Source organism: Chryseobacterium sp. GVT01B (assembly GCF_019970045.1).
GTDB lineage: Bacteria > Bacteroidota > Bacteroidia > Flavobacteriales > Weeksellaceae > Chryseobacterium.
Genome location: NZ_JAHXYI010000002.1, coordinates 115,343 through 230,685 on the forward strand (window position 1 = coordinate 115,343; position 115,343 = coordinate 230,685).

The 115,343-nt window shown below is 36.6% G+C and carries 109 protein-coding genes, 2 tRNA genes and 1 riboswitch (2 of these 112 running past the window's edge); of the genes, 46 read left to right on the forward strand and 65 right to left on the reverse strand.

What is annotated here, in order from left to right; all coding sequences use genetic code 11:
* Together LC457_RS03985 and LC457_RS03990 are read left to right on the forward strand one after the other, a co-directional pair.
* Positions 1-227: the final stretch of a thioredoxin domain-containing protein gene (locus tag LC457_RS03985; protein WP_223598709.1), read on the forward strand. Its footprint begins 292 nt before the window's first position; 227 of the gene's 519 nt are visible here — the last part of the coding sequence; the start codon falls outside the window, past its left edge; its stop codon occupies positions 225-227.
* A gap of 53 nt (positions 228-280) precedes the next feature.
* Positions 281-1,102, forward strand: coding sequence for an alpha/beta fold hydrolase (locus tag LC457_RS03990; RefSeq protein WP_223598710.1), 822 nt, complete (start codon positions 281-283; stop codon positions 1,100-1,102).
* 127 nt (positions 1,103-1,229) lie between these two features.
* Here LC457_RS03990 and LC457_RS03995 read toward each other — a convergent pair whose 3' ends face one another.
* On the reverse strand, positions 1,230-2,027 hold the full coding sequence (locus LC457_RS03995) for a Cof-type HAD-IIB family hydrolase (RefSeq protein WP_223598711.1): 798 nt from the start codon (positions 2,025-2,027) through the stop codon (positions 1,230-1,232).
* Between the two features lie 313 nt (positions 2,028-2,340).
* Between LC457_RS03995 and moaA the strand changes: the two genes are divergently transcribed.
* From moaA to LC457_RS04020, 5 genes are read left to right on the forward strand one after another with little or no spacing between them, the layout of a single operon-like run.
* Positions 2,341-3,327 (forward strand): GTP 3',8-cyclase MoaA, encoded by a 987-nt coding sequence (moaA, locus tag LC457_RS04000; protein WP_223598712.1) that lies wholly within the window; start codon positions 2,341-2,343, stop codon positions 3,325-3,327.
* A 2-nt stretch (positions 3,328-3,329) separates the two neighbouring features.
* Positions 3,330-4,529, forward strand: a complete 1,200-nt coding sequence (locus LC457_RS04005) for a molybdopterin molybdotransferase MoeA (protein ID WP_223598713.1) — start codon at positions 3,330-3,332, stop codon at positions 4,527-4,529.
* A gap of 8 nt (positions 4,530-4,537) precedes the next feature.
* Entirely contained in the window at positions 4,538-5,014 is a 477-nt protein-coding gene (gene moaC, locus LC457_RS04010) for a cyclic pyranopterin monophosphate synthase MoaC (protein ID WP_223598714.1), read from the forward strand.
* Positions 4,995-5,600 carry an NTP transferase domain-containing protein gene (locus LC457_RS04015; RefSeq protein WP_223598715.1) on the forward strand — a complete coding sequence of 202 codons (606 nt, stop codon included), beginning with the start codon at positions 4,995-4,997 and terminating at the stop codon, positions 5,598-5,600. The genes moaC and LC457_RS04015 overlap by 20 nt, the downstream gene beginning before the upstream one ends.
* A gap of 10 nt (positions 5,601-5,610) precedes the next feature.
* Complete coding sequence (locus LC457_RS04020) at positions 5,611-6,651, forward strand: HesA/MoeB/ThiF family protein (RefSeq protein WP_223598716.1); 1,041 nt, start codon at positions 5,611-5,613, stop codon at positions 6,649-6,651.
* 47 nt (positions 6,652-6,698) lie between these two features.
* Here the strand turns inward: LC457_RS04020 and LC457_RS04025 are convergent, their stop codons facing one another.
* The 9 genes from LC457_RS04025 to LC457_RS04065 form a co-directional block, all read right to left on the reverse strand.
* A complete protein-coding gene (locus tag LC457_RS04025; protein ID WP_223598717.1) occupies positions 6,699-7,244 on the reverse strand; it encodes a DUF488 family protein in 546 nt (181 codons plus the stop codon).
* A 20-nt stretch (positions 7,245-7,264) separates the two neighbouring features.
* Positions 7,265-8,182 (reverse strand): bestrophin family protein, encoded by a 918-nt coding sequence (locus LC457_RS04030; protein ID WP_223598718.1) that lies wholly within the window; start codon positions 8,180-8,182, stop codon positions 7,265-7,267.
* Between the two features lie 85 nt (positions 8,183-8,267).
* Positions 8,268-10,673, reverse strand: a complete 2,406-nt coding sequence (locus tag LC457_RS04035) for an FdhF/YdeP family oxidoreductase (RefSeq protein ID WP_223598719.1) — start codon at positions 10,671-10,673, stop codon at positions 8,268-8,270.
* Between the two features lie 19 nt (positions 10,674-10,692).
* Positions 10,693-11,043, reverse strand: a complete 351-nt coding sequence (locus tag LC457_RS04040; RefSeq protein WP_223598720.1) for a hypothetical protein — start codon at positions 11,041-11,043, stop codon at positions 10,693-10,695.
* Positions 11,040-11,915: a formate dehydrogenase accessory sulfurtransferase FdhD gene (gene fdhD, locus LC457_RS04045; protein WP_223598721.1), complete on the reverse strand. Its 876-nt coding sequence runs from the start codon at positions 11,913-11,915 to the stop codon at positions 11,040-11,042. The genes LC457_RS04040 and fdhD overlap by 4 nt, the downstream gene beginning before the upstream one ends.
* Before the next feature lie 46 nt (positions 11,916-11,961).
* The gene (locus tag LC457_RS04050; protein ID WP_223598722.1) at positions 11,962-12,378 is read right to left on the reverse strand and encodes a molybdenum cofactor biosynthesis protein MoaE; all 417 of its coding nucleotides are present in this window, start codon (positions 12,376-12,378) and stop codon (positions 11,962-11,964) included.
* Between the two features lie 5 nt (positions 12,379-12,383).
* A complete protein-coding gene (locus LC457_RS04055; RefSeq protein ID WP_149832085.1) occupies positions 12,384-12,626 on the reverse strand; it encodes a MoaD/ThiS family protein in 243 nt (80 codons plus the stop codon).
* Between the two features lie 288 nt (positions 12,627-12,914).
* Positions 12,915-12,988, reverse strand: a tRNA-Ala gene (locus tag LC457_RS04060).
* Positions 12,989-13,182: 194 nt separating this feature from the next.
* Positions 13,183-13,338 (reverse strand): hypothetical protein, encoded by a 156-nt coding sequence (locus LC457_RS04065; RefSeq protein WP_223598723.1) that lies wholly within the window; start codon positions 13,336-13,338, stop codon positions 13,183-13,185.
* 1,102 nt (positions 13,339-14,440) lie between these two features.
* On the opposite strand from LC457_RS04065, the gene LC457_RS04070 reads away from it, so the two are divergent.
* Positions 14,441-15,034, forward strand: coding sequence for a Crp/Fnr family transcriptional regulator (locus LC457_RS04070; protein ID WP_223598724.1), 594 nt, complete (start codon positions 14,441-14,443; stop codon positions 15,032-15,034).
* A gap of 202 nt (positions 15,035-15,236) precedes the next feature.
* Here the strand turns inward: LC457_RS04070 and LC457_RS04075 are convergent, their stop codons facing one another.
* The 5 genes from LC457_RS04075 to LC457_RS04095 all read right to left on the reverse strand — a co-directional run bounded on the left by LC457_RS04075 (position 15,237) and on the right by LC457_RS04095 (position 18,750).
* Positions 15,237-16,148, reverse strand: coding sequence for a complement C1q domain-containing protein (locus LC457_RS04075; RefSeq protein ID WP_223598725.1), 912 nt, complete (start codon positions 16,146-16,148; stop codon positions 15,237-15,239).
* A gap of 9 nt (positions 16,149-16,157) precedes the next feature.
* Positions 16,158-17,012 carry a hypothetical protein gene (locus LC457_RS04080; protein ID WP_223598726.1) on the reverse strand — a complete coding sequence of 285 codons (855 nt, stop codon included), beginning with the start codon at positions 17,010-17,012 and terminating at the stop codon, positions 16,158-16,160.
* Between the two features lie 10 nt (positions 17,013-17,022).
* Positions 17,023-17,910, reverse strand: coding sequence for a hypothetical protein (locus LC457_RS04085; RefSeq protein ID WP_223598727.1), 888 nt, complete (start codon positions 17,908-17,910; stop codon positions 17,023-17,025).
* A 74-nt stretch (positions 17,911-17,984) separates the two neighbouring features.
* Positions 17,985-18,308: a helix-turn-helix domain-containing protein gene (locus LC457_RS04090; protein WP_223598728.1), complete on the reverse strand. Its 324-nt coding sequence runs from the start codon at positions 18,306-18,308 to the stop codon at positions 17,985-17,987.
* 4 nt (positions 18,309-18,312) lie between these two features.
* Positions 18,313-18,750, reverse strand: a complete 438-nt coding sequence (locus LC457_RS04095; RefSeq protein WP_223598729.1) for a helix-turn-helix domain-containing protein — start codon at positions 18,748-18,750, stop codon at positions 18,313-18,315.
* A 597-nt stretch (positions 18,751-19,347) separates the two neighbouring features.
* Between LC457_RS04095 and LC457_RS04100 the strand changes: the two genes are divergently transcribed.
* The 3 genes from LC457_RS04100 (at position 19,348) to LC457_RS04110 (ending at position 22,936) form a co-directional block, all read left to right on the forward strand.
* Positions 19,348-20,970: an AraC family transcriptional regulator gene (locus LC457_RS04100; protein WP_223598730.1), complete on the forward strand. Its 1,623-nt coding sequence runs from the start codon at positions 19,348-19,350 to the stop codon at positions 20,968-20,970.
* Between the two features lie 64 nt (positions 20,971-21,034).
* Positions 21,035-21,823, forward strand: a complete 789-nt coding sequence (locus tag LC457_RS04105; protein WP_223598731.1) for a PhzF family phenazine biosynthesis protein — start codon at positions 21,035-21,037, stop codon at positions 21,821-21,823.
* Positions 21,824-22,114: 291 nt separating this feature from the next.
* Positions 22,115-22,936, forward strand: coding sequence for an alpha/beta fold hydrolase (locus tag LC457_RS04110; protein ID WP_047375045.1), 822 nt, complete (start codon positions 22,115-22,117; stop codon positions 22,934-22,936).
* Positions 22,937-23,029: 93 nt separating this feature from the next.
* Here LC457_RS04110 and LC457_RS04115 read toward each other — a convergent pair whose 3' ends face one another.
* The 7 genes from LC457_RS04115 to pnuC all read right to left on the reverse strand — a co-directional run bounded on the left by LC457_RS04115 (position 23,030) and on the right by pnuC (position 31,987).
* The gene (locus LC457_RS04115) at positions 23,030-23,908 is read right to left on the reverse strand and encodes a glycerophosphodiester phosphodiesterase family protein (protein ID WP_223598732.1); all 879 of its coding nucleotides are present in this window, start codon (positions 23,906-23,908) and stop codon (positions 23,030-23,032) included.
* A 16-nt stretch (positions 23,909-23,924) separates the two neighbouring features.
* Complete coding sequence (locus LC457_RS04120) at positions 23,925-25,328, reverse strand: RagB/SusD family nutrient uptake outer membrane protein (RefSeq protein WP_223598733.1); 1,404 nt, start codon at positions 25,326-25,328, stop codon at positions 23,925-23,927.
* 4 nt (positions 25,329-25,332) lie between these two features.
* Positions 25,333-28,557: a SusC/RagA family TonB-linked outer membrane protein gene (locus LC457_RS04125; protein ID WP_223598734.1), complete on the reverse strand. Its 3,225-nt coding sequence runs from the start codon at positions 28,555-28,557 to the stop codon at positions 25,333-25,335.
* A gap of 70 nt (positions 28,558-28,627) precedes the next feature.
* A complete protein-coding gene (locus LC457_RS04130) occupies positions 28,628-29,440 on the reverse strand; it encodes a FecR family protein (RefSeq protein WP_223598735.1) in 813 nt (270 codons plus the stop codon).
* A 297-nt stretch (positions 29,441-29,737) separates the two neighbouring features.
* Positions 29,738-30,232: an RNA polymerase sigma factor gene (locus LC457_RS04135; protein ID WP_223598736.1), complete on the reverse strand. Its 495-nt coding sequence runs from the start codon at positions 30,230-30,232 to the stop codon at positions 29,738-29,740.
* 140 nt (positions 30,233-30,372) lie between these two features.
* Positions 30,373-31,404 carry a hypothetical protein gene (locus tag LC457_RS04140; RefSeq protein ID WP_223598737.1) on the reverse strand — a complete coding sequence of 344 codons (1,032 nt, stop codon included), beginning with the start codon at positions 31,402-31,404 and terminating at the stop codon, positions 30,373-30,375.
* Positions 31,391-31,987 (reverse strand): nicotinamide riboside transporter PnuC, encoded by a 597-nt coding sequence (gene pnuC, locus LC457_RS04145; RefSeq protein WP_223598738.1) that lies wholly within the window; start codon positions 31,985-31,987, stop codon positions 31,391-31,393. Before pnuC ends, LC457_RS04140 begins: the two co-directional genes overlap by 14 nt.
* A 23-nt stretch (positions 31,988-32,010) precedes the next feature.
* Positions 32,011-32,119: riboswitch (TPP riboswitch) on the reverse strand.
* Positions 32,120-32,317: 198 nt separating this feature from the next.
* Here pnuC and LC457_RS04150 point away from each other — a divergent pair.
* The gene (locus tag LC457_RS04150; protein ID WP_223598739.1) at positions 32,318-32,779 is read left to right on the forward strand and encodes a DUF2383 domain-containing protein; all 462 of its coding nucleotides are present in this window, start codon (positions 32,318-32,320) and stop codon (positions 32,777-32,779) included.
* A 113-nt stretch (positions 32,780-32,892) separates the two neighbouring features.
* Here LC457_RS04150 and LC457_RS04155 read toward each other — a convergent pair whose 3' ends face one another.
* The 7 genes from LC457_RS04155 to LC457_RS04185 all read right to left on the reverse strand — a co-directional run bounded on the left by LC457_RS04155 (position 32,893) and on the right by LC457_RS04185 (position 37,921).
* On the reverse strand, positions 32,893-33,504 hold the full coding sequence (locus LC457_RS04155; protein WP_223598740.1) for a DUF4142 domain-containing protein: 612 nt from the start codon (positions 33,502-33,504) through the stop codon (positions 32,893-32,895).
* A 129-nt stretch (positions 33,505-33,633) separates the two neighbouring features.
* Positions 33,634-34,245 carry an alpha-ketoglutarate-dependent dioxygenase AlkB gene (locus tag LC457_RS04160; protein WP_223598741.1) on the reverse strand — a complete coding sequence of 204 codons (612 nt, stop codon included), beginning with the start codon at positions 34,243-34,245 and terminating at the stop codon, positions 33,634-33,636.
* 289 nt (positions 34,246-34,534) lie between these two features.
* Positions 34,535-35,107 (reverse strand): ferritin-like domain-containing protein, encoded by a 573-nt coding sequence (locus LC457_RS04165; RefSeq protein WP_223598742.1) that lies wholly within the window; start codon positions 35,105-35,107, stop codon positions 34,535-34,537.
* Between the two features lie 107 nt (positions 35,108-35,214).
* On the reverse strand, positions 35,215-36,198 hold the full coding sequence (amyA, locus tag LC457_RS04170; protein WP_223598743.1) for an alpha-amylase: 984 nt from the start codon (positions 36,196-36,198) through the stop codon (positions 35,215-35,217).
* On the reverse strand, positions 36,170-36,682 hold the full coding sequence (locus LC457_RS04175; RefSeq protein WP_223598744.1) for an alpha-amylase family glycosyl hydrolase: 513 nt from the start codon (positions 36,680-36,682) through the stop codon (positions 36,170-36,172). The genes amyA and LC457_RS04175 overlap by 29 nt, the downstream gene beginning before the upstream one ends.
* A 10-nt stretch (positions 36,683-36,692) precedes the next feature.
* On the reverse strand, positions 36,693-37,445 hold the full coding sequence (locus tag LC457_RS04180; RefSeq protein WP_223598745.1) for an SDR family oxidoreductase: 753 nt from the start codon (positions 37,443-37,445) through the stop codon (positions 36,693-36,695).
* A gap of 65 nt (positions 37,446-37,510) precedes the next feature.
* Positions 37,511-37,921 carry a low affinity iron permease family protein gene (locus LC457_RS04185; protein WP_223598746.1) on the reverse strand — a complete coding sequence of 137 codons (411 nt, stop codon included), beginning with the start codon at positions 37,919-37,921 and terminating at the stop codon, positions 37,511-37,513.
* Positions 37,922-38,301: 380 nt separating this feature from the next.
* Here LC457_RS04185 and LC457_RS04190 point away from each other — a divergent pair, with 380 nt between their 5' ends.
* A complete protein-coding gene (locus LC457_RS04190; protein WP_223598747.1) occupies positions 38,302-40,911 on the forward strand; it encodes a TonB-dependent receptor in 2,610 nt (869 codons plus the stop codon).
* Positions 40,912-41,002: 91 nt separating this feature from the next.
* Here LC457_RS04190 and LC457_RS04195 read toward each other — a convergent pair whose 3' ends face one another.
* The 15 genes from LC457_RS04195 to LC457_RS04265 form a co-directional block, all read right to left on the reverse strand.
* The gene (locus LC457_RS04195) at positions 41,003-41,482 is read right to left on the reverse strand and encodes a MarR family winged helix-turn-helix transcriptional regulator (RefSeq protein WP_223598748.1); all 480 of its coding nucleotides are present in this window, start codon (positions 41,480-41,482) and stop codon (positions 41,003-41,005) included.
* On the reverse strand, positions 41,479-41,973 hold the full coding sequence (locus LC457_RS04200; RefSeq protein ID WP_223598749.1) for a GNAT family N-acetyltransferase: 495 nt from the start codon (positions 41,971-41,973) through the stop codon (positions 41,479-41,481). Before LC457_RS04200 ends, LC457_RS04195 begins: the two co-directional genes overlap by 4 nt.
* A gap of 149 nt (positions 41,974-42,122) precedes the next feature.
* Positions 42,123-43,538 carry an efflux transporter outer membrane subunit gene (locus LC457_RS04205; protein ID WP_052186405.1) on the reverse strand — a complete coding sequence of 472 codons (1,416 nt, stop codon included), beginning with the start codon at positions 43,536-43,538 and terminating at the stop codon, positions 42,123-42,125.
* Between the two features lie 95 nt (positions 43,539-43,633).
* Positions 43,634-46,780, reverse strand: a complete 3,147-nt coding sequence (locus tag LC457_RS04210; protein ID WP_213279248.1) for an efflux RND transporter permease subunit — start codon at positions 46,778-46,780, stop codon at positions 43,634-43,636.
* A complete protein-coding gene (locus LC457_RS04215; RefSeq protein WP_223598750.1) occupies positions 46,780-47,967 on the reverse strand; it encodes an efflux RND transporter periplasmic adaptor subunit in 1,188 nt (395 codons plus the stop codon). Before LC457_RS04215 ends, LC457_RS04210 begins: the two co-directional genes overlap by 1 nt.
* Before the next feature lies 1 nt (position 47,968).
* Positions 47,969-48,424 (reverse strand): transcriptional regulator, encoded by a 456-nt coding sequence (locus tag LC457_RS04220; RefSeq protein WP_047422811.1) that lies wholly within the window; start codon positions 48,422-48,424, stop codon positions 47,969-47,971.
* A 115-nt stretch (positions 48,425-48,539) separates the two neighbouring features.
* The gene (locus tag LC457_RS04225) at positions 48,540-49,052 is read right to left on the reverse strand and encodes a GNAT family N-acetyltransferase (protein ID WP_213279246.1); all 513 of its coding nucleotides are present in this window, start codon (positions 49,050-49,052) and stop codon (positions 48,540-48,542) included.
* A 182-nt stretch (positions 49,053-49,234) separates the two neighbouring features.
* Positions 49,235-49,465, reverse strand: a complete 231-nt coding sequence (locus LC457_RS04230) for a DUF2007 domain-containing protein (protein ID WP_034694374.1) — start codon at positions 49,463-49,465, stop codon at positions 49,235-49,237.
* Positions 49,466-49,526: 61 nt separating this feature from the next.
* Positions 49,527-50,852, reverse strand: a complete 1,326-nt coding sequence (lat, locus tag LC457_RS04235; RefSeq protein WP_142716748.1) for an L-lysine 6-transaminase — start codon at positions 50,850-50,852, stop codon at positions 49,527-49,529.
* A 112-nt stretch (positions 50,853-50,964) separates the two neighbouring features.
* Entirely contained in the window at positions 50,965-52,515 is a 1,551-nt protein-coding gene (locus tag LC457_RS04240; RefSeq protein WP_047422806.1) for an aldehyde dehydrogenase family protein, read from the reverse strand.
* Positions 52,516-52,991: 476 nt separating this feature from the next.
* Entirely contained in the window at positions 52,992-53,180 is a 189-nt protein-coding gene (locus LC457_RS04245) for an Arc family DNA binding domain-containing protein (protein WP_223598751.1), read from the reverse strand.
* 79 nt (positions 53,181-53,259) lie between these two features.
* Entirely contained in the window at positions 53,260-54,126 is an 867-nt protein-coding gene (locus LC457_RS04250) for an SPFH domain-containing protein (RefSeq protein ID WP_047384769.1), read from the reverse strand.
* A 353-nt stretch (positions 54,127-54,479) separates the two neighbouring features.
* Entirely contained in the window at positions 54,480-57,755 is a 3,276-nt protein-coding gene (gene ccsA, locus LC457_RS04255; RefSeq protein WP_223598752.1) for a cytochrome c biogenesis protein CcsA, read from the reverse strand.
* Between the two features lie 249 nt (positions 57,756-58,004).
* Entirely contained in the window at positions 58,005-58,577 is a 573-nt protein-coding gene (locus tag LC457_RS04260; protein ID WP_223598753.1) for a Crp/Fnr family transcriptional regulator, read from the reverse strand.
* Between the two features lie 291 nt (positions 58,578-58,868).
* Positions 58,869-59,507, reverse strand: a complete 639-nt coding sequence (locus LC457_RS04265; protein ID WP_223598754.1) for a cysteine hydrolase family protein — start codon at positions 59,505-59,507, stop codon at positions 58,869-58,871.
* A 373-nt stretch (positions 59,508-59,880) separates the two neighbouring features.
* Between LC457_RS04265 and LC457_RS04270 the strand changes: the two genes are divergently transcribed.
* The 5 genes from LC457_RS04270 (at position 59,881) to LC457_RS04290 (ending at position 66,350) form a co-directional block, all read left to right on the forward strand.
* Positions 59,881-62,460: a DNA translocase FtsK gene (locus LC457_RS04270; RefSeq protein WP_223598755.1), complete on the forward strand. Its 2,580-nt coding sequence runs from the start codon at positions 59,881-59,883 to the stop codon at positions 62,458-62,460.
* A gap of 62 nt (positions 62,461-62,522) precedes the next feature.
* On the forward strand, positions 62,523-63,170 hold the full coding sequence (locus tag LC457_RS04275; RefSeq protein ID WP_223598756.1) for an outer membrane lipoprotein carrier protein LolA: 648 nt from the start codon (positions 62,523-62,525) through the stop codon (positions 63,168-63,170).
* A gap of 110 nt (positions 63,171-63,280) precedes the next feature.
* On the forward strand, positions 63,281-64,738 hold the full coding sequence (locus tag LC457_RS04280; RefSeq protein ID WP_223598757.1) for an LptF/LptG family permease: 1,458 nt from the start codon (positions 63,281-63,283) through the stop codon (positions 64,736-64,738).
* A gap of 109 nt (positions 64,739-64,847) precedes the next feature.
* A complete protein-coding gene (locus tag LC457_RS04285) occupies positions 64,848-65,639 on the forward strand; it encodes a hypothetical protein (RefSeq protein WP_223598758.1) in 792 nt (263 codons plus the stop codon).
* Positions 65,640-65,714: 75 nt separating this feature from the next.
* Complete coding sequence (locus LC457_RS04290; RefSeq protein ID WP_223598759.1) at positions 65,715-66,350, forward strand: hypothetical protein; 636 nt, start codon at positions 65,715-65,717, stop codon at positions 66,348-66,350.
* 67 nt (positions 66,351-66,417) lie between these two features.
* Here LC457_RS04290 and LC457_RS04295 read toward each other — a convergent pair whose 3' ends face one another.
* Together LC457_RS04295 and frr are read right to left on the reverse strand one after the other, a co-directional pair.
* A complete protein-coding gene (locus tag LC457_RS04295) occupies positions 66,418-67,479 on the reverse strand; it encodes a 3-oxoacyl-ACP synthase III family protein (protein ID WP_223598760.1) in 1,062 nt (353 codons plus the stop codon).
* A 231-nt stretch (positions 67,480-67,710) separates the two neighbouring features.
* Entirely contained in the window at positions 67,711-68,265 is a 555-nt protein-coding gene (gene frr, locus LC457_RS04300) for a ribosome recycling factor (RefSeq protein WP_223598761.1), read from the reverse strand.
* A 419-nt stretch (positions 68,266-68,684) separates the two neighbouring features.
* Here frr and LC457_RS04305 point away from each other — a divergent pair, with 419 nt between their 5' ends.
* On the forward strand, positions 68,685-70,043 hold the full coding sequence (locus LC457_RS04305; RefSeq protein ID WP_223598762.1) for a lipase family protein: 1,359 nt from the start codon (positions 68,685-68,687) through the stop codon (positions 70,041-70,043).
* Positions 70,044-70,123: 80 nt separating this feature from the next.
* On the opposite strand, the gene pyrH is transcribed toward LC457_RS04305, so the two are convergent.
* Positions 70,124-70,831, reverse strand: coding sequence for a UMP kinase (pyrH, locus tag LC457_RS04310; protein ID WP_223598763.1), 708 nt, complete (start codon positions 70,829-70,831; stop codon positions 70,124-70,126).
* A 165-nt stretch (positions 70,832-70,996) separates the two neighbouring features.
* Between pyrH and porQ the strand changes: the two genes are divergently transcribed.
* The 5 genes from porQ to LC457_RS04335 all read left to right on the forward strand — a co-directional run bounded on the left by porQ (position 70,997) and on the right by LC457_RS04335 (position 74,086).
* Positions 70,997-71,989 (forward strand): type IX secretion system protein PorQ, encoded by a 993-nt coding sequence (gene porQ / locus LC457_RS04315; RefSeq protein ID WP_223598764.1) that lies wholly within the window; start codon positions 70,997-70,999, stop codon positions 71,987-71,989.
* Between the two features lie 84 nt (positions 71,990-72,073).
* Positions 72,074-72,748 (forward strand): (d)CMP kinase, encoded by a 675-nt coding sequence (gene cmk, locus LC457_RS04320; protein WP_223598765.1) that lies wholly within the window; start codon positions 72,074-72,076, stop codon positions 72,746-72,748.
* Positions 72,749-72,843: 95 nt separating this feature from the next.
* Positions 72,844-73,194, forward strand: coding sequence for a YtxH domain-containing protein (locus tag LC457_RS04325; RefSeq protein ID WP_047375131.1), 351 nt, complete (start codon positions 72,844-72,846; stop codon positions 73,192-73,194).
* 79 nt (positions 73,195-73,273) lie between these two features.
* Positions 73,274-73,582, forward strand: coding sequence for a phage holin family protein (locus LC457_RS04330; protein WP_034694332.1), 309 nt, complete (start codon positions 73,274-73,276; stop codon positions 73,580-73,582).
* Positions 73,583-73,585: 3 nt separating this feature from the next.
* Positions 73,586-74,086: a phosphoribosyl-ATP pyrophosphatase gene (locus tag LC457_RS04335; protein WP_223598766.1), complete on the forward strand. Its 501-nt coding sequence runs from the start codon at positions 73,586-73,588 to the stop codon at positions 74,084-74,086.
* A 65-nt stretch (positions 74,087-74,151) separates the two neighbouring features.
* On the opposite strand, the gene LC457_RS04340 is transcribed toward LC457_RS04335, so the two are convergent.
* Positions 74,152-74,877 carry an RNA methyltransferase gene (locus LC457_RS04340; protein ID WP_223598767.1) on the reverse strand — a complete coding sequence of 242 codons (726 nt, stop codon included), beginning with the start codon at positions 74,875-74,877 and terminating at the stop codon, positions 74,152-74,154.
* Between LC457_RS04340 and LC457_RS04345 the strand changes: the two genes are divergently transcribed.
* Positions 74,863-77,472: a BamA/TamA family outer membrane protein gene (locus tag LC457_RS04345; protein ID WP_223598768.1), complete on the forward strand. Its 2,610-nt coding sequence runs from the start codon at positions 74,863-74,865 to the stop codon at positions 77,470-77,472. The two genes, LC457_RS04340 and LC457_RS04345, sit on opposite strands and share 15 nt — an antisense overlap.
* On the opposite strand, the gene LC457_RS04350 is transcribed toward LC457_RS04345, so the two are convergent.
* On the reverse strand, positions 77,469-78,026 hold the full coding sequence (locus LC457_RS04350) for a vancomycin high temperature exclusion protein (protein WP_374200534.1): 558 nt from the start codon (positions 78,024-78,026) through the stop codon (positions 77,469-77,471). The genes LC457_RS04345 and LC457_RS04350 overlap by 4 nt on opposite strands.
* Before the next feature lie 56 nt (positions 78,027-78,082).
* Positions 78,083-79,207 carry a ferredoxin--NADP reductase gene (locus LC457_RS04355; protein WP_223598769.1) on the reverse strand — a complete coding sequence of 375 codons (1,125 nt, stop codon included), beginning with the start codon at positions 79,205-79,207 and terminating at the stop codon, positions 78,083-78,085.
* A gap of 33 nt (positions 79,208-79,240) precedes the next feature.
* On the opposite strand from LC457_RS04355, the gene LC457_RS04360 reads away from it, so the two are divergent.
* The 14 genes from LC457_RS04360 to LC457_RS04425 all read left to right on the forward strand — a co-directional run bounded on the left by LC457_RS04360 (position 79,241) and on the right by LC457_RS04425 (position 93,008).
* Positions 79,241-79,801, forward strand: coding sequence for a TlpA family protein disulfide reductase (locus tag LC457_RS04360; RefSeq protein WP_223598770.1), 561 nt, complete (start codon positions 79,241-79,243; stop codon positions 79,799-79,801).
* Between the two features lie 25 nt (positions 79,802-79,826).
* Positions 79,827-80,798: an iron ABC transporter permease gene (locus LC457_RS04365; protein WP_223598771.1), complete on the forward strand. Its 972-nt coding sequence runs from the start codon at positions 79,827-79,829 to the stop codon at positions 80,796-80,798.
* Between the two features lie 342 nt (positions 80,799-81,140).
* Positions 81,141-81,518, forward strand: a complete 378-nt coding sequence (locus tag LC457_RS04370) for a GxxExxY protein (protein WP_223598772.1) — start codon at positions 81,141-81,143, stop codon at positions 81,516-81,518.
* Positions 81,519-81,616: 98 nt separating this feature from the next.
* Positions 81,617-82,540: an ABC transporter ATP-binding protein gene (locus LC457_RS04375; RefSeq protein ID WP_223598773.1), complete on the forward strand. Its 924-nt coding sequence runs from the start codon at positions 81,617-81,619 to the stop codon at positions 82,538-82,540.
* A 165-nt stretch (positions 82,541-82,705) separates the two neighbouring features.
* Positions 82,706-83,158, forward strand: a complete 453-nt coding sequence (locus LC457_RS04380; protein WP_034694513.1) for a MarR family winged helix-turn-helix transcriptional regulator — start codon at positions 82,706-82,708, stop codon at positions 83,156-83,158.
* Positions 83,159-83,212: 54 nt separating this feature from the next.
* The gene (locus tag LC457_RS04385; protein ID WP_223598774.1) at positions 83,213-85,606 is read left to right on the forward strand and encodes a 3-hydroxyacyl-CoA dehydrogenase/enoyl-CoA hydratase family protein; all 2,394 of its coding nucleotides are present in this window, start codon (positions 83,213-83,215) and stop codon (positions 85,604-85,606) included.
* A gap of 39 nt (positions 85,607-85,645) precedes the next feature.
* Complete coding sequence (locus LC457_RS04390) at positions 85,646-85,999, forward strand: four helix bundle protein (protein ID WP_223598775.1); 354 nt, start codon at positions 85,646-85,648, stop codon at positions 85,997-85,999.
* Between the two features lie 50 nt (positions 86,000-86,049).
* The gene (locus tag LC457_RS04395; RefSeq protein WP_223598776.1) at positions 86,050-87,228 is read left to right on the forward strand and encodes an acetyl-CoA C-acyltransferase; all 1,179 of its coding nucleotides are present in this window, start codon (positions 86,050-86,052) and stop codon (positions 87,226-87,228) included.
* Positions 87,229-87,283: 55 nt separating this feature from the next.
* Positions 87,284-87,652 (forward strand): four helix bundle protein, encoded by a 369-nt coding sequence (locus LC457_RS04400; protein WP_223598777.1) that lies wholly within the window; start codon positions 87,284-87,286, stop codon positions 87,650-87,652.
* A gap of 111 nt (positions 87,653-87,763) precedes the next feature.
* The gene (locus LC457_RS04405; RefSeq protein ID WP_223598778.1) at positions 87,764-89,539 is read left to right on the forward strand and encodes an acyl-CoA dehydrogenase family protein; all 1,776 of its coding nucleotides are present in this window, start codon (positions 87,764-87,766) and stop codon (positions 89,537-89,539) included.
* Positions 89,540-89,745: 206 nt separating this feature from the next.
* Positions 89,746-90,057, forward strand: a complete 312-nt coding sequence (locus LC457_RS04410; protein WP_223598779.1) for a hypothetical protein — start codon at positions 89,746-89,748, stop codon at positions 90,055-90,057.
* Positions 90,058-90,085: 28 nt separating this feature from the next.
* Entirely contained in the window at positions 90,086-90,421 is a 336-nt protein-coding gene (locus tag LC457_RS04415; RefSeq protein ID WP_223598780.1) for a YegP family protein, read from the forward strand.
* An 80-nt stretch (positions 90,422-90,501) separates the two neighbouring features.
* Positions 90,502-90,948, forward strand: a complete 447-nt coding sequence (locus LC457_RS04420) for a phosphohydrolase (protein WP_223598781.1) — start codon at positions 90,502-90,504, stop codon at positions 90,946-90,948.
* An 11-nt stretch (positions 90,949-90,959) separates the two neighbouring features.
* Entirely contained in the window at positions 90,960-93,008 is a 2,049-nt protein-coding gene (locus LC457_RS04425; protein WP_223598782.1) for a M48 family metallopeptidase, read from the forward strand.
* Here LC457_RS04425 and LC457_RS04430 read toward each other — a convergent pair.
* Both LC457_RS04430 and LC457_RS04435 read right to left on the reverse strand, forming a co-directional pair.
* Complete coding sequence (locus tag LC457_RS04430; RefSeq protein WP_223598783.1) at positions 93,005-93,721, reverse strand: DUF2490 domain-containing protein; 717 nt, start codon at positions 93,719-93,721, stop codon at positions 93,005-93,007. The genes LC457_RS04425 and LC457_RS04430 overlap by 4 nt on opposite strands.
* Positions 93,722-93,792: 71 nt before the next feature.
* Positions 93,793-95,604 carry a TonB-dependent siderophore receptor gene (locus tag LC457_RS04435; protein WP_223598784.1) on the reverse strand — a complete coding sequence of 604 codons (1,812 nt, stop codon included), beginning with the start codon at positions 95,602-95,604 and terminating at the stop codon, positions 93,793-93,795.
* A gap of 638 nt (positions 95,605-96,242) precedes the next feature.
* Between LC457_RS04435 and uvrA the strand changes: the two genes are divergently transcribed.
* A complete protein-coding gene (gene uvrA, locus LC457_RS04440; protein ID WP_223598785.1) occupies positions 96,243-99,035 on the forward strand; it encodes an excinuclease ABC subunit UvrA in 2,793 nt (930 codons plus the stop codon).
* A gap of 126 nt (positions 99,036-99,161) precedes the next feature.
* Positions 99,162-99,929: a methyltransferase domain-containing protein gene (locus LC457_RS04445; protein ID WP_223598786.1), complete on the forward strand. Its 768-nt coding sequence runs from the start codon at positions 99,162-99,164 to the stop codon at positions 99,927-99,929.
* A gap of 191 nt (positions 99,930-100,120) precedes the next feature.
* Here the strand turns inward: LC457_RS04445 and LC457_RS04450 are convergent, their stop codons facing one another.
* Positions 100,121-100,762 carry an NAD(P)-dependent oxidoreductase gene (locus LC457_RS04450; RefSeq protein WP_223598787.1) on the reverse strand — a complete coding sequence of 214 codons (642 nt, stop codon included), beginning with the start codon at positions 100,760-100,762 and terminating at the stop codon, positions 100,121-100,123.
* A 345-nt stretch (positions 100,763-101,107) separates the two neighbouring features.
* Between LC457_RS04450 and LC457_RS04455 the strand changes: the two genes are divergently transcribed.
* The 3 genes from LC457_RS04455 to LC457_RS04465 all read left to right on the forward strand — a co-directional run bounded on the left by LC457_RS04455 (position 101,108) and on the right by LC457_RS04465 (position 103,618).
* A complete protein-coding gene (locus LC457_RS04455) occupies positions 101,108-102,217 on the forward strand; it encodes an epoxide hydrolase family protein (RefSeq protein WP_223598788.1) in 1,110 nt (369 codons plus the stop codon).
* An 8-nt stretch (positions 102,218-102,225) separates the two neighbouring features.
* On the forward strand, positions 102,226-102,996 hold the full coding sequence (locus tag LC457_RS04460; RefSeq protein ID WP_223598789.1) for an alpha/beta hydrolase: 771 nt from the start codon (positions 102,226-102,228) through the stop codon (positions 102,994-102,996).
* Positions 102,997-103,546: 550 nt separating this feature from the next.
* A tRNA-Arg gene (locus LC457_RS04465) sits at positions 103,547-103,618 on the forward strand.
* 491 nt (positions 103,619-104,109) lie between these two features.
* Here LC457_RS04465 and LC457_RS04470 read toward each other — a convergent pair.
* The 11 genes from LC457_RS04470 to LC457_RS04520 all read right to left on the reverse strand — a co-directional run bounded on the left by LC457_RS04470 (position 104,110) and on the right by LC457_RS04520 (position 113,691).
* Positions 104,110-105,048 carry an AraC family transcriptional regulator gene (locus LC457_RS04470; protein WP_223598790.1) on the reverse strand — a complete coding sequence of 313 codons (939 nt, stop codon included), beginning with the start codon at positions 105,046-105,048 and terminating at the stop codon, positions 104,110-104,112.
* Positions 105,049-105,172: 124 nt separating this feature from the next.
* The gene (locus LC457_RS04475) at positions 105,173-105,667 is read right to left on the reverse strand and encodes a hypothetical protein (protein ID WP_223598791.1); all 495 of its coding nucleotides are present in this window, start codon (positions 105,665-105,667) and stop codon (positions 105,173-105,175) included.
* A gap of 16 nt (positions 105,668-105,683) precedes the next feature.
* Positions 105,684-106,340: an NAD(P)H-binding protein gene (locus LC457_RS04480; protein WP_223598792.1), complete on the reverse strand. Its 657-nt coding sequence runs from the start codon at positions 106,338-106,340 to the stop codon at positions 105,684-105,686.
* Positions 106,341-106,395: 55 nt separating this feature from the next.
* Entirely contained in the window at positions 106,396-107,214 is an 819-nt protein-coding gene (locus LC457_RS04485) for an oxidoreductase (RefSeq protein WP_223598793.1), read from the reverse strand.
* A gap of 484 nt (positions 107,215-107,698) precedes the next feature.
* On the reverse strand, positions 107,699-108,136 hold the full coding sequence (locus LC457_RS04490; protein WP_223598794.1) for a DUF2147 domain-containing protein: 438 nt from the start codon (positions 108,134-108,136) through the stop codon (positions 107,699-107,701).
* A 503-nt stretch (positions 108,137-108,639) separates the two neighbouring features.
* Positions 108,640-109,578: an NADP-dependent oxidoreductase gene (locus LC457_RS04495; protein WP_223598795.1), complete on the reverse strand. Its 939-nt coding sequence runs from the start codon at positions 109,576-109,578 to the stop codon at positions 108,640-108,642.
* Positions 109,578-110,381: an enoyl-CoA hydratase/isomerase family protein gene (locus tag LC457_RS04500; RefSeq protein ID WP_223598796.1), complete on the reverse strand. Its 804-nt coding sequence runs from the start codon at positions 110,379-110,381 to the stop codon at positions 109,578-109,580. The genes LC457_RS04495 and LC457_RS04500 overlap by 1 nt, the downstream gene beginning before the upstream one ends.
* Before the next feature lie 98 nt (positions 110,382-110,479).
* Positions 110,480-111,376: an AraC family transcriptional regulator gene (locus LC457_RS04505; protein WP_223598797.1), complete on the reverse strand. Its 897-nt coding sequence runs from the start codon at positions 111,374-111,376 to the stop codon at positions 110,480-110,482.
* A gap of 546 nt (positions 111,377-111,922) precedes the next feature.
* Entirely contained in the window at positions 111,923-112,141 is a 219-nt protein-coding gene (locus tag LC457_RS04510; protein WP_223598798.1) for a hypothetical protein, read from the reverse strand.
* Positions 112,138-112,797 (reverse strand): alpha/beta fold hydrolase, encoded by a 660-nt coding sequence (locus LC457_RS04515; protein ID WP_223598799.1) that lies wholly within the window; start codon positions 112,795-112,797, stop codon positions 112,138-112,140. The genes LC457_RS04510 and LC457_RS04515 overlap by 4 nt, the downstream gene beginning before the upstream one ends.
* Before the next feature lie 12 nt (positions 112,798-112,809).
* Positions 112,810-113,691, reverse strand: a complete 882-nt coding sequence (locus LC457_RS04520) for an NmrA family NAD(P)-binding protein (RefSeq protein WP_223598800.1) — start codon at positions 113,689-113,691, stop codon at positions 112,810-112,812.
* 82 nt (positions 113,692-113,773) lie between these two features.
* On the opposite strand from LC457_RS04520, the gene LC457_RS04525 reads away from it, so the two are divergent.
* Positions 113,774-114,181 carry a helix-turn-helix domain-containing protein gene (locus LC457_RS04525; RefSeq protein WP_223598801.1) on the forward strand — a complete coding sequence of 136 codons (408 nt, stop codon included), beginning with the start codon at positions 113,774-113,776 and terminating at the stop codon, positions 114,179-114,181.
* Positions 114,182-114,429: 248 nt separating this feature from the next.
* Complete coding sequence (locus LC457_RS04530; RefSeq protein ID WP_223598802.1) at positions 114,430-114,639, forward strand: hypothetical protein; 210 nt, start codon at positions 114,430-114,432, stop codon at positions 114,637-114,639.
* 324 nt (positions 114,640-114,963) lie between these two features.
* Here LC457_RS04530 and LC457_RS04535 read toward each other — a convergent pair whose 3' ends face one another.
* Positions 114,964-115,343 carry the 3' portion of a UDP-glucose--hexose-1-phosphate uridylyltransferase gene (locus LC457_RS04535; RefSeq protein ID WP_223598803.1) on the reverse strand. It continues 673 nt past the right edge of the window, so 380 of the gene's 1,053 nt are visible here — the last part of the coding sequence; the start codon falls outside the window, past its right edge; the stop codon is at positions 114,964-114,966.

Sequence of the window (115,343 nt, forward strand, 5' to 3'; positions counted from 1 at the left end):
TGAATGAAAACCTACTATTAAAGCTGGCAGAAAAACTGGATTTAAATATCTCTCAATTCAAAGCAGATATTCAAAAGCAGACATTGGCAGAAAAAATAGATACCGACTTTGAAAGCGGTATTGTCAGCGGAGTGAACGGAACTCCATCTTTTTTCATTAACGGAAATAAATTCAATGGCAGCGCTGAAGATCTTTTTCAGCTGGTACGTGAAAATACCATTAGCTAAACAAAATCATTTTTAAAATAAAATCAATTCATAACATTAAAAATATAACAACAATGAGCACATTAACATTAAAAGACGGAACAGAAATTTTTTACAAAGATCAGGGAGAAGGACCAGTACTGATGTTTCACCACGGATGGCCTTTATCATCTGATGACTGGGATGCGCAGGTAATCTTTTTCTTACAGAAAGGATACAGAGTCATTGCCCACGACAGAAGAGGACACGGACGCTCCAGCCAGAATATTTACAATCATACCATTGAACAATATGCTTCTGATGCAGCCGAACTGGTAGAATTTCTTGATCTGAAAGACGTAGTTCACATCGGACACTCAACAGGTGGTGGTGAAGTAATCCGCTATGTGAACAAATATTCTAACGGAAGAGCTAAAAAAGCAGTTCTGATCAGCGCCATTCCACCGGTAATGGTAAAAAGTGAAAGCAATCCTGATGGGGTTCCGATTGAAGTTTTTGACAATATCAGAGACCAGACCCTCAACAACAGAAATCAGTTTTATATTGATTTGACATTTCCTTTCTACGGTTACAACAGAGAAGGAGCCAACATCAAGGAAGGTATTCAGAGAAACTGGTGGAGACAAGGAATGATGGGCGGTATCGTAGCACATTATGACGGTATAAAAGCTTTTTCTGAAACAGATTTAACTGAAGATCTGAAAGCCGTTGACATTCCTGTTTTGGTGATGCATGGTGAGGATGATCAAATTGTTCCTATTGCAAATGCAGCATTAAAATCAATTAAATTATTAAAGAACGGAAAACTGATTACCTATCCCGGTTTCCCCCACGGAATGCCTACCACAGAGCACGAAACAATTAACAAAGATATCCTGGAGTTTATCAGATCTTAACCTGATCTTCTCTTACTTCTATACTAAGATGAGCCTTTTATAAGACTCATCTTTTTTATTATTTTCAGAAAAACATGATATTTTCATTCCGAAACCCCAGCATATCAATAATATACAGAGCACAAAATCAGTTTTGTAAGTAATCTTTAATCGTTTTCAATACTCCAAAACTGTCATTAGTAGAAGCTTCAAAATTAGCTGCCTGCTTCACATTCGGGTGAGCATTTTCCATAGCATAGGAATATTTTGCATTCTTCAGCATTTCTATATCATTCATATAATCCCCGAAAGCCATTGTATTTTCAGGAGAAATCCCAAGTGACTTCTGAAGTATTTTCAGAGCGTTTCCCTTATTGATATCTTTATTCATGACATCCAGCCAATGCGCTCCGGAAACAACAACTTCAAGTCCCTGATCTTCAAATTTTTTAAGGGCAGGATAAAGATGCTTTTCGGAACCATCCGGATGATAAACTGCAATTTTAAAGGCGGTATCATCAATTTTTTCCGTCAGATCATCTTTCTTCATGTTTTTGGTATAGTACTTTGAGAAAAAATCTACGAACTGCTGATCGTCGGTTTCATAATAAGCATATTTCTTAGCGGATAATACAGCTTTAGCACCCGGTATTTCACGAACTGTCTTGATGATCTCAACAATATGTTTATACTCCAGGGTATCAGCAAAAAGTTCCTGATCTTTATAGATTATATAACCTCCGTTTTCAGCAATAAAACCGATCTCGCTCTCTATATCTCCGAAATAATGGGTTATCCCGGGCATCTGCCTTCCGCTTGCCGGTACAAATAAAATGTTTCTTTTTTTCAGTTCCTTATAAACATCCGAAAACTCAGGGCTCATTTCATGGCTGGAATTAAGAAAAGTCCCATCCATGTCCGTAACAATCAATTTAATATGCTCCATAATTTTTAGTGGGAAAAGCTACATTCTGAATGAATCAGAATTACAATTGGTTTATTCTTTTTCAAAGATACCGATTTTATTATTTTTTCTTGCAATGAATATTTCTTAATATTTTATTTTGCCCTAACTTTTTAATACCTTGAATTTTTCTTTTGCTATGTTCCCTATTCAGTAAAAACAATTATAATAGTCATTAGTGACAGCCCATATCCAAATTTGAAAAAGTAAATTATTATTTAGGCAATAAGTATAAAATTGATCATTACCACAAAAAACATTCAGTATATTTGTAATAGGACTCATCGTATTTAAAATGTTGACAGATAAATTTGGAAGGAATATTAATTATCTCAGGCTTGCAATTGTAGACCGTTGTAATCTCCGATGTACATACTGCATGCCGGAAAATGGTCTTACCTGGATCAAGCAAAAGGAATTAATGACTGATGAAGAAATGCTCAGAATCTGTTCTGTATTTACAAAAATGGGAGTAGATAAAATCCGGATCACCGGCGGAGAACCCTTTGTAAGAAAAAACAGCATTGAACTTATCCGGGAAATATCACAATTAGACGGCCTGACTGATCTCAGTTTAACAACCAATGGCCTTCTTACCGAGCCCTATATTCCGGAACTTAAAAAATTTGGGATAAAATCTGTTAATCTAAGTCTTGATACCCTTGATAAAGACCGATTTTTCAAAATTACCAGAAGAAACAGCTTTGATAAGGTCATGAAAACGTTAGAAGCTCTTCTTCAGCATCATATCAAAGTAAAAATCAATACGGTGGTGATGGAAAATGAAAATATTGAGGATATTATTCCTTTGGTGGAACTTACGAAAGATCTTCCCGTTGATGTGCGTTTTATTGAAGAAATGCCTTTCAATGGTGGTGATACAGATATTTCTCTGAAATGGAATTTCTCACAGATTTACAACTATATAAAAGAATATTCCCCTGAAATACAAAAGATTCAAGATCCTAAACATTCAACGGCATATAATTATAAGATTCCCGGCTTTACTGGAAATATAGGAATTATTGCAGCGTATACACGTTCATTTTGCGGAGATTGCAACAGAATAAGAATCACACCTTCCGGTATTCTCAGAACCTGCCTTTATGAAGGTACCGGTGTAAATCTCAAAGATGAGATCCGGATGGGAAAAACAGATGAAGAGCTTAAAGATATCATAATCAACAGCATAAAAAACAAACCAAAGGACGGATGGGAAGCTCAAAAAGAGAGTCTTACCGCATCACAAATTCATCAGTCTATGGCAACAATCGGAGGATAATTATGGAAATGATCAGTGTACAACAGGCAGAAGAAATTATACTTTCTCAAATCAAAAACTTTGGAACCGAAGAGATTTTCTATGAAAATGCTTTAGGAAGGATTTTAGCTGAAAGTATTACAGCAGATTCCGATTTGCCACCCTTTGACAGATCTACGGTAGATGGAATTGCAATACATTTTAAATCATATAAAAATGGAATTCACACCTATAAAATAAAAGCTGTACAAGCCGCCGGAGAACTTCCTGTTTTTATTGATACTGAATACGAATGCATTGAAATCATGACCGGAGCCGCATTGGATTCTTCTGTAGATACCGTGATTCGTTATGAAGATATTTCGATTAATAATAATCTGGCGGGCTTTACGATTCCGATAAAAAAGGGACAGAATATCCATCTGAAGGGAAAGGACAAAAAAGCAGGAGAAATATTGGTAAAAGCCAGTCAGGTCATCACCCCCTCCATTCTCGGGATTGCTGCATCAGTCGGAAAAACATTGTTAACCGTAAAAAAACTTCCTAAGGTTGCTATTATTTCCACCGGAGACGAAATGATATCCCCTGAAGACCAGCCTACTCCATTTCAGCTAAGACGTTCTAATGGAATCACTATAAAATCCGTTTTGGAAAAATATAAAATCAGCGCAGATCTGCTGCATTTGAGTGACGATTTTCAATTAATAAAAAACGAGCTTTCACGATGTATCGAAACATATGACATCTTGCTGATGAGCGGCGGAGTGTCTATGGGAAAATTCGATTATCTGCCTAAAGCCTGTGAAGAAGCGGGAATAGAAAAACTTTTCCACAAAATAAAACAAAGGCCTGGAAAACCTTTTTGGTTTGGAAAAAGCCAGAATGGAAAACTGGTTTTTGCCTTTCCCGGGAATCCTGTTTCCGTATTGATGTGTCTTCACCGATATTTTATTCCCTGGCTGGAAAGATCTTTAGAGATTCCGGAAACTGCCCAATATGCGGTTTTGCAGAATGACCTTGATTTCTCTTTTCCATTACAGTATTTTGCTCAGGTAAAACTCAGTGTTAACTCATCGGGGCAGGTCATTGCAGAATCTGTCAATACCAATGGTTCCGGAGATTTTTCCCATCTTGCGGAAACCGATGCATTCATAGAACTTCCTCTGGAAAAAACGGAATTCAGAAAGGGTGAAGTCTACAAAGTCTGGAAATATAATTTTTAATCTAACACATGACAAATTTTTCACATCTTAATAAAAAGGAACAACCGGGCATGGTAAATGTCGGGCAGAAAAAAATTACGCACCGAAAAGCAGTAGCTAAAGCGGTGGTAATACTTCCTGAAAATATTTTGGCTGCACTTCAACAGGAAGATTTCAAAACAAAAAAAGGCTCGGTGTTTCAGACCGCTATTATTGCCGGAATAATGGCCGCTAAAAAAACAGGCGAACTAATCCCACTCTGCCATCCGATTGGTATGGATAACTGTGAGGTAGAGATTGATATCAATACTGAAAACGAAATTGAAATCTATTGCACTGCTGAGATTGAAGCTAAAACAGGTATCGAAATGGAAGCTCTTACAGGAGCATCTGTTGCCGCCCTTACCATTTATGATATGTGCAAAGCGATGAGCCATGATATTGTAATCAAAGAGATAAAACTAATCGAAAAATCAGGTGGAAAAAATGACTTCAAAAGAGACTGATTTTCCCCAGTTAAACGGACTGGTACTTGCAGGGGGAAAAAGCCTGCGAATGGGAAATCCTAAAGATAAAATCAATTGGCACGGGAAAGAACAGCGGTATTATGCAGCTGATCTTTTAGCTCCGTTTTGTGAGAATGTTTTTATTTCCTGCAGACAGGACCAATTGGAACATTTCGATACGGATTATAACGCCCTTACCGATACTTTTTTAAATATGGGCCCTTTCGGTGGAATACTTTCTGCCTTGCGTACCCAAAGAGATAAAGCATGGCTGGTGGTAGCTTGTGATCTTCCCCTGCTGGATAAAAATTCATTAGAATTTCTGATCCGGTCCAGAGATATTGAAAAGGCCGCCACAACTTACGAAAGTCCTTTTGACGGTTTGCCCGAACCTTTGATCACCATCTGGGAACCTAAAAGCTATCCATTACTCCTGAATTTTTTAGGCTTAGGAAATACCTGTCCCAGAAAAGTTCTGATGAATAGTGATACATTAATCCTGAAACCCAATAATCCTGATGCTTTGATGAATGTAAATACACCGGAAGAAATGACAAAAGCAAAGGAAATTCTAAAGAAATCATAAAAACATGCCTATGAACGATCCTTTTGAACGCTATCACTGCCAGATCTCTTTACCTGGATTTGGTATTTCTTCCCAGGAATTGCTTCATCATGCTAAAATTCTGATTGTGGGCATGGGAGGTCTTGGCTGTCCTACGGCACAATATCTCGTTTCTTCAGGAATAGGTACGATTGCTCTTGCGGATGATGATCTTGTCTCGGAAAGCAACCTGCACCGCCAGATTCTATATACTCCCCAGGATATCGGAACGTATAAAGTAGATGCTGCGGCAAAAAAACTACAACAGCAAAACCCAGCCGTTTCCATAATTCCTTATCGTTTGAAAGTAGCTTCCTCCAATGTTATGGATTTGATTTCTGAATTCGATCTGATTGTGGAAGGAACAGATAATTTTGAAACGAAATGTCTGTTGAATGACGCCTGCGTTCTGGCTGGAAAACCTTTAGTTTATGGTGCTATTTACCAATATGAAGGCCAGGTAAGCATCTGGAATGTCTTACAGGAAGATGGCACCTACTCCCCCAATTACCGTGATGTTTTTCCTGATGCTGAAGAATCTCAGGTTCCCAACTGCAGAGAAGGCGGTGTACTTCCTACGTTAGCAGGCATTATTGGATGTATGCAGGCCAATGAAGTTATAAAATATTTTACCCAGCCACAGGATGTATTAGCCGGAAAATTATGGCTGATGAATGTTCTGAACGGCAAAACCCAGGTTATTAAATTAAGAAAAACATCTGCACAAATTACATCTTTGCCCCAGACTGTTCAGGTTATTACGTTTGAACAGCTGATGCAGGAGAAAAATCATTTTGAAATTATAGATGTACGTTCTGTAGAAGAACATCAACATTTCAATATCGGCGGAACCAATATTCCTGTGGAAGAACTACAACACCATGTACATTCCTTTTCCGGTTTGTCAAAACCTCTTTTGGTGTATTGTCAATCCGGGAAGCGTAGTGCACAAGCTGTAAAAAAGATAAAAAAGGCTTTCCCTGACAAAGAAGTGTTTTCATTAAAAGGCGGTATTAATACCATACAGCCTTAGGATTACAGACTCAATTTCCGTGAGTTCAGATTCTTTACATTTATCTTTTAATCAAATAAACTTTCATCGGAATAAAAAACCTTTCCATCATATACTCTTGCTGGTGAGGTATAAGGATGTTCTTCTATTTTTCCGACATTCATAATATGCTCTACTTTCCAGCCTCTTGCTTTAAGATAATCAGAAACCATAGATCTGTGGCAACTCCACCATACCGCCTCAGAGCACATAAAAGCTGTTGTCTTTTCCCTGGCAATGTGTTCCAGCTTTTCAACCGCGGTTACAAATTCTGAGGTTTGCATATAATCAGCATATCCCCGGAAAGATTCATTCCGCCATCGGCTGTTTACTGAACCGGGCTGTACCTTTCTCCTGCCTCCCAATTCTTCAAGATGGACATATTCAATATTATTTTCAGGGAGTATCTTTTCCAGATTTTCTTTATTGAACCACGGATATTTTTTTGATCCTGGAAATGTCCGGATATCTGCTAAAAATTTAACGTTAAACGAATTAAGCATTTCAATGAAATCATCCAATGAATGAACAGAATGTCCGATTGTATAAATCACTTTTTTTTCTGAAACCTTCATACAATTACCTTTTAGCCCTGTCAATCAATAATATTCTGAGTTATTTTTTGAGAAGCAGCAATCTGTTCTCCTGCCATCTCATGAATCGTTTCATCAATCATTATGCACATACTATTAAGAGCCAAATCATTGGCATCTGTTCCAAAAGGCTCTTCAATCTCATCCGCTATTGCTTCAAACGCAACAAAGGTATAAGCCACAAATACCACAATAAGCGGTGTAAACCATCCTAATGAATCTACCAGTCCAAACGGCAGCAAGAAACAATAGATATACACCGTCCGATGCAGCAAAACCCTGTAGCTATAAGGAATTGGCGTTGAAATAATTCTTTCACATCCTCCCAAAATATCAGAAAGCTTATCAAAATTTTCATCAAAACGTGCCTGCTGAATAGAATCCAGACCGCCTTCCTCTTTTGCTTTCTGAACCCATTCTGCAAGCAATCTCATAATAACTGCCGGTTTATATTTGGATACTGCTACAATTTTCAGTTCGTCTTCATTAAGCCTTACCTGTAAATCTTCATAAGCATCTGTTCCTCTCAGCTGATGTTTCAGCGCAAAGACAAAAGCACTAAGTAACTGAACAAAATGATGAACTGAAACCTGATTATGGTCTAGATTTTTCAAGGTGAGTGCCTGGCGGGTCAATGCGCGGGCCGTGTTCAATAAAGCTCCCCATAACTTACGTCCTTCCCAGAACCGGTCATAGCTGGCATTGTTTCTGAATCCGAGAAATAAGGCCAATACAAAACCGAAAAGCGTAAGGGGTGCAGGATTTAACGGAACCTTAAATGAAAGAATCGTTCCATGGAAATAGGTCACCAATAAAGAAAGCATTAAAAGCAATCCCAAACGGGGAAGCAATGCAGGCAAAACAGAACCGTGCCATACAAAAAGCATTCTGAACCAGTGTTCCTTTTTTCTTATGATCATTGTTAAACTCTAAAATATTATGTTGCATCTCTGCATCAAAATCTAATTGTAGAAAATATTTTCTTCATGATTATAATTTGTTGCATTACAATGGTTCCAGACCTGTTCCGGCTGCTGCAATCACATGGTCATCAATCTTTTTAAAAATATCAGGGCTGTGTTTCCGGATTTTGATACGGACATATTTGGAAGCAGGCATATTAGCTCCATTTACTACATTATTAATGGATACCAAAACATTGGTTTCCGGAAAATAAGTCATAGTACTTTTCTGCGGAATAGGATATTTTACAACAATAAAAAGAGGGGCAATTCTTTCAATTCCATCATCATAATTGAAAAGATCTACGTGATCTCCTTCTTTGAGGCCGGCTTTTTCAATATCTTTTTCGTTCATCATGACAATCCTTCTTTCATTGAAAATCCCACGGTAACGGTCATTCAAGCCATAAACAACAGTATTGAACTGATCGTGTGTTCTGGTGGTTCCCATCAGATATTCATCATCGGCAAGCGAATTGTCAGGCACAGCTGTTATATTGAAAGCTGCTTTTCCCGGATAAAATTCACTGTTGAAGATACCATCTCTTGGTCCGTTCGGAAGGTAAAAACCTCCTTTCTGCACCACTCTTTCGTTATAATTTTCAAATCCCGGAATACATTGTTCAATATCATTACGAACGGCATCATAGCTATTAATAAATTGATCCCAATCTACCACAGAACGTTCACCCAAAACAGCTTTTGCCATTTTGCAGGCAACATGCGTTTCGTTGATGAGGTGTTTTGAAATAGGATCGAGAACACCTCTTGACCATTCTACAACACCCATTGAATTTTCTGTACTTACATGTTGAAGTTCTCCATTGATCATATCTTTTTCACTTCGGGAAATTACCGGTAAGATCAAAGCTTCTTTCCCATGGATAAGATGGCCTCTGTTAAGTTTTACAGAAACAATCACAGACATTTCCAGTTTTCGCATGGCTTCTGCGGTAAAGGTTGTATCCGGTGCTGCCGAAAGGAAATTTCCACCCATACAGAACATAAACTTTACTTTTTCCTGATGCATTGCTTTCAATGCGTTCACAACATCGTAACCGCCTTCCCTGGGAACTTTGAAACCGTAATATTCTTCTAATCTGTCTAATTGTTCAGTCGTAGGATGATGGTTAATCAGTAATGTTCTGTTTCCCTGTACATTGCTGTGGCCACGAACAGGACAGGCTCCTCCACCCTGAATTCCTATGCTTCCTTTCATCAACAGGAGATTCACAATATTATAAATCATTTCCACACCATTATGCTGCTGGGTAATTCCCATACCCCAACAAATAATAATGCGTTTTTTTGAAGCAATCATCTGTGCGGCTTCTCTTAGATTTTCAACCGAAATGCCACATTCTTCTGATAAGAAATTGAGGTCATAGCGTTTCAATTCTTCAACCAATTCGTTGAAACCTGCCGTTTTGTTAATTATAAAATCCTGATCTAAAACTTTCCCCGGATTTTTAGCTTCTTCTTCCAATACCAGAATCTGAAGGGCTTTTAAAAGTGCCATATCTCCATTGATCCTGACGGGAAGGTATAAATCTGACAATTCATAAGGCTTATTCAGCAAAGCACGAACTTCCTGAGGATTTTTGAAACCCTTTAAACCAGCTTCAGGAAGCGGATTGATGGCCATAATTTTTGCTCCGTTCTTTTTCCCTTTAGTCAAAGCGGAAAGCATTCTCGGTGAATTCGTTCCTGGATTTTGTCCTATAATAATGATGAGATCCGTATCATAAAAATCTTCCAGCTTTACCGTTCCTTTTCCAATCCCAATACTTCTGGAAAGCGCATAACCAGAGGTTTCGTGGCACATATTGGAACAGTCCGGAAAATTATTGGTTCCGAATTCACGGGCAAACAGCTGGTACACCCAGGTAGCTTCATTACTGGTTCTTCCTGAGGTATAGAATATGGCTTCATTAGGAGAATCCAAAGTGTTCAGTTTTCCGGCAATTTTTGCAAAGGCATCATCCCAGCTTATCGGCTGATAATGTGTTCCTCCTTTCGGCAGGTACATGGGTTCTGCAATTCTTCCCAACTGACTGATTTCAAAATCTGTTAGTTTCGCTAAATCATATACTGAATTTTCTTTGAAAAAATCTGCTCCTATTGTTTTCGAGGTTGCTTCTTCCGCCAGGGCTTTTGCCCCGTTTTCACAGTATTCACCCAACTTAGAACGTTCGTCATCCGGATCCGGCCAGGCACAGCTCGGGCAATCGAAACCGTCAAACTGATTCATACTGAAAAGTGCCCTTCCTCCACGGAGAACAGAAGCGTTGAGCACCAGCTGGTCCAGTGAATGGATAACAGCCGGAAATCCTGCTGCCCAGAGTTTTGGTGGTTTCAGTTTCAAATCCAGCAATTTATAAGGAGGTTCTGCTGAAGGTAACTGGCCTTTGTCCTCTCTTATTGTATTGAATTCATCTCTGTTTTCCATGATTTTTTAATTTAAAAAATTAGCACTTTAAACTTGGGTTAGGATAATTGTCGCTTTGATCTTCCAAAGTATTATCAATGCATACAAAATCCTTTTCTATTAAAATTTTCACCAGCCCGGATTGTCCGTCAAAGCCGACTCTGTCTGTGGAAATCCATTCTGTGATCATTGTTCCGGGCATTTTCAGAACAATTTTATTTTCAATAAAAGTCGCAGAAAGCTCTGAATCGTCAGTTTTTTCGATAGTATAAATAAACGGACGGTCTATAAATTCTGTAAAGCTTGAGATGACTCCGCTCTTCCCTAGTTCTGCAACTTCAGACTGTGTAAGACGAAATCTTACTGAATTATCTTTAATTCTTATTTTCATAATAAATTTTCAATTTTAAAATGGCTCCCGTTATGGTAAATATTAAAGCGATTATCCCGTAGAAAGCCCAATAAAGTCATATCAAATTCTTTTGCGAGATCTACTGCCAGGCTGGAAGGTGCTCCTATTGCTGCAACAGTAGTAATTCCTGCCATTGCCGCTTTCTGAATAAGTTCAAAACTGGCCCTTCCGCTTAAAATCAGAATTTTATCCGTAAGAGGAAGAAGGTCCGCAGACATGGCATGTCCTATAAGTTTATCCAATGCATTATGTCTTCCTACATCTTCCCGTAAAGCAAGCAGATTGCCTTCCAAGTCAAAGATACCGGAAGCATGTATACCTCCTGTAGCACTGAAATTATTCTGAAAAGAACATAGTTTTTCGGATAACTGATAGATGGTTTCAAGGGAAACAACCGTATTCTCTTTTTTCTGATGAAGGAAAGGGCTTACGGTTCGTATAGATTCTATGGAGCCTTTTCCGCATACGCCACAACTGGAAGTCGTGTAAAAGTTCCGGTCGGCTTTCCTGAGTTCAGGAACAAAATTATCGACAAGCTCAACGATTACAACATTTTCATTGTTTCTGGAACATTCAGATTCAGGGTAATGTATATTTTTAATCTGATTCCGGTTGGAAATGATTCCTTCGGTAAATAAAAAGCCTGCTGCCAGTTCTGCATCGTTTCCGGGAGTCCGCATGGTTACTGATATATTTTTAGATTCTTTTTGATCTGCTGCAAGATATGAAACCCTTATTTCCAAGGGTTCTTCTATAGAAATATCATCTGTAAAAGGAAAACTGCTGTTCCCATTGATTTTGACAATTTCTATCTGTTTGACTGATTTATTGGATAACAGATCGGCTTTCATGATTTAACAACTGGTCTAGTAAAGGTACAAAATTTTATTCCTCAAATCAGGGATGTGCAGAAACCCATTCTTCTCCGTTTTCCAGCACTTCTTTTTTCCAGATAGGAACCGTTTGCTTGATCGTCTCAATAATATAGCTGCACGCATCGAAAACAGTATTTCTATGCCCATCGCTTACAACGATTATTACCGCTGTATCACCCGGAAATAAAGTTCCGGTACGATGGTGAACTACAATATTTTTCACTGAAAATAAAGAGATAGCCTTATCTGCAATTTTCCGCATCTCCTTAACGGCCATAGATTCATAGCACTCATACTCCAGTCTGGTAACAGTTTTATCTTTGGTATGATTTCGTACTGTTCCTACAAATGATGCAATTCCCCCGCATGCCGGATCGGAAGCAAGGGTAAAACACTCTTGGATATCTAGTGGATTCTCTGTTATTTTTATATCAATCATATCTGTTATCCGCCGCTTACCGGAGGGATTATTGCTATTTCGTTAGAAACTGTTACAATTTGACTGTCTTCTGCATATTCATCATCAACGGCAATAAAATAGGATTTCAGTTTTTTCAGTTCCGGAAAATCTTTTTCCAGCAATGTTTTCAGTGCTTTAACATCAGCACCTTCATCTATTTCTATTTCTTTTTCCGAGGTTCCGAAAATGTCTTTCGTGATTCCGAATGCTAATATTTTGAGTATCATTTTTACTTTTAGCTGATTAACATATTATATAAAAACATTTAGGATAATAATCGTTCTTTAATAATTTAAAAAACTCAATGCTCCGTAAATATTGCAGAATATTATTTTCTTACAATAATACTGATTTTTAAAGCGGTATTTGAGCTTAGGATAAAAAAGTTAGCCCTGCAATTTGTAAAAAGAATGTTCTAAAGTGGTTAGGGAATAAAAAAATCCTGCAAACTTTAATTTTTGCAGGATGTATACATCTTTTTAGTAGATTCTGAAGATTTTATCAGATACATAAAGTGGAGAATACGGGATTCGAACCCGTGACCTTTTGACTGCCAGTCAAACGCGCTAGCCAACTGCGCCAATCCCCCATATTTTCTTTAATCGCGAAGCGGGTACAAAAGTAAGTATTTAAATAATATATGCAACTATTTTGTGGTTTTTATTTCATAAAAATTTGAAACTCTTCTATAGTTCTTTCTGACCATATTAAGTTATAGACAAAAAGTAAAAGAATCCAATAACTATAGGGCTATAAAAAAGGCCGATAACCGGCCTTTATAAATTAATGAACTTCTTTATCCCATGGTGCTTTAATAAGAACACTACAAGCAAAAGTACAAGATGCGATTGAGCTAAATTCTCCAATATATCTGGTTCCACAGGTACATGAGAAGCCTCCTCCAATTGTTTTTAAGGCATTTCTTGATAATTTTTTCATAATAAATTTTTGATTAGGCTGTAAAATTAAAGATGGATAAAATCCAATGCAAGGAAGAATTAGTAAGTGTGCATGAGTAGAAAATAAGTGTAGAAAGAATAAAAATCACTTCAGGTATCAAATATAATGTTCATCCCCTATTAAGAGGTTTAACATAAAAAGATAATCGTTACGGGTTTCCGTAAATAAAATTCAGCCTATAAAAGTATCTTAGAAGTATGAAAGAATTTATTAAAGATTGTCTATTATTTCAAAGTTCGGATTGGCCTGTAAAAATAATCGGAATGATCACCTGGCTATGTATAACAGGATGGCTGGTTTTGGTTTACCAGATCTTTTTTAAGTAGCTTTATTAGTTTTTGGAAAATATCCAGGAAACAGAAAGACAGAACTGGAGCTTATAAAAACTCAGCACGAAAGAGACAACAATAAATGAAATGAATTCCAGAAGTTCGACCACATACTCAAACCTGGTAAACGAAGCGTTTCTCAATAAATGACAAAAGAAAAGAAGATTTGCATTTTACTTACTATGGATGAATAATATAGCGTATCAACACTACAACACCGTATATTTTTCATAAAACGGAGTAATCTTAGTCTTTACAATAACTAATGTAACTAAGTCATTACATATCAGACAGGATATAATCATTGTCCTGTACCATCTTTTAATTGTAAAGGTAATCCAGTTTCCCTTTTCGATCAATTGGTACATTTTTTTCTTAAAATACCTCACAATATGATCCTTCCTCTTTCCTTTTAATGAAAATAAGTCTTTCATAATCTTTGATAATCTTTAATAATTTTTAGTTTAACAAGTTTTTATGTTATCCTTATTTCATGGTTAGTTTTATTATTCCAAATATAGTGAAATACAAGAATTGCCATTATGATTAAGATCATAAAACTTATGTTAAAATATCATAAATCCCTTATAACAGGGAATTTTTATTTACAGATGATTGGTAAAGGAGTAAAAAAACAAGCAAAAAAATGTGGTACTTTTTTTTATAAAATTTACTGAATATGGTTTATTTTTTGTTGTGCGTTTTATAAATTTTTAAACATAATTCATTATTAACTTATAAAATTTAAAGACATGATAATAAGTGAAGATTTATTATTAGCCTATGGTGCAAATTATGAAAGCTTTGAAACGAATCAAACGATTTTTCATGAAGGAAATTTGCCAAAGTTTTATTATCAGATTATTAATGGTATTGTTGAACTAAACAATTATCACGAAGACGGTAAAGAATTTATTCAAAACATTTTGTATGACGGGGAGAGTTTTGGAGAATCATTTCTTTTTGATGAAAAGGTCTACCCTACCAACGCTACCGCTAAAATGCCCTGCACTGTTCTCAAATTATCCAAAACAGATTTCTTCAGCTTACTGGATCAAAATCCGGAAGTTTCTTCCAAAATGTTTAAATGCCTGGCTGAGCGGTTATATTACAAGTATGTGATGTTATTTAATGTTTCCTCACCGGATCCCTTAAATAAGCTCAAAACAGTAATGGACTATCTGAAGGGCAATAATGACAATAACAAATACTCATTTCAGATTCCTCTCACTAGACAGCAGTTAGCTAATTTAACAGGGCTGCGCGTGGAAACAGTGATCAGAACAATTAAAAAAATGCATAATGCGCATTTAATAAAAGTTCAGAACAGAAAGATATTTTATTAAAAATCAGGAATTCGGTAATAGCAGACAAAAAACTGAGAAACTCCCTGAAAAAGGGAGCTTCCCAGCATATATTAAGACATTTGTGTATTGCTCGTACAAGTTTCGGGTATCAATAAGTTGCTGTCAATCAAATAATGATAAGACAGAAGGATTCCCATTATTAAAATTTATATTTTCTGAACCTACTTATGAATCAATATCATTATTGTTCTACGATGGTCAGAGAATTGTATGCTCCGCTTCCTGATATATCAAATTGGCTTATTGTACCGTCAAATGCTACTGTGATCCAGGTAAAGGGTCTTAACTTATCTCCTTTGTTCAAATAAACACTTACGGTACATGCAGAACCCACAGGTACGGCATTAGGACTAGCTCCTGTGTCTGAAGCATATCCGTTATTAGTTTTTACCCTTTGAGTGATTGTACCTCCGGTATTTCTAACCTCCCAAATGGCTTCTGTCTGGTTATTTCCTCCGGTATTTACCTGGCTGGACTGCAGAGCAAAAGTAAAGGTTGCAAAATATACTCCTGTTCGGGGAGCAACAAACTCTCCTGTGGCGGGATCAAAATTGTTGGTAGGCACTCCAGAATCTGAGTCAAGTTTTTCAACCCAATTGGTTAAATAAGAGGATCTACGTTGTACAATACCAGATTTAGTTCCTATTTCTGAGGGTGTTGCACTTTCAAACACATAGGTATCCTGAGTGATCTTATTAGCCATCACGACAATACGGGGCTTACCTTTAGGAAAAAAACTTACCCAGTTTATACCGTCAGAAAACTCTAAATAACCTTTTACTCCAATGGCAGGACTTGCAACATACCGCAAAGCTCCTGCTCCAGCCTGGCTCGCAGTTTTATCGGTATTGCCTATCGCAATTGAACCATTATTTCCACTGCGTAAATCTACAGCAACCTTAGGGCTGGGAACTAATACTCCTAACCTACCCGTATTGTCTATAACAACCTTACCTGCATCTGTACTGATTTCAACGGGATTTATCGGATTTCCTACTCCAAATCCTATTTGTGCATTAACACGGAGAACTCCTAAAAGCAGAAGAGTAAAAATTAAGAGTGCTTCTTTGATTTTATATAGCTGTATCATCATTATATTTTTTTATAACTCACTAATACTTAGATTATTTAATTTTCCATCATTTAAGGTATTCCTTGCAGCACCCAGATTATGTTTAACACTGAATTTAATCGTGTTACCTGTCTTGAGGTTGAAGATTGCATTACAGTTTCCGCTTATAAAATTGCTTACAGCTCCTGCCTGAAATGCAGGATAAGAGTTTACTGTTTTAAATATGGGAATATTCTCAGCACTCTGATTACTTTCTATTGCCGTTTCTATAAAGGTATTCTTAGGGATATTGCCACTAGCTAGCGTAATATTAAATGACACCAGATAAAATCCGTCACGGGGAGCTGTAAAAGTACCGTTGGAAGGATCAAAGTCTCCATTTGGAACTGCCGTGCCTAGATCAACGGTCTCATTCCAGCCTGATATTGGAGTGGTTGTATTGTTTCCAATACTTTGCGCAGAGGTTTTATTGGCATTAACAAGTGCTTTGGTTGGAGCTTTAAGGGGAAGCGCAATCCATTGTTCACCATCTGAATATTCTAAAAATCCACTTGTATTATAACGTATAGCACCGGCACCAGCCTCAATTGGCGTTTGCACACTTGTTCCCACCCCGATAATTCCTTTATTGTCTGCAGAACGAAGATCAAGTTTGGTAACCGGATTCAGCAAGCCGATTCCAAGGTTGCCTGTTGTACCTACCACAATATCATTAGCTGCTTTCAGAGCATTCGGGGTATCACCGTTGTCTTTTGCTGCATCTATGTGTAAAGTCTGCGCAGGATTATGAGTAAAAATACCTACCTGCGCAAAAATGTTCCCTGAGGAAAAACATAAAATATATGCAAGCAGTGTAAATGGTATACTCCTATTCTTTTTCATCATATTGAATTTTTTAATGTTCGATAATTGTTAAATTATTAAACCCATCATCCGGATTAGTGGGATCTGTAGAATTACTTGTGACCCTAAGCGTAACAGCACCACTCGAGATGAGATTATGCCAAAGCCTCGTCACTACTTTTGTACCTGCATTCAATGTAAGGGTAACTGTACTTGATCCTCCGGCCTGAGTAGATCGTGTTGCATTAGCATCATCGGGAGTGCCTGTCATCGATTGTCCGAAAGTTTTATACACACTTGCCAGCACTGTGTTTGTTGTTGTATTGTAAAATTGTGATTCAACTCTGGAACCGTCATTTATAACGACCCCATTAAAATTAAAGGTTAATAAAAAAGTATATGTACCATCACGGGGAGCTGTAAAGACTCCTAAAGTTCCATCAAAACTATTGCTCATATCACGTACTACATTCCAGTTACCGATATTGGTTGCTGAGCCCTGTGTTATTGACTGGCTTGTAATTTTACGTGCAACAACAACCGACTTCTGGGGAGCAACATAGGCCTTGCTCCATACTGAGCCATCTGATACTTCAATCTTTGGCCCTACAGGTGCATTGATGACATCATACCTTACAGCTCCTGCTCCTGCCACAGACGCACTCATCGTAGTTGTATTTAAACCCATTGCATTTTCCGGGCCCGAAGACCTCATATCAAGCTTTACCTTAGGATCAAGAACTCCTAACCCTAAAAAACCTGTAGTCTTGTTGATAATAACATCGTTTGCAGCCTGAGCAGCTGTTGGTATTCCGGTCGCAACATTATCTCTTGCGCCATCTACATGTAAAATACCCTGAGGATTTGATGTTCCAATCCCTGTTTGGGCGTCTAAGGGAGAAAAAAGGCCATACATTCCACCCAATATTACTATGGTCATTTTTTTATTCATCTGTTGCATATTTTTAATTGAATGATGATCTATAAGAGATCTTTCAAAAGGTTGAGAACTATTTAGATAGGAAAAAGACTTTTCCATTTAGTAACAGTATTCCTGCTTAGTTTAAAATGCTCGGCAAGTTGGGAATTGTTCAGCCTATTTTTCTTTTGATATTCTAATATTTGATAAATTACAGATTCATTATAAGAGCGGTGTTTCTGATTAAAAACACTGTTTTCTTTGGAACTGTTTCTGAAAAGAAGCTCATTAAGGTCTATAATATCAAGCACTGATAAATTTGATTTATCTAATAAATGGCTGCATATTTCTTTTTTTTCAGGGAATTTTATATTGATGATATCATTAAAAATTTTTTTATAATCAGGCGTGTTTTTCATTCAATTAATCTTTCTTTTTTGATTGTGCATATTTGTTCACCCATTTGTACAAGGTAGATCTCGGAATTCTGTACTCCTGTACAATTTGCATTTGTGTTTTATTTCCATTTCCAATTTGTTCCAGAATAAAGTCTACCATTTCTTTTGTATAGATATTTTTCCGGTATTGAGGAAGAGAGGTTTTCTTTTCAGAATAATTTGAAATCGCTTGTGGAGCATAAAGGATCAGATACTGAGAATAAAGTCTGAAAAAATCATATTCCAGCAGTGTACTTAGTTTCAGTATGATTTCAGAATCCAAAGACTTTTCAGATAACATAGAATTCAGTTCGTCTTCTGTACATTTTAGAAATTTACATATTCGGAGTATATTGATATTCCGTTCTTCAATACGCAGTTTTATCAGAGATCCTATATGAATGTTCTTAAGATCAAGGATCATTGGCGTAAAGCTTTTACAGTTATTTTTTTCATCATTCAGGTTTTGTGTTTAAAGTTTTGTGTTCACATCAAAAGTTGTTTTATTCCATATCTATTTAGATTTAACTGATATAATTTTTTTAATCCTTGTCACAGCATAAAGCAATTCTTCAATCGCAAATGTAGATGATTGACATAGACCAAATGAGAGTGTATGGTAAGAAATTCGGTTTATATTACTGGAAAATATGTCGTAAAATATCCATATTATAAAGTAGTTGATGCTCTTTAACTTTTATGATTGAGAAAGTTTTTTTAACAGTAAATACATTCTTTTTAAGCTATTCATTTTTCCTGCATTCTGCATCTTTTGATGTCTGAAAATCTATTGAAGGAAAAATAGTATATGACCGGAACAGGTAAAATCTAGGTTAAAAACACATAATAGAATAAAAAGAAAGTACGATGCATGAAAATGCCTATTAATACAGATCAAATTAATAATCAAATATTTATCTTAAAAAACAGCATTATAATTTCCGAAATAATTACATTTAAATAACAGATAAATACTTAAAATAACGCTAAAATTGCAAACAGAAAAAACAACGTAATTAGGATGAAAAACAACATTATTCTTTTGCTCACCTGTATCATTTTCGGTTTTTATCACGCACAAATAAATAACCAAACTATTACAAAACAAAGCATAGAAAAGAAACTAGCATCAGCTAAAAATACATCTCTGGATCCCAGGAAAAAGATTCAGCTTTATTTACAGATATTCAAAGATGCTAAAAACATTAATGACAGAGAATCTATCCTTACCAGTGGAAAGAACTTAATGATGCTTTATTATAATACCGGTGAAAATGAAAAATCTATTGAATATTCGTATCAAGTAGAAAAGGCGGCTAAAGAAACTGACGATAACGAATCTATTGCTATGGCATATATTGAGAGAGGAAATGCTCTTTCTGCATTGGGCCTTTTTGATGAAAATTACAAAGAACTTCATAAGGCAGAACATTATGTCAATAAACTTACCGATGAGAACAAAAAGCATTTTAACAGGGCACATATTTACCAAGGGTTAACGGCTGGCTATTATATTCCTAAAAAAGCCCATCAGGACACTATTTTATTGTATTTCAAAAAAAGTCTGCAGGAAGCAGAAAAAATAAGCGATGTTGAGAATTCACGGCAGACAGATGAAAAGTATGACATGATCTCCTACCTTTATATGAATATAGGAATGCATTATGCGATGATTTCAAAGCCCAAACGACTGGATATTGCTGAAGAATACCTGCAGAAATCATTAAAGATCATGAATCAAAGGAAATTTACCCAGATGAAAGTTGATAAAATTCCTATATTAAATTATTTGGGAAATTTCTATTCGGAACAGGGTAAAAATAAGGAAGCCATTGAGTACGCACGGGAAGTTTTACAATTAGAAAAGAGAACCCATTCTCCTGCCAGCAGAGTGGCTGCGTATGCTACTATGACAAATTCTTTTGAAAGCCTTAAAAATAAAGATTCTACCATCAAATATATGGCTCTTTATTCAAACCTTAGCGATAGTTTAGCCCATTCCAATAAAATGTCTGCTGATAAAACTATAAAAAAAATAAGCCAGCAAAAAGATAAAGTTCATCAGGATAATATCTTACTGTTTGCAGCCGTTTTTTTTGTCATTGCCCTGATTCTTGCTACAGGAGGATGGTGGTACTGGAAACGGAATCAGAACAAACTTCATCAACGATATGAAACAATTATTGAAAATCTTAAAAAAGAAGTTCAAGTCTCTGAAAAGCAAGACACTGAAATCAAAATAGAGAATAAAGGAGCAGAAAATAATCTAAGCATCTCAGAAGAAACTACAGCCTTATTACTAAATAAGCTTTCAAAATTTGAAAAATCCGAAAAGTTTCTGAAAAAAGATCTGACCCTAACTTCTTTATCCAATTCACTGGCTACCAACCCAAGATATCTTTCAGAGATTATCAAACAATATAAAAATAAAAGCTTCAATAATTACATTAACGGACTTCGGATTCAATTCATTACAAACAAGTTATATGACACCCCTATTTTCAGAGAATATAAAATAAGCTATCTGGCCGAGGCTTGCGGTTTCTCTTCAAGAGAAGTTTTTGCAGTTATCTTTAAAAAAGAAACAGGGGTAAGCCCTTCATATTTTATCAGCCAGCTGAAAAAAGAAAATACCGCAGAATGATGAATCTGTCAACAATGTCTGAAAAATAAAGTATCTTCGTTAGAGACAGAAATTTTTATCAATTATGAAGTTAGAATTATATCAAATAGATGCATTTACTGAGAAAATTTTCCATGGAAATCCAGCCTGTGTCGTTCCTTTAGAAACCTGGCTACCCGATGAGCTCCTTTTAAAAATTGCCTGTGAAAATGCCGTAGCAGAAACAGCTTTCTTTATCAATAACGGCAGTACGATTCATCTGAGATGGTTTACCCCTGAAATAGAGATGGATTTATGCGGACATGCCACCTTGGCCACAGCGCATTGCCTGATCTCAATCTTAAACTATCAGAGCAATAGAATCGTTTTTGAAACTAAAAGCGGTGAATTAACAGTTGAGGTTAAAGATGGTGTTTACTATATGGATTTTCCTTCAAGAATGCCTGAAGCTGCTGTTCTTCCGGAAATCTTGTCCAGATCGCTCAATATCCAGCCCAAAGAAGTTTTCAAATCAAGAGATTATATTCTGGTATATGATTCTGAGGACGACATCAAAAATATCAACATTGAAAGATCTGTTTTTGACCTTATCAATCTGGATCCTGGTGGTCTTGTGGTAACAGCTGCCGGTACAGACAGTGATTTTGTTTCAAGATACTTTACGCCGCAGTCATCTATTCTCGAAGATCCTGTAACCGGTTCTGCACACTGCTCGCTTATTCCGTTCTGGTCTTCAAGATTAGGAAAAGATACGCTTTTTGCCCGTCAGCTGTCTGAAAGAGGCGGACAGCTCTATTGTGAAAACAAAAAAGAAAGAGTGATTGTGGCGGGTAAAGCCAAAACGTATTCTATGGGACATCTGTGGATAGAATAATATAATCCCAATTAAACTGAATAGTCAAGCAGCTCGTTCTGGAGAAGGATACATATATATTGGAATGACAGTAAAAAAGGCATTAACTATCTTTGGTTAGTGCCTTTTCTGTAAAAATTTGGTTCTCCAAAAGAATGCAGACAAAAATCCCAATAAAAATTTTTTATTAAATATGAACGAAATTAAACTAGATTAATTTCAATGAACTCAAACTGTCCTACATTTGCTAAAGAAATAAGACAACAAAAAATTATCACATAAATCAACAATTAACATTAAAAATTTAAAACTATGAGCACATTTACATTAAAAGACGGAACTGAGATTTTTTACAAAGACCAAGGACAAGGACCAGTATTAATGTTTCACCACGGATGGCCATTATCATCTGACGATTGGGATGCACAGGTGATCTTTTTCTTACAGAGAGGTTACAGAGTAATTTCCCATGACAGAAGAGGCCACGGCCGTTCAAGCCAGAATATCTATAACCACACCATTGAACAATATGCATCTGATGCTGCGGAACTTGTAGAATTTCTTGATTTGAAAGATGTAGTTCATATTGGACACTCTACAGGTGGTGGTGAAGTAATCCGATATGTACATAAATATGCCAATGGCAGAGCAAAAAAAGCGGTATTAATCAGCGCTGTTCCTCCGGTAATGGTAAAAAGTGAAAACAATCCTGATGGCGTTCCAATGGAAGTTTTTGATGGAATCAGAGAGCAGACTCTGAACAACAGAAACCAGTTTTATTTTGATCTGACGTTTCCTTTCTATGGGTACAACAGAGAAGGAGCCAACATCAAAGACGGAATTCAGAGAAACTGGTGGAGACAAGGAATGATGGGTGGAATTGTTGCTCACTACGACGGCATTAAAGCATTTTCTGAAACTGATTTCACAGAAGATTTGAAAGCCGTTGATATTCCGGTTTTGGTTTTACATGGAGAAGATGACCAGATTGTTCCTATCGAAAATTCTGCTATAAAATCAGCAAAATTATTAAAGAATGGTAAATTGATTACTTACCCAGGTTTCCCTCACGGAATGCCGACTACAGAGCATGAAACTATCAATAAAGATCTTTTGGAATTTATCCAGTCTTAATAACAGAACATACTTATTATAAAAAAGGTGGACTATTTCAGTCCACCTTTTGTTTTTGTCATATTATAATCTTTTTGTGCTATACCTTATTAATCAATAATAAAGATTTTTACGTTTCAGATAATTGATAAGCTCTTTCGGACGGTCGGTCTGAATAATGTTGACTCCTTTATTAATATACCAATCATAAACATCAGGATTATCCAGGACCTGATCATCATTATTTCCGGCATTATGATGCGGCCACAATGAATTGACCCATACTTTGATCTTTTTTTCTCTTAAAGGTTTAAAATCAATCAGATTCTTTTCCGTTGTTCCTACTGTAAATTCAAAGCCATAAATTTTATAGTTTTTGATATAATCTGATATTTTTTTAAGATCTTCACTTTTACCTAACTGGATAATCGGCATATAATGAATATCATTTTTAATGTCGCCATATTTCTGATTGAATTCCATGTAGGATTCATGACCTTTAAACAAAATCTGATCAAGCATATTTCGTTTTTTCACCAAGGGATATACCTGTTTGATGTAATCAAAACCTTTATCCAGATTCAGAAGAATTTTTCCGTTTGAGATTTCCAGAATTTCCTGTAACGTGGGAACTTTCATTTGCGTTTCCACTCCAAGTCCGTCTCTCAGATGCAGTTTTTTGATTTCTTCCAGTGTAAAATCAGACGGTTTTCCTTTTCCTGTTGTCGTTCTGTCGATCGTATTATCGTGCATCAGGATCAAAATACTGTCTTTGGTCATGGCAAGATCTATTTCAGCCATATCCACTCCTTTTTCGATAGCCTTTTTTATGGCCCATACTGAATTTTCCGGAGCCTCTCTCCAATCACCGCGGTGGGCAACCACCATTACTTTATCATCAGGAAAATCAGAAAGTAAAATTTTCTTTTGTTGCGCAATGAACAGTGAAGAAAAACTCAGAAGAAATACTTGTAATAATTTATTGTTTAGCATAATTTCAAATGTTTAATTAATATCCGGGATTTTGTTTAATGGCTGGATCTGTATTGATCTGCCCCTGCGGAACAGGCATAAGAAGATGATAGGGTTTAATCTGTGCGGTACTGTAACCCGGATTATTAGCAAAATGAGCAGTCATCACCGGGATTGCTTTTCCTGTTCTCAAAAGGTCAAACCAACGGTGGCCCTCTCCTACAAACTCAAGTCTTCTTTCGCGGTCAATTTCATTCAGGAGAAGGTCTTTTGTTGAAAGGTTTACAGCAGCAATTCCTGCTCTGGTTTTAATTTTATTCAGATATAAATTCGCATTGGAAATGTCATTCTGCTCTGCAAAACACTCTGCCATCATCAGGAACACATCGGCTAATCTCAGCACCACAAAATTGCTTCCTCCATCTGCAATGGTATTCGATGTTTTCACCAATTTCTTACTAAAAGGAATTCCGTTTGAAGTAAGTCCGATATATGCAGAACGTCTGGTATCTCCGGCTGAGTAAAGATTGTAGACTTCTTTGGTCGGAAGATTGTGTCCTTTGGCCCCGGAAACCGATCCGGAAGGGCTGAACATCTGAAACGCTGTACTACCCTCCGAATTTCCATTCAATCCGGAAGTAAACTGTACATCAAAAATAATTTCAGCATTATTTTCATTAGTAACATCAAAAATTTTATTGACATCTGGTAAAAGCTGGTAACCTAACGATTCAATCTGATTTAAATAAGTCAATGATTCAGCAAATTTCTTCTGTGTTAAAAGCACTTTACCCATAATTCCCAACGCAGCTCCTTTAGTTACTCTCCCCTTTTGTGAGGTTGTTGCCGGCAAAAGATCAATAGCTTCTTTCAAATCCTTTTCTATAGCAGAATACACCTCAACAACAGGAGTTCTTGGCTGCCCGAAATAATCGTTAACATTCGTAGTTTCTTTTAAAACCAACGGAACATCACCATAAATTCTTACGAGGTTAAAATACATCAACGCCCGAAGAAATTTCATTTCGCCAATCCTTGTATTCTTCAGGGCATCCGTCATATCAGGAATTTTTCCAATCCTCGTCAGAATAATATTCGCCTGCTGAATACCGATATAATGATCTTTCCAGGCACTTGCAATAAGGCTGTTATTAGGCTGAATTGTAAAAAAATCAAGTTCACCATACGTAAAAGAATCATTGGCAGGAACCTCATCATAAGTATTATCTGAAGGCAATTCTCCCAAAGCCGGCATTGCCAGCTGATATTGTCCTGTATACTGAAGAGCGCTGTAAACTGAAATGATACCCTGCTCAATTTCAGAAGAATTGGTATAAAATTGTGATGAAACTTTCTGTGCTTCAGGGTTGACATCCAAAAGATCAGACGAGCACGAGCACATCACCGAAAGGCTGAATATTGTAATGAATATTTTTTTCATGATTTTAGAATTTAAGGTTAAAGCCCATAGAATAAATTTTAGCGACCGGATAATATGCCTGATCAAATCCCTGTGTAAGAACATTGTCCGAAGTAGCATCGATGTTCATTCCCTTGTATTTTGACAGCGTGAAAAGATTGTTTCCTACCAGATAAATCTGTGCGTTTTCTATCCCGATATTTTCAAGCATAGATTTAGGGAAATTAAAAGCCAGTCGAAGCGATCTCAGTCTCACATAATCTGCATTTTTAAAGTATAAATTTGATGTTCTGGCCTCTTTCCTGTTGTTCGAGAAGTTCATATTCGGCATCCCGAAAAAGCCATCAGGATTGGTAACTGCGTTATAGCGGTTGTCAAAATAATACTGTGAAGCCATTCCGAAGCCTTCTCCTGATTCTAAAGTGGTTACGGCATCCGCATTATAGATTTTCTTACCAATTTCGCTGTACAATGAAAAGCTCAGCTCAAAAAGCCCGTATCTGAAATTATTATTAAAGCCGAGAATGTATTTCGGAACACCGCTTCCAAAGCTTCTTTTATCGTTGACGTCAATTTTTCCGTCACCATTCAGATCTTCCATAATATAATCCCCCACCATCGTTCCGGTAATATGTGGCGAATTGTTAATCTGATCCTGAGTTTTATAGATTCCAAGGATATTGTAGCCGTACATTTCACCTATTGAACCTCCTACTTTGGTTACAGAGAAGTTATTCTCACCCGTGATAATCTGGTTCTGGCCGTTTGCAAGCGCTAACACTTCATTTTTATTGGTGGAAAAATTAAAACTCCCGGAATACGTAAAATCTTTAGCAATAGTAAACGTTTTTGAGGCAATCTGTAATTCAAAACCGGAATTTTTGATCTTACCGATATTCTGAAGTGAGGTACTGAAACCGGATTGCTGCGGAACGGGAACATCCAACAACAAACCGTCTCTGTTCAGGATATAATAATCTGCAGAAATGTTCAGGATATTTTTAAACAAAGAAAAATCGATCCCGAAATTGTTTGATCTGGACTTTTCCCAGGAAATATTCGGATTGGGAGCTGTTGCCGTTGTATATCCCGGCACTAACATTCCTCCAAAATTATAATTATCAGGATTCATCAATGAAAGTGCCCCGAAATTAGGAATCTGATTATTTCCGTTGCTTCCAAGACTGTATCGAAATTTCAAATCTGTCACGAAATTATTTTCAGGAAAGAAATTTTCATTACTGACGGTCCAGCCTGCAGAAAATGCATAGAAATTTCCCCACTTAGAGTTTTTTCCGAAACGTGAAGAACCGTCTCTACGATAGGAAGCCATCAGGTTATACTTATTGTCAAACGTGTAATTAACTCTGGTAAAATAAGACATCAGCCGCCATTTGTATTGCGTTAATGTATTTTTAAATGAAGTTCCGCCTGCAATATTCCGGATGCTGTTATCAGGAAATGCGGTAGCTTCAGTTAAAAGCTGTGTATTATCTTCCTGCTGGAAAGACTGCCCGGCAATGGCATCCATCCGGTGGGCACCCCATTTTTGATCAAATGAAAGTAAATTTTCTATTAAATAATTTTTGCGGATATATTCTGTTCTGTTGGCAAAAGTCACATCCGGAGCTGCTGCCCTGTACGCTCCTACCGAAGAAGGATCAAAGAAATTGTATTCGTAATTGGAATAATCTCCGCCTACGGACAATCTGTATTTCAGACCTTTTAACAATTCGAGTTCAGTGAAGATATTCCCGAATGTTTTAAATAATGTATATTTTCTGTTGGTCATTTCCTGAACGGCCACAGGATTTTCTACCAAAGCTCCATCCGTTGCTGTATTTCCCAGAATCTGCTGAGAAATGGCAAGACTTCCGTCATTATTATAAGGTTTAAAAAAAGGATACATTGCCGTAGCCATCTGCAAAGGATTATAACTTCTTGAATTTTCTGCAGCATTGATCGTACCCGTTGCATAAGACGGCGTCATTGTTACCCCTATTTTCCATTTATCTGTAAGCTCAGTTGAAAGGTTGATACTGGTGGAAAATTTTTCGTAATCTGTCCCGATAACGAGTCCTTTTTGTTTAAAATAACTCATGGTAAAAGCATATTTGCTCTTATCACTTCCTCCGGTAATATTCAGTGAAGTCTGGCTGATGGGTGCTGGTTTCATCACAGTATTCAACCAGTCGGTATCTGTTAACCCGGGCTGCTTTGCAAGGTAAGGTGCTAAATAATAGGGAATTAATTCTCTTAAAGAAGCCCCTTTGCTTATTCTTGTGGCATTATTATCAGAAATGCTTCTGTTACTCCCTTTAGAAAGATAATTGTTGTCTCTGGCTTCCTTCAGAAAAGTGGCCATATCATAAGCGTTGACCAGTTTCACATTATCGCTTCTCATCTGCATTCCGTAATAGGAATCGAAAGAAACAGCCATTCTCCCCTTTTTTCCCTGCTTTGTTTCAATGATAATCACTCCGTTTGCTCCTCTGGAACCATAGATTGCGGCTGAAGCGGCGTCTTTTAAAATATCAATTTTGGCAATGGAATTAGGGTCAATAGCATTCAGATTAGAACCTTCAGTTAATGGCAGCCCGTCCACAACGATCAAAGGATTGGAACCTGCCGTCAATGTTCCTATACCTCTCACCCGTATTGAAGGCGAACTTCCCGGACTTGCATTGGCCTGGGTAATCTGAACTCCGGTTGCTTTTCCTGCAATAATATCTCCAAAATTACTGGAAGCCACTCCTTTCATCTGCTTCTCATCAATAGAAGAAATAGAGCCGGAATTGTTTTTCTTACTCTGCTTCCCGTAGCCCACCAAAACAACCTCATCAATATTTTTTTCTCTTGATTTTACCGTGTCTTTAATTGAGTTTATATACTCTGCAGACTGTTGAGCATTGGTTCTCTGAATTTTTGCCATCGCTCTTGCATTGAGACGAACCGTCACCGTTTTTTGATCTACATTAAAATCAAGACCGATATTCTTCTTCAGATAGTCTAAAGATGCTGATAATGACTGATAGTTGACTTGTGATTCATCCACCTGGATATCTTTCAGATCTGAAACCGAATAAAAGAATTTTACGCCATGCTCTTTTGAAAGTTTTTCAAAGATTTTAATCAAAGGCGTTTTCCGCTGAATAACGGACTGTTGAAAACATTTGTTAGCTTCTGCGTAGGTAAACTGTGGTGCACACAAAAGACCCAACAACATCATGCTAATTGTTGTTTTTTTCATAGCTTTGCTGAAATTAGTTGTTATTGACTGATTTATTTTCAATGCATCGGTAACCCCAATTACTGGTGCATTATTTTTCTAAAATGATATGATTTGCTGATTGTTTTCCTGCGGTAAGATTAAATGGAAATCCTATTGTTTTAATAACTTTATCCAGATCTCCGGTGATGTTTCCGTTTATTACATTCTCCTTGTAATGCTGAGGATAGGCTATAGAAACATTGTAGGTCTTCTCCAATTGAGAAATGGCCTCCCCGAATTTCATTTCATTAAAATCAAATGTTCTTACAACATCCTGATCGTAGAAATGTTTCTCGGCTCCGTCCTTGTCAGCAAGCCAGGTTTCTTTGGGCAGAAGGAATGTTGTATTTCCTTTGTAATCAATTTTTACTTTCCCTTCTTTCAGATAGACTTTCTTGTCTGCGGATCTCTGATCAAGCAAAAATTGGGTTCCCAACACTTTTACTTTAAATCCATTGGCATCAATGATAAACGGCAGCGCTTTATTTTTAGCAACACTGAAAAATGCTTTTCCTTTAAAAGAGACATTCCTGGATTTATTTCCGAAATCATCCGTTAGTTTCAATTCACTTTCAGGTTCCAGAGTAATAATACTTCCGTCAGATAGTATAAATTCCTTTTGAACCTTTTCTGTTCTGAAAACCATTTGCTGTTGATCCGGAGATTTCATTTCATTCCCAGTAGAAAACAAATTAATCAGTGTAAATAAAGGCAAAAGAACAGCCGCAGCCCATAAAACCCGTTTTGTATTCTTTCTGAATCTGATTTTGCTCTCAAGTCCATTCCAGATTCGCTGATCTGCCGAATCTTTCATTTTCCGGTTTTCTTCTTTAACTGATTTCCATTGATTGTCGAAATCCATAAACTCTTTTTTGATCTTTATTAGAGAATACGCAGGAAGTGTAGAATCGTCAACCTCTATTTTTTTGATTTAACGATTTGTTCATATGGGTTGATATTCCGTTAAAGTTGAAATTGATTTTATTTAAATTAATTAAGGTAATTATATACGATTTTAAATTAATCCTGCTATCTATTATTATGACTCTGTCATTCTGAATGTAACGCAGTGAAATGAAGAATCCAGGCTTTACATGGGATTCTTCCTTCGTCGGAAAGAGATTTGAAATGAAGCTTGTTATCAATATAACGGAAAAGGTTAAAACCAAAAATTCAAGTTGGTCCTTAGAAATTTCAAAACCTTATTAACATGTTTTTCAACGGCAGTTTTAGAAATATCATTTTCCTGAGCAATCGTAAAAAGACTGAGATTCTGGATTTTATTCTGTATGAAAAACTCACGGCTTCTTTCAGGAACCTGTTCCAGAAGACTTTCTATTTTTTTTAATTGATCTTCCTGCTGCAGTTGCTTTTCGATTTCAGAACTTTCTTCATCCTGATTTTCCGGGGAATTTTCCAGTGGAACGAAGATCATTTTTCTTTTACGGTAGAAGTTGGAGATTTCCTGTTTGGCAGATTTAAAAATAAGTGCTTCAATTTCTGAAGGTGAGTGGGTTTTGGATAAGTACTTCCAGACATGCATAAAAATATCCTGAACAATTTCTTCTATATCTTCTTCTTCCGAAAGGTATTTTGCCACAAAAAAATACACCCTGTGCTTGTAACCGGAATATATTTCTTTAAAATGATCCATCCTTTAAATGTCTTTGAACCTATAACTCAATGATGCAAAAGTATCTAAAAGGGATGTCAATCATATTAAATTCATATTAAGTTTAAATTCATGACCATAATGACTAAAGAGTGACTGTCTTTTAACAGGCTTAGATTACCTCAAAAAGAAAAATCTAAATCATCAGCTGAAGGCCTGAAATTAGAATGCATTGCTGCTGTAAAATAATCACAGAATATCTGATAAATTACAGAATCAGTAGCTGTTGCCCGGATTCCAAGCTGTGTATAAATTGTAAGGATTTGGTGAGATAACTGACTTGTCAATTCTGTTCCATAAGTATGAATCTCATTTTGCTGATCCGCTGAAATCTCTTTATTATCAGCAAGAATATTTTCAATATTCCGGGCAATATTTAACACCTTTTCCAGATGCTTTTCAATAGATTCTGCAAAGTTTTTGAAATGGATCTGAGGACGGATAAGTTTTGCCTCTTCAATAAAATGAGAAGCCATTCCAAGGTAATTCACCAAAAGGGTCAGATCAGCAAAAACCCGAAAAGGAACGCTGTCCAGAATATCATCCGTGAAGAAATGGTCGTACACAAAGCTGTAATCTTCGTTGACCACAACATTCTCAATGGTAAATGAATAAGTACCGCTGGCTTTCATTCCCATAGATTTCCAGTTAGGGATGATTTCAGCCTGCTCTCTCGGAATAATAAAGGAATGAATCATCTCATTGCCTTCGTGATCTAATAAAGGTTTGCCCTTTTCTGTAATTGTGGCATTCAGTGTAAAATGCGTCAGATGGGGAGCTCCTGTGGCAAAATTCCATAATCCATTAATAATATAGGTGTTATCATTTTGCTTTTCTGCAGTTCCGCCAACCATTCCGCTTCCTCCAAAACAAATGTCAGAATTGGTAAACAGTAATTGAGCAATTTCAGGTTTTATGTTTCTTGAGAAATAATTGGCTCCGGCACAGAGTGTCAGCATCCAGCCAAAGCTTCCATCGGTTTCAGCCCAGCCAAATAATGCTTTAAGGCCTTCTTCAAAACGATATCCTAAACCTCCATATTTTTTCGGCACCCAGATCTTCAGCAATCCTTTTTCATGAATATGCTGTATCACCTTATCAGAAATTACAGAAGCTCCCTGAAGTTCTTTTCTGATGTCTTTAATATTGAGCATTAGCTTTGGTTTTAATGATTTTTTGCCATTCCATATACCCGGAGATTGCTACTAAAAATAAGAATGATGTTAATACCGCATATAGATATAATTCTTTATGCAGCAGCAAGGGTATGGAAATAATATTACTGATATTGAGGATCACCCAGTTTTCAATTTTTCTTCTTGCCATCAGCCACATTCCTGCCCAGGCAAAAGCACTTACTAACGAATCCCAAACGGGAACATCCGAGTCTGTAAAATGAGTAAGAAAAAACCAGAATAAGCTAAAAGTTCCCAACACAATTCCTCCGGCAATCCACTTTTCAGAAGTTGAGGTGACAGAGATCTCCATTTCAGATTTCTGTTTCCCGAATTTCCAGTACAGCCATCCGTAGATGCTCATGATCAGATAATAAAGGTTTAAGGTAAATTCAGCATACAGTTTTGAGGTAAGCATCACATACAATGTAAGCAGAATACCGGCAATTCCGAAAAGATAGTTATTGACATTGTTTTTACGGGCCAGTAAGACCTGAATTACTGAAAATAAGACTCCGAACCATTCAGGCAAGGTAATCTGTTTTAAAATTTCCTGCATCATATTAATTTAAAAATCAAATGATGAGATGATAAGTAAGCAATCCCTACGCCGGCATTATCCGGATCAGGTGTGGAAGTACATTCCTGGGTATCATCTCAGCCACTGTTACCAGCAGCACCCCATTGTTGGGGGCAAAGGTCCTGTTTTTTTTCCGTAAAAAGAAAGAATATCGGAATTTTATTTATCCTGTTAACCCATTTTTTTTATTAAAAAATAAATAAGCTCATATAAGAAAATCATCCGCCAGACTATATGACCAGGATTATAAAAATGCTGCTGGGTAAATGATAATTTAGTACAATATTATGTTTAATCTAAAAAGTATATATTATGGATAATCGACAAGAAATATCGGTACTGAACGACTTGCTTCACATTACCAATGACAGAATTGAAGGTTTTGAAAAAGTTGAAGGAAAAGTATGGGAAATGTATCCTGATGTAAAGGATGAATATGACCATATGATTTCCCAGTCGAAAATTATGAAAAATGAACTCATTAATCTAATCACTGAAAGAAAGGGCGTTCCGGAGGACTCACCATCTATCGCAGGAGCTATTCACAGAACATGGATTGACATTAAAAATTCTTTTACCATGGGAAATCTGGTAGAATCTACATTGGAAAATGTAGTCTTTGGAGAAAAAGCAGCCATAGAGACTTATGAGAATGCTCTGGGCTATGGTAATCTTAGTGAAAAGAGTAATAAAATTGTATCCGAACAGCTTCGCAATCTAAAAAGCTCTTACATCCAGTTTAAGAAAATTGAAGAATATAAAAAGAAAGAATAATTAATAAAAAACTCCCCTTACAAAAGAGGAGCTTATTAATCAAGAACAAAATAATATTTAATCCTTTTCAAAATTATCAAATATCCTGTATCTTTTTTATGATGCAGGTCATATTATTTCACAGCATTTTTAGCTTTTTCCGATTCTTTCAGATGATGCTCCAAAGTAGGAAGCGTCTTACCGGCAAAGGATTTCAGAGAAGATTCTTTTCCTTCTGCAGCTTCTTTTTTGAATTCTTTTATGTCTTCTTTATGATCACTGACCATAAGATCCGTATACTTTTTGTCAAAGTCTTTTCCTTTCTTAGCTTTCAGATCATCATACATCTTCTGCTTTTCAGCATCCAGACCTGCAGGTAAGGTATAGCCTGTTCCCGAAGCCCATTTCTTAAGCTCATCGTTCGCCTTGGTATGATCTGTGACCATCATCGCTCCTAAAGATTTTACAACTGGATTTTCAGCATTGGTTGCTGCCAGATCTCCCATCATCACTTCCATCAGCCCTCCTTTTGCTGCTGCATCTGCAAATTTTTTATCCTGATCACTGAGAGAGGTGGTTTGGTCTTTTGGTTCTACCATTTTGGTGGAATCACTCACTGTCATGCCGGATTCAGCTGGAGGAGACATTGTTGTGCTTTCCGGGGAGTGGCTGGACGATGTCGGTTCATTTTTTTTGCAGGCCGTCAAAGCAGCCACCACAAAAAGTGTTACTACAAGATTTTTCATAATATTAAATTTTAAATGGTGATATAAATAAAGCCAATAAGGACTTCTTTTATAAATGCAACAATTTATCTGCCAAAAGAGATATTGCAAACACACTCCACCAATCATAAAATACTATAAATGAATATTCTACAATTGACGAACCAACCGAAATGTAAGATTGATACGCTGCTTCATCGAGGTTACAGATTTAGCAATCCGATGTTCCCAGTTCTCCTGCAGATCTCCTTTCATAATCAGTAATGAACCATGAGGAAGGGGCAGGCTGTATTTACTCTGATGATGATCTTTTTTCCGGAAATCAAAGTTTCTGGTCTGTCCTAAACTTATTGATGCAATCACCGGGCGGCTTCCATATCTGCTTTCCTTATCCCGATGCCAGGCAACAGAGTCATTATGATCCCGGTAAAGATTAAGCAATACGGAATTGAACTGGTAGCCAAATGTTTTTTCTATTCTTTGTCTTAAAGAAAGAAGTTCGGGAGTCCACGGATTAGTCTCCAGCTCACCATTACCCGAAGGATAGGCATTTTCCTGATCTCCATACCATGCCGTTAAGCGCGGTGTCAGCACCATCTTATCATACATTTTTTGGGTTCTTTGTTTCCAGGGAGCAGTTTCAAGCAGATGAGCTTTAAGCCGGTCAGCTTCTTCCTGATCCAGAAAATGTTCTCTGTATTCAAGAAGATCTTTTGGAAATTCATACAGGTCTTCTGAATCGAACAAACTAAGCTGGGTCATATTTTTTTAACTTTTTAAATACTGGAATTATATTTCTCTTTAAAGCATAACAGCTATTACTCACTTTTGGTTTTACTGAGATTTTTACCGGATAAATTTTTATTGTTCTTTGAATTGTATGCTATAGGAGAAAATCAAATTGATACAAATAATATCTGCAAATATATTAAAATTGATACAAAATCAATCAAAAGCTAAAACAGCTTTTTTAAAATCTCCTGAGATTTCCACAATAAAAAGGAGACCAAAAATAAATCCGGTCTCCTTTTTATAATGAATACATACTTTTTTACATTGCTTTGCTGTTGAGATTGGTATCCGCAACTTTTGTTAACAGCTCGTCACATTTTTTCTCTTCTTCCAATGTGCTTAAAAGATGTTTAAGGCAATCCTTCTCTTTCAATACTTTTGCAAATGCTGCAAGGGTACCGTATGTGGCGATTTCGTAATGTTCAACTTTTTGTGCCGCTGCAATGATTCCTGCATCTCTTACTGCTCCCGGCTCTGTCTCTTCAAGGATACTTTTTCCTTCATCCAATAATCCCTGCATAGCATCGCATTTCTTTGCCTGGGCTTTTTTTCCTAAAGCTTTAAAACATTCTTCCAGTCTTTCAACGTGACCTTCTGTTTCAGTAATATGCTTGTCAATAGCTGTTTTAAGCTTTTCACTGGTCGCATTTTTCATCATTCTTGGCAGTGCTTTCAAGAGTGCCTTTTCAGCCCAATAAATATCTTTCAGTGAATCTTCAAAAAGATCTTCCAAACTTTTGGCTGCATTTTTTTTAGCCGGAGTTTTTGCAGATGTTTTCGCGGGTGTTGTTTTTTTAGCCGGTGATTTTTTGGCTGCTGTTTTAGTTTCCATAATATAATAATTTAGTGTTTGATTGGTGATAAATCTGCAACTATAAGACCATTTTTGCCTTAAATGCTGAGATGTGGTATCTAAAATTCTTGAAGAGTATAGTTATTTTAAGGCTTATATTTCTTTACCCACACGCTTACAGATCCCGGATTGACACAAAATATGGCTTTCCCATTTTCATCAGTGTGAATTTCTTCATGGCGGTTCTTTAAGAAATCAATATAGGTTGAATCTGCATGTTCTTTTCCCAATTCTATTTCTTTGAAACCCTCATCACTATTAGACATAATCACAATACATCCCGGATGCTTTTCATTTCCGGTCCGTACAAAAGCCACACAGTTGGGATGATCAAAATAATCGATCTGTTTCCCGTATGCAAAACGTTTTCTCACTTCAAGAAGGTCGGGAAGCTCCTCCACTTTTGATATGATAATATGTACTTCCTGGTCTTCTCTTACATCGATATATTCTGCTCCAAAAAGATCGGGATAGAATACACAGGGATAAGCCTCATCAGAAAGGAGAATAATTGCATATGCTATAGGCTTAAACCAATCTTCTACTGAAGACTCAAGTGCTTGGAGCTGTTGTGTGTCATGGTTTTCTACAAAAGAAACTGAAAACACGGGTTTCTTTTCCAGAAAGCTTCCTTTTAAAATCTGGCTCAGATCATAGTCTTTCCCTTCTTTTGAAGCCGTGAAAAAATTATAATGCAGCGGGGCATCAAAACAAGAGATAAGATCATTCATTTTATCTGAAAAATATTCAATTTTTTCTGCTTCGTCTTTCCAGAATTCTCCCAGAATATAGCAATCAGGATTCAATTCTGTTTTAATATAAAAGATCCATTCTTTCAGGAAATCTGAAGAGATGTGCTTTAAAGCATCCAGCCGAATGCCATCAACTTTCGTAGTATCCATATACCATTTGATCCACTTTTTCATTTCCTCTACTACATAAGGGTTGCGGTATTCTATATCAGCACCCATCAGATAGTCATAATTACCCAACTGATGGCTTACAGCATCTGTCCACTCTTCACCATATTCATTATGGATTTTATAGCTCCCCTCCTTCTTTGATGACATAATCAATACCGCTGAAGCATTGATGATTCCAGATAAAATCTGAATAAACCCCTTTTCTTCCCGGAAAAACAAACCTTGTGTATGCTGTAACTTCTAAGTTCTCAACAATTCTCTCATTACGGTTTTCTTCATTCAGCTGGTGTACCATAATCTTTTCTTCTTCATCACCTCCCATCCTGTGGTTCAAAACAATATCTGCATACACAGCCATTCCCACTTCATGGGCTTTCTGTATTGCCAGTAAATATTCTGCTTTTGTACCATACCGGGTAGGTATACTTCCTTTCTGATCAAATTCACCCAAATCATAAAGATCATAGACATCATAGCCACGGCCTTCAATGCTCAGGCTGCATTTGTTAGCTGGAGGAAGCCATACGGCAGTAAATCCCAAATTCCTCAGATATTCTGCTTTTTCAATAAATTCATTCCAAAGATTTCCCGGATGATACCAATGGAAAAACTGAATAATAACCCCGTTCATATCCAGTTTTTTAACCGTTAACAATTAAACCACCGTTTGGATGAAGAACCTGCCCCGTTATCTGTGCCGAAGCATCTGTAGCAAGAAATAAAAAGCTTGCAGCTACTTCTTCTGTGGAAGCATTACGCTCCAGGGGCGGCTTATCCGTATCTTCATCTTCTTCTCCGAATGTTTTTTCCGTAAGCGGTGTTGCTACCGGGCCGGGTGCTACAGCATTTACACGTATCCCTTTGGGTTTAGCCTGAAGTGCCAGTGAACGGGTAAAAGAAACTATAGCTCCTTTGGTTGCAGAATAATCAAGTAATTCTTCGTGCCCCAAATAAGCGGTTGCAGAAGTTGTATTGATAATAACATCGCCTTTTTTTAAGTGGGGAAATACGGCTTTTGTCAATAGTATCATCCCGATAATATTTGAATTAAAGGTCTTACGGATATTTTCTTCCTGAAGATTTTCTATAGTATCACAGGGAAACTGAGTTCCGGCATTATTAATCAGGATATCTATTCCTCCTAATCCGGAAACGACTTCATCAACGACAGATTCACAGAATTTACTATCATTAATATCTCCTTCAAACGAAAGAACCTTTCTTCCCCGCTCTTCAATTTCTTTGCTTGTTTTTTGAGCATCTTTAGCATCATGATAGTGTATAAATGCAATATTAGCTCCTTCTTCAGCAAATAAAAGCGCTATTGCCTTACCAATTCCGCTGTCTGCTCCTGTAATGAGAACAGACTTGTCTTTGAGTTGTAAATTTTTCATAGTTATTCAGTATTTGCAGATATCCTCTGATACGTTAAACAATTTCCCATTCTGGAAGCAACTGATTATTTATATCGGTGCTGCTTTCCTGCAGAATCTGAGGAGGGTTTTGATTCATTGGAAAACTTACCTAATTTTTCATAATACTTATGAAGTTGGTCCAGTTCTTCTTCCGTTAAATCTTCAATATCAACCAGCCGGTTGCTGGCTTTTTCATAGGATGCTATAAGCTCATTCAGCTTTATCTGAATTGCTTTTGAATCTTTATTCTGAGTCTTTTGAATCAGAAATACCATCAGGAAAGTTATAATAGTAGTACCGGTATTGATAACCAGCTGCCAGGTTTCGGAATAGTTAAAAATAGGTCCGCAAACTGCCCAGATAACAACAAGCAGACTTGCACCGATAAAAGCCCCGGGACTTCCGGTAATATAAACCACACGATCTGAAAACCTTTCAAAAAAATTCTTTTTCATAATAATCTCGGTTTTAAATAAATGATAATACAAGGTATCAAAACAACAGTATAACGTTTATGACTCTAGTCAATTACCAAACGTTATATCAGCAAAACGATGAATAATTAGAATATTTTAAATAAACAACAATCATCACAATGAAAAATATAAAGAAGTGCATAATTATTTTATTCATTTAAAAATATTTCCTGTTTATGATAATTCACTTTTATAACAAATTGTAAATTAAAGAACTGAATTAATTAATACACACAAAAAAGCAAGTAATAATGGATCATTCGTATGCTGTACGAAATCACGTAATGAAGATTTAATACTTTATTAAAAAATAAATATCCATCTTTGCAGCCTTAAATTCAAAAACGCTAGTTTATTTCATGAGCATTATTTTTAAAAAGCGACTATTTATAGCGCTTGTTTTACCAACGGCCGCCCTTTATTACGGGCAGAGTACGAAGGATTCTTTAGAGAAATCAAAATCTCTTGATGAGGTGATGTTGGTAGGTAGAAACCTTTCCCAAACAGCCAAAGAAAGAAAAACTCCTGTTGCAGTTTCCACCATCAAGGCTGCGGAAATTCAGGAGAAGCTAGGAAACAGAGAATTTCCTGAGATTATGAAGTCTACTCCATCCGTGTACGTAACCAAAGTGGGCGGAGGTTTTGGAGACAGCAGAATCAACATGAGAGGTTTTGATGGGGCTAACATTGCAGTGATCATCAACGGACAGCCGGTGAATGATATGCAGGGAGGTACTGTTTACTGGTCTAACTGGACCGGATTAGCAGACATTGCAAGCAACATTCAGATCCAGAGAGGTTTGGGAGCTTCCAAATTTGTAGTTCCTTCTGTAGGGGGAACCATCAATATTGTGACCAAAGCTACCGATTCTGAGCAGAAAGCAATGATCAAAGGAGAAGTAGGTAACGATAACTACTCCAGAATATCTGCGATGTACTCTTCCGGGTTAAAAAACAAATGGGGAACAACTGTATTGCTTTCCCGTTGGCAAGGTGATGGTTATATTAACGGGACACAGGGAGAAGGTTATTCCTGGTTTTTCTCAACAGGATTTAAGCCTAATGAAAAGCATGCGTTCAATTTAATTGCAACCGGAGCGCCTCAGGTACATGATACAAGAAGGTCTTCTGCAACCGGAGCGAATGTGGCTACTCTACAGCAATTGGATACGTATGGAAGAAGATACAATCCTCAGACAGGAATGTTGAATGGTTCTCAATTTAATTTGGCTCCTAACTTCTATCATAAGCCTATTGCATCATTGAACTGGGACTGGACAATGAATGATAACCTGAAGTTATCTACCGTTCTTTATGGTTCATGGGGACGCGGTGGCGGTGGTACCGGACTGAACGGTTCTATCAAAAACGGCAGCGGCCAGACTATGAATTTCATGAATTATGGGGCAGGTGGAGACGGTACTATCAACTGGGATATGATTTATCGTTACAACAGAGGCGGTATGGTAACGGATTATAACGGAAATTCTTTCCAGAAATCTACCTTTACTGCACCTGCAGGCTCTCCTGGTGATTATAACGGGCAATATGTAGCTACACTGAACGGAACCAATGGTATCGTAAGAAAGCAAAGTATTAATGCTCATGACTGGTATGGTGTAATTGCAGATCTTAATTACAAAAAGAATAACTGGACCTTTAACGGAGGTATTGATCTTAAAACTTACAAAGGGGCACTTTACGATATTGTAACCGATATGTTGGGATCTGATGCACTATTTGTTTCAAGTACAGCAAATGCTCCAAAAGGATACTATATCAACAATACGGTAAAACCGGAGCCTCTTACTAAACTTAAAGATGCTCAAAAAGTATCTGTACACAACGAAGGTCTTGTAAAATGGGCAGGTTTATACGGAATGGTTGAATACAGCTCTGAAAAACTAAGTGCATCTGTTCAGGGATCAGTTTCTGAACAATACTACAAAAGAAGAGACTATATGCTGTATACGCCAGGAAACCAGGAAACAAAATGGTATCACAAAACGGGGTATATTGTAAAAGGAGGTGCTAACTACAATATAGATGAGCATCATAATGTATTTTTCAATACAGGAGTTATTTCAAGACAGCCATTATTCAACGCGCTGTTCCCTTCCAACCAGAATATTTACAACGATGCAAAGAATGAAAGAATCTTCTCTGTAGAGTTAGGATATGGTTTCAAATCCCGTTATGTAGATGTGAATATCAATGCTTACAGAACGCAGTGGGATGACAGATTTATTTCAAGAACCTTTAATGCAGGAGCTGCAGATGTAGCTAACTTCTCTCAATTACAACTTGGAAATGCATATTTCTACAACGCTCTGAACGTTGGACAGATACACCAGGGTGTTGAATTGGAAGCGAAGGCAAGACCATTTGCCAACCTTAGACTGAGAGGGATGTTATCATTAGGAAACTGGAAGTACAAAGGAAATGCAAATTTCAATATTCTTGATGTTCAAAACAATCAGGAAGTGGCCGGAGCTACAGGAGTTATCAACATCAAAGATCTAAAAGTTGGAGATGCTGCACAAACTACAGCAAGTCTGGGAGTTGATTATAGCATTACCAAAGCTTTCAGTATTGATGCCAACTGGGAATATTATGACAAGCTATATGCACAGTTTAACCCAATCAATTTCCTTACTGAGGCAGCAAGAGAAAAAGGAATTGTAAAATTGCCAAGTTATAATTTATTTGACGTAGGTGCTTCTTACAAATTCACGCTTGACGCGAAAAAATCTTTAACATTGAGAGCGAATGTATACAACTTATTCAACAAATATTATATTTCTGAATTAAGCTCCAATATTTTTGCAGGTGACAAAATTGCCAGCGGTCCAAATGCCGGAAAAACTTACCAGGAAACCGGAAGAGTTTATCAGGGTATTGCTGATGGTAACACAGGATTCCTTGGTTTTGGAAGAACCTGGTCTGTTGCAGCGACTTTGAGATTCTAATATAATTTCATTTCAATAATGAATTCAAATAACCCGCCAGTATTTGGCGGGTTTATTATTTTTATACTGATAAAATTTTCCAATCATTATTTTACTTAGAATTCTTCACCTGCAGCGCCCTCTGATAAAAAGACTGGCTTGCAATTTTCTCCTCAGCCTCATCAATAGCTGCCAGCAGATTATTATTGTTATCGGTAATTTCTCCCAGAATCTGTGACATCAATTCCCAAACGGGTTTCATTTTTTCAATAAGTTCCTGTCCTTTAGAAGTTAATTTAAAAAGCCTTTTCCGTTCATCCTGTTTGTCTTTTTCCCATTGTATTAACTCCAACTTTTCGAGTTCTTTGAGCAAAGTGATAGTGGATGGATGGGTGTACCCTATTTCATTGGCAATTTCGACAACGCTTGCTATCTCTTTTTTATAAATGGTAAAGATCACCGGAAACCATTTCAGTTCAAAATCAATTCCAAATGCTTTATAGATCAATGCTCCATCTTTCCTCAATTGTTCACTGAGACGGTGTAATCTGGTTGATATAGCAAGAATTCCTGCTTCGTTGATCACATTCATATTCTATCAATATTTAAATGGTAAAAAATATCATCGGCACTCATTAAAGGAAATTTTACAGGGAGATTTCTTTTTTCAACCTTCACAAACTGATTCCTTTCGTAGAAACGCTGTGCGGCTTTCAGTACCGTTATGGTTCCCAAATATAAATCATCAATTCCGTTTTCGCGGCAGAAAGAAATTAAAACTTCCAATAATTCCTGAGCAATATTCAATTCTTTGCCTCTGAATTTTTTTTTAACAAACATTTTTCTGATCGCTCCTGCCCTTTTGTCAAACTTAACCAAGGCAATAGAACCTACCAATTCGTCTCCCACAAAAGCACCCCAAAAGTTACCGCCTGCTTCTGTATAAAAACTTTCAATCTGTAAAAGATCAGGCTGGTCTTTAATGGTGATCGGAATATTAAACTCTTTCTGCTGAATATTCAAAATCAGGTCAATCGCCTGTTCCGAATAAGAATTTCCTATGGGTTGTATCTGTAATTTCATAGTGGCTGAATTTTAAAGTATAAAACTACGTAGTTAAATACATATATCCAAATTGATTTTGCCTATTAAATAATTTTAACATGATCAATAATTAAAAAAACGTATGCCATTACTGACATACGTTTTATAGTTTATATTGAAGAATACGGTTATTTCCAACCTCCTCCTAAAGCCTGATAAAGCTCTACGGCAGCTTTCATTTTACTGTATCGTGCATTCGAGATGTTAAGTTCAGCATTCAATGAATTCACACTTGCATTCAATACTTCAAGATAGTTTGCCATACCATAATTTACCAGTTCCTGAGAATAGTCAACCGATTTTTTGTAGGCATCCAGCTCATGTTGTTTTAATTCAATAAATGAATCCTGTACAGAGAAAACTCTGATAGCATCTGAAACTTCTTTACCAGCAGTAAGAACGGTCTTTCTGAAGTTCAGATAAGCAGTTTCCTGATTGGCAAGACTTACATCATAATTTGTTTTGATCTGTCTTTTGTTCAGAATTGGCTGAGCCAGCCCTGCTACTACATTCGCAAATAATGAATTTACACTGAATAAGTGATCAATATCCACAGACTGAAGACCACCACTCCCTGTCAATTTTAAAGTAGGGTAAAACTGAGCTTTGGCAGAATTCGTCAGTTCGAAAGCATTCATCAAGCTGTATTCTGCTCTCATTACGTCCGGACGGTTAGCCAGAAGCTGAGTAGGATATCCCAATTTTAAATCAATCGGAAGGTTCTGTCCTTCTAATGTAGATCTTTCAATAGAATGAGAGGGTTCTCCCATTAAAAGACTCATGGTGTTTTCAAGAAGCTGGATCTGTGTATCAATATCAATCAGTAATGATTTTGCATTGAACACAAGAGCCTCACTCTGCTGTACCGCTACTTCAGTAACTGTTCCTGAAATTTTTAAAGCCTTTGTTGTTTCTAAGTTTTTCTCTCTTACCGCAATGGTTTCTGTAATAATCCTCTTCTGTGCATCAAAAGTTAACAATTGATAGTACGCAGAAGCGATGGACGATACCAGACTGCTTTTAACTGCTTTATGGGCTGCAACAGTTCCTAAATAAGTGGCAAGCTGTGCTTTCTCCTGTGCTCTTAATTTCCCCCAGATATCTGCTTCCCATCCGATACTTGCCGTAATATCAAACTGGTTTACATATCGTCTTTCTCCAATGATCTGCCCAAACTGAGTATTGATAGACTGGGTTTGGAAAGTATAGTTGGGTCCGATAGAAAGTGTCGGCTGATAGGCAGCTTTACTTTGCTTCAGATAAGCTTCTGCGGAATTAATACTTTCTAAAGCAATTCTGATATCCAGATTGTTTTCCAAAGCTTTTGAAATATGTCCCTGCAGTATAGGGTCTGTAAATATTTCTTTCCATGAAATATCCGCAATGCTGGTACTGTCTGAAGGAAGCATATCTGTACGAAACAGCTTTTCGTCTACCACGTTCTTCGGTCTTTCATATTCTTTTCTTGCCATACAGGATGATATGGCTCCGAGTATGAAAACTGAAAAAGTGATTCCTTTTATGATGTTTAATAAACTCTTCATTATAAAAAATTAGAAATTAGATGTAAGAGACCGGAAGTTAGATATGGTTTTAGAGTAATTGTCTAAGATCTAACTTCCAGCTTCTCTAATTAATTTTATTCTGCTAAATTGATATCTTCTTTTTTGATAGGTTTAATTTTTTCCTGCAGTGTTTCAAAAATCACATACAGAACCGGAATTACAAATAATCCCAAAACAGTTCCTATCAATAGTCCGATGGCCGCACCTGTAGCGATAGATCTGTTACCTACTGCTCCGATTCCGCTTGCCAGAACCAGCGGCAATAAACCGAAGATAAAGGCGAATGATGTCATTAGAATAGGTCTCACCCTTGCTTTCGCTGCATTGATGGCTGACATTACAATGGTTTCTCCATGATGTCTCCTCTGAACAGCAAATTCGACAATAAGGATCGCATTTTTCGCCAGTAATCCCACGAGCATGATCAGGGCAATCTGGAAGTAAATATTATTTTCCAGTCCCATGATCTTCTGTCCGAAATAAGCTCCCATTACCCCAAGAGGAAGAGAAATAATAACGATCAGCGGAAGGATATAACTTTCATACTGTGCAGAAAGGATAAAGTAAACGAAGATCAAACTTAACCCGAAAATCAGAAGGGTCTGAGATCCTGAATTTAATTCTTCTCTGGTCAACCCTGTAAATTCTACGGCATAGTTTTGATTCAGTGTTTCATCAGCTACCTGCTGTACCGCTGCAATTGCGTCCCCGGAACTGTATCCGTCAGAGTTTGCTCCTGTTACTTTTACTGAAGTAAAGAGGTTATAACGGCTTACAGATTGTGGTCCGTATGCTTTTGTCAACGTTACAAACTGAGAGATCGGAGACATGATACCTGATCCTGTTCTTACGTAGAGCTGATTCAGATTTTCAATATTTTTTCTGTTTTCAGGAAGAGCCTGAACCATTACCCTGAACTGTTTTCCATACTTGGTAAAGTCTGCAGTATAAATACCTCCGATATACCCCTGCATGGTAGCCAGAATGTCATTGACAGAAACTCCAAGCTGCTTGCTCAGCGGAACATTAATTTCCATCTGATATTGAGGATATTTAGTATTGAATGAAGTCTGTGCAAACTGAATTTCCGGTCTCTGCATAAGCTTACCGATGAATTCATTGGTTTTCGCATCAAGATCAGCATATTCTCCACCTGATTTATCCAGCAATACCATTTCAAAACCTGCACTGTTACCAAAACCTGGTACACTTGGCGGCTGGAAGAATACTACTTTAGCATCAGGAACAGCTCCTACAATTCCAAATAATTTTTTGGTAATATCTTCAGAAGTCTGTCCGTCTTTTTTTCTTTCTTCAAATGGTTTCAGTTTAACAAAGGCAAGACCGTTGTTACTTCCGTTTCCGGATAAAAATCCTCTCCCGGTAGAAATCGTTACGTTCTGTACACCCGGAACTTTCAGTGCCTTAGCCTGAAGCGTTTTCAAAGCGTTGTAAGTTCTTTCCATAGAAGCTCCCGGAGGAAGCTGAACATCTGTAAAGATAATCCCTCTGTCTTCTGTAGGTACAAATCCTTTCTTCATACTGCTGCTTGCCCAGAATAAAATTCCTCCGGTAACAGCAAAAATAATAAGGGTTACCCATTTATGTCTTAACAGGAATACAAATCCTCTTCCATAACGTTCAGTAGTTGTTTTAAAAGCAATATTAAACTTATAGAAAAACTTCTGTAACAGATTTAAGTTTTTATACTCTTTATGGTGCTCTGCGTGAGGTTTTAAGAATAATGAACATAAAACCGGACTCAGCGTTAATGCATTAATAGCAGAAATGATGATGGCTATAATCAGCGTGATACCAAACTGCTGGTAGAATACCCCTGTAGGTCCTGTAATAAAGGTCACCGGGATAAATACTGCTGCCATTACCAACGTAATAGAGATAATAGCCCCTGTAATCTCATCCATCGCTTCTACCGTTGCTTTTTTAGCATCTGAAATACCATGCTCCATCTTGGCATGAACGGCCTCGACGACGACAATGGCGTCATCCACCACAATACCAATCGCAAGTACCAATGCAAATAAGGTCAAGAGGTTTAATGAATATCCGAAGAGATTCAGGAAGAAGAAAGCCCCCACGATAGATACCGGAACCGCAATGGCCGGGATCAGCGTAGATCTGAAGTCCTGAAGGAAAATATATACTACAATAAATACCAGGATGAAGGCTTCGATCAGGGTATGTACTACCTTTTCAATAGAAGCTTCAAGGAATTCGTTGGTATCAAAGTTGAAAGTATACTTTACACCTTTTGGAAAAGTTCCCTCAGCTGATTTCAGATAAGCTTTGATATTTTTAATAATCTCCTGTGCGTTAGATCCCGGAGTCTGGAAGATCCCCATACTGATGGAAGGATTGTTTCCGTTCTCCCCGATTCCTGTATAAGACTGTCCTGCCAGTTCTACCTTAGCAACGTCTTTCAGCATCAGGTTTTGTCCGTTTGCAAGAGATTTGATGATAATATTATCGTACTGTTCTTTATCGTTGAATTTACCTACATATTTGATGATATATTCAAAAGAACTTCCGCTGTTTTGTCCTATAGAACCTGCTGCTGCTTCTCTACTCTGCTCGTTGATCGCATTGGTAACATCAGTAGGAGTTACGCTGTAGGCAGCCATTTTTGCAGGATCCAGCCAGATTCTCATCGAGTAGTTTTTACCCCCGAAAACGTTGGCATCCCCTACACCATTTACCCTTTTCAGGTTTGGAATAATGTTGATGTTCAAAAAGTTCTGAAGGTATACATCATCCAGATCTTTATTTTCAGAATAGAAAGACATATACATAAGGGCACTGGTCTGCTGTTTCTGGGTTACAACCCCCGAACGCGTTACTTCAGACGGCAAAAGAGGTGTTGCTCTGGCCACACGGTTCTGTACGTTTACCGCTGCAATATCCGGATCTATTCCTTGTTTGAAGAAAACCTGGATCTGGGCAGAACCGTCATTTCCGGCACTGGAAGTGATATAATCCATACCTTCCACCCCGTTGATCTGTTCTTCCAAAGGTACTACCACACTTTTCATCACCGTTTCAGCATTGGCTCCCGTATAGTTTGCAGAAACACTCACTGTAGGTGGTGCAATATCCGGATACTGTGTAACCGGTAACGAGATCAGTCCCAGCACACCGAGAATCACAATCAGGATTGAGATTACGGTAGATAAAACCGGCCTGTTAATAAAGTTTTTTATCATTAGAATTTCGGTTTTATTGATTGAACAAGACTATCCATTTTGATTGGCTTCGGTTTTACTGCTGTTCCAGGTTTCAGACCTCCGATACCAGCTGCAATAACTGTTTCACCTTTGTTAACTCCAGATTTGATAAGCGCTAAATTGTCGATTCTGTCAATAACATTTACAACAACATTTCTCGCAGTATCTCCTTTTTCTATTTTGTAAACGTAAACAATACCCTGTTGCTCGTAAGTAGCACTTTCAGGCACTACAAGAACATTATCATATCGCTGAGGGAATCTGATCGTTCCACTGTTACCATTGCTTAATAATTTCTGAGCATTCGAGAAAGCAACTCTGAACTGAATAGTCCCTGTTGTAGGATCAATTTGTCCGGTAATGGCTTCAATTTTTCCTTTTTCAGGATAAAGACTTCCATTAGCAAGTTGAAGCTCAACCATCGGTAAGTTTTTAATTTTCTCAGGCATAGAAGCTCCCGGAGACTTTTCAAGGAAATCAAAATACTCTTTTTCATTCATTGCAAAGTAGGCATAGATCTCAGACGTATCAGAAATCGTTGTCAGAGGAGTCTGATCAGACGGTCCTACCAAACTTCCTACTTTTAAAGGCAGTCTTCCGATCACCCCTGAAATAGGCGCACGAATGATAGAATATTCGATATTGGCTTCTACTCCCTTATAATTGGCTTGTGCCTGTCTTTTAGAAGCGTTGGCCTGTTGTAACTGTGCCTGTGCCTGCGCCAGCTGAGCCTGTGCAGTCTGCAGCTGTACGTTACTGATGATGTTTTTCTGAACCAAAGGTTTTAGTTTATTTACTTCAACCTGAGCTGCATTTACAGAAGCCTGAGCTGCAGCAATACTGGATTCAGCAGCACCGATTCCTGCTTTGGAAGCGGCTGCATTTTCGTTCAGGATATTGGTTTCCAGACGGAACAAAGGCTGTCCTTTTGTAACATATTGTCCTTCATCTACCAATACCTGGGTAATATATCCCTGTATTTTTGCACGTACATCATTGTTTACCCTACCCTGGATAGTAGCCGGAAACGTCTGATAACCCACTATATTTTTTGACTCCACGGAAACAACAGGGTACGGCTTGGCACCATCCTGTTTCGGAGCTTCTTTTTTGCAGGCAGTCAGTGAAAGCGCTGCAATGGAAAGTATAACTAGCTTATTATTCATTTTATAGTTTATTAAGAGATTCCTGTATATTTTCTATGTTTTTGTTTAAGAGTGCTTTGTAAACTTCTATTCTTTCATTGTATCCATCGTCTTTACTTGTTTTAAAATTGTTTAAATCATCTAATAGCTTCAGTTCGTCCTGCATTTTCTGGACAATTTTCTCGAATCGTATTTTTTTGTATTCATCATTGATGAAAAAATACCGTTTCCTCTCGTCCATTTTGTTATGATCAACAATAAGCTGAGCATTTAACAATAATGAAATACTGGTAGAAACGGAGCTTTTGCTCGCGGAGAGCACTTCCACAAATTCGTCAAAAGTAATTCCTACTTTCTCATAGTCAAAAAGAAGGTAGGAATAGATTTTTGATGCTAAAGGAGGTAAGCTGAACACGGTGCCATAAAATCTTACGGCATCCTGAAAAATTTTCTCATCAATTTCTATACTCTGGTGCATATATAAAAATTTGAACAAAAGTAGAAATTAGTTCAGAACCAAACGAACAAACCTGATAGAGTTTATAAATACAGGCCGTTTTAAAAATTCAATGAAAGATGATTTAACTTTTTGCTTAAATTATAATCTTCTCAAAAGCCTTTCTCATGCCGTCTCTCAAAAGAACCTCTCCACAATAGGAATATCCTCTGCCTTCAAGGATTTTTAACATGGCAATATTATCATGGTTGGTATCTACTTTAATACTCTGAATGTCATGGGATTTAGTAAAGTCTTCGATATGATCAAAAAATTTCTTCACCATTCCCTGTCCTGCAAATTTTTCATCTACAGCCACTCTGTGAACCACTACAAATTCACCGTCGCTCAGCCACGCTCCTTCAATGGTACTGTAAGCAGGTTCATCATTCAGAATCAAAGCTCCATACACTGCAATTTCTCCATCTACTGTTAAAACATGTCCGAAACCTTTGGCAATATCACTTTCCACCGTTCCCAGATTAGGATATCCGTTCTGCCATTGGGTACTTCCGTCTTGTCTTCTTCTTTCAATAGATTGCTGGATAATTTCCCAAATCCTGTTTCTGTCTTCAATTTCCGCTTGTCTTAGTTTAATCTCTGGATTCATGTTGTTTGGTAGATTTAAAAAATTAAAAGATAGAATGATTTAAGAATTGAAAATCAGAATAGCTGCTCGTTCAACCTCTGAAATATTCATCTTTTTAATGGTTTGTAATTAATTAAAAAACCGAAAATTAATCTTAATTAATTTTCGGTTTGAAGTAGTAAAATTTAAAATTATGAAATTGTTTATTGATTTTCACTTTGTTGAAGGTAAGCATCAATAATTTCAAATGCTTTTTTTTCTTCTTCCAGATCTACCATTACTTTCAGCGAAGTTGCTGTTGGAGTTGTGGTAAACGTAAGATAGTTATTTTCAACGGTATTTGCAATTTGCGCGTCATCCAATTTAGACTTAACCAACTGAATTTCTGAAGGGTTATCACTTACATAAACTGATACTCTCGTACTTCTTTCCATATTCTAATTGTTTGAGTATCTAAATATACGATGTTTTTTTTAAAATTACAAATCCCGGGTTTTAAATTTTATTAATATTGTTTTCAATTTTATTTAATGCAAGCTGGATTTCTTCTTTAGTAACATTCAAATGAGGTCTGAAACGAAGAGACTGATCTCCACATGGAAGAATGATTAATCCATCCTTGAAAAGCTCGTTCATCAGATGATTTCTCTGTTCCGCAGATGGCAGATCAACGGCACACATCAGGCCTCTTCCTCTTGCATTTGAAATTTTTTCAGGATATTTTTCAGCAAGCGCTTTTAAGCTTTCCAACAAGAAATCTCCCACTACTCTTGCATTCTCCACAAGGTTTTCTTTTTCGATCACTTCCATCACCAGCTGGAAGCGAAGCATATCAATAAAGTTTCCTCCAAATGTAGAATTGATTCTTGAGCTTTCTCTGAAAACATTGTTCGGAACTTCATCAAATTTTTCTTTATTGGCTAAAACACCACAAACCTGTGCTTTTTTACCAAAAGAAATAATATCCGGTTTTGCTGTAAAATGCTGGAATGCCCACATTTTTCCTGTAATGGCAATCCCTGTCTGAACTTCATCAAAAATAAGTAAGATTTCGTTGTCATCACAGATTCTTCTTAATCCCAAAAGGAATTCGTCTCTGAAATGATTGTCACCTCCTTCTGCCTGAATAGGTTCTATGATGATACAAGCCACTTTATCAGGGTGCATCAAAATAGCTTCTTCAATCTGAAGTAAAGCAAGGTTTTCATTTTTGATGGTTTCTTCAAGGTTTTCTTCTGTAATCGGGAACTTTAATTTCGGATTTAAAATTCTCGGCCAGTTGAACATTGGGAAATATTGGTACTTTCTTGGGTCAGAAGTATTGGTTAAGCTCAAAGTATAACCGCTTCTTCCATGAAAAGCCTGTTTGAAGTGAATGCAGATTCCAGCTTCAGTGTCTAATCCTTTTGCAAAGTTTTTTCGCGTTTTCCAGTCGAAGCATGCTTTCATAGCATTTTCAACGCCCAGAGATCCACCTTCGATAAAGAAAGCATATTGTAATTCTTCGGGGATAACCACTCTTTCGAATACTTCAAGAAAATGAGCATATTCTTCTGAGTAAACGTCAGCCAGAGTAGGTTTATTTACAGCCATTCTTCCCAGCCATTCTGATCTTTCTAAAAGATAAGGATGATTGTATCCGATAGATGCTGATGCAAACATAGAGAACATATCCAGGTACTCCTTGTCTGTAAGTTTATCATAAAGCCATGATCCGTGTGATTTTTCAATATCCATCACAAAATCGAAACCGTCTGCCAACACATGTCTTCCTACTGTTTCTTTTACTTTATTTGCTTTTATATCTAATGTCTGTTCCATAATAAATTGTTGTGTGATTTAATAAATGAATGATTAAATGATCCAAAGAATGAAGCATTTAATCATTCAGGTTATTAAGTTTTATGTTTTTTGAGTGCTTTAAGTAAAGCTTTTATAAATCAAATTTAATTCCTTGTGCCAAAGGAAGTTGTGCGGTGTAATTTATAGTATTGGTTTGTCTTCTCATATAGTATTTCCAAGCGTCTGATCCAGACTCTCTTCCTCCTCCGGTTTCTTTTTCACCACCGAAAGCTCCACCAATTTCAGCACCGGAAGTTCCGATATTTACGTTGGCAATACCACAATCTGAACCTGCGTGAGAAAGGAATAATTCTGCTTCTCTTAAGTTCTGGGTCATGATCGCAGAAGATAGTCCTTGAGGAACATCATTCTGAATTGCTATAGCTTCTTCCAGTGTTTTGTATTTGATCAGATATAAGATAGGTGCAAAAGTTTCATGCTGAACAATCTCATAAGAGTTTTTCACTTCTGCAACACAAGGTTTCACATAGCATCCGGATTCATATTCTTTTCCGGTTAAAACTCCGCCTTCAACAACGAATTTTCCACCTTCTTTTTTACATTTCTTGATGGCTTCTTCGTATTGGTTTACTGCATCAGTATCAATCAAAGGACCTACGTGATTATTTTCATCCAATGGATTTCCGATTTTCAGCTGCCCGTAAGCTTTTGTTAATCTTGTTTTCACTTCATTGTATACACTTTCGTGGATAATCAGTCTTCTTGTTGAAGTACATCTCTGGCCTGCAGTTCCTACAGCTCCGAAAACGGCTCCAATGATAGACATATCAATATCAGCTTCTTTTGTAATGATAATAGCGTTGTTTCCACCCAATTCAAGGATAGATTTCCCGAATCTTTCTGCTACTTTAGAGGAAACCATTCTTCCCACTCTTGTAGATCCTGTGAAAGAAACAAGGGCTACTCTTTTATCATCTACTAATTTCTGTCCGATTTCGTGGTCTGATACCAATACACTTGAAACTCCTTCAGGAAGATTGTTTTCCTTAATTACTTCCATCATGATATTCTGGCATGCAATGGCACAAAGCGGTGTTTTTTCTGATGGCTTCCAGATGGTAACGTTACCACAGATCCAAGCCAATGCCGTATTCCAGGACCAAACGGCTACCGGGAAGTTAAATGCAGTAATGATTCCTACTACTCCCAGCGGATGGTATTGCTCATACATTCTGTGTCCAGGTCTTTCAGAGTGCATGGTGTACCCCTGAAGCTGTCTTGAAAGTCCTACAGCAAAGTCGCAGATGTCTATCATTTCCTGAACTTCTCCAAGTCCTTCCTGTAATGATTTACCCATTTCGTAAGAAACAAGTTTACCAAGATCATCTTTATATTCTCTTAATTTTAAGCCCAGCTGTCTTACGATCTCTCCTCTTTTGGGAGCCGGGATCAGTCTGAATTCCTGAAACGCCTTTTGAGCTGTTTCAATTACTTTGTCATAATCACTTTCTCCGGAAGTTTTTACTTTAGCGATCAACTTTCCGTCCACAGGAGAAATGCTTTCTATCACCTTTCCTGAAGCGAAATATTTGCCGCCTGTTGAGGTACCTTTGTTCTCTTCTTTAATACCTAAATTTTTAAGCGTTTTTTCGATTCCGAAATCCTTTACTTTTTTTGACATAAAATCTTACTTTTCGTTCTCTCTAAAGATAAAAATATTATGTGAACCTCAAAACTTTAATTTTTAATGTGTTTTTTATTTGGACTAATTATAAACATGCTTATCTTTGCAGGGTAATCATTTTGATAATCACCAATGGAAAATTCACAAGAAAATAACTCAAAGCTTAAGAAGTGGTTCAAGCGTGTGGGATGGGCAGGACTTGCTTTCTTTACCATTAAAGGCTTGATTTGGCTCGTCATATTCTACGTTGGAGCAGATAGTCTCCAAAGTTGTATAAAATAAAAAAGCAGAGAAATTTTCTCTGCTTTCTTTTTTGGTATAAGGTTAATTGAATTGTTATTTATTTATTGAAAAGCTAAAAAAAGAATCCTTTTTTATATTTTCTGTAATTTCAAAAAGAGAAGAAGTACCGTCTTTTAACAGCTATATTCCCTGAAAATAGCATGTATACTCCACAATTCATCTTTTTCAAACTACTCTTTCTTCTTCCTCCCTGCATTAACCAGGCTCTGATGCAACAGGTATTCTATCTGTCCGTTCACACTTCTGAAGTCATCATTGGCCCACTTTTCGAGGAGTTTATAAGTAGACTCATCTATCCTTATCACAAAAGATTTTTTGCTTTTGCTTTCTGAAGAGTTCTGAGCTTTTTCTGATTTCATTTTCTAAATTCTCTAACATTATTCTGACTATTGTAGTGTAAAATATCTGCACTACGATCTACTTGTTAATTTTTCACTTTTAATTGTAAAGTGTTCCTGCATTTAATATCGGTGTTGCAGCTTTTTCTCCGCAAAGAACCACCATTAAATTGCTTACCATTGCTGCTTTTCTTTCATCATCAAGCTCAACAATATTCTCTTCTGAAAGTTTTTTCAATGCAAGGTCTACCATTCCTACAGCACCTTCCACAATCTTGGTTCTTGCCGCTACAATAGCCGTTGCCTGCTGTCTCTGAAGCATAGCTCCTGCAATTTCCGACGCATAAGCCAGATGCGAAATCCTGGCCTCCTGAATCACAATTCCAGCTTTTGAAAGACGGTCTGTAAGTTCCTGCTCCAAAATAGAATTGATTTTATCTCCACCTTCTCTCAGGGTAATCGGAGCATGATCGTCTTCTAAATTATCATAAGGAAAGCTCATTGCCAAATGACGTACTGCTGCTTCACTCTGCATTTTTACGAAATCAGAATAGCGTTCTACATCAAAAGCCGCTTTATAAGTATCTCCCACTTTCCATACGATGACAACCGCAATTTCAATTGGATTTCCCATTTTATCGTTTACCTTCAAAGTCTGCCCCTGTAAATTCTCAGAACGTAAAGATATTTTCTGTGATGAATACAAAGGATTGATGAAGAATAATCCGTTTTCTTTTACGCTCCCTACATATTTTCCAAAAAAGTTCAGCACTCTTGAGTGATTGGGTTGAATAATCATTAAGCCTTTTAAGAAAAAGCACGAAAGAAGAAAGCAAAGCATGGCGATAACCACATAGGCTATACTTTGATCTACTCCACTAACAAAAAAGTAAACTGCTGCCACAAACAAGGCAAGGCAGATGACCAGTGTAAGGTAACCCGACATAGGTTTTAATGTTTTTTCCATGATTGAATTTTAATTTGATATTATTTTGATATCATAAAGATGGTGATAAATTTTGAATTATGAGTTATGAATTGTGAGTTTTTTGATGCGGGTTTCGTGATTCGAGATATTTAACTAAGCGCAAAGTTCACGAAGTTAATTTATTATTAGTGCTTTACTTTGTACTCTAAGGCACTTCGTTTAGCTAAGACTCTCCTCATTTTGCTGAGTGAAACGCCTTCGCGAACAATATTCATCATACTATACATCATTGCGAACTTAGCGTTAAAACAGCTTCCCAAAATGCCAAAAACAACAGGAAAAAAAAATCCCGGAAAATAAATTCCGGGATTTTAATTGATATGTTGAATTTTTTATTTCTTCGTTAAGGTTTTAAACTTGAAATAAGAAACAGCTGATAAAAGAATCATTGTTCCTATTCCGATGTATACCCAAGCCGGCACTGGTACCGGATCTCCCGCTGCATAGGAGTGAAGTCCGCTTAAGTAGTAGTTTACCCCAAAATAAGTCATTACCATTGAGCAGAATGCAAACATCGTTGCTACATGGAATGCCCATCTGCTTCTCAATCCAGGTACTAATCTCATGTGCAGTACAAATGCATATACCATGATGGAGATAAACGCCCATGTTTCTTTCGGGTCCCAGCTCCAGTATCTTCCCCATGATTCGTTTGCCCAGATTCCTCCTAAGAAGTTTCCTACAGTTAATGCAAACAATCCGATGGTTAATGACATTTCAGAAACGATTACCAATTCCTTTAATGTAGTATCGTGGTGAATTTTATAAGTTTCTTTATTGGATATAATGTAGAATACTAATGAGATCACAGCAATAATCATCGACAGTGCAAAGAATCCATAACTGGATGTAATAATCGCTACGTGAACAATTAACCAATAAGATTTCAGTACCGGAACAAGCGGCGTGATCTGTGGATCAAGAGCTGAACCTCCGTGAGCAAATCCCATCATAATAACTGCCACCATAAATCCGGCTGCAGGAATTAATGCATTGGAATTTCTGTATAATAATAAACCTGCCGTAATACCTACCCAAGAGATGAAGATAATAGCTTCATATCCGTTACTCCAAGGTGCGTGTCCTGAGATATACCATCTTGCCACAAGTCCTAAGAAATGGCAAAGATATCCTACTAAACCAACCGCAATGATTACTTTAATGATTTTATTTAAAACTTTATTGGATTTAAACAGCTCAACAAATCCTAAGATTAAAAGGAGTCCTCCGATAATAGTATAAAAAATCAATAGTTTAAAGTTAATATCTGCTTTATTCATGAAAACCTCAAGATCAACTTTAGATTTTGCAGGAACTACTGCTTTACCCCATTTCTGCTGGTATTCTGAAAGTTTCGCTAACTCAGCATCCGCCTTACTCCAATCACCGGTTTTCTGTGCGGTAAGAGCTTCAGCAAAATAAGGTCCCATCACCTGCTGAGATTCCATATCCGGTTCAAATTTTTGATCTAACCATGAATGCCATGTGTGGTTGGCATCATTTTTCACAGGAACAATTCTCATAAACTGACCGCTGAAGAACTCATTGAAGATCTGTACCCTTTCGTTTACAGCAATTACTTCTTTATCATAGTTCGTTTGTTCAGCTGGTTTTTTACGGAATGCCGTATTATAATCATGCTCTAAAATATAATTTAGATTACCATTGGCATCTGCCGGGAAAAGGTTCATCAGTGAAGTATACCCGTCTTCATCTGCCTTTGTTTTATTTTTCAGTTCATCACCTCCTTTCGTTCCCACTTTGATCATCGGAACCATAGTCCAGCTTGGAGTGTCTGTATTGATTGAAAGGAACCATTGGTTGGCAGTCAGATACTTTCCGTCTGTTCCTTTAAATTCGTCTTTTTTGTATAATTTTCTTAAAACATCCAATGCTTCTGTATTGATAGGAACAATTCTTCCTTCAAAACTTTGTACCAAAAGATATCCGAATTTATCAGCATGTTCTTTACTGATTTTGTTTCTGGCAATGATTTCATCCGGAGTGATAGATCTCATTTTACCCATCGGTGTAGCCAGAGAATTCTGCTTTGGAGCAGCGCCATCAAGCGGTTGAGCAGATGGAGCCGGAGTATGGGTATGATTATCACCTTCCACATGAATGTGTTCTCTGCTTCCGTCTGTAGTCCCGTGAGTTTCGATTTTTTGTGCATTTAAACCTAAGCTTAAAAACACTAAAAGTATTGTTGCTGCTTTTGTTTTCTTTTTGTTTGCATCAGTCAGCATTTTATTCAGTTTCCAGAAGTGAGTTCCTTTCCAGAAGAAGATCACAAACATTCCTAAGAATAAAAGTCCGTATCCGATATAAGAAATCAAAGTTCCCCAGTAATCATGGTTTACAGAAAGAACTGTTCCCATTCTGTCCGGATCAAAACTTGACTGGAAAAAACGGTATCCTTTATGGTTAAGAACGTGATTCATATAGATTTTATAAGGGGTTTCTTTACCCTCATCAATGATTTTCACGTGACTTTCATAAGCACTTGGAGATGAGCTTCCAGGATAAGTTTCCATAATGAAGTCATCCAGTTTCAAGGCGAAAGGAGTATTGTATACTTTAGGTCCGAATCCAACCATGATGTTTAAACCATCCATAGTCACCTGCTTGTAAGCATTAGGATTTCCTTTTTCAACAGAAAGGTCTACCAATTGTTTTGTTTTTGGGCCCTGAAGCTCAATCTGAAGCATATCAGGAACATTGGCATCTTTCTTTCTGTCACCTTCAATCGCGATCAGTCTTCCTTTTTTAAGACCTTCAGGTACTACAAGCTTCAATTCGTTGATGGTATATAAACTTCTCAGTGCCAAAGGCTGAAACTCATTTTTCACAGTACTTCCTGTTGCCTGAGTAGCCATGGTCATATAGCTTGCATCTACAGGAGTTTTGATGAATAATTTTCCTCCTTCATTTTTGAATTCAACTGCTCCTTCAATCGCTCTGTTGAAAGTCACCAAAGTCCCGTTGATCGATTTTGTCTCACCCGGTTTGATGTAAATGTTCTGTCTTCCGGTGTTTCCGGTAGAAACCAGATGAAGATATTCTGCACCGTTTGGCTCAGCGACAAGACTGTCTTTTTTTCTTTGAATGTATTCTTTAGCAAACACCTTCACTTCTTTTCCGTGGAAGTCATACGTTGCTTTTAAATCTTTGTTCAAAGGAGACATCAGATAAGGAACATCCTGGTAATTCAGCACATCACCTTTCTCTTCGATCTGAATTTTAAAGAAATTTTTATCCGTTACGATCTCATTTGAAGTTTCACCTTCTCTGATGTGCATAGTACCCTCAAAACTGATGTATCTTGTGATGGCACCACCGATAAAAATAAAGATAAAGGCAAGGTGAAACACAAGAACCGGCCATTTCTCTCTTTTCCATAGTCTGTATCTTCCGATATTTCCTATGAAGTTAAGAATGAGCAGGACCATGATCAGTTCGAACCACTTGGCCTCATAAATTAATGCTTTTGCTGTAGGAGTTCCGTAGTCGTTTTCTAAGAACGTTGCATAAGCCATTGCAAATGCGTACACCAGCAACAATACAGCCATTGTCCTGGTTGAGATAAGAATATCTTGGAGCTTCTTCATGATTTATTGTACTTGACATGCAAAAATAAGCATGATAAACCACAAAGAGCTTAAAAAAAGCTGTTTTTTGTCACTTTGGCCTCTGTTTCGCTTATTTTGAAACGTTCTTAATAAGCCTGAAAACATTAGGAAAAATTCAATTTCCAAAACCACAGAAATAAAGATTTATAATACCTATATCCACGATTGAAGGCTTCTATCTTTAATCTCAGCAATTGACCCTGAAACTTCCAAAAATGGTCAATACTATTAAAGAATTTTCTTTCTGATTTTACTTAAAAATTCATGTGTTATTCCCAAATAAGCTGCAACCTGCTGCTGGGTAAGTCGTTGTTCCAATCCGGGATATTTTTCAAGAAATTCAAGATAACGTTTATCTGCCGTTTTACCCGTTAATGAAAGTATTCTTCTCTGCAATGCTACTGAAGATTTCTGGTTCATGATCCTGAAAAGTTTTTCTATCTGAGGCATGGTCTCATACAAATGTTCTTTATCTTTTTTGGAAATCATCAATACTTCGCTTTCTTCAAGAGCTTCAATATTCAGAATACTCGGAACATTATTGATTAAACTGTCGATATCCGTGATCCACCATCCTTCTACTGCAAAATACAAGATTTGTTCAAATCCGTTTTCATTCAGGTAATAGATTTTGAAACAGCCACTCAAAACAAATCCTTCAAAATTACAATAGTCCCCTTCTTTGAGAACAACTTCTTTCTTTTTAAATTTTCTGTATTCAAAAGGCTTCATAAACCGGCTGAAATCCTCTTGGGAAAGATGTATATATTGACTGATATTTTTAAGAAGTAAATCGAACATTGTTTTATTTAAGCAAAATAAAGGTATCAAAATTATTGACACCTTTATTCAATTAAGTTATGTTAAGTTATTTTTGTTCTTAAGCAATGGAACTTCATTTTTTTTGTTGGGTAAACGCAAAGACGCAAGGTTTTATCATTCGTATTGTTTATTTTAAGACACAAGGAAACCGAAGTTTTCAGCAAGATAACCTGTTTAAATTTTATCGGAGATAAAATCTTTGCGCCTTACAGCACAATTTTTAATATCATTTTGCGCCTTTGCGTAACCAAAACAGGTTCACTTTAAAACCTACTTACTTAAAAATTCTTTTGTATTTATTACATGGGCATACAGGTTCCCAAGAGCAGAGATTCCTGCTAAAAAAGATCTTTGAACTTCTGCAGCCTTTACCACTTCCCCATTCAATTCCCGGTTTCTGGTTGCTGTAGCATCTCCAATAATTGTATTATTAAATCCAAAGTCGAAAGCAGCTCTCGTAGTGGCTTCTACACAAACATCCGTCATCATTCCTGCAATGACCAGATTTTTGATTTTGTTCGACTGAATGTAGCTCAGGAGATCAGTTTCCCGGAAGCTGTTGGGAAAATGCTTGGTGATTACTTTTTCGTCTTCTTCAGGTAAAACCAGCTGATTGATCCTGGCTCCATCTGTATCCGGAAGAAAAAAAGTGGCTCCTTCATTCGTTGAAATATGCTTAATATGAATGACAGGAAGATTATTTTTCCTAAAATATTCTAAGATCCTTTTGGTGTTTTCTCCAGCCTGCTCAGCATTTTCCAATATCATTTTTCCTCCTGGGAAATAATCATTTTGTACATCGATAATTAATAATGCGGTGTTTTCCATTTTTTGTTTTTGTGCGTTGATTGTAATCATTGAAATAAATATCAGACCTAAGGTCAGAATAATTTTGAATCTGTTTTCCATACATGAAATTTTCTGAGACAAAATTATAACTGTTTCAAATCCTGACCTTTGAACTAGTTCAAAAAACACATCTGATCTTAATAATGTCAATCATAATTTTTAATAGTATTATTTTTTTCATTCCTTTATATTTAAATCAGAAATTTTATTATCTTTTTTAAATAAAAACAAATATGAATGAGTTAATATAATTTAACAGCATCAGATTTGCATAAACAAAAAAAATAGCCCTATTTTTATTTATTATTGCAAACAATATTTTTTAATCAAATTTTAAATAATCGTTGTAAAAATCGGGGATTTCCAAAAAGTTTTTTGGAGAAAAAAGATTCTTTTAGTGTTGAAAAAACATTAAATTTGCGACATTGATATTATGGATAAAAAGACACAAAAAAAACAGACTGAATCGCCTGAAACAGGCAAAATTTTATCTAAGCCACGTATTTTTTCCGGGCTTACTTTTATACTTTTATCGGCTGTTCTTGCATTCTCATTCATTTCTTATTTAATGAACTGGAAAGCAGATCAAAGCCAGGCCGGAACAATGCTTGACAAGAGTATAAAATCTTCCAATATCTTTGGCAAGGCAGGTGACTGGCTGGGGAATATTTTCATTTTCGAAAGTATCGGTATTGCTTCATTCATCATTGCATTTTTATTTCTTGTTGTGGGTACGCTGATCCTTAAGAAGAAAATCTTCAAACCATGGAAAACCTTCGGGCACTCTTTGTTTTTTATCTGCTGGCTTCCGATTTTTATGGGAGCACTTACTAAAGGACAAGGTGTTTTAGGTGGAGTGTATGGGTTTCAGATCATGGATTATCTTAATTCGATTATTGGAACGGTAGGTCTATGGACTGTATTGGCAGCAAGTATCCTTTTATATTTTATTCTTGAATTTAATCTTCGTCCAAGTTCTATCAAAGCAAAACTGGATAAGATCAATGAAAATACTATTGGAAAAGTAAAATCTATGATTCCTGATTCTGATGATGACTTCGAGGCAGATGAGGAATTGAAAGAAGAAGCTGAAGAAATTGAAGAAACAGCTCCATCTCGTGTTACGGTAAGTGATGTTACCAATAGCACTTCCAATAATTCAATCCATACAGTAAAAGAACCAGAACCTGTAAGTGTTCCGAAAGGATTTCCGGAAGTTCCGGTTTCAACCGATATAGAAACCATTACGACTCCAAACCACACTTCTTTTGAAGCGGAGCCGAGAGAGGTTGCCCAGCCGGTAAGTTTAAATCTTTCTACAAAACCTATTGTTCCGGTTTCTTCTCCGGAAGAAGCATTTGATATCAGACCATCTGCTCCATCTTCTGCTGTAAACACTGCACCGGCACAGGAAAACATTAAATTCAATGTAGAAGTAGCTCCCGTAATTGACATTCTTGATGATTCTGATAAAAAATCTCAGGAATTGATAGAAAAGCATGGTTTATATGATCACAAGCTTGATCTGGCTAAATTCCAAATGCCGCCTGTAGAATTACTGAAAGATTATGGCAGTGAAGAAATTTCCATCAATAAAGAAGAATTAGAAGAAAATAAAAACAAGATCGTTGGGCTTCTGAAAAACTTCAACGTCGGAATCGCAGAGATCAAGGCAACAATAGGTCCTACTGTTACATTATATGAAATTGTACCGGAAGCGGGAATCAGAGTAGCAGCTATTAAAAAACTTCAGGATGATATTGCATTGAACCTTTCTGCTTTAGGAATCAGGATTATTGCTCCGATGCCAGGGAAAGGAACAATTGGTATTGAGGTACCAAGAAAAAACCCTACCATGGTTTCTATGCGTTCTGTAATTGCTTCTCAGAAATTCCAGAATACAGACATGGATCTTCCGGTGGTTTTCGGAAAAACGATTTCTAACGAAATTTTTATGGCCGATCTTTCAAAGATGCCTCACTTACTGATGGCGGGTGCAACAGGTCAGGGCAAATCTGTAGGGATTAATGCAATCCTTACCTCACTTCTTTATAAAAAACACCCAAGTGAACTGAAGTTTGTTATGGTGGATCCTAAAAAAGTGGAACTTTCTTTATATTCAAAAATTGAAAGACATTATTTAGCAAAACTGCCGGATGCAGAAGAAGCAATCATTACAGATACCAATAAAGTAATCAATACACTGAACTCTCTTTGTATTGAGATGGACACACGATATGATCTTCTTAAAAATGCTTTCTGTAAAAACCTGAAAGAATACAATAAGAAATTTGCAGAAAGAAAATTAAATCCTGAAAACGGACACCGTTTCTTACCTTATATTGTATTGGTAGTAGACGAGTTTGCAGATTTGATCATGACTGCAGGAAAAGAGGTAGAATTACCAATTGCCAGACTGGCACAGCTTGCAAGAGCCGTAGGAATTCACCTTATCGTAGCAACACAAAGACCGTCTGTAAACGTAATTACAGGTATGATTAAAGCCAATTTCCCTGCAAGAGCAGCCTTCAGAGTAATCTCCAGTGTAGACTCCAGAACGATCCTCGATTCTCCGGGAGCAGATCAGCTGATTGGTAAAGGTGATATGCTTTATTTCAATGGAAATGAGATCCTGAGACTTCAATGTGCTTTCGTAGATACACCAGAAGTGGAAAGACTTGCTGAGTTTATTGGAGAACAGAAAGGATATGCTTCTGCATTCTTACTTCCTGAATATGTTTCTGAAGACTCTACAAGTACAGTAGGTGCTTTTGACCCGAACGAAAAAGATGCTTTATTTGAAGAAGCAGCAAGAATTATCGTTTCTACCCAACAAGGTTCTACCTCAATGCTTCAGAGACAATTGAAACTGGGATACAACAGAGCCGGAAGAATTATGGATCAGCTTGAAGCCAGCGGTATCGTGGGAGGTTTTAACGGAGCTAAAGCAAGAGAGGTCCTGATCAGCGATCTTCATTCTTTGGAACAGTTTTTGGAAGATTTGCGTAGTTAAGGGAAAATTGAATGATTTAACCTTTCAAAATTTAAAATGTCTAAAGATTATTAAATAAAAAAATGAAAAATATTATTTCAAAAGTTATATTAGGAAGTTTTGTTGTAGGTGCAGTAGGTATAGCCAATGCTCAGAAGATTGATGCTAAGGCTAAAAAGATATTGGATGATATTACAGCCAACTACAATTCTAAAAAGAATTCTTACTTCAAATTTTCTTTTGGAAGCGGCCTTAACGGGCAGGTGACGAAAACTGAACCAGGTATTTATTATGCTGCGGGAGAAAAATACAAACTGAAGATCATGGATACGGAACAGATCTTTGATGGAAGCAAGATTTACAATATTAATGCAGATGATATGGAAGTAACAGTCGCCAAGCCTAACGGAAGCGGCACCATGTTCTCCCCTATCAACTACCTTACGACTTACAGAAACGATTATAATGTAACATATAACGGTAAGAAGATGGTAAATGGTGTGAATGCTGACTTCATTAAACTGACACCGGTAAAAGCAAACGGAATACAGTTCGTATATCTTTTTGTAGATTCTGCTAAAAAACAAATGGTAAAACTGGAACAACACGGAAACAACAAAGATGTGGCCGTAATTGCGATTAAAGAATACAAAGAAAATCAGCAACTGGACCCTAATATGTTTGTTTTTGACAAGAATAAGTTTAAAAATTACGTAATTACGGAACTTTAAAAAGCTGAAAGTGAATTGGCAAATGAGCAAATTTGCTTTTTAAGTTAAAAAAATAACAAAATATAAAAAGCCACAAGTAAACTTTGTGGCTTTTTGATTAATTTTGGCGCATGTTAAAAATACTAGACCGATATATCATAAAAACCTTCTTTGGACCGTTTTTCTTTATATTCAGCGTATTGTTTTTTATTTTTATTGTAAACATTATCTGGGTTCAGTTAGGACAGTTTATGGGAAAAGGATTAAGCTACTGGCAGATCCTTAAACTTCTTTTTTATCTTGGGGTAAACGTCATAAGTATGGTGTTACCGCTTACTATTCTCCTTGCGAGTATTATGTCGTTTGGAGAATTTGGAGAACGGTATGAGCTCGCAGCAATGAAAGCGGCAGGAATTCCTTTGACCAGAGTAATGACTCCCCTACTGGGAATTTCAACAGCGCTTGCCATTATGTTGTTTTTCTTCTCCAATAATATTATCCCGGATTTTCAGAAAAAGGCTAAGAACATGCTTTTTAATATTGCCCAGACAAAACCGGCAATCAACTTTACTCCGGGCCAGTTTATTGACCAGATCCCCGGTTATATGGTAAAGTTTGACAAAATATACGGAGAAAACGGAGAAAATATTGAAGGAGTTTTTGTACATAAAAAAGCCAATGCTTACGAAAATCAACAATCTGTTGTAGCAGAAAAAGGAAAATTTGTTCCTGCAGCTAATAAGAATTTCCTGAAGCTTGTTTTATATAACGGATATGTATTTGAAGATGCCTTTGCCGGAAAAGGAGACAATGTAAGACAGAAACAACCTGATCAGGCCATTAAATTTGACACATTGGTTTCTCACTTTGACATCAGTGAAATCATTAATAAAGCGATCGAAAAAGAGCAGATCACGGATGACTACCGTTTTCAGACTTACAATCAGCTTGACGGAACAATTAGCAAAAACAAAAAAGATAATAAGCAGTTCTTTGATAATATCGGCTCCGAGGTTCTTAACCAGACCAATTCCGTTGTGACTTATATGGATAAAGGCAATAAGCATAAAGTAGCTCCAAAAACACAGATCAAGTTAGATACGGTAAAAGGAGAAAAAAAGCTTGAAATCCTTTATAATTCGTACACCAGACTGGATAACCTGAAGTCTACACTGGAGTCTAAGAAGAATGAATATAGTTCCAATGTAAAATATTTCAGCAAGGTTGTTATTTATCAACAGAGAATTGTAGCGTATTCGGTGACCTGTATTATCTTCTTCCTGATTGGAGCCAGTTTAGGTTCTATCATCAGAAAAGGAGGAATGGGGCTTCCGGTAATCATCGCTATTGTGATTTTCATTATTTTCTATGTAATGAATGTTGGGGTAGAAAACATGTCATGGAGCGGAAAAATGAATCCTTATCTTGCCGCGTGGCTTCCTAACCTGATCCTTCTTCCTTTTGGAGTCTGGATGACGTATAAAGCCCTTACGGATTCACAATTATTTGATGCTGAAAAATACAAAGCACTATTCAAACCTATAACTAAAAGGTTTACCAAAAGTAAAGAACATCAGAGATATCAATAATTCTGATATCAATAATAAAAGTAAAAAGCTCCGATTTTTTTTCGGAGCTTTTTTGTTGAGTTATTTTGAATATAAAAAATTATATTTGCTGGAACTTAAAAACAATACCATGAAGAAATTACTACTTATTGGCCTTTTCGGTCTTGTATCCCTGAATGCTTATGCTCAAGATCAGGATGAAAACGGAACCTACAACGGTGAAAAATACGGCTACATCATTGACAAATCCGGAAAAAAGACTGAAGGCGTTGTCCATCTGCACGGAGGATATTCCAGTCCGTGGCAAAATCAGTTAAAAGTAAAATTTGCAGCCATTGCTGATATTGACAAAGTAAAAAACAAGATCAAATTCAAAACCTACGACACAGGCGATATTAAAGAATATATGGTGTATGAAGGTGATACTCCAAGAATCTTTAAATCGGTTAAATATTCGAACATGAGAGAAGCTCTAAACAGTTCTGAAAGCTTAACAGGGTTGTCAGCAGGTTTTAAAGCGATCAATAATCTTTCAAGAACAGATCAGTTCGCAGAAGTAGTGACAGAGGGTAAAGTAACCGTTTATAAACTCTATGGTTATCCTACAGCTCTTTCTCCCAATAGCACGCAGGCAATTACACAGGCAGAAACAGACCGTTTAAGAGAAAATCCCAATTATATCTTTTCTAAAAAAGGCGGAAAAGTGGAAGAACTCACTCCTGCAAAAGCAAAAGTCATCCTTGCAGACTGTCCATATGTAAAAGCAAAAATAGCAAAAGGAGAATATGGTTCTCTTAAAAATGAAGAAAAGAAGAGATCCGGTTTCGGGAAATTTATCAGGGATGAAATCAGCAATGCTACAGTAGATAAACTTTCAATTATCAATGAAGTGATTTATGATTACAATGAAAATTGCAAATAAAAACTAAGGCTTTCAATCGAAAGCCTTTTTTGTGACATTTTTTGTATTTTTATTCACCACCAAACCATTGATCTTATGAAAATTCTATTTCTCACAGCAAGTTTATTTCTTGTTATTTCATGTAAAAATGATAAAACAGTTCATAAAAAATCTGCTTCAATGGACAGTTCTGTCGTAAAAAAAGATTCTGCACAAACCAGCACTGCGGAAGATCCAATTGATCAGATTAAAAAAAGGTATGCTGCCCTTCAGACTCAACTGGAGGCTAAAAAACTAAGTCAATCAAAATTTACTTATGATTGTAATGATGAACCTTCAGGGGAAGTTACTTTCCATTCGGACAAAAATGAGATCAAAGTGATTGAGCATTTTTACGCAGAACACAGCCATTTCTCCGGATCTGAAAAATACTTTATAAAAGATGGAAAGCCTTTCTTTATATTCAGACAGGAAACCGTATGGAATTTTGATGGTGGTACTCCCGAAAAACCTGTTACAAAAGATGATATTACAGAAACCCGTATCTATCTTCAGAATGACAAACCCTTGAAATGCCTTGAAAAGAAATACAGCATAAAATCTGATCAGAAAGAAAAAACAGCGGATAACATTCCAAGTAAAGATATTCAATGTGATACAAATGAATTACTTAAAACATATCAATTACTGCTAAAATATAAAGACCAGAAAGAACCTATAAAATGTCTGTAAAAGCAAAAGAGGCTTCCAATCGGAAACCTCTTTTTTATTTTTAGTATTGAAATTTCAATTTCTAAGCTTAAAACTTATATACAAAAGCATTGATATTCATTCCTGCCCCTACAGAAGCAAATAATACCACATCATCTTTCTGTATTTTATGATGTTCAAGCTCATCCTTTAAAATCATAGTCAGCAAAGACGGAATGGTCGCCACACTGCTGTTTCCAAGTTTATGAATGACCATAGGCATTATATTTTCAGGAACCGGTGTATTATACAATTGGTAAAATCTGCTAACAATAGCCTCATCCATTTTTTCATTAGCCTGATGAATGATAATTTTATTCAACTGACTAATGGAATATCCACTGCTGTCCAGGCATTTTTTCATGGCATCAGGAACATTTACTAAGGCAAATTCATAAATTTTTCGCCCATCCATTTTGATGTATTTTGTATCCGGGCATTTATCATTGTTATAAGATTTCCCAAAATACAGATAATCTTTCTCCTCAAAGGTATAAGAAGCTGACAAGTGGGCCTTTATTCCGGAGTCATCATCGTTATTTACTTCCAGCACAGCCGCTCCTGCTCCATCAGCGTAGATCATACTGTCTCTGTCATGAATATCGGCTACACGGGAAAGAGTTTCCCCGCCAATCACCAGACATCGTTTTGCAATACCAGCTTTAATAAATGCATTAGCCTGTATCACACCTTCAATCCAGCCGGGACATCCAAAAAGGACATCATACGCCACACAGAAGTTATTTCTGATTCCTAATAAATGCTTTACCCTTGCCGCAAGGCTTGGAACCGCATCCGATTGAACTGTTCCAAATCGAACATCTCCAAAATTATGGGCAAAAATAATATAGTCCAGTGTTTCAGGATCTATTCCTGCATTTTCAATGGCAGCCTTTGCTGCAATAAATCCAAGATCTGAAGTAACCTCTGTACTATGAGCGTATCTTCTTTCTTCAATACCCGTAATTTTTTTTAATTTATCTGTAATAGATGTATTATTTTCTTTCAATAATATACCCTTTTCATTAAGAAAAATATGCTTATCAAAAAACAGATTGGTTATCGTTTCAGATGGTATGTAGTTGCCTACACCAATAATCTTCGTCATCACTTTTAAAATGTTTAATTTCCTGTTTTAAGTTAAGTCTGCAGGAATAATTCTATAAATATAATGAATTAACGCAAATACTCATCAATATATTATGGAATGATACCTCTTTACGATAAAGTTCTAAACAAAAACACCAAATACATAGTTTAAAAGCAATAGAACAAGCTTATCTGGAAGAAAAAAAAGAGGCTTCCCATCGGAAACCTCTCTTTTATTTTCAACAACTGAAAATTATACTTTCATAATTTCAGCTTCTTTTGTCTTAAGATGCTCATCACAAAGCTTTACATATTTGTCTGTATAAGTCTGGATTTCTTCTTCCACTCCTTTTACAACATCTTCAGAAACACCGTCTAATTTTTTAAGTTCTTTCAAACCTTCTTGTCTTGCGTTTCTTACTGTTACTTTAGTATTTTCAGTTTCCACTTTAGCCTGTTTTGCAAGCTCTTTTCTTCTTTCCTCTGTTAAAGGCGGAACATTCAGAATAATGTTTTCTCCGTTGTTAGAAGGTGCGAAACCTAAGTTTGAATTGATGATCGCTTTCTCAATCGCATTGATTGCCGTTCTGTCCCAAGGTTGAATAGAGATTGTCATTGCATCCGGAACAGAAACATTCGCAACCTGGTTGATAGGAGTCATTGCTCCATAGTATTCTACCATTACATCCTGAACCATTGATGTAGAAGCACGTCCTGCTCTAATTCTTTGAAATGCGTGATCCAGGTGCTTTACAGCTGCATCCATGTCTTGTTTTACAGATTCTAATATAAGATCTAATTCTTCCATTATTATATTAAAGTTTGATAAATTACACATCTATTAATTAATCTGAATATCAATTAGTTAAAACTCAAAAACCCTGTAAACACTAGTGTTCTTTCACTGTTTTAAACTATTTTTTTCTATTCAGTGCTGCAAAAATAATGATTGTTTTTGAATAATAGGTATTTCACAGATGGATTTTGTGTACTTGTCCCTGCTTAAAAAAAAGAAGATGGCTTTTAATGGTCCTAAATGAAGTCTTCCGGTACAAATACCTATAGGATATTTTGGTTATTTCTACTGATTTACAAGCCATTTTTTATGACTTATTTTACTTTATCATTTAGTAAAGTTCTCAACAGAGATTATAATATCACACAAAAGAGAATTTTATGTAAAAGAATTCATAATCACTTTATAAACTAATTTAAACCAATCACATTATGACAAATCCATCTTTAGATGCCTATCAACAAGTATTTGGTATGGCAGGTCTTGCCAACCGCGCAGGAGGCTACAACGGTTTTGGTATCCAGCTACAGCAACAGCTTCAGTATGATTTATCCTATTATTTTAACAATGTTCCTCCGGTTAAAATAATGGATCAGAAAACACCTTCCACAGCTAATCCTTCAGTTCTATCGGAATTAGGAAGCTGGGATCTTGTCTGGGGGCCTGCCCTGATCGAAGAAAAAAATGAAAAGGGAGTTCCTACGGGAGTTGCAGATAATGCATTATACGTAGTTAAATGTGACGCTGTTGCATTTCCGGGAGGTCCTACATTGCCCACTTATGTTGTTGCTATTGCAGCAACTAATCCATCATCCCTTTACGATTGGGAAACAGAAGATTTCTCAGTTTCAGAAGTGGTAAACTGGACGACTTATAACCCTTCCAGTTTTGCTCCATCAGCTTATAATGGCACTGATCCTTATATTTCAAAAGGTACCGCTACCGGTGTAAGTATCCTTCTCGGACTTGAAAGCCCTGATTCTGCTGCTTCACCTAAAACTACACTGCAGCAGTTTCTTGCAGGCTTAAATCCGGAACCGGGTACAGCTATTATATTTTGCGGACACAGTCTTGCAGGAGCATTATCACCTACCCTTGCCCTTTATCTGAAAGAAAATAAAGATCTGAATGCATTCGGTGTAACACTTGTATATCCTACCGCCGGACCAACTCCGGGTGAGGCAGCATTTGCCAGCCTGTTCAACAGCAAATTCCCGCCATTGCCACCCGGATGGCAGCAACAATCAGGCACTTACCAAAGCTGGAATACCATGCACTGGAATGATCTGGATGTTGTGCCTCATGCGTGGCCGGTATCAGAACTGGAAAAAATTGCAACTATATATGGACAGGCCACTACCAATATGACGGCTTCCATATTAAAAGCTTTACAGAAGATGGCTATTGATGATTCTTCAAAATCAGGAGCCAGCTATACAAGAATACAAAACCAATCGCTTCCGGGCCAACTGCAACACTCAAGCAGTTCCTCGATCAGCATCAAAACACCTCCGGCAACCTTACAAGATTATATGCTTCAGTTATCAGTACAACATGTGGGCATGTATAATGGTATTCCTGCAACCGGATCTGATCCTCAGGTGACTGGTCTTATTCTACCAAAGCCATTGCCCAAACCGGACGTTGTGAAGCTGGTACCGGGAGTAACTGCTGTCACCGAGTTTGAAATGATCATGAAAATAATAAATCAGATCATTGAATGGGTTTTCTCCCACTACACTCTGGTTGAAAAGGAAAATGCCACGCAAAATATTGAAGCAGACAAATAGGTGTTAAAACTGCTATAAAAACAAAACACCTGTCACGATAATCGTGGCAGGTGTTTTTTATATTTTTTCTAATAAATTGATTATAAATCAACCAAAGTACCTACATTTTCTCCGTCTACAATTTTTGACAGGTTACCGTCTTTATTCATATCGAATACGATGATTGGCAATTTATTTTCGTGGCTCAAAGTAAAGGCAGTCATATCCATTACTTTAAGATTTTTTTCAAATACTTCATCGAAAGATAATGAATTGTATTTTACAGCATTAACATTCTTTTCAGGATCGCTGTCATAGATACCGTCTACTCTTGTTCCTTTTAAGATTACATCAGCTCCAATTTCGATTGCTCTCAAAGTAGCGGCTGTATCTGTAGTAAAATAAGGGTTTCCAGTTCCTGCTCCGAAGATGACAACTCTTCCTTTTTCAAGGTGTCTTACCGCTCTTCTTTTGATGAAAGGTTCAGCTACTTTATCCATTTCAATCGCAGACTGAAGTCTTGTCTTGATGCCTGCATCTTCCAACGCCCCTTGCAATGCCATACCATTAATGACTGTTGCCAGCATTCCCATATAGTCACCCTGCACTCTGTCCATTCCTTTTGCAGCTCCTGCAACACCACGGAAGATATTTCCTCCTCCAATCACGATCGCAACTTCACAGCCTTTTTCAACTACTTTTTTAATTTCAACAGCATATTCCTGTAGTCTTTCGGTATCAATACCATATTGTCTGTTTCCCATTAAGGCCTCACCGCTCAGTTTCAGAAGGATTCTTTTATATTTCATCTTTTATTTTTAATAACTTTTTACTAGTAGGGTTTCCCCGGAATTTGATTTTGCAAATATAATCATTAAAAATTTTGATAAAAGAAAAATATTAAATAGAAATAATGTAAGAAATATTTTGAAAAGTACGAAAAAGGATTATTTTTGCATTAATTATAAATTGAGTTGAAGAAAATTATCATTTTTTCATTATTTCTATCAGGAATTGTTTCTTATGCGCAAACAGGAACAAATGTTTATCCGTTCTTAAATGTACCTGTATCTGCAAGACAGGCTGCTTTGGGTGGCGATGCAATTTCGATAAGAGATTATGATGTTTCCTTTGCTATTGCAAACCCTGCCCTATTAAATAAAGATTCTGATAAACAGCTTTCTGTAAACGCAACAGCTTATCTTGCCGATTCAAAATACGGAACTATTGCTTATGCCAAAGACTTTGATAATGGCCATATGGCTACCATCAATGCCAGGTATATGAGCTATGGAAGTACACCGAGAACGGATGAAAGCGGTTTCGAAAACGGAGAATTCAAAGCTTCGGATGTAGCCATTGGCGCAGGCTATGCCTACCAGTTTGAAGAAGACTGGACAATTGGTGGAGGACTTAATTTTGTTACCTCAAAAATTGACAACTATACTTCTTCCGCAATTTCAGGAACAGCGGGAATTACCTATCATAATAAAAAAAACAAAGAAGTACTTTCTTTGGTGATGAGAAATTTTGGTTTCCAGCTGAAGTCATTCAATGGGACAAGAGAAAATCTTCCCTTCAGAATTGATCTTGGATATACCAGAATAATCAAAAACTTCCCTCTTGCGATTACCATTACAGCGCATGATCTTCAGAAGTTTGACATTTCTTCAGAATATAATCTGGACGGACAGAAAGTGAATGCCGGCAGAAAAATTGCAGACCACTTTTCATTGGGAGCTGAATTGTTTCCGGAAAAGAATTTCAACATCCGGTTGGGTTATAATGTAAAAAGAGGAAATGAACTGGCAGTTGCAGATCAGAGAAACTTCTCAGGACTTTCTGCAGGATTTGGAGTTAAAGTTTCCAGATTTCGTATAGATTATGCACACGTAAGATATCACAACTCTTCTAATGTCAATCAGATAGGAATTTCCATGGACCTTTCAAGCCACAGAGGAGAGTAATCTTTCCGGCTTAAATTTTCTTAATTATTCTGAATTTTTCTTACTTCCTCTTGATTTTTAAGAAAAAATCTTGAAATTTGCAGTATGAAAAAACCTGTAATTGCTATCGATGGGTACTCGTCTACCGGAAAAAGTTCTATCTCCAAAATCATTGCAGATAAACTGGGACTTATTCATATGGACACAGGAGCTCTCTACCGAGGAGTTACCTGGTATGCATTGCAGCACTGTCTGGACGAAAATGAAGGAATTGATCTGAATACATTATTCTCTTCTTTAGACCAGATCAGCCTTGAGTTTAAAAATAACGACGGAGCACTTATCCTTTTCCTTAATAACACGGATATCTCCAAAGAAATCCGCACCAATATAGTATCTGACAATGTAAGCCTTGTTGCCAAGCAGAAAGAAGTAAGAGACTTTTTGCTGCAGTCACAGCGCACTTTGGCAGAAAAAGGAGGTGTCATTATGGACGGACGTGACATTGGGACAGTAGTTCTGCCAAATGCTGACTACAAATTCTTTCTTACTGCCAGTATTGATGAAAGGACCAAAAGAAGGTTTCTGGAACTACAAGGTTTGGGAATTGAAGCAGATAAAGAACAGGTAAAACAAAACCTTATAGAACGTGATAAGATTGACAGCGAGCGTGAAATTGCCCCATTAAAGCAGGCTGAGGACGCCATCGTTATTGATAATTCGGAACTGACCAAAGAAGAAACAATAGAGCTTATTTTATCTCACATCGAAAAGATTTAACAATTTTTAATAGGCTTAAAGCCTCCTTTGGTATACAAATTGTAAGTTTTATTACTGTAAAAACTAATCTATTATTAATTATTAAAAAACTTAAAATGTCTAGAAAAGGAAATAATACAGCAGGTATATTGGCAGGACTTCTTGCAGGTGCTGCGGCAGGTGTAATCTTAGGAATGCTTTATGCACCGGAAGAAGGTAAAGAAACCAGAAAAAAAATCAAGGATAAAGCAAATGATCTTAAAGATCAGGCTAAAAATAAATACGGAGAGGTTTCTGAAAAAGTAAAAGACCAATATGGCAATATTTCTTCTACTTTCAAAGAAACGGCAAGCAGCGTAGCTCATACTGTGAAAGACGGATATGACAAATATAAAGATCAGATTGTTTCTAAAACTGCAGATTTGGCAAAAGATGTAGAAGCAGAACTGAACGATCTAAAAAAATAAGTAATTTATCTTTTTAAGTAAATTACAGAAAGGAACTTTTGTGCAAAAGTTCCTTTTTTTGTAACTTTAAAAAAAAACAATGATAGAAACTATTAAAGAATACGCCTCCAAGAGAATAGATCTTCTGAAAATTGAAGCGACTGAAAAGTCGTCTCTTTCTGCCGGGCTCATTACTTACTTTGTAGTACTGCTTGTTGCTTTTGCTTTTTTTATTATCCTTTTCAATTTTGGAATCGCTTTCCTTATCGGAAAAGCACTGGATAATTACTCTTACGGATTCTTAATTGTTGCTGCATTCTATGCACTGGTAATGGCATTCGTCGTTGCCTTCAAAACTAAGATCGTAAATACTGTTGCAGATCAGGTTATTAAATTTTTAAATCATTAAACTATGGGCAGAAAATACGAGAGCATAGAAGAATTAAGAAGAAAGAAAAAACTGCTTCAAGGTGAAATAAGTGATCTGGAGAATCTTCTTACCTTCAAAAATACGAAGGAAAGCCTGAGTGCATTTACCAACGGATTAAGTGATCAGTACCTTCAGGAAAAAATAGATGAAGACGGTGATGAAAAAGTAGTTCTCAGAAAGGACATCATTGCCAAGCAGCTTACCTCAGAAGTAAAAGATTTGTTGATTAACAAAAATACCGCTGTAGGAATTGCAAGCTCTGCTTTCAAAGGTGGAAATATTACAGACAGCCTTGTTAAACTAGGAGTTACCGCTATTGTAGGAAATTACGCCAAAAAGAACATGAAAAGCTCCAACTGGAAGAAAAAGCTGATTGGTGCTGCATTGATCTACCTTGCGCCTATAGCATTGAAGTATGTCAGAAAAAAAATGGAGGTTTATCAGAAAAATAAAAGTGTTTCCAGTATGGAACAACTGATTTAAGGAATTAGGGCTTAGGATTTAGAAAATAGTTTTACATTTTCACCTCCTAGGCCCTAATTTCTAAATTATTTTGAAAATAACTGACCTAAAATAATCCCCGCAGCCATTGAAACATTCAGGCTTTCTGTAGACTGGGATTTTCCAAATCTTGGAATACTGATACTTTTTTGTAAAAGCTTTTCAGTTTCCGGTCTCATTCCATTCCCTTCATTTCCTAAGATCAGATTGATTTTTTCAGGTTTCTCAAACGTGTAGATGTTCTCCCCTTCCATATCGGTTCCGATATTTATATTTTCCGTTGCAGAAAGATATTCCACAAGATCAGTATACACTACATTAACCCTTGTAAAAGAGCCCATAGTTGCCTGAATCACTTTTGGATTGTAGACATCTACGGTATCTTCACTGCAGATGATTTGTTCTATCCCGAACCAGTCTGCCAGTCGTATAATGGTCCCTAAATTTCCGGGATCCTGTATTCCATCCAAAACCAGCTGTATATTCTTATCCGTCAATTTTTCTTCCTCGGCAAGATAGCATACCGCTACGGAATCTTTTGGCGTTTTAAGAAAACTGATTTTTTTTAATTCATTTTCAGAGATATGGATAACGGGAATATCAGTACGGTCCAATTTTTGTGGATCGGTTGAAAATATTTCTTTAACTTTAAAGTTAGAATTAAAAAGTTCACAAATGATTTTATTACCTTCAACCAAAAACAAATTGTATTTTTGTCTGAACTTCTTTTTATCTAAAGATTGTAAAACTTTTATTGTATGAGCTGTAAGCATTATAAGAATTCTCCTCAAAAATATTATAAAATTATCTCATTTGCAACATTTGTTGGTCTCCTTTATGCTTGTAGTACGACAAAAAAAGTTCCTGAAGGCGAATACCTGCTTACCAAGAACACATTAGGGTTCGAGGATAAGAAAGAATTTTTCGATGAGGAACTGAAAGATTATATTCAGCAAAAGCCCAATAAAAAGCAATTCCTTTTCATGCCATTAAGTCTTCTTCTGTACAATATGGCTGATCCGAAATATGATACGATACTTAATGAATACATGACTTATCCCGGTGAGATGAGAAATCAGAAGCTGAGAGACTCTTTATTCCTTAAATATGATATGAAAAGCAGTGTCGGAAAAAGCCTGCTGTTTGATCGTTTACTGCATAATTGGGGAACACCACCGGTAATTCTTGATCAGACCAGAAGTGAAAAAAGTGCTGAGTCTATTAAAAAAAGACTTACTTACAGAGGATATTGGGATGCAGACGTAACCTTTAAACATAGCCTGGACTCTGTTTCAAAAAAAGCAACCGTTAATTATTCTATTAAACATAACGATCCTACCATGATCAAGGATTATTTTTACAATATTCCGGATCAGGGTATCAAAGGCTACTACAACTATAATCTGAACAAAAGTCTTGTGAGATCCGGGCAGATACTTGACCAGACCGTTCTTGAGAGAGAGGTAACCCGAATTACTGATATGATGAGAGAGTTTGGTTTCTACAGATTCAACGCCTCGAATGATGAGGTATATTTTGTGGCAGATTCTCTTAAAAGCAGAAAGCAGATTCCTTTAACACTGGAAATCCATAAAGACTCTCTGGATACACCTTATAAGATTTCAACTTTCGGAAATATAGATGTTGCCATTGTAGATGAGCCTGGTGATTACCCTAAAAATACAAAAAAAGACAGCTTAAGAAGAATAAGGTTCCATACGATGAATGACAAATATAAACTTTCATCTATATGGAGAGCTATTATTCCGGACAGTAAAAAGGTTTTTGATCAGACTAAGCTTGATGTAACCAAGAGAAACCTTTTGGCCATGAACAATTTCAGCATCGTTAAGGCCAGAGATTCCCTGAGACAAGGAGGAATGTCTTCACCTAACGACAGTATTGTTGATTTATTATATGTATTAAAACCGCTTCCGAAGTACGAATTTAAACTGGGAACAGATATCAATTATTCTCAGGTCTTGAATCTCGGTATCTCTCCTTCTGTGGACCTTACTACCCGAAACGTTTTCAGAGGGGCAGAAAACCTTTCCACAAGCCTTTCAGGGACATTTGGATCGATCAGAAGTACCAAAGATATTGATAAAAGAGTTGCCGCTTATGAGATATCAGCTCAGGCATCTTTGAATTTCCCGAGGCTTTTGCTTCCTTTTAATTACTATAAATTCATTCCTAAGCGATATACGCCTACTTCATCTATTTTGTTGGGGGCATCCATACAGAATAATATCGGTTTGGGAAGGCTGATTTTCAATACGGGGCTGAACTATCAGGCAAGTGTTAATGATCAGGTGTATCACAAGCTTACTTTATTCAATACTCAGGTCAGTCTGACAAAAAATAAAGATGCCTACTACGATTACTTTGTGAATGACGGAAGAGTAAAAGATGAAGTTTTCGGAAATTATTTTATGTTTAACCCGGAAACTGCGCAAACCGGACAAGATTATAAAGATGGAAAACTCAGTGTAGATGAAGTTTCCAAAAAGATTATTGAGAATGATGCTTACCGTGGAAGTCTCGATCAGCAGGGAAGAGATCTTTTAACAGCATTTACAGGAACTTTGGTGAACAAAGACAGACAGACGCAGGATGTGCTTATTTCTTCCATGATTTATAACTTTGTATACAGTGAAATCGGGAAAAAAGAATATCCAAATGCCTTTTATTTCAATGGGAAAGTTGAGCTTGCAGGTAATATTTTAAGCTTATTCAATAAAAAGGATAACGACGGAGGTGTTGTTACCGGTCCTCAAAAAACCATTTTCGGACTTCCATATGCACAGTTTATAAAATTTGATATTGATGCCAGAAAGTATTTTAAATTCAATGGAAACCAGACATTGGTACTTCGCCAGTTTATCGGGGTTGGAATACCATATGGAAATTCTCAGGATATGCCTATTATCAAATCATATTTTAATGGAGGTTCCAACGATATCAGAGCCTGGGTGGCATTTGGAGGGTTAGGTCCTGCAGATTCTCAGGTGGATGAAAGAGTACGTACTTACATGACAGATAATTTGAAGCTTACCACCAATATTGAATACCGAATTCCATTCAATAAGACTTATGAGGGAGCTTTATTTACCGATATAGGAAATACATGGAGTCTTCGTAACTATAATGACGGATATGGGGACGAGTTTAAATTCAATAAGTTCCTGAAGCAGGTAGGTATCGGAAGTGGATTCGGATTAAGGGTTAATATCGCCTATGTAACGGCCAGAATTGACCTTGCTTATAAGATCTATGACCCGAATAAACCTGATGGAGACCGATGGAGATTTAAATATATCCAGCCTTTTAAACCTACTGTTAATATCGCGTTCGGATATCCTTTCTAATCTGGAGAAACGCCTAAAATAAAATAGACTACAGCAATCACACGGGCGAGGATTTCCCTCGTCTGGTTTCTGTAGAAACTTTCGGACTTTGTGACATCCTGAGCATCAAATCCCAAAGCATTCATATCATTATTTCTCGCAAAAAACAAAGCCCTAAGGTTGTGATATCCCTGAGATACAATAATGACATTCTTCTTTTTATATACATCCTTACAACGGAGAATACTTTTATAGGTATTGAAACCTTTCGGGTCTTCCACAATAATATCTTCAGGAACCCCTTCCAGATAAACCAGATAATTTTTCATTGCTCTCGGCTCATTGTAACCTGTACTCTTCTCCCCGCTCACTATAATTTTCTTGATCTTCCCATGATGATAAAGAAGAGCCGCAGCATCCATTCTTTTCGTAAAATAGGGATTAGATTTTCCGGATCTCATTTTCGGAGATGTTCCCAAAACCAATGCTACTTCTCTTGGTGGGATTTTTGAGATTTTAGTATAGGTTCTCCCGTTGGTAAGCCCGAAAACCCACACATTACAGAAGCATATCATCAGAATTCCTAATTCCAATGATATAAAGCCCAGGTTAAATATGTTCCTAATAACTCTCAACTAAGATCAAAGTTAAGCTTTATTTTTTTACTTTTCACAATAGACATACAAGCTAATATGTGCCCCTGCTCTTCCTCTTTTTCAGTAAGATATTCATTTTCAAGAAGTTCTACTTCACCTTCTTCCAAAGAACATTCACAACTTCCACAAATTCCGGACTTACACGAATAAGGAACCGGAAACTTTTGAATCAAAAGCTGCTGCAGGATTTTATCCTTGTTATCAGGAAGATGAGTAGTATATTTTTTTCCAAGCATGGTAAATTCAACTTCTATATCTTCAATCAGAGGAAATTCTTTTTCTACAGGATAAATATCATCATTGAATTCTTCAAAAAGTTCAAAATGGATGTTCTTTTTCGGAATTCCATGGTGATAGCAGGCATTGGCCAGTGTTTTTATCATTTCTCCTTTCCCACAGATCAGCACTTCGTCCACCGCATCCCAGATCGTAGATTCTTCGTCTGTATCATCCAGATGAAGAATCTGATTAATGATAAGATTTAATTTCTTGGCATCCAATCTGCCATAAAAAAACTGATCTCCTGTTTTCTCCTGCGAGAAGAAGTAAAAAATCTGAAGTCTGTCACCACAAGTTCTGGCAAGATTATCCAGCTGGTCCCGATACACCAGATCGTCAGAACTTTTATTTCCAAAAAATAAAAATAACCGTGTTCTGGGTTCGTTGTGAAGAATATTTTTAAAATGGCTCAGAATCGGGGTAATTCCAATGCCGGCAGCAAAAGCTACAATCGTCCTGAATTCACTGGGTTTGGATACGATGGTAAATCTTCCTGCGGGTTCACTCACCCATAGTTCGTCACCAGCGTTATAGTTTTGAAATAATTGCGAAGTAGCCCCTTCAACGGAATTAACTTTTATCCCCAGACATATTTTACCTTCATAGGGAGCCGAAGTCATTGAATAATCATTAATAACCTCTTTACCATGTGCCTGAAATCTTATACTGACAAACTGCCCGGCTTCAAACCTGAAATTTTCCTTTAAATTCTCAGGAATATCAAACTCCAGAGAAAAAGTATTTTTGGTCAGCTCTTCCTTTTTCGCTATTTTTAACGGATGAAACTGTATCAGTTTCCCTTTATAGATTTGTTGTTCCATAACTTCAATTCAAAAATAGATAAAAAATAATTTATGAAGAAGATAATTTTATCCACGTTACTCCTTACTGCATTGTACAGCTGTAAAAAAGAAGGTCAGAAAACCGAAAATACAGCAGCTTCAGATTCTGTTTCTGTAGCCCAACCTACGGGTGCTGAGGAAAGTACGTATGTTCCCAAAGAACTTTCTCCTGAAAATGTAAGTCAGTATTTAGCAAAAAATAATGATACTTTATATGTCACTAACTTTTTTGCAACCTGGTGCGGACCATGTATGAGAGAAATTCCAAGTTTTAAAAGTAAAATGGAGGAACTGAAGGGTAAACCCGTAAAATTCACTTTCATCAACCTTGATGATAAAGCTGACTGGGCTGATGCTGTAAAGAATTTTGCAACAGAAAATAAGCTGGGAAAAAGTGTGATCTTACTGGATGGACAAAAACTGGATCAAAATTTCTTCACTTCCAATTTCAAACAATGGGACGGAGGTTCTATTCCTTTTACTTTTATGAGAAAAGGAGATAAAACCGATGAATATCTGGGAATGATGACGGAAGATGTATTAAATTCAAAAATCGATTCTTTCTTACAATAAAAATAGACTGAACTCTTTCTGAATCATGTCAAAAAGATTTAAAATCCTGTGTTTGCTATTCGTGATTGCCATTATTATGAGTGCGGTCATCAATCTGAATACAGGATTTTTAAGTTTAGATTTTCTGGATTTTTTCCAGAATTCTGATCATAATCAAATTGCTGAAATCCGCATCAATCGTGTTCTTGTAATGATGTTAGCCGGAATTTCAATTCCTACTTCAGGTTTTCTGATGCAGGAATATTTTCAAAATCCGTTGGCAGGACCTGATATATTGGGAATTACTTCGGTAGCCAGCTTGTCTGTCGCCTTTTATATTTTCTTTTCCCACGATATTTTACTTCCAGAGTTTTTACAAAACAGTTTCCTCAGTTTATCAGCTATTGGAGGAAGTTTACTTCTGATGCTGATATTATTGTCGATGTCTAACAGATTTCAGGACAAATCTTATCTTATTATTTTTGGATTTCTTGTCTCAGCTTTTGCCGGAGCCATTGTATCATTACTTCAGTTTTATGCAGAGAATCAAAGCTTGAAAAACTATATATTATGGTCTTTCGGAGCCAATAACATGGTGACCAGAAACCAGATCTATGTATTGTTTGTTTTGGTGTTAATTGGGACATTTATCTGTTTCAGAGCCATAAAACCACTTATTGGAAACTCTCTCGGCAGTTCCTATGCACAAAGTTTAGGTGTAAATCTGAAACAGCTGAAGCTTTTAATAATAGTTGCTTCTTCTCTCCTTTCAGCTTCTATTACGGCATTTCTGGGACCAATTCTCTTTATAGGAATTATTGTTCCTCACTTCTGCAGACTCGTTTATAATCCTTCAAAACTTTGGCAGCAGTGGATTCTTAATATGTTTCTGGGAATGCTGATCATGCTGCTATTCTCAGTTATTGCGGAAAAAACACAGATTCCTCTGAATGTGATAAGTTCTGTATTTGGGATTCCTGTGATTCTGATGATGCTTCTGAAACAGAATAAGGTATAGGTTTTTTGTTGGAAACGCAAAGACGCAATTTACTTACCCACATCATGTTTTAAGGCGCAAAGATTTTATCTACGATAAAATTTAACACTGCATATTCTAGACCATAAACATCTTTAAACACTTGCTGAAAATCTTTAATTTTCTTGCGCCTTAAAATATGCAAATTGCATTAAGAAATTTTGCGCCTTTGCGTTTACCCAACATTTCGCATCAATAGGCATACAAGCCACACTTTATAAGAACAATTATTTTTTACTACGTTCTAAAACGCAAATCATTAATAAAAGTCATTGTAATTATTAAACAACTATTCATATATTTAAACTTAATAAAACACCACAAATGACAGAAAATGAATTATCAAAAGTAGTTTTTGAAGCAGGATTAAAGATTCATAAAAAGCTTGGAGCGGGGCTATTTGAACATGTATATGAAGAATGTATGTTCTATGAACTAACAAAATCAGGCATTCATGTAGAAAAGCAAAAATTACTTCCTATTATTTATGAAGATTTGAAAATAGACAATGCTTTTAAACTTGATCTAATAGTTGAAAGCAAAGTAATTCTGGAGATAAAAACTGTTGAATATATATCGCCCGCTCACAAAGCACAGCTTTTAACCTATTTAAAAATGACAAACTGTAAATTGGGGCTATTGCTCAATTTTCAATCTGATATTTTCAAAAATGGAGTAACAAGAATTGTAAACAACTTATAAAATAAACAGGATAAAAATTTAACAAAGTCAAATTCCTTGCGCCTTAAAACATTATTTTTGTAAAACAATTTGCGTCTTCGCGTATAACCAACAAAAACATGCACCTACAGATCAAACAGGCAAATATCGGCTACAAAACAACTTTAATCTCCAATGCCAATGCGGACTTGAAGCTTGGTGACGTATGCCTGCTGATTGGAAATAATGGTGTAGGAAAAACAACGCTGATCAAATCTATTCTGCACCAACTCCCTTTACTGAATGGGGAAATTTCTATTAATGGAAAAAATGTAAAAAGTCTTTCTGTAAAAGAAATTGCTGAGAATATTGCTATTGTTTTTTCAAAATCAATTATTCCGCAGCATTATACCGTTGAAGATCTTATTTCTCTTGGAAAATACATCTACTACCCTTTTTATTTTGAGCTAAAAAAAGAAGACCGTGAGGAAGTTGCACACATCATTGAAGAACTGGATTTAAATCAATACAGATATACCCTTCTTAAAAACCTGTCGGACGGAAACCTTCAGAAAGCTTTTATCGGACGGGCGATAACCCAGAATTCTCCCATTATTATTCTGGATGAACCCACTACCCATCTGGACGAAAAAAACAAGATTATTATTCTTAAAACCTTAAGAAAACTTGCTAAAGAACAGAATAAACTTATCCTGTTTTCTTCCCACGACTGGAGATTGGCCAAAGAGTTTGCAGACAAAATATGGTATGTAAAGGAAAAACAGCTGTATTCAGGAATTGTTGAGGATATTCTTCTCCAACATGATGAACTCACCAATGCATCATTATTTCAAATCAATGAGACTTTTATTCCGCCATTCATCTCGGCACCGCAGTTTCATAAGGAAATGCTGTATTCTCTGCTTCAAAAAAACTTCCCAAAAGACCTATCCGCCCTTAATTTTGACTTTCAGAATGCTTTTTGGGTAATTACTAAAGATTCATCCCAATACCAATGTGAATCTTTTGAAGAAATCATTAATTTAATTCCAAACATTCATTAATACTAGGTTTTCTTTGATTAATCCACATACTATGCATGCATAGTATTATGCTAATCATACAATTTAATCTATTTATTATCAGGTTATTAACAAAATTTAACGTTAATAAATACTATGCATGCATAATATTTATTATATTTGGGTAAAACCATTGGCGCAAAAATGATGGATAATAATAAGGAAAAAATAGAAAACGTAGATTTAATTTTAAAGCAGACCTGGTTGGCTGTTTCTAAAATGTACACAGAACTCGCTCAGGAACATGATTCCACAGCGGTACAGGCCCTTACTCTTCTTAAAATTGACCCTAAAGAAGGAACCCGAAGTACCAATCTTGGTCCCAAGATGGCTATTGAACCCACTTCATTAACGAGAATCATCAAACTTCTGGAAGATAACGGATATATCTATAAGGAAAAGACAACTACTGATAAAAGAGAGGTTATCATTAAGCTTACAGATAAGGGATTAAACTCCAGAAATATGTCAAAAGAAGTTGTTGTCAACTTCAACAAGAAGGTGATGGAAAAAATTGCTCCCGAAAAGCTGGATGCTTTTAAAGACGTGATGACCGAAATCATGAAAATAGCAAACGAATTATTAAACAACAGAAAATAAATTATGATGAGACCTTTGGGGATCATATAATCTTATAAAAATAAAAATTTACATATGAAAAGAAGAATCAAACATGTAACGGTTCTTGGTTCAGGAATTATGGGAAGCGGTATCGCTGCTCACTTCGCCAACATCGGTGTTGAAGTATCACTCTTGGATATTGTTCCTTTTGAACTTACTGAAGCTGAACAGAAAAAAGGTTTGACCAAAGATGACAAAGTAGTAAGAAACAGAATTGCTTCCGAAAACTTTGAAAAACTTAAAAAAGCAAGTCCTGCACTTCTTTATTCACCAAAGTTTGCAGACAGAATTAAAATCGGAAACTTTGATGATGATTTGCCGAAAATAAAAAATACGGACTGGATCATTGAGGTAGTAGTAGAAAGGCTTGATATCAAAAAGTCTGTTTACGAAAAGATTGAACAGTTCAGAAAACCGGGAACATTGATTTCTTCTAATACTTCCGGTATTCCTATTCACTTCCTGACAGAAGGAAGAAGCGAAGATTTCAAAAAATACTTCGCAGGGACACACTTCTTCAATCCGGTGAGATATCTTCCTCTTTTAGAGATTATCCCTACTAACGATACAGCTCCTGAGATCATTGATTTCTATATGAATTACGGAGCAAAATTCTTAGGTAAAACAACCGTTTTAGCAAAAGATACTCCAGCTTTTATTGCCAACAGAATCGGAGTATTCTCTATGATGGACCTTCTTCACAATGTACAGAAATTAGGACTTACCGTTTCTGATGTTGATAAATTAACTGGTCCGGTGATCGGACGTCCAAAATCTGCTACATTCAGAACAGCTGACGTTGTAGGTCTTGACACTTTGGTAATGGTTGCCAATGGAGTTCGCCAGAGCGGCGCTGAAGCCAACGATTTCAATGATGGATTTGCCCTTCCAGGTTATATCCAGAAAATGATGGATAATAAATGGCTAGGTTCAAAAACGGAACAAGGTTTCTATAAAAAAGTGAAAAATGCAGAAGGAAAATCTGAAATTCACGGATTAAACCTTGATACTTTAGAGTATGAACTTCAAGGAAAATCATCGTTCCCTACTTTAGAATTAACAAAAGCGATTGACAAACCAATCGACAGATTTAAAGTTCTGATCGGAGGTAAAGATAAAGCGGGTGAACTGTACAGAAAATCTTTAGGAGCATTATTCGCTTATGTTTCGCACAAAGTTCCTGAAATCTCTGACGAGGTTTACAAAATTGACGACGCGATGAGAGCTGGTTTCGGATGGGAAAACGGACCGTTTGAAATCTGGGATGCTGTAGGTGTTGCCAAAGGTATAGAGCTTGCGAAAGATGCAGGATACGAAGTTTCAGACTGGGTGAAAAACGTAGAAACCTTCTATAAAGTTAATGATGAAGGACAAAGTATTTATGTTGATAAAAACTCAGGAGAATACAACAAAATCCCGGGTCAGGATGCATTCATCATCTTAGACAATATCAGAAAAAATAAAACGCTTTGGAGCAATTCCGGTGCTTCTATTGAAGATTTAGGAGATGGAATTATCAACTTTGAGATCCGTTCAAAAATGAACTCTCTTGGAGGCGAAGTCCTTGATGGATTAAACAGAGCGATTGATTTAGCAGAAAAAGAATACGATGGATTAGTTGTAGGAAACCAGGGAGCTAACTTCTCTGTAGGAGCTAACCTTGCCATGATCCTTATGATGGCTATCGAGCAGGATTGGGATGATTTGAATATGGCGATCGCTTATTTCCAGAAATCTATGATGAGAGTACGCTACTCCTCTATTCCTGTTGTAGTTGCTCCTCACGGAATGACGCTAGGTGGAGGATGCGAAATGACGATGCATGCAGACCGAGTGGTTGCAGCCGCAGAGACATACATCGGACTAGTAGAAACCGGAGTTGGTGTAATCCCTGGTGGTGGAGGTACTAAAGAACTGACTTTAAGAACTTCCAGAGAATTCCACAACGATGATGTGAAAAATAACAGACTTCGTGATGCTTTCATGAACATCGCAATGGGTAAAGTAGCTACGTCAGCATATGAAGCTTATGATATGGGAATCCTTGAAAAAGGGAAAGACATCGTTTCCGTAAGCAAAAACAGACAAATTGCCGAAGCTAAAAAAGTAGCAAAGCTATTAGCAGAACAAGGATATACCCAACCTATCGAGCAAAAAGTAAAAGTTCTTGGTAAAGATGCATTAGGAATGTTCTACGTAGGAACTGACCAGATGTTAACCGGAAACTTTATCTCTGCACATGATAAAAAGATTGCAGATAAACTTGCCAACGTAATGGTAGGTGGAAACCTGTCTGAGCCAACAGTTGTTACAGAACAATATTTATTGAACCTTGAAAGAGAAACCTTCCTTCAGCTTTGTGGTGAAAGAAAAACTCTGGAAAGAATTCAGTACATGTTACAAAATGGAAAACCGCTAAGAAACTAGATTTTTTTGTAAAATGTAAAAAGTATTAATGTATTCACGATGCATAATTTTAGAGATTTAGAAGTCTGGACAAAATCAATGAAGCTTTGTAAAATATTTTATCTGGCTTCAATCAATTTTCCAAAAGATGAAATGTTCGGATTGACATCCCAGTCAAGAAGAAGTTTATATTCAATTCCTTCTAATATCGCTGAAGGAGCAGGCAGAGATACAGACGCTCAGTTTTCACATTTCTTAAATATAGCATTAAGCTCCTCATTTGAATTTGAAACCCAGATATTAATTGCAAATGATTTGGACTTCTTTAAAAATGATGATTTTAATATTATTTATTCAGAAATTAAGCATATACAAAATATGCTGGCAAAGTTGAAGCAGAAATTCAATACTTAAACATTTTAATCATAAATACATTTTACATAAATACTTTAATACAAGAAAAAATGAAAACAGCATACATAGTAAAAGGTTTCAGAACTGCCGTTGGAAAAGCTCCAAAAGGAAGTTTAAGATTTACAAGACCTGATGTCATGGCGGCTACCGTTATTGAAAAATTAATGGCCGAGCTACCACAATTAGATAAAAACAGAATTGACGACCTTATCGTAGGAAATGCAATGCCTGAAGCTGAACAAGGGCTGAACGTTGCACGTCTGATCTCCTTAATGGGATTAAATACAGATAAAGTTCCGGGAGTTACCGTAAACAGATACTGTGCTTCCGGAAGTGAGGCGATTGCTATTGCTTCTGCAAAAATTCAAGCTGGAATGGCGGATTGTATCATCGCTGGTGGTACAGAATCTATGTCATATATCCCGATGGGAGGTTATAAACCGGTTCCTGAAACGGATATCGCAAAAACAAACCCTGATTATTACTGGGGAATGGGTTATACAGCAGAAGAAGTTGCAAAGCAGTATAACATTACAAGAGAAGAACAGGATCAATTTGCTTTTGAATCTCATATGAAGGCTTTAAAAGCAAATCAGGAAGGGAAATTTGCCAACCAGATTGTTCCGATTCCTGTAGAATATAATTTCCTGGACGAAAATCAGAAACTGCAGACTAAAAAGTTTGATTTTTCAATAGATGAAGGACCAAGAGCTGACACTTCATTAGCTGGTTTAGCAAAATTAAGACCTGTATTTGCCAACGGAGGAAGCGTAACAGCCGGAAACTCTTCTCAGATGAGTGACGGAGCAGCTTTCGTAATGGTAATGAGTGAGGAAATGGTCAAAGAATTAGGTTTGGAGCCTGAAGCAAGATTAGTGGCTTATGCTGCTGCCGGACTGGAGCCAAGAATCATGGGTATGGGACCTATTTACGCTATTCCAAAAGCTTTGAAACAAGCAGGATTAGAGTTAAAAGACATCGACTTGATCGAGCTTAACGAGGCTTTCGCATCTCAATCTGTTGCTATCAAGAAAGAATTAGGTTTAAATCCTGATATCCTAAACGTAAACGGAGGAGCAATTGCCCTTGGTCACCCACTTGGATGTACAGGAACAAAACTTACGGTTCAGCTTCTTGACGAAATGAGAAAACGCGGCAACAAGTACGGAATGGTTTCTATGTGCGTAGGAACAGGACAGGGAGCGGCTTCTATTTTTGAACTACTTTAATAGAGAATAGAGAATAGACGGATAGATAATAGAAGGTAAAAGACACAAGAAATGCATGAATGATTTTAAAAGGCACAATTTTAAGAAGCTTAAAATTTGGCAAATGAGTATGGAGTTATCAAGATTAACTTTAGATATTACAGATACTTTTCCAATTTATGAAAAATACGGTTTGAAAAGTCAAATGGACAGATCTGCAATCTCAATTCCATCAAATATAGCCGAAGGTTCAAGCAGAACAAATAAGTCTTTTAGTCATTTCTTAGACATTTCTTTGGGTTCTTCATTTGAATTGCAAACACAAATATTGTTGGCAAATCATAGAAAATATTTATCTGTTGAAAAAACCGAAATCTTTGAAACTAAGATTGAGGAATTTCAAAAAGCAACAATGGTATTTCAGAATACTTTAAACAGGGACTAAGAAAAAAAGACTAAGAGATAATAGACCGAAAGAAAATAGACAAGGATGAAAAGTCTATCATCTATCTGTCTATTATCTAAATGTCTCAAAAATTAAATAACAAAATAACATATGGCTACATTAAAAGGCGGGGAATTCCTAATCAAACAAATTCCTGCAAACGAAATTTTCAGTATTGAAGAACTGAATGAAGAGCAAAAGATGCTTCGTGATTCAGCAAAAGAATTTATAGACAGAGAGGTAGTTCCTCAGAGAGAGCGTTTCGAAAAGAAAGATTATGCATTTACTGAAGAGACGATGCGTAAATTGGGTGACATGGGATTGTTGGGAATCGCTGTTCCTGAAGAGTACGGTGGTCTTGGAATGGGCTTTGTAACAACAATGCTTGCGTGCGATTATATTTCCGGAACTACGGGTTCATTAGCAACGGCTTATGGAGCGCATACGGGGATCGGGACTCTTCCTATTGTTCTTTACGGAACTGAAGAGCAGAAGAAAAAATACCTTCCGGATTTAGCAACAGGAACAAAGTTTGGTGCTTACTGTCTGACAGAGCCGGATGCAGGTTCTGATGCCAACTCAGGAAAAACAAGAGCAAAACTTTCTGAAGACGGAAAACATTATATCATCAACGGACAGAAAATGTGGATCTCTAATGCAGGATTTGCAGATACATTTACATTATTCGCGAAAATTGATGATGATAAAAATATCACAGGTTTTGTAATCAACAGATCAGAGCTTGAAAACCCTGAGAGTTTAACTTTCGGAGAAGAAGAGCATAAATTAGGTATCCGTGCTTCTTCTACCCGTCAGGTTTTCTTCAATGATATGAAAATCCCTGTAGAAAATCTTTTAGGGGAAAGAAACAACGGTTTCAAGATCGCTTTAAATGCATTGAATGTTGGCCGTATCAAATTAGCTGCTGCTTGTCTTGATGCACAAAGAAGAATCTTAAACCACTCTATCCAGTACTCTAACGAAAGAAAGCAGTTTGGCGTTTCTATTGCTACTTTCGGAGCGATCAGAAAGAAACTGGCAGAAATGGCAACCGGAGTTTTCGTAAGTGAGGCAGGTTCTTACAGAGCGGCTAAAAACGTTCAGGATAAAATAGACGAATTGGTAGCAGGTGGATTAAGCCACCAGGAAGCAGAATTGAAAGGTGTTGAAGAATTCGCGGTAGAATGTTCAATCCTTAAAGTATTTGTTTCTGACCTTGCTCAGCACACTGCAGACGAAGGAATCCAGGTTTACGGAGGTATGGGATTCTCTGAAGATACGCCAATGGAAGCTGCGTGGAGAGATTCAAGGATTTCAAGAATCTACGAAGGCACCAACGAAATCAACAGATTATTAGCGGTAGGAATGCTTATTAAGAGAGCAATGAAAGGTGAATTGGATCTTTTATCTCCTGCAATGGCAATCAGCAAAGAATTGATGGGTATCCCTTCATTTGAAGTTCCTGATTACTCAGAATTCATGAGTGAGGAAAAAGCAATTATTGCAAATCTTAAGAAAGTATTCCTGATGGTTTCCGGAGCTGCACTTCAGAAATTCATGATGGATATTGAAAAACAGCAGCACTTATTATTAAATGCTTCTGAAATCCTTAACCAGATCTATATGGCAGAATCTGCAGTATTAAGAGCAGAGAAACATTTCTCTCCTGATTCTGTAGAAGCAGCTATGGCTCAGTTGAACCTTTACAAAGCTGTTGAGAAAATCATCACTGCGGCTAAAGAAGGAATCATTTCTTTCGCTGAAGGAGACGAGCAGAGAATGATGCTTTCCGGATTAAGAAGATTCACGAAGTATACCAACCACCCGAATGTAGTAGCGTTAACTGAAAAAGTGGCGGCTCACTATATCGAGAAAGGGGCTTATTAGTCTTTAACAACATAAATTTGATTCAAAACGCCTCATCTTGGGGCGTTTTTTATATATTTAAATGATAAAACCAAACATTAAGTATATCAGACCATGAAACTTAAAAAGTATTGGTATGATCAATTGAAATTAAAAAAAACTTTAAATTTCAATAATTTTTGCTAATTTTAGTATAACTAAAAACCATAAAAACACGAAAACATAATATGAAGACATTATTTCCCTTACTCCTTTTATCTGCTGCTCTGACAGCACAAAAAAAGGAAAACTTACTTTCAACTCCCAAAACAGATACCGTAAAAATAATCAGCAAAGGAAAATTTCCCGGATACTTTGCGTTAAAATCAGATCAGCCCAGGACAGAACTTTATAAGATGTTGATTAAGAAACCTGATGATACTATGATGTATCTGGCTTTGAAAGAACCTGCAAAGGACTATTCGCAATACAAAATTTTAAACGCTATTACGCCTGATAAGTTCCAGGTAAGTCCGAAGAAACTCACACCCTCCAAATAACACAACACAAATTCAAAAAACGATAAACATGGGAAAATTTATTATCTCTAAGAGAACAAACGGAGACTTTCAGTTTAACCTCAAAGCAGGAAACGGACAGGTTATTTTAACCAGCCAGGGCTACAGCACTAGGCCATCCTGCGAAAACGGAATAGGATCTGTAAAGACCTATTCACAGGAAGATTCAAAATTTGAAAGAAATACAGCCAATGACGGCAGATGCTATTTCAATCTAAAGGCTGGAAACGGACAAATCATAGGAACCAGCCAGATGTATGAATCTGACAACGGCATGGAAAACGGAATAGAATCTGTAAAAAACAATGCTCCACACGCCCACGTAGAGGATGAAGCGGATCTTTAAAATGAATTGAAATAATCTTAATAAAAATGTCTTATTTTTTTAAGGCATTTTTTATTTTTGTACTCTATTTTTCATTAGAAATGACAAAAGAAGAATTACTGAATAGAGCAATCAAAATTGCCGACAAAGCCCATAAAGGACAAACCGATAAATACCATGCCCCATACATAGCCCACGTAATGCGTGTGATGAATTATGGTAAAACACTGGACGAAAAAATAGTTGGTGTACTGCATGATGTAGTAGAAGATCATCCGGAAGAATTCAGTCTGGATTATTTAAGGTCTGAAGGGTTTCCAGAATATATCATTTTCGCCATCAGCTGTCTTACCAAATTTGATCCAGAAGAAGAGTATGATGATTTCATTAAAAGAACAGAAAGATCTCTGCTCTCTGTTGCGGTAAAGCTGAATGACCTTCGTGACAATATGGATCTTAGAAGAGTCAACAGGGAACTTACGCCTAAGGATATTAAAAGATTCAACAAATATCTGAAAGCGTATCGTTATCTGATAGAGAAATATTAATAAAAAAACACATGACTAATAACCTACCTAAAATTTCATCAGCTTATCAATCCAAGCTGGTCTCTGCTATTGTATCTATTTCAGTTTTTTTCCTGATCTATCTGATACTTATACTCGCCTCACTCCTGATGATATTCTTATTAGGATACGGGGCAATAAAGCTGTTAAGTATTTCTCTCAATTACTTTACAGTTTTTGGTGCAGCAGGATTGCTAAGTGTTGGAATTTTTGTATTTATATTTCTTGTTAAATTTATTTTCAAAAAAACACATTACAGTACCCGTCATCTGATAGAAGTCAACAGATCCCACCAGCCGGAGCTGTTTGCCATTATTGATGAAATTGTAGCTGAAACCAAAGTAAAAGCGCCGCAGAAAGTTTTTCTTTCACCCGATGTGAATGCCAGTGTAAGCTACAATTCTATTTTCTGGAGTATGTTTTTGCCGGTAAAGAAAAATCTGACGATTGGAGTTGGACTTATCAATTCAACCAGTGTAGGAGAATTAAGATCCGTTTTAGCCCATGAGTTTGGACATTTTTCTCAAAAAAGCATGAAAGTGGGAGGCTATGTGAATCAGGCTGAAAAAATAATCTTTGAAACGGTTTACAATAATAAAGAGTATGAAAATTTCATATTGGAATTTTCAGGAGGCAATGCTGTTTTTAAAATTTTTGGTCTGATATCGGTCAGTTTCATCAATGCATTTCAATCTGTTCTTAAAAGTATATCAAATTTTCTTTTCAAAAACCATGCTTCTCTCCAAAGAGAAATGGAATACCATGCAGATGCTATTTCAACCTTTATTACCAATCCTGAAGAGCAGACTTCATCCCTGTTAAGGCTGGAATTAAGTGATGCGGCTTTTAATTATTCTTTTAATTTTTATGTTGAAAGCCAGCAAAAATATCTTCCAAAAGATCTTTATAAGAACCAGATTTCTTTAATGAAAATTTTATGCGAAAGAAACAATCATCCCTACGTAAACGGGCTTCCTAAAATAGATCCAGAAGATCTTACCCGATATAATAAATCCAGAATAGAAATTGAAGACCAATGGACTTCACATCCGGATATCTTAAAAAGAATTGAACGGATTAAAACAAACGAAACCAGGAATACAGCTGCAGACCACAGGTATGCAAAAGAGATCATCAGTGGCTTTGATACTATCTGCGAAATCATGACGTCAAAATTCCTCACTTTACGCAATGTAAAAAATGTAGGAGAAGTGATAGATGATGAAAGCTTTATACAACTCTATCTGGACGATAGCACCTATAAAACTTTCAGTTCAGATTTTAACGGATATTACGAAAGGCATAATCCTATTGTAGAAAATATTGAAGCTGTAATTTCAGGTTCCTCACCTCATCATGCATCAGAACTTTTCAGTGACAAAAAAGTATCTCTGGTCCACGAAAAATCCGGAATAGAGAGTGACATACAGACTCTGCAATATCTGGCGACCTATCCGAAAGAAATAAAAACCTTCAGATTTGATGGCAGTCTATACAAAGCAAAGGATGCCAGAAAACTTATTCCTGGTCTTGAAAATGAACTGAAAAAGGTACAGGAAGAGCTTCTTGAAAATGACAAAGCTATCTTTCAGCATTATTACCATATTTCTGATGAGGATCTGAAAAAAGACCTGCTTGCCAAGTATAAGAAACTGGCAGTTATTGACAGAGAATTTGACGATTATCAGAAAAGTCTTAATGAATTTACGGTATACCTGCAGTTTATGGCAGTCACTTTACCCTTTGAAGAAATCCGTAAACATAGAGCTAAGTTATTAAAAGCAGAAGAACCTTTTAAACAAAAAACCAGAGAACTTCTTGAAAACTCAGCTTATAAGGAAGCCTTAAGTGATGAAGATAAAATCCTTTTCCAGGAATTTGTAGATTCCGAATACATTTACTTCAATAAAGACAAATATCTTGAACATGAGGTAAGTGCTGTATCCCTGCTGATTGAAAAATACCGGGCATTACTCAGCGATCACTATCTTAACTCTAAGCTGGATTTATTAAATTTTCAGTCCGGTTTAAATAAGAATTAATCCGCACCAGGGAAATCGTAAGTCTTCGTATGATGATCCGTTCCATCAATGTTGATATTTAACGCAAGGTAAACGAAATGTAAATTTTTGTTCCCTTTCGCTTCAAATTCACGCTGCCAAAGATATCCGCTCACGATTCCAAAATAATCATCAATCTGATAGCCAAACCCGCCATACACTCTGTTTCTGGCAAAACTAGGCTTCATTGGGCTTACAAAGAAGATTTCGTCATATGCATTAGCGAAGACCGTTCCTTTCTTAATTGTTTTGGAATTTAAAGGAACACTTACATTCAAACGGTATCTGTAACGCATTCTCTGGGAAGTAACATCTGTCTTTGGCTCATAGAACCAGCTTTTTTCAACACGAAAACGGTTTTCAAACTTTACGATGCCTTTTTTAATATCAATGACATCCTGAAGCCATACTCTGAACTCTTCTCTGCTTAAACTGTGCTCTTTATAGTTGACATATCTTCCCAACCCAACGAAAGGCTTATGGTTTTTGGTAAGATTATACCCTATTCCCCCTTTTATCTCGTAATAATCAGGGTAGGTATAATCTTCATTACCACGCATCTGCCCTTCTGCGTAAAGGAAAAATTTCGGATGAAACTTATAGGTCAGAGTCACTGCATTGAAGCTGGAAATATGTTCCTGTGCTTTAAAAAAAGAAATTCCAAGTAGTAAACCTAGGCCTATAAGACGTTTCATAAAAAATTTTTGCAAATGTATATTTTTTAACAATTTGTTAATATTAACTTTCATTAATATTAAATTAACACCTACTTAATATTAATTGTGTAAGAAAACCCAATGTGGAACCACCTTTGCGGCATTGCCACTCCAAATGCTTCCGTGTAGTTTGTATTGGTAATATTGTTAATCAAAACATACACTGAGTAGTCTTTTTTAGCAAAACTCAGCTTTTCATCAACAAGATTATAAGTTCCAAGATTCACTCTTTCATTATAACGATAAACAAGCTCGTTGGTAAAGTTTTTCAGGAATTTCACCTCTAATTTGGAAACCAGCTGGTGCTTCAGATTATCCAGAATATATCTTGAAACCAATCCGATTTTCTCTTCATATTTACTGTCGATATAAGTATAACCAATCGTGTATTTCAGCCAGTCTACCGGCCTGTGGCTCCACTCTGCTTCTATTCCTTTGGTTTTAATATCTCCTACATTTTCTGCAAACCATACTTTTTCACTCAGGTCATTTTTAACCCAGTCAATAGAATTGCTGGAGTTCCTTAAAAACCCGCTTATTTTAGCTAAAATTCTGTTATTCTGATATTGATATCCTACCTCGGATGAAAGCGCATTTTCAGGCTGTAAATTAGGATTTCCCTGTTCTGTTCCGCTTACATAATAAAGTTCGGTAAAAGTGGGTATACGGTGTACTTTTGCAATATTTCCATAGATTTTACTATTGGGATTAAAGTTATAACCGACATCCAAACCAGGATAAAAGAAATTTCCTTCTTTAGAATAGTTGGCCCATGAAATTCCCGGACTGATGTTCAGTTTTTTATCCAGTAATGAAAAATGATGTTCAAAGAAAACCTGAGATACAAAACGGTTTCTATCACCCAGATTACTGCTCACCAAAAATTCTTTTCTAAGCTCTACTCCAATTCCGGTTGCACCCAATCCCCATTGGTAGCTGGAATTCACCTCGCCGCCTACATTATTTCCAATATGCATATTTCTGTAAAAATCAGGATCCCATCTGTTATAAAGGTACATATCCTGCCCTCTTCTCCAGTATACATTTGAATTAAGTTTCAACTTTCCAAAAGTCTGCTGATGAGCTACACTTACAATAGATGCCTGTGTTTCCTCATACTGTTTTGTTGCAGCACTGGAAGCATAAAAACCATTGGCTCCGAATTTCTTTTCTGAAAAACCAGCCTGTACTCTTACATCCCCGTTTTTGATATTCAGTTTCCCTTGATAAAATACATTTCTGATCTCATAATCTGTATTAAACATATATCCTTCCGAAGAAGCAGAATTGGCCTGAAGGGAATTGGTAAACTTTTCATTTCCTATCTGCGCATTGAAACCAAGACCATACGTACTGAAATCTCCTCCTTCTGCACTGATCTTCACTTTTTTTCCCGGAACAGCTTTGGTAATAATATTAATAACACCCGCATAAGCATTCTGCCCGAAACGTCTGGCAGCAGGCCCTTTTATGATTTCAATCTTTTCTACCTCATCCAAATCAACCGGAATATTCATATTGTTGTGTCCGGTCTGGGAGTCATTCATTCTGATTCCGTTCAGAAGCAGAAGAACCTGCTCAAAAGAACTTCCCCTGAAACCGATATCACTCTGCACCCCATTGGCTCCTCTCCTTCTGATATCCATTCCGGGCACCTGCTGAAGAATTTCGTCTATACTTTTAGCAGGAGAATTTACAATATCTTCTCTGCTGATAACGCTGATATTCTGGTTGGCACTTTTATAAGGTGTAGAGATAAATTTCCCCTGAAATTCAATGCTTTCAATATCTGTTGTCTTTTCCTGTGCATTTACCCAAAGTAAAGATCCCAGAAAAAAAGCACTTCCTATCTTTTTGATCATAATCGTTTCCGTAGTTTTTTATAACAGATCCCAAAAGTAAGGGAGTTCACCAAGACAGGCAAATGATAGTTGTCATAAAAAAAGATGCAGCGTAATGCTGCATCTGTGTTAGGGAGTAATTCTATCTTTTCTTCATTAAATGTGTAACCAGATCTCTGAATAATTTTCTCATTTCTTATTACATATTTAAGGGTACAATTTTAAATAATTTTGAAATACAAAACAATAGTTTCATAAAAAAAATTAACATAATTTCTAAAACTATACAGAATGCTGTAGAATAAACAGTAAAACAGGAATAAATCACAAAACCAGCTTCATTTTATCATTTTCCGATGATTATTTTCCAATTTAAGTCGTGTGATTACCATTTATAATAATAATTTTTAACAATAATATATGCATAAAATTTTCACTAAAAATTCGTAATTTTGTGGGTCTTAATTTTATGATGAAACTATTCTGTTTCAACTGTATTTTTTTAATGTATTCTTTTAAAAAATGAAGCTAAAAAGATCAGACAGATTCAAGAATAGAGGAAAAATTCAATTGATGACAGCCTTGGAATATTCTGTGGCAAAACACCATTATACTGGCAGCCTTAATGCTGTACAGTCACTTTTATGAATAAACAAAATATGGCTAATACAACAGAAATAGACATAAAACAACAGATTTTCGTTAAGAATGCCCATCTTAACAATCTGAAACATATAGATGTCCTGATCCCGAAGAATAAACTGATTGTTATTACAGGAGTTTCAGGAAGCGGTAAGTCATCTCTGGCCTTTGATACCATTTATGCTGAAGGACAGAGAAGATATGTTGAAAGTTTAAGTTCTTATGCACGTCAGTTTTTGGGGAAATTAGAAAAACCCAAAGTAGATGACATTAAAGGACTTGCGCCGTCTATTGCGATCCAGCAGAAAGTAATATCTTCCAATCCGCGTTCTACAGTAGGAACATCTACTGAGATCTACGATTATATGAAACTTCTTTTTGCCAGAATCGGGAAAACGTTTTCTCCTGTTTCAGGGGAAGAAGTAAAAAAAGACTCGGTTTCTGATGTGGTAGATTTTATCAAAGCATCCAAAAAAGATACGTCTTTCTTATTAACAGCTCCTTTGGAATATGATGCTGACAATTTTAAAGAAACACTGAATATTTTAAAACTGGCAGGTTTTACAAGACTGGAAATCAACGGAAACTTAGCAGGAATTGAGGATCTTGAAAGCTTTGGATTTACTCCGGAAAAAGGAATGGCGATCAATCTTGTCATTGACCGTTTCTCTTATGAAGAAGACGAAAGCTTTTTGCAGAGACTTGCGGATTCTATTCAGATGGCATTTTATGAAGGGCGCGGCTACTGTTCATTAAAAAATACAGATACTGAAAAAGTAAAGGAATTTTCCAATAAGTTTGAACTGGACGGAATTGAATTTCTTGAACCGAATGTTCATTTTTTCAGCTTTAATAATCCATACGGAGCATGTCCTGCATGTGAAGGATACGGAAAAGTAATCGGAATAGACGAAGATCTTGTAGTTCCCAATAAAACATTATCCATCTACGAAGACGCCGTTGTCAGCTGGAGAGGTGAAACCATGAGTGAATGGAAAAAAGACTTCATCAAAAAAGCAGGTGACTTCCCTATTCACAAACCTTATCACCAATTAACAAAAGAACAGAAAAGTTTCCTTTGGAAAGGTGATGGAAAAAGCAGTTTCCCATCCATCAATAATTTCTTCAAAATGCTTGAAGAAAACTTATATAAAATTCAGTACAGAGTTATGCTTTCACGCTACAGAGGAAAAACCCTTTGTCCTACGTGTGAAGGATTGAGACTGCGTGAAGAAACAAGCTGGGTAAAAGTTGACGGACATAATATCCAGTCGATGATAGAACTTCCTTTGGATGAGCTGGCTCCGGTAATCAATGGACTAAAGCTTTCAGATCATGACAAAGAAGTTGCCAAAAGACTGATCTATGAAATCACAACCCGTCTGGAATTTTTATTGAAAGTAGGATTAGGCTATTTAACATTAAACAGAACGTCCAATACGCTTTCAGGAGGAGAAAGTCAGAGAATCAACTTAGCAACAAGCTTAGGAAGTTCTTTGGTAGGTTCAATTTATATTCTGGATGAACCTTCTATCGGTCTTCACTCTAAAGATACGGAAAACCTGATTGAAGTATTGAAAAATCTTCGTGACCTTGGAAATACCGTAATTGTGGTAGAACACGATGAAGATGTAATGAGAGCCGCGGATTATATTATTGATATTGGTCCGGAAGCAGGTTACCTTGGCGGTGAACTGGTATTTGCAGGAGATTATAAAGATCTGAAAAAAGCCAACACTCTTACTTCAGAATACCTTACAGGAAGACTGGAAATTGAAGTTCCTAAGAAACGAAGAAAGGGAAAGGAATGGATTCATATTAAAGGAGCCCGTCAGAACAACCTTAAAAATATAGATGTAGATGTTCCTCTGGAAAGCCTTGTTGTTATTTCCGGGGTTTCAGGAAGCGGAAAATCTACGTTGATGAAGGAAATCCTTACCAATGACATTCAGATCCAGCTTGGAATGGGTGGTAAAAAAGGAGACTATGATTCTGTAGAATTCCCAAAAAAACTGATCAAAAATATTGAATTGATTGACCAGAATCCTATTGGAAAATCATCCCGTTCAAATCCGGTAACCTATTTGAAGGCGTATGATGACATCCGTGATCTTTTTGCCAAGCAGAAAGTAGCGAAAATGATGGGCTACAAACCTAAACATTTCTCCTTCAACGTAGATGGCGGAAGATGTGATGAATGTAAAGGAGAAGGTGTTATCAACGTTTCTATGCAGTTCATGGCAGACATCGAGCTTGAATGCGAAGTTTGTAAAGGAACACGATTCAAAAACGAGATCCTTGAAGTGAAATTTGATGAGAAAAACATCTCGGATATCCTTCACATGACTGTAAATGAAGCATTGGAATTCTTTAAAGATAATAATGAAGAGAAGATCGTAACAAAACTGAGACCTCTTCAGGAAGTAGGTTTAGGGTATCTGCAACTGGGCCAAAGCTCTTCTACCCTTTCCGGTGGTGAGGCACAGCGTGTAAAACTGGCTTCATTCCTTGTAAAAGGGGTAACAACGGATAAAACCTTGTTTATTTTTGATGAACCTTCCACAGGACTGCACTTCCATGATATTCAGAAGCTGTTGAAATCACTACAGGCATTGATTGATCTTGGACATTCCGTGATTGTTATTGAACACCAGCCGGATATCATCAAATGTGCCGATTATATCATTGATATCGGTCCGGAAGCAGGAAAACATGGTGGTGAAGTTGTATTTGCAGGAACTCCTGAAGATCTGACAAAAAATAAAAAGTCTTACACCGCAAAATACATCAAGGAAAAACTTGAACAATAAAATTAAAAGCGACCGTTTTAATAACAGTCGCTTTTTTTATGCTGATTTAAATAATAACGGGCCGTATTCTCACACCTGCTTTAAAATAGATTCTTTACCTTTATATATCATTTCAAAATTATTTTTATGCCCTGGAATCCCGAATTATACGATCAGTACAAAGATGTACGCTACAAACCCTTTTACGATTTAGCAGCATTAATCAAACCTGAAAACAATATAAAAGCCATTGACTTAGGCTGTGGTACCGGCGAACAAACTTCCATTTTAGCCGAAAAACTGACAGGTTCTACATTTTTAGGAATTGATTCATCAGCAGAAATGCTCGAAAAATCGAAAAAGTTTGAAAATGATAATTTACACTTTAAGCTTCAGAGCATTGAAGAAACAGCACAGTCTGATCAAAAGTGGGATCTTGTTTTCAGTAATGCGGCTTTGCAGTGGGCAGACGATCATGAAGCTTTATTCCCTAAAATCATTGGACTGCTAGCACCTGCAGGACAGTTAGCTATTCAGATGCCTGTTCAGAAAGAAAATGTTCTCAATCAAATTCTCAAGAAAATGGCAGATGAAGAACCTTATACATCACAGCTAAATCATTTCAACCGTGATTCACCGGTGCTTTCAATGGATGATTATGCGCAGATTCTTTTTGATAACGGAATTCAGGATATAGAAATTTTCCAGAAGGTTTATCCTATTATTGCAGATGATCATGAGGCTTTATATGAGTTTATTTCAGGAACAGCCTTATTACCTTATCTGGAACGTCTGGAAGGAAATCAAAAAGAAGATTTCATTACCGAATTTAAATCACGTATCGCACAAAGGTTTACAAAATATCCGGCCATCTATGCATTTAAGCGGATACTGATGTATGGCCGTAAAAAATAAAAAATATTAAAAACAGAAATAGCTGTCTCAGAATTCAAATAGTTTGAACTTTGTCATTGACTACGTCGAATCTTCGATTTCTGACGAAGGAAGAATCTCATTAATAACCAATATATGAGATTCTTCACTACATTTCATTTCGTTCAGAATGACATTTCTGAGACGACTGCTTCTGTTTATTAATAAAATAGTTATTCTTTCAGATTATACAAAAACGGACTTTTCCTGATATACTCAGAATTTTCAATCTGAGAAGCCAAAAACTCAGCCAGATCTGTGGCACTGATGCTTTCTCCTTTACAATCTGTAAGACTTGTTTCAGTTTTAAAACTTTCTTCTGTAAGATGAATTAATGGTAATCTTACCAATGTCCAGTCCAGATTGCTTTCCATAAGAAGTTCATACTCTTTTTGCTTATCAGCTGTTGTTTCAGGATAATTCTGATACATCCAGTCTGTAGCCATTTTTACTCTTTCATTTTTTTGATCGGATGCTGTATTCACACTCAAACCTGTGGTTACCATATAACGACTGATCCCATGATGATGCATCGCCCTGATGATATTTTTCGCAGCATCACTGAAAATAGATTTCTCTCCTTTGGGCTGCCCCAGAGTGCTCATTACAATATCAGTCTCTTCAATTAATGAACGGACAGCTGCTTCATCTCTTACATCTCCTTTCACCACCTCAATTAAGGAATTTTGAATGGTAAAATTTTCAGGATGTCTTAACAAAAGTTTAAGGGAATATCCTTTTTCCAAAAGGGTTTGAACCAGATATTGACCGGATTTTCCTGTTCCTCCGATTACTGCAATTTTATAGGTATTCATAATGATTTTTTTTAATATTAAACATCAATAATCAACAGCAGATTAACCGCTGATGACTGTTGATACTACAAATGACGTATTGCCTTTGCTTTTTAGATATGATATAATAAATGTATAGGGTTCAGAAATTGAACCTAAGATTTTCAGGCTAAAAATACACCTGAATAATAGTAATATGTATTACGAGATTTTAATGAATTAAAGTTACATTTTTTCATCATTAAAAAATCAAAAAATTTATGATTTTGACAACACTTATTAAAAGAGAAAGTTTATAACTTTGATAACGATCTTATTATCAGCAACTTTCAAAATAATCACTTTACACCAATATAATCTATTAATATGGAACCATTTACTGTTAACATTCCTGAATCGGTGATAGCCGACCTGCAAAACCGTATCCAAAATACCCGATGGCCCGAAGAACCTGAAGGCTCTGGCTGGAACTACGGCACCAATGAAACTTATCTGAAAGAGCTTACCAACTACTGGGTAAATGATTACAACTGGAAAATGCATGAGCAGCAGTTAAATCAACACCCCCAGTACACAACCCGTATAGACGGAATTCTGATTCATTTTCAATACATCAGAGGAAAAGGTTCTAATCCCAAACCTTTAATCCTTACCCATGGCTGGCCGGACAGCTATTACCGTTTTCATAAAATTATTCCTTTGCTTACCGAAGGCGAACAGAGTTTTGATCTGATCATCCCATCTATTCCCGGGTTTGGTTTTTCTGATAAAACAGCGGTAAGTAGTGCAAGAGTTGCTGATCTTTGGAAAAAGCTGATGACTGAAGTGCTTGGATATGAAAAATTCTGTGCTGCCGGAGGTGATATAGGTATGGGAGTCGTAAAAGCCTTAATTTCAAAATATCCTGATGTCCTGGAAGCGGTGCATCTTACAGATGTTGGATATCCAACCGGGCAGGAAGATCCGGCAACAATGAGTGAAGATGAGAAACAGTTTGCACAGTTTGTTCAGCAATGGTGGTACAGTGAAGGAGCGTATGCAATGGTACAGTCTACAAAGCCTCAGTCTCTTGCTTACGGACTGAACGATTCTCCTGTAGGGCTTGCAGGCTGGATTATCAGCTTTATCAACGCCGGAGCGCCACCGGAATTAATAGAAACAGTGTTTGGAGGAAGGGATGAAATGCTTACCAATATTATGATTTACTGGGTAACTCAAACAATAGGATCTTCTGCGAGAATGTACAAAGAAGATGCTGCGGCTTTATGGAGCGGAACGTATGTTCATCAAAAGAGTAATGTTCCGGCCGGAGTGCTCGTATTTCCTCGTGAGGCTCAGTTTCCGAAAGAATGGGCAGAACGTTTCGTGAATGTGACCAGCTTTAAAAAGATGAATGAAGGCGGTCATTTTGCCGCCCTGGAATTACCTCATATATTTGCAGATGAACTAAGATCATTCTTTTATTCTGTCAAATAAAACCATTCATGAAGAACTTCTTTACTCTCCTTTTTTCTATTCCTCTTTTTATAACCAGCTGTGCTGTACAAAATAAAAATACTGAAAGTCGTGATTATGAAGTAAAACTGGATACTTTAACGTTTTTTGATCAAAGCAGAAACCGCAAGATTCCTGTTGCTTATTATTATCCAAAAACTGATAAAAAGATTCCCAACCAACAGGTTATTATTTTCAATCATGGCTATGGTTTCAATAAAGGCGGAGATTACTTTGTATATTCTTATTTAACGGAAAAGCTGGCTTCAAAAGGCTATTTTACAGTAAGCATTCAACATGAACTAACTACAGACAAAGCACTGCCAACAGAAGGAAATTTGCAGCTTGTAAGAAGACCTTTCTGGCAAAATGGTTCGGATAATATTCTGTTTGTACTTAATGAACTGAAAAAAACAAAACCGAAACTGGATTACCAACATCTGACATTAATAGGCCATTCCAACGGTGGTGATATGGCAGCGTTATTCGGCAATCAGCATCCTGATCTGGTATATAAACTGATTACAATGGACAACCGGAGAATGTTCCTGCCGAGAACTTCAGTTCCTAAAATTTATACTTTACGTTCTAACGATTATCCGGCTGATGAAGGTGTGCTTCCCAATGAGGAAGAACAAAAAAAGTATTCTATGGCAGTACAAACAACTTCCATCAATCATAGTCACATGGACAATAAAGGCAATGATGAAGAGAAAAAAATCTTAACTGATTTTGTTTTACAATACCTTTCTGAGAACTAATTTCAAAGAACCTCACAAGTTATCCACAACAAATTGTGGATAACTTGTGAATTTTAACATTAAATTCATATTTCGTATTAAAATAATTACTACATTTACTATGTAATAAACATCGAAGTGGAAACTTTATTTGCTTTTCTTACTACTATTGAAATTGCAATTAAATTTGAAATAAAAATTTAAGCACAGCATTGTCGGCTGTGCTTTTTATTGTTGTCTAATTAAAAAAATGAGATGTATTTATCTATTGGATCTGCCCCTAAAGGGCAGATTCTTTTACCCATATACCCTTTGTAAATAAAACTTTCTGAATAGTATTTGACGCAGTCAAAATCTGAAAAAAGTATTTTGTATTGCTTACTTTTTACGCAAAAGTTTAATATATAAATTTATATTCTAAATGTAATCAACTTTGTTGATTCTTTATAAGCCAATGCATAGCTTCATCAGCGACATTGTCGCTTTCTTAGCTTCTTTATTAACAATGTATTGAATTTTGTCTTTGTGTTAAAAAATTTAAAGAATATACGACAAAGCTTCATTTAAAACAGGCCTCATAGTTCAATGGATAGAATAAAAGTTTCCTAAACTTTAGATTCAGGTTCGATCCCTGATGAGGTTACATTTCATATTAAAGTCATTGCTTAAAGGGTTATTGGAGTATTCGAAAAAAAATGGTGGCCGCCATCAGCTTATCAGAGTTAAGAATAAAGATCTGATCAAGGCAAAAATATCGAATACAAGCCTGATATAACGATATGATTTTTATGCTCGTCAAAAATTCTAAAATTGGGTTGAAGCATACAAGATTTAGATATATAATTGCATTAATCTAATAATAAAAAATACTTACAAAAATGAGCTTTATAACTTTTGCTTAATTTGGCTCAGGTGAACCAAATCATCAATAAAGGGCTTGAGAGTACCGTAGAGGTCACAAACGATAATATGCTCAAATTTTGGAAAATTTGAGCATATTTTTTCATATCGTTAGTTCTCAAAGAATTAATGTAGTCAAAATTAAACGTAAATAGATACCCGCATTCCTCTGCAAGATAGATTTTATAGGTCATAAGCAACAACCTTCCTCTTTAAAATAAACCTACCAGCTATCTAATTATAATTCCTGTACTCCTGCGGTGTATTGCCTGTTTTCTGCTTGAAAAGTTTGCTAAAATACTGAGGATATTCAAAGCCCAGCTGATAGGCAATTTCGCCGATGCTTTTGTCACTGCCAAGTAAGATATTCTTCGCTTCTTCCACCAGAAAATAATGGATTTGGTCTTTGGCGTTCATTCCTGTTTCTTTTTTGAGAAGGTCGCTCAGATAATTTGGAGAAAGGTTGATCTTTTCTGCCAGATAGCTTACTGTAGGAAGCCCTTGCTCTTTGATCGCATCAGAATTGAAATAATCCTGCAAAATACGCTCGACCTGCGAGACAATATCACGGTTGGAAGTTTTTCTGGTAATGAATTGCCTTCCGTAATATCTTGTACAATAGTTCAGAAGCACTTCTATATTGGATACGATAAGGCTCTGGCTGTAGTTATCGATATTCTCTTCCAGCTCATTCTGTATCTTCTGTATGCAGTCGAATAATGTTGTCTTTTCTTTATCAGAGAGATGGAGAGCTTCGGAAGATTCATACGAGAAGAATGTATATTCTTTCATTTTCGCTCCCAGAGAAGTTCCCCTAACCAAATCCGGATGGAAAAACAAACCCCATCCCATCATATCTTCTTTTTTCTCAATTTCACTGTCCATCGTGAGCACCTGTCTTGGCCCAATGCAAATCAGGCTTCCGTCCTGAAAATCATAAGATTGCCTGCCGTAACGCAGATTATTGGCACAGTAATTTTTGAACATAATGGAGTAGAAATCACAGCTTACACGTATATCTTCTTCAATCAGCTCATCCACATTGCTGAAGTCAATTACAGCAACCAGTGGATGTTTCGTAACACCTTTTACAAAATTGTTGATCTCAGAAATGCTTTTTAAATGAATAATTGGTTGCACTTTATTGATTTTTTGGTTAAAGTATTTGGCCATAAGTTTGAAGTTTTAAAAATCTTAAATATATTTTTCAGCCTTACAATTTTTGGAAAAAGAATTCTTCATTAAATATGAGAATTGATCCTCTCTACCTTTGTAGTTCTTAATTTTGAAAAAACTATCACTTTCGTATCTCAATTAAAATCGCTTTGTAATAAATATCTGCCCTTTCCTGCGAAAAATAATCTACGACGAGACCTGCCAATGCGAAATAGGTCAGCGCAATACCAATGCCCATCCACGTTGGGTTTCTGGTGCTCCAGAATATCAGAAGGGTGGCAAGGAAAAAGACCGTTGCTACAATTTTTGAAACTTTGTACCCATACTGGAAATCATCTACCCGTTTTTTTTCCAGTTTCGCAAACTCCACTTTATCTTTCTGATAGATTTGCGGTAGTTCCATCATACGTTTCGGGTTGGAGTAAAGCATGCCGCCACCAATAGCGGAATAAATTGCCCCCGCAACGAGTAAAGGAATGAACAAAGCTTTTGCATTAGGTGTAGTACCTGTTTTCCAAAAAAGAAAACCTGCCATTATTGTTATAATGCCGAATGCTACGATGAGTTTGGCTTCAAACAATTCGCCTTTTATCCAGTTGATGGTGTGTTGTATCAATTCCATAATATAATTTTTATATTTTTATTAATTGTATTTCGTTCAAAATTCTACCTGATTCCAATATATCTAAGCGTTCTGCGGGGTTTAATGCATAATCCAGCATCAAATCAGCAAGGTCACTCACCGGTAAAGGTTTCATTTTCCTGAAAAGTCCTAATTTATTAAAAAAGCAAATGACATTAACCCCTATTCTTTCTCCAATTCGATCAGTATTTGGGCGGATCAAAGGACCGGGGCGGAAAACCACAAGATTTTTAAATTTCAATTCTGTAATAGCTTTCTCCAGCTCACCCTTCATCCTTGAGTAAAAGATCGGCGATTTGTGATTCGCTGTAGATGAGGAGACCAATATAAAATAGGGTATTTTATTAGCTTTTGCGATTTTGGCAAATTCATACTGATAATCATAATCCACCCTGTGTTGGTTCTTCTTGCTTCCCACATTTCTAAGAGTCGTTCCCAGACAGGAAAATGCCACATCACCGTGAACGACATCTTTCCATTGCCAGCTTTCTTCAAAATCTACGATTATCGTTTGTAATTTTTGGTTTTTCACCGGCAATGGTTTCCGAACGAGTGCCACGACCTCATCAAAAGCATCATTATTTAAAAGCCGGTTCAGCAATTCTTTCCCAGTGGCTCCGGAAGCTCCAATCAGAATAGCTTTCATAATTCTCCTTTTTAAATTTAAACAAAATACAAACAACTCAGAAAGAAGAAACGGGCTAAGCCATTTTTGTAATCATGCTATCAAACATCCTGTCACTGAAATATTTACGCATCCACAATACAGGACCTGCGAAATATCCTTTGGCATAGCGGGTTTTAGGTTTTGCTACTGTTGCTGCCTTCACAATTTCTTTAGCCAGCAATGCGGGCTCGGAAAGGTTTTTTCCGGAAGTGTACATTTGCTTCATGTTATCAGCGGTTTTATTAGCTCCTACCGCATATGCTCCGCTGCCTGATGTTTTCTTGAGGTTATCTGCCGCAATGCTTCCCCACTCAGTCTTGATTCCGCCCGGTTCTACAATTACCACATCAATCCCGAAAGGTTTGGTCTCGATTCTCAGACAGTCTGACCAGCCTTCCAAAGCATGTTTTGTGGCGTGATACCAGGCTCCGTAAGGCGTATAGATTTTCCCGCCAATGGATGAAATATTGACAATGCGACCAAAATGCTGTTTTCTCATAGAAGGAAGAATCAACTGGGTAAGACGTGCCAAGCCAAATATATTGACCTCGAACTGTCTTTTTGCTTCTTCAATAGAGACATCCTCCACAGCTCCGTAAGAACCGTAGCCTGCATTATTGATGAGGATATCGATTTTACCTTCTTTCTGAAGTATCGTATTGACACAGTCGACAATGCTCTCGTCTTTGGTCAGGTCAAGTGAAATTACCGAAACACCTTTCGCTTCCAGAGATTTCATTTTATCTGTTCTTCTGGCAGCGCCATACACCTTATATCCTTTTTGACTTAATAAAACGGCTGTAATTTCTCCCATTCCGGAAGAAGCTCCTGTTACTAATGCTACTTTACTCATAGTATTGATTTTTATTGGTACAAAGTTCTGATTTATTAAGATCATCTGATAAGACAAATCCACTATTGTTGTATACAAATCCATTATGCTTTTGTAGAAATTCCTTTGATTTTGATCAAAAATTAAATAATAAAACCTCACAAACTAAAAAGTCTGTAAGGTTCTATTATTATAAAACGAAATATTTTTTAAAAATACTTCAAAGCGCCCGTCCTTTTCAATAATTCCCCACTACCAGCTGTTTTCAATAGCAAACTGAGCCATATTCTCGAGCTCATCATACAAAAATTGGTTTCTCTACATTTTCAAACTCAGGGTATTCCCAAAATCACCGAATCACGAAGTAATAATAACTTAATTATCAGTGTTTTGATTTTCATGTAAATCTATTTTCTATGAATATATGGAACCGCCTTTCTTCATTAGCCTTTACTTCCGGATTCTACCAATGACGATTCCATAATTTGAATTAATTTTAAAATTTTTACTTAATTCTGTGGAATGTTGCTGTCTTTCCAAGCAATGACACTCCCATAAAGCCACGAAGATTCATCTTCCCATCTTTAACCCAGGCTTTACATTTGTAAGTGTCTCCGCTTGGTGCATTGTATATCTTACCGTCCACATACTCTTCTCCGTCCCATATAAGTCCTGTGAGGCTGATAATTCCTATCAAATCTCTTGAACGGAGTTTTACATCCGGATTTTTGGTGTCTTTTTTAGAGGTCACCCCATCTTTCTCAACAATCTGGTTGCCCCAAAGGTATCTGCCATAATATTTGTCACCTTGTTTAAAGATTTCCATCTTCACATCTTTTTTGTCAGACTCCCATTTTCCCAATATGGCATCCGCTTTGTCCTGTGCAAAAGTTCTACCGGCAAAAGCCAGCATCAATACGAATAAGATTTTTAATGTTTTCATTGCTATAAAATTTAATGGTTAAAAATTGGTTGATTAATGTAAAATATCCATTGCTTCAACATACTGATGCAAAGATGACAATAACAGTATTGAGGGAGATAATACAAATCCACGGTTGTTGTATACATTTTACAGAAATGCAGCGGTTTGAAAAAGGGTATTTGCGTTCTATATGAGTGTAAAAGAATTATGAAAAAAGATCCCAGATTATATATGGCAAAAAATCTTAGCCCGAAAGAGTTAATCTTTCAGGCGATTACAAGAGATGGAATCAGACTAAACCATGGATAATGACTGTCGAATATTTGACCGAATATGATTATTCAGGACACAGAAGTAATATATTTCAGTTACTATTGAAATATCAGAATTTATAAACTTTCAACAAGGGTAAAATGATACTAATTAATATTTAATGATTTGCTCTGTCCAGGTTGGACCTGTAATATAGAACATTCCACCTTTATAATGAACGGGTTCGATTCCCATCTGATATAATTTACTTAAGGAATAACCACAACCACTTTACCAACCGTCCTACCCGACTCCAATTGAAGATGTGCTTCTTTCATTTCTTCAAAAGAAAATATTTTAGAGATATGTGGTTTAATAGCTCCACTTTCTAAAAGAGATGCAATTTCTTTCATATGTTCACCGTTGGATCTTACCAAAATGAAATAGCCGTTTATACCTTTTGATTTAACTTTTTCTATAATTTCTTCATTCAGTCCCGTGGGAATACTTATGATAGTTCCACCCGATTTAGTGACCTCAGTCGAATGATCAATATTATTCCCTCCAATAGTATCCAAAACAAAATCATATTCAGGTTTTTGTTTAGACCAATCATAAGTATGATAATCGATATAATGGTCTACTCCTAAACTCAATACAAAGTCTTTATTTTTTTCAGATGATGTTCCGGTAACTGTTGCTCCCAAATATTTTGCAAGCTGTACTGCGAAATGTCCTACTCCTCCGGAAGCAGCATGAATGAGTACATTCTGCTTTTTTTGAACTTTCCCGTTAACGACTAATGCCTGCCAAGCCGTTAGTGCCGCTAAAGTTGAAACAGCAGTTTCTTCAAAGGAAATATTTTTAGGTTTAATAGCTAGTTGAGAAGCAGGTGCTGCAACATATTCTGCATATGCATTACCATTTCCCGGAAAATTGACCATTGCAAAAACCTCATCTCCGGTTTTAAAATCCGGGCTGCTGCTTTTCTCCACAATACCCGAAATATCCCACCCCAAAACAAGAGGATCATCTTTTTTCATCAGATTATACATCCCTTCTCCTTTTCTGGTTTTTGTATCTACAGGATTGATACTAATGGCTTTTACTTTTATCAAAACTTCATCCGAACTAATCTCAGGAATCGGGAGTTCTATGTATTCCAATTGGTCAACATCTCCAGTTGCTTTCAATATAATTGCTTTCATTATAAATATTTACCTAAGTTTAATTCAACATCACCATACGTCTGTAATCCCTGATCCAGCAGATTTTTGATTCTGCCTCTGGCTTCTGGCTCTGTAAGGGAAGCAAAAAATTTGGTTTGGGTTTCCATTATGTGCTCATTTCTCGGAATAATTACCCTTTCATTCATAATAGATTTTATGCTTGTAATAATTTTCTTATCGAAAGAAGCAATCCTATTTGCCAGATTTTCTACAAATGCATCCAATTCATTATCTGGAAAAGCCCTGTTAATCCAGCCGTAATCTGCGGCTGTTTCCGCATCAAAATCATCACCACTCAGGATAATTTCCAAAGCTCTGGCTTTACCGGTAAGAAGATGTAATCGCTCTAATCCACCACCTCCGGGGAACGAACCAATTCCTATTTCCGGCTGTGCAAAGAATGCTTTTTCCTTGCTTGCAAAACGCATATCAAAAGCCTGAATAAATTCACTTCCAAGACCTCTTGCCCGTCCTCTGATAGATGCAATACTTACAAACGGAGCCTGCTCAAGACGCTTGGCAACATCCGGCCAGGAAATAGACAGTCCAGTTTCTCCGGTGCCTTTTGGAAATTCAAAAATATTGATCAATTCTGCGTGTGCCACATAGAAATCCGGATTTGCACTTTCGAACACCACAACCTTCAGATTTTCATTGGCTTCCAATTCACTCATTAATTCTCTTAATTGGACAGAAAATTCAGGGTCGAAAATATTTACCGGAGGATTATCTATTGTTACTTTCCAGTAGCTCTCACTTATTTTTTGTGTAGTAAAAATCATAGTAATAATTTTAAATGATGTAATCTTAAAAACATTTTTTTGTCTGTTCAAAATTAATTGTACAAACACTGGATTTTTAACACAAATCGGGGAATATCTTATATTTTTCTCTGATTTCTGATTTCTGTTGGTGAGATGCCTTTGATATTTTTAAAAAATCTTGAGAAATATGGAACGTTTGTAAAACCCAATTGATAAGCCACATCGCTAATATTCATATCTGTCTGAAGTAATAAAATTTCAGCCTGCTCAATCATAAACTCCTGAATAAAACTGATTGTACTTTTCCCGGTTTCTGCACGCATAAGGTCTGTAAGATAGTTAGAAGACATGTTAAGCTCTTCGGCAACAGATGAAACAGTAGGAAAACCAGAAACAGGTTTTGATAAATCTTTATAACGGTTTTGCAGTAAGCTTTTTAACTTTGAAGAAACCGAAACAGCCTTTGTTGCTTTGTTTTTAAATTGTCTTTCATAAAAAGCATCTGCATATGAAAGAACAACATTTAATAGTGAAAGAATAATATTGATGTTTGCATTAACTTTATTTTCAAGCAGCTCTATATGTATTCTTGTAAAAAGCCAGGTGATAATCTCTTCTTCCTCCGCTGTCATAAATAAAGCATCATTAATCTCATAGCTGAAATATTTGTACTGATGGATCTTGGCTGCAATTGGATTTTGTTTGATCAGATCAGGATGAAAGACAAACGCATAACCGTCCCAGAAAGTCAGGCTGTCCCAGGAAACAACCTGTCCCGGTTCACTAAAAAGCATTAACCCATTCTCGGTATAATATTTACTATTTCCGTAATTGATGTCTCCGGTAAAATTTTTCTTTAATGAAATTTTGAAGAGATTTACCTGTATCTCGTCACTCGACTGTGGAAAATTCGGGATCGCCTGTTTACATACTCTACTATCCATCATTGGATGCAAAGGTTCAGTAAGATTAAGATATTTATTATAGGTTGTTAAATCACTAAAGGTTTTCATTTAACAAAAATGCGAAATTGTTATGAATTTTAAATTGAGCTGAGTTATTTGATTTCGTTTTTTTGTTCTTTACAAGACAAACACTGGCAAATAAAGAGTTATTGTTCCGGTATGGCTAAATTGCAATAAGTTTGCAATACAATAGCTTGCAGAGTTTATAAAATACTTTTAAGTAATGTGTTAACAAGTAATTTATTATTGATACGATTCCCAGTCAATATTATCTTTTGCCCATTGCTTGGCAGAGGTTGTCGGAATCTGTTTTTGCCATTAAATGTCTTTTCTAATGGCCAGGAAACACCTCTTCCCGCTCCAAATATGGAACGGTATTTTTTAACGAAATTGGTGGGATCATTTTTAGATCATTGGCTATTTCATTGATATCATTTTTGTGGAATGCACTGATACTTACCAAAACCGTCTCTCCTTTTGAATAGTTTCCCAATACTCTCTGAATTCTTTTAGATTGTAAAAAAGTGCGGTAGAGAAAAGGTATAGAGCATAGTGCCAATATTATTAATCACTTCTTTTGTACTATGATTAATATTAAGCTTTCAGAAAACCCTGCACATATTTTATGGCATCCTTACCAATTTCTTCAGGTGAATTGTGTCCGCTGTAATCAAATTTTACTTTGATGTTATTTTGAAACACACTACCCCATTTGGCAAGGAAAGGTTCCGGAAAGGCTTTATCTTTCATTCCCCATAGTAATAGTACAGGAAGCTCCTTGATTCGGTCTCTTTTATTCCATAAGCTACTCAACCATTCATCTTCAGCCAGGAAGGATCTTGGGAAAATCCAGGTTCCTTTTCTGGTTTTAGCATAAGGGAATGGCTTAACATAATGCTGATGAATAGCTTTTGAATAGTTTTTTTATCTCCGAGATCCATCTTCATTAATACCTTCGGAAAGAAGTTAAAATATCTGCAGAGATTCCTTCCCAAAGCTGATCCCATAAATTTACTAAAACCACTCAGGGTTTTATCATCTTTGACTGACCAAAACCAGCTGTTGAAGACAATAAACCTTCTTATATTATCAGGATGATTCTGTGCATAATCCATTCCTATCGGGCCACCCCAATCATGAATTATCAGGGTGATATCATTCAGCTTAAGTGCAGAGATAACGGATTCTAAATTTTCAGCATGAAACTGCGGAAGGTAAGATACCTGATATGGCTTATCTGAAAGCCCAAATCCAATATGATCAATTGCGATACAACGGTGTGTTTTGCTAAAGTGTTTAATAAGTTCACGATATCCAAAAGACCAGTTGGGATTACCATGCACAAACAAAAGGACCTCACCTTCTCCCTCATCAATGTAGTGGATTTTTCCATATCTGGATTCAATAAAATTAGAATGGAAAGGATATTCTTCCTGATTTAACCAATCCGTATTCATTATACTTTTCATTTTTAGTTTTTTTTAAAATAAAATTTTAGCGAATTCGTCTGCAAACTTTTTAAAGCCGGTAGCCCCGGGCAATACACGCTGACTTTCTTTAAAATAGGCTCTCAGCAAAACTCCTTCCCTTAAAGCAATTCCCATATCTATAATATATGTATGGGCCATTTCAGGACTCATTCCCTGCTTTAAAAGACTTTCAAGCAATTGCTGATCGGGAAATTCAACCCATCGCAAATCCGGAATATTTATGGTCTTTCCCAAAGTTTCTGCAATTTCTTTTCCTGTAATTTCATCACTTACTACATACAAACTACTTTTCTTACTAAAATTACGATGATGTAATGCTTCAAATGCCACCTGCGCTATATCATGAGGATGAGAAAGAGGCAGGATGATATTTCCACCGAAATTATTGCCGATGATATGTTGCTGACATATCATATCGGCCGACCCATAAAAATTGGAATAAAATAGTCCTGGCCTTAGATGCAATACGCTGGTTCCGTCAATAGAATCAAATTGCTTTTCGTTATGGTAATTGGCTCCCGCCGGACCAGGTCCATCCGGGAGATGGGAACCGATACCACTTAAGTTAACGACATACGGAACACTATTTTCCTTAACTGCCTTTACATAGACATCTCCTACTTTCTTTATTTCTGCCGCTGTTCCATAACTTGGCGGAACCATTGTATATACAGCATCTGAATTTTTAAATGCATTATTGATAAAGTGCTCATCATCCAACCTGCCAACAAGGGCTGTGGCTCCGAGGGCCTTGATTTCCCTTATTCTTTCCTGCCTTGAGGAAATAACATATACATCATGACCAGCATTGACTAATTTTTCTGTCAGAATTCCGCTGATGTTTCCTAATGACCCTGTGACTGTAACTTTCATATTATTAAAGGTTTAAAATTATTGTACAAATCTAATTTTATACTTACTTTTGTACAAGTACTGACCCCATAGTAGGTATAAAATGACAGCAATAAAAAAGACTTCCGTTATACAGGAAAATAAGGGTAATGCCCACATATCATGTCCTGTCACTTTTGTTATGGAAAAAATTGGTGGCTATTGGAAACCGATCATTATGTTCAATCTTTTATCTGGTGAAAAAAGGTACAGTGAGCTTAAAAGGTCAATTGATACCATAACAGAAAAGGTTCTGATCCAGCAATTGAAACAGTTGGAAAGCGATGGGCTCCTGATCAGAAAGTCAAGACCAGTAGTACCACCACACGTTACCTATGAGCTCTCAACGGCAGGAAAAGAACTATATCCTGTGCTTCGTGAAATGGCCATTTGGGCTACTAACCACGGGGAATCTTATCAATCGCAGTTTAGAAAGCAAATGAAGGATTTTCCAGAAATTGAATCGGTATGATTGCTGATCTTTGTTCAGGCATCTTTTGCCGATGACGATATACTTAAATGCACCGGATCATATTTATATAAATTTTGGAATTAAAACAGCTTATCTCCCGGTTCAAAATATTCATATATACTTTCTATTCGCAATAAATCTTCTTTAAAAAAATTCGAGAAATCACCCATTGGGCCCACCATAAAATGACAAGCTGTTTTCTTATCATTTTTCTTATCACCCACATTACATAACCTGCTGGTCACTTCATGGGTAACCAAAAGGTCAACACCGATTTTCTTACAGGAACTTTAAACAGCCTGGCAAGAACGGCAGCGCTGTTTGTAATGAATGATAATAAAGACCAGCACAATGAATATAAAGCGAATATCTTTCACTTATTATTCTTATGGCTGGGTTTTCTCTCCGGCGCTTTGGCGGCTCCTTTCCTACTCGCTTTTCAGGAAACCGGGCACTGATTTTACAGGCAGTTTTACTGCTGATTTACGCATTTACAATACCAATTTCAACTCTTAAAAACTAATCCAATGTTACAAAAAAGATACCCAACCTGTTTTCTTTAATTCTTTAATGGAAAACGGCTCTTTCTCGAAGAAACATTGCGTTGGTAAGTTTTTTTCTTAAGATTTAATAATTTCGGTCTGAGGATTTATTCAGACTTTTTTTATTTGAATAAAACTTTGGATAAGATTGGAGAGATGTTCCATAATTTTATTGGAAAAAGCAATGTTCTGCGTATATCAAAATTACAATTTGCATATTCTTTTTCAAAGATATTGAGATTATTGTTTTTTCTTATAATGAATGATAGGAAGACTTCTTAATATAGCTGCACTTTGCTCCGGGGTGATGTCCCGCTGAGGCTCAGCCAGCATTTCATAGCCTACCATAAATTTTTTAACTTCCGCACTTCTGAGCAAAGGAGGATAAAAATGCATATGAAAATGCCATTCCTGATGTTCTCTGCCGTCTGTAGGTGACTGGTGGATTCCCGCAGAATAAGGAAATGATGTTTCAAAAAGATTGTCATATATCGTGGTTAAATTCTTAATAATGACAGCAAAAGATTCTTTTTCCTCTTCAGAAAATGCAGCAATATTTTCTCTTTTCTGCTTACTGATAATCATCGTTTCATAAGGCCATGATGCCCAAAACGGCACCA

What these genes read in the sequence shown, in the direction of transcription:
- LC457_RS03990 (WP_223598710.1), top strand. Translation starts at nt 281, where the DNA reads ATGAGCACATTAACATTAAAAGACGGAACAGAAATTTTTTACAAAGAT.
- LC457_RS03995 (WP_223598711.1), bottom strand. Translation starts at nt 2,027, where the DNA reads ATGGAGCATATTAAATTGATTGTTACGGACATGGATGGGACTTTTCTT.
- moaA (WP_223598712.1), top strand. Translation starts at nt 2,341, where the DNA reads ATGTTGACAGATAAATTTGGAAGGAATATTAATTATCTCAGGCTTGCA.
- LC457_RS04005 (WP_223598713.1), top strand. Translation starts at nt 3,330, where the DNA reads ATGGAAATGATCAGTGTACAACAGGCAGAAGAAATTATACTTTCTCAA.
- moaC (WP_223598714.1), top strand. Translation starts at nt 4,538, where the DNA reads ATGACAAATTTTTCACATCTTAATAAAAAGGAACAACCGGGCATGGTA.
- LC457_RS04015 (WP_223598715.1), top strand. Translation starts at nt 4,995, where the DNA reads ATGACTTCAAAAGAGACTGATTTTCCCCAGTTAAACGGACTGGTACTT.
- LC457_RS04020 (WP_223598716.1), top strand. Translation starts at nt 5,611, where the DNA reads ATGAACGATCCTTTTGAACGCTATCACTGCCAGATCTCTTTACCTGGA.
- LC457_RS04025 (WP_223598717.1), bottom strand. Translation starts at nt 7,244, where the DNA reads ATGAAGGTTTCAGAAAAAAAAGTGATTTATACAATCGGACATTCTGTT.
- LC457_RS04030 (WP_223598718.1), bottom strand. Translation starts at nt 8,182, where the DNA reads ATGATCATAAGAAAAAAGGAACACTGGTTCAGAATGCTTTTTGTATGG.
- LC457_RS04035 (WP_223598719.1), bottom strand. Translation starts at nt 10,673, where the DNA reads ATGGAAAACAGAGATGAATTCAATACAATAAGAGAGGACAAAGGCCAG.
- LC457_RS04040 (WP_223598720.1), bottom strand. Translation starts at nt 11,043, where the DNA reads ATGAAAATAAGAATTAAAGATAATTCAGTAAGATTTCGTCTTACACAG.
- fdhD (WP_223598721.1), bottom strand. Translation starts at nt 11,915, where the DNA reads ATGAAAGCCGATCTGTTATCCAATAAATCAGTCAAACAGATAGAAATT.
- LC457_RS04050 (WP_223598722.1), bottom strand. Translation starts at nt 12,378, where the DNA reads ATGATTGATATAAAAATAACAGAGAATCCACTAGATATCCAAGAGTGT.
- LC457_RS04055 (WP_149832085.1), bottom strand. Translation starts at nt 12,626, where the DNA reads ATGATACTCAAAATATTAGCATTCGGAATCACGAAAGACATTTTCGGA.
- LC457_RS04065 (WP_223598723.1), bottom strand. Translation starts at nt 13,338, where the DNA reads ATGAAAAAATTATCAAGAAATGCCTTAAAAACAATTGGAGGAGGCTTC.
- LC457_RS04070 (WP_223598724.1), top strand. Translation starts at nt 14,441, where the DNA reads ATGATAATAAGTGAAGATTTATTATTAGCCTATGGTGCAAATTATGAA.
- LC457_RS04075 (WP_223598725.1), bottom strand. Translation starts at nt 16,148, where the DNA reads ATGATGATACAGCTATATAAAATCAAAGAAGCACTCTTAATTTTTACT.
- LC457_RS04080 (WP_223598726.1), bottom strand. Translation starts at nt 17,012, where the DNA reads ATGATGAAAAAGAATAGGAGTATACCATTTACACTGCTTGCATATATT.
- LC457_RS04085 (WP_223598727.1), bottom strand. Translation starts at nt 17,910, where the DNA reads ATGACCATAGTAATATTGGGTGGAATGTATGGCCTTTTTTCTCCCTTA.
- LC457_RS04090 (WP_223598728.1), bottom strand. Translation starts at nt 18,308, where the DNA reads ATGAAAAACACGCCTGATTATAAAAAAATTTTTAATGATATCATCAAT.
- LC457_RS04095 (WP_223598729.1), bottom strand. Translation starts at nt 18,750, where the DNA reads ATGATCCTTGATCTTAAGAACATTCATATAGGATCTCTGATAAAACTG.
- LC457_RS04100 (WP_223598730.1), top strand. Translation starts at nt 19,348, where the DNA reads ATGAAAAACAACATTATTCTTTTGCTCACCTGTATCATTTTCGGTTTT.
- LC457_RS04105 (WP_223598731.1), top strand. Translation starts at nt 21,035, where the DNA reads ATGAAGTTAGAATTATATCAAATAGATGCATTTACTGAGAAAATTTTC.
- LC457_RS04110 (WP_047375045.1), top strand. Translation starts at nt 22,115, where the DNA reads ATGAGCACATTTACATTAAAAGACGGAACTGAGATTTTTTACAAAGAC.
- LC457_RS04115 (WP_223598732.1), bottom strand. Translation starts at nt 23,908, where the DNA reads ATGCTAAACAATAAATTATTACAAGTATTTCTTCTGAGTTTTTCTTCA.
- LC457_RS04120 (WP_223598733.1), bottom strand. Translation starts at nt 25,328, where the DNA reads ATGAAAAAAATATTCATTACAATATTCAGCCTTTCGGTGATGTGCTCG.
- LC457_RS04125 (WP_223598734.1), bottom strand. Translation starts at nt 28,557, where the DNA reads ATGAAAAAAACAACAATTAGCATGATGTTGTTGGGTCTTTTGTGTGCA.
- LC457_RS04130 (WP_223598735.1), bottom strand. Translation starts at nt 29,440, where the DNA reads ATGGATTTCGACAATCAATGGAAATCAGTTAAAGAAGAAAACCGGAAA.
- LC457_RS04135 (WP_223598736.1), bottom strand. Translation starts at nt 30,232, where the DNA reads ATGGATCATTTTAAAGAAATATATTCCGGTTACAAGCACAGGGTGTAT.
- LC457_RS04140 (WP_223598737.1), bottom strand. Translation starts at nt 31,404, where the DNA reads ATGCTCAATATTAAAGACATCAGAAAAGAACTTCAGGGAGCTTCTGTA.
- pnuC (WP_223598738.1), bottom strand. Translation starts at nt 31,987, where the DNA reads ATGATGCAGGAAATTTTAAAACAGATTACCTTGCCTGAATGGTTCGGA.
- LC457_RS04150 (WP_223598739.1), top strand. Translation starts at nt 32,318, where the DNA reads ATGGATAATCGACAAGAAATATCGGTACTGAACGACTTGCTTCACATT.
- LC457_RS04155 (WP_223598740.1), bottom strand. Translation starts at nt 33,504, where the DNA reads ATGAAAAATCTTGTAGTAACACTTTTTGTGGTGGCTGCTTTGACGGCC.
- LC457_RS04160 (WP_223598741.1), bottom strand. Translation starts at nt 34,245, where the DNA reads ATGACCCAGCTTAGTTTGTTCGATTCAGAAGACCTGTATGAATTTCCA.
- LC457_RS04165 (WP_223598742.1), bottom strand. Translation starts at nt 35,107, where the DNA reads ATGGAAACTAAAACAGCAGCCAAAAAATCACCGGCTAAAAAAACAACA.
- amyA (WP_223598743.1), bottom strand. Translation starts at nt 36,198, where the DNA reads ATGTCATCAAAGAAGGAGGGGAGCTATAAAATCCATAATGAATATGGT.
- LC457_RS04175 (WP_223598744.1), bottom strand. Translation starts at nt 36,682, where the DNA reads ATGAACGGGGTTATTATTCAGTTTTTCCATTGGTATCATCCGGGAAAT.
- LC457_RS04180 (WP_223598745.1), bottom strand. Translation starts at nt 37,445, where the DNA reads ATGAAAAATTTACAACTCAAAGACAAGTCTGTTCTCATTACAGGAGCA.
- LC457_RS04185 (WP_223598746.1), bottom strand. Translation starts at nt 37,921, where the DNA reads ATGAAAAAGAATTTTTTTGAAAGGTTTTCAGATCGTGTGGTTTATATT.
- LC457_RS04190 (WP_223598747.1), top strand. Translation starts at nt 38,302, where the DNA reads ATGAGCATTATTTTTAAAAAGCGACTATTTATAGCGCTTGTTTTACCA.
- LC457_RS04195 (WP_223598748.1), bottom strand. Translation starts at nt 41,482, where the DNA reads ATGAATGTGATCAACGAAGCAGGAATTCTTGCTATATCAACCAGATTA.
- LC457_RS04200 (WP_223598749.1), bottom strand. Translation starts at nt 41,973, where the DNA reads ATGAAATTACAGATACAACCCATAGGAAATTCTTATTCGGAACAGGCG.
- LC457_RS04205 (WP_052186405.1), bottom strand. Translation starts at nt 43,538, where the DNA reads ATGAAGAGTTTATTAAACATCATAAAAGGAATCACTTTTTCAGTTTTC.
- LC457_RS04210 (WP_213279248.1), bottom strand. Translation starts at nt 46,780, where the DNA reads ATGATAAAAAACTTTATTAACAGGCCGGTTTTATCTACCGTAATCTCA.
- LC457_RS04215 (WP_223598750.1), bottom strand. Translation starts at nt 47,967, where the DNA reads ATGAATAATAAGCTAGTTATACTTTCCATTGCAGCGCTTTCACTGACT.
- LC457_RS04220 (WP_047422811.1), bottom strand. Translation starts at nt 48,424, where the DNA reads ATGCACCAGAGTATAGAAATTGATGAGAAAATTTTTCAGGATGCCGTA.
- LC457_RS04225 (WP_213279246.1), bottom strand. Translation starts at nt 49,052, where the DNA reads ATGAATCCAGAGATTAAACTAAGACAAGCGGAAATTGAAGACAGAAAC.
- LC457_RS04230 (WP_034694374.1), bottom strand. Translation starts at nt 49,465, where the DNA reads ATGGAAAGAAGTACGAGAGTATCAGTTTATGTAAGTGATAACCCTTCA.
- lat (WP_142716748.1), bottom strand. Translation starts at nt 50,852, where the DNA reads ATGGAACAGACATTAGATATAAAAGCAAATAAAGTAAAAGAAACAGTA.
- LC457_RS04240 (WP_047422806.1), bottom strand. Translation starts at nt 52,515, where the DNA reads ATGTCAAAAAAAGTAAAGGATTTCGGAATCGAAAAAACGCTTAAAAAT.
- LC457_RS04245 (WP_223598751.1), bottom strand. Translation starts at nt 53,180, where the DNA reads ATGAAATCAGAAAAAGCTCAGAACTCTTCAGAAAGCAAAAGCAAAAAA.
- LC457_RS04250 (WP_047384769.1), bottom strand. Translation starts at nt 54,126, where the DNA reads ATGGAAAAAACATTAAAACCTATGTCGGGTTACCTTACACTGGTCATC.
- ccsA (WP_223598752.1), bottom strand. Translation starts at nt 57,755, where the DNA reads ATGAAGAAGCTCCAAGATATTCTTATCTCAACCAGGACAATGGCTGTA.
- LC457_RS04260 (WP_223598753.1), bottom strand. Translation starts at nt 58,577, where the DNA reads ATGTTCGATTTACTTCTTAAAAATATCAGTCAATATATACATCTTTCC.
- LC457_RS04265 (WP_223598754.1), bottom strand. Translation starts at nt 59,507, where the DNA reads ATGGAAAACAGATTCAAAATTATTCTGACCTTAGGTCTGATATTTATT.
- LC457_RS04270 (WP_223598755.1), top strand. Translation starts at nt 59,881, where the DNA reads ATGGATAAAAAGACACAAAAAAAACAGACTGAATCGCCTGAAACAGGC.
- LC457_RS04275 (WP_223598756.1), top strand. Translation starts at nt 62,523, where the DNA reads ATGAAAAATATTATTTCAAAAGTTATATTAGGAAGTTTTGTTGTAGGT.
- LC457_RS04280 (WP_223598757.1), top strand. Translation starts at nt 63,281, where the DNA reads ATGTTAAAAATACTAGACCGATATATCATAAAAACCTTCTTTGGACCG.
- LC457_RS04285 (WP_223598758.1), top strand. Translation starts at nt 64,848, where the DNA reads ATGAAGAAATTACTACTTATTGGCCTTTTCGGTCTTGTATCCCTGAAT.
- LC457_RS04290 (WP_223598759.1), top strand. Translation starts at nt 65,715, where the DNA reads ATGAAAATTCTATTTCTCACAGCAAGTTTATTTCTTGTTATTTCATGT.
- frr (WP_223598761.1), bottom strand. Translation starts at nt 68,265, where the DNA reads ATGGAAGAATTAGATCTTATATTAGAATCTGTAAAACAAGACATGGAT.
- LC457_RS04305 (WP_223598762.1), top strand. Translation starts at nt 68,685, where the DNA reads ATGACAAATCCATCTTTAGATGCCTATCAACAAGTATTTGGTATGGCA.
- pyrH (WP_223598763.1), bottom strand. Translation starts at nt 70,831, where the DNA reads ATGAAATATAAAAGAATCCTTCTGAAACTGAGCGGTGAGGCCTTAATG.
- cmk (WP_223598765.1), top strand. Translation starts at nt 72,074, where the DNA reads ATGAAAAAACCTGTAATTGCTATCGATGGGTACTCGTCTACCGGAAAA.
- LC457_RS04325 (WP_047375131.1), top strand. Translation starts at nt 72,844, where the DNA reads ATGTCTAGAAAAGGAAATAATACAGCAGGTATATTGGCAGGACTTCTT.
- LC457_RS04330 (WP_034694332.1), top strand. Translation starts at nt 73,274, where the DNA reads ATGATAGAAACTATTAAAGAATACGCCTCCAAGAGAATAGATCTTCTG.
- LC457_RS04335 (WP_223598766.1), top strand. Translation starts at nt 73,586, where the DNA reads ATGGGCAGAAAATACGAGAGCATAGAAGAATTAAGAAGAAAGAAAAAA.
- LC457_RS04345 (WP_223598768.1), top strand. Translation starts at nt 74,863, where the DNA reads ATGAGCTGTAAGCATTATAAGAATTCTCCTCAAAAATATTATAAAATT.
- LC457_RS04340 (WP_223598767.1), bottom strand. Translation starts at nt 74,877, where the DNA reads ATGCTTACAGCTCATACAATAAAAGTTTTACAATCTTTAGATAAAAAG.
- LC457_RS04350 (WP_374200534.1), bottom strand. Translation starts at nt 78,026, where the DNA reads ATGATATGCTTCTGTAATGTGTGGGTTTTCGGGCTTACCAACGGGAGA.
- LC457_RS04355 (WP_223598769.1), bottom strand. Translation starts at nt 79,207, where the DNA reads ATGGAACAACAAATCTATAAAGGGAAACTGATACAGTTTCATCCGTTA.
- LC457_RS04360 (WP_223598770.1), top strand. Translation starts at nt 79,241, where the DNA reads ATGAAGAAGATAATTTTATCCACGTTACTCCTTACTGCATTGTACAGC.
- LC457_RS04365 (WP_223598771.1), top strand. Translation starts at nt 79,827, where the DNA reads ATGTCAAAAAGATTTAAAATCCTGTGTTTGCTATTCGTGATTGCCATT.
- LC457_RS04370 (WP_223598772.1), top strand. Translation starts at nt 81,141, where the DNA reads ATGACAGAAAATGAATTATCAAAAGTAGTTTTTGAAGCAGGATTAAAG.
- LC457_RS04375 (WP_223598773.1), top strand. Translation starts at nt 81,617, where the DNA reads ATGCACCTACAGATCAAACAGGCAAATATCGGCTACAAAACAACTTTA.
- LC457_RS04380 (WP_034694513.1), top strand. Translation starts at nt 82,706, where the DNA reads ATGGATAATAATAAGGAAAAAATAGAAAACGTAGATTTAATTTTAAAG.
- LC457_RS04385 (WP_223598774.1), top strand. Translation starts at nt 83,213, where the DNA reads ATGAAAAGAAGAATCAAACATGTAACGGTTCTTGGTTCAGGAATTATG.
- LC457_RS04390 (WP_223598775.1), top strand. Translation starts at nt 85,646, where the DNA reads ATGCATAATTTTAGAGATTTAGAAGTCTGGACAAAATCAATGAAGCTT.
- LC457_RS04395 (WP_223598776.1), top strand. Translation starts at nt 86,050, where the DNA reads ATGAAAACAGCATACATAGTAAAAGGTTTCAGAACTGCCGTTGGAAAA.
- LC457_RS04400 (WP_223598777.1), top strand. Translation starts at nt 87,284, where the DNA reads ATGAATGATTTTAAAAGGCACAATTTTAAGAAGCTTAAAATTTGGCAA.
- LC457_RS04405 (WP_223598778.1), top strand. Translation starts at nt 87,764, where the DNA reads ATGGCTACATTAAAAGGCGGGGAATTCCTAATCAAACAAATTCCTGCA.
- LC457_RS04410 (WP_223598779.1), top strand. Translation starts at nt 89,746, where the DNA reads ATGAAGACATTATTTCCCTTACTCCTTTTATCTGCTGCTCTGACAGCA.
- LC457_RS04415 (WP_223598780.1), top strand. Translation starts at nt 90,086, where the DNA reads ATGGGAAAATTTATTATCTCTAAGAGAACAAACGGAGACTTTCAGTTT.
- LC457_RS04420 (WP_223598781.1), top strand. Translation starts at nt 90,502, where the DNA reads ATGACAAAAGAAGAATTACTGAATAGAGCAATCAAAATTGCCGACAAA.
- LC457_RS04425 (WP_223598782.1), top strand. Translation starts at nt 90,960, where the DNA reads ATGACTAATAACCTACCTAAAATTTCATCAGCTTATCAATCCAAGCTG.
- LC457_RS04430 (WP_223598783.1), bottom strand. Translation starts at nt 93,721, where the DNA reads ATGAAACGTCTTATAGGCCTAGGTTTACTACTTGGAATTTCTTTTTTT.
- LC457_RS04435 (WP_223598784.1), bottom strand. Translation starts at nt 95,604, where the DNA reads ATGATCAAAAAGATAGGAAGTGCTTTTTTTCTGGGATCTTTACTTTGG.
- uvrA (WP_223598785.1), top strand. Translation starts at nt 96,243, where the DNA reads ATGGCTAATACAACAGAAATAGACATAAAACAACAGATTTTCGTTAAG.
- LC457_RS04445 (WP_223598786.1), top strand. Translation starts at nt 99,162, where the DNA reads ATGCCCTGGAATCCCGAATTATACGATCAGTACAAAGATGTACGCTAC.
- LC457_RS04450 (WP_223598787.1), bottom strand. Translation starts at nt 100,762, where the DNA reads ATGAATACCTATAAAATTGCAGTAATCGGAGGAACAGGAAAATCCGGT.
- LC457_RS04455 (WP_223598788.1), top strand. Translation starts at nt 101,108, where the DNA reads ATGGAACCATTTACTGTTAACATTCCTGAATCGGTGATAGCCGACCTG.
- LC457_RS04460 (WP_223598789.1), top strand. Translation starts at nt 102,226, where the DNA reads ATGAAGAACTTCTTTACTCTCCTTTTTTCTATTCCTCTTTTTATAACC.
- LC457_RS04470 (WP_223598790.1), bottom strand. Translation starts at nt 105,048, where the DNA reads ATGGCCAAATACTTTAACCAAAAAATCAATAAAGTGCAACCAATTATT.
- LC457_RS04480 (WP_223598792.1), bottom strand. Translation starts at nt 106,340, where the DNA reads ATGAAAGCTATTCTGATTGGAGCTTCCGGAGCCACTGGGAAAGAATTG.
- LC457_RS04485 (WP_223598793.1), bottom strand. Translation starts at nt 107,214, where the DNA reads ATGAGTAAAGTAGCATTAGTAACAGGAGCTTCTTCCGGAATGGGAGAA.
- LC457_RS04490 (WP_223598794.1), bottom strand. Translation starts at nt 108,136, where the DNA reads ATGAAAACATTAAAAATCTTATTCGTATTGATGCTGGCTTTTGCCGGT.
- LC457_RS04495 (WP_223598795.1), bottom strand. Translation starts at nt 109,578, where the DNA reads ATGAAAGCAATTATATTGAAAGCAACTGGAGATGTTGACCAATTGGAA.
- LC457_RS04500 (WP_223598796.1), bottom strand. Translation starts at nt 110,381, where the DNA reads ATGATTTTTACTACACAAAAAATAAGTGAGAGCTACTGGAAAGTAACA.
- LC457_RS04505 (WP_223598797.1), bottom strand. Translation starts at nt 111,376, where the DNA reads ATGAAAACCTTTAGTGATTTAACAACCTATAATAAATATCTTAATCTT.
- LC457_RS04515 (WP_223598799.1), bottom strand. Translation starts at nt 112,797, where the DNA reads ATGAAAAGTATAATGAATACGGATTGGTTAAATCAGGAAGAATATCCT.
- LC457_RS04520 (WP_223598800.1), bottom strand. Translation starts at nt 113,691, where the DNA reads ATGAAAGTTACAGTCACAGGGTCATTAGGAAACATCAGCGGAATTCTG.
- LC457_RS04525 (WP_223598801.1), top strand. Translation starts at nt 113,774, where the DNA reads ATGACAGCAATAAAAAAGACTTCCGTTATACAGGAAAATAAGGGTAAT.
- LC457_RS04530 (WP_223598802.1), top strand. Translation starts at nt 114,430, where the DNA reads ATGGGTAACCAAAAGGTCAACACCGATTTTCTTACAGGAACTTTAAAC.